Genomic DNA, 81,590 nt, shown 5'->3' on the forward strand with positions numbered 1-81,590 from the left:
GAGCAACAGCTCGACGGGGCGAAATGATCAGGATCCCGAATTCACCAACAGCGTCCGGTGGGAACCGTCCGGGGGCCCTCGTTACTTGCCCTGGGTCAGGCGCTCTTGACGGCCGCGAAGCGGGTCGAGACGTCCTGCCAGTTGACGACGTCCCACAGGCGGGTGACGTAGTCCGGGCGGACGTTGCGGTACTGGAGGTAGTAGGCGTGCTCCCAGGCGTCGAAGGCCAGGAGGGGGGTGGTGCCCTGGCCGACGTTGCCGTGGTGGTCGTAGACCTGCTCGACGATCAGGCGCTTGCCGAGGGGCTCCCAGGAGAGGATGCCCCAGCCCGAGCCCTGGACGCCGGTGGTGGCGGTGGTCAGCTGCTTCTTGAAGGCCTCGAAGCTGCCGAAGTGCTCGGTGATGGCGTCGGCCAGCTCGCCCTCGGGGCGGTCGCCGCCCTCCGGGGAGAGGTTCTCCCAGAAGAGGGAGTGCAGCACGTGGCCGGAGAGGTGGAAGGCGAAGGTCTTCTGGAGGCCGACCAGACCGCCGAACTGCTCCTTGTCACGCGCCTCGGCGAGCTGCTCAAGGGTGTCGTTGGCGCCCTTGACGTACGCGGCGTGGTGCTTGGAGTGGTGCAGCTCCAGGATCTCCGCGGACATCGCGCGCTCCAGCGCGGAGTAGTCGTACGGCAGGTCGGGAAGCGAGTAGGTGCCCATCAGGACACGGCCCCTTTCGGCGAGTTCAACGGTGACGATCGTGCCGGGTCAACACTATTGCGTATGACTTGCAAGAACGAACCAGGGGCTCCTGCTTATTCCTCACACCGTGTCGGAAGTCGCAGAACGCCAAGGGGTCAAAAGCCACACATCACGGCCGCCTGACAACGTTTCGGTTGCGGCGAACGATTATTCGGTCCCGAGTCTTCCCGGTGCGCAGTGGCATGTGCCATTTTACATGTCACACATCGAGAGGCCGCGTCCCCCATACCGCGGCCCGAACGGCCCCGGAGGCCCCCACAGATGCGTTCCTCCCGGATATCCACGGCCAACGCGCGCAGGCTGCCCGCGCTCGGCGCGGCCTTCTTCATCGCGCTCGGGCTGTTCGCCCCACAGGCCACGGCCACCCCGGCCGGCCACAGCGCCGCCGCGTCGGCCCCGCGGTCGATCCCGGTCCCCAAGTCGCCCGAGGCGAAGAGCACCAGCCCCTACAAGATCTCCGCGCAGGACAGCACCGAGGAGCACACCCCGCCGGCCGCCCCGGCCACCGCCCCCGTCAAGGCCGCCAAGCAGTCCTCGGCCGCCGCCGGGGAGCCGTGCCCCGACCTGTCCGGGGTGGTCAACGCCACGGGCGGCGCGCTGGTCCAGCAGCTCAAGGCGCTGCCGCGGGTCGACTGTACGTACCCGCTGTTCAACGTCGACGCCGCCACCGCGGGCACCGCCTTCCGCGAGGCCAACATGGTGACCGTCGCCAACGCGCTGCGCGACGCCTCCCCCGCCTACCCGGGCGACAACAGCACCGCCGTCGGCCAGTTGGTGCTCTTCCTGCGCGCCGGCTACTACCTCCAGTCGGTCAACCCCGGCGCCGTCGGCGGCTACGGCGCGACCCTGGCCACCGCCACCCGCGGCGCACTGGACGCCTTCTTCGCCAACGCGCACAGCAAGGACACCACCACCGCCAACGGCGAACTCCTCGTCGAGGTGGTCAAGGTGATCGGCCAGACCGACACCCTCGGCCGCTACGCCGGCTTCTTCAAGTGGCTGCTGAACACCTACACCGGCAGATGGAACGAGCGGATGACGGCCACCGTCGCCGAGTTCGACTGGGTCCTCAAGGACGGCTTCGCGTCCAAGACCGACAGCACGGGCTGGAAGGCCGCGCTCAAGGCCGACCCCGCCATCCTCACCTCCTGGTCGGGCTTCATCACCCGCAACGACTCGCTGCTGAACCGCTGGGACGTCGTCAGCAACATCGGCCGCTACCTCGGGTACGCGCTGGACGTCCCCGAGCTGCGGACCCAGCTGCGCCCGCTGCTGAAGGACCTGATCAACCGCTACCCGAACACCGGCCCGACCGCCCCGATCACCATGAACCTGGGCTGGGCCACCCGCCAGTTCGACAAGGGCCACTGCGCGGACTACGGCATCTGCGACCTCAACACCCGCCTCATGCCGGTGGTCCTGCCGATCCAGCAGACCTGCAACGCGGGCCTGAAGATCCGGGCGCAGGACATGTCCCCCGCCCAACTCGCCACCACCTGCACCAGCCTGATCAACCAGGACGCCTACTTCCACAAGATCATCGGTGACAAGGGCGCCATCCCCGGCGACGTGAACACCAACCTGGAGGTCGTCGCCTTCGACGACTACGACCAGTACTCGCTGTACGCCTGGGCCTTCTACGACATCGACGTCGACAACGGCGGCATGTACGAGGAGGGCGACCCGTCCAGGGCGGGCAACCAGGCCCGCTTCATCGCCCACGAGGCGTCCTGGCTGCGGCCGTCGTTCTCGATCTGGAACCTCAGCCACGAGTACACCCACTACCTCGACGGCCGCTACAACATGTACGGCGACTTCGAGGCCGGCATCGTGACCCCGACCATCTGGTGGGTCGAGGGCATCGCCGAGAACATCTCCTACGGCTACCGCAACGAGCGCAACGCCGACGCGATCGCCGAGGCCGGCAAGAAGACCTACAAGCTCAGCGAGCTGTTCGACACCGTCTACGACCAGACCGGCGACGCCACCGTCAACTCCAACCGCGTCTACCGCTGGGGCTGGCTGGCCGTCCGCTACATGCTCCAGCAGCACCGCGCCGACATGGACGCCGTCCTCGCCAAGTACCGCACCGGTGACTGGAACGGCGCCCGCACCATCCTCAAGCAGACCATCGGCACCCGCTACGACGCCGACTTCGGCACCTGGCTCGGCGCCTGCGCGAGCAACGACTGCGGCCCGCTGCCGGAGGCCCCGACCGGCCCGGTCGTCCCGACCGCCCCGGTCTGCACCCTCCCCGACACCCGGCAGTTCGACAACAACTGCCGCCGTGACAACCTGGCCGCCGGCGCCGGCAACTACAGCTACCACTTCCTCAACCTGCCGACCGGCGTCAAGCAGCTGACCATCACCAGCAGCGGCGGCACCGGCAACGCCGACCTCTACTACGGCGGCTCCAACTGGGCCACCACCGGCGCCTTCCAGGCGAAGTCGACCAACGCCGGCAACGGCGAGACGCTGACCATCGGCAACCCGCCGGCCGGCTGGGTCTACTTCAGCCTCTTCGGCCAGCAGGAGTTCAGCGGCGTCACCGTCACCACGCAGTTCCAGTGAGCGCCCGACCCCCTGTGAAGCGCTGACCGTGCGTAGGGCCCCGCCGGCACCACCGGCGGGGTCCTACGTGTCAGGCGGGCCGACGCGTCAGAGCAGGGCCTCCGGGGGAAGGCGGTGGACGCCGGGGAGGTGGGAGTCCAGCTCGCCCGGCTCGAACCGGCACATCCCGACGGCGTGCCAGAACTCGCCGGCCACGTCGCCCTCGCACTTGTACGCGCCGGAGGGCAGCAGCGCGGCCCAGCCGTCGGGGGTGCCGAGGAGGGTGGCCAGAGCCGTGGGCCGGCCCTCCTCCGGGATCCGCCACAGCCGGATGGTGCCGTCCTCGCCGCCGCTGGCCAGCAGGGAGCCGTCCGGGCTGAAGGTGACGGCCAGGATCCGGCCGGTGTGGCCGCGCAGGCCGGCCAGTTCGGCCCCGGAGAGCGGGTCCCAGAGCCGGACCACCCGGTCGTCGCCCGCGGTGGCGAGCAGCGGGCGGTGCGGGTGGGCGGCGGCGGTCCAGAGCCGGCCGACGTGGCCGGTCAGCCGGTGCCGGACGGCGCGGTCCACCCAGATCACCGCGGTGCCGTCCCAGGAGGCGCTGGCCAGCCAGGCGCTGTCGGCGGCCGGCGAGACGGCGTACACCCGGTCGGTGTGGCCGTCGAGTTCGGCCACCACCCGCCCGGCGCCGATGTCGGAGATCCGCACCCGGCTGTCGTCGCAGCCGGTCAGCAGCTGCCGCCCGTCCGGGCTGAACGCTATCGAGCGGACCCGGCCGCGGTGCTCGCGGAGGGTGGTGAGGTGGGCGCCGGTGCGGCGGTACCAGATGCGGACGGTGTCGTCGTCGTTGGCGGTGGCGACCAGGGTGCCGTCGGCGCTGAACGCCTCCGCCCAGACGTGCTCGGTCTCCACGTCCATCTCGCGCAGGTACTCGCCGGTGCGGGCGTTCCACAGGCACAGGTCGCCGTCGTTGGTCGCGGTGGCCAGCACCGCCTCCTCCGGGCTGAACACCGCCGAGACCAGCCGGCTGCTGCGGCCCGCCAGCTCCCGCAGCCGGCGGCCGGTGGACGGCTCCCAGAGCCGGACCCGGCCGTCGTTGCCGCCGGCCGCGAGCAGCGTGCCGTCACCGCTGAAGGTGAGCGAGCCGATCCGCCGGCCGTGGCCGCGCAGCAGTTGGCGGCTGCGGCCGCTGGACGGGTCCCAGAGCCGGACCCGGCCGTCGTTGGCGCCGGTGACCAGCAGCGGGTCGCTCTCCGCGCCGCCGCGCCCGGCGCCGGGCCGGAACCGGCAGGCCCAGACCGAGCCCCGGTGCTCGGGCGGCTGGCGGCGCAGCGGCGTCACCTCCCGGGCTCCGCCGGCGCCCGCGCCGTCGGCGGGGCCGACCCGCCAGACCCGGACGCCGCCGTCGCTGTCGCTGGCCGCGAAGCGGGTGCCGGCCTCGTCGAAGGTGACCTGGTAGATCTTGCCGGTGGAGTCCTCGGGTCGGCCGGCCGGTGTGCCGTCGAGGGGGTTCCAGAGCCGGATCTGGCCCTCGGTGTCGCCGCTGGCGAGGAGGTCGCCGTCGGGGTGGAAGGCGAGCGTGTAGATCCGCCCGGCGTGGCCCGGCATGCTGTGGCGCAGGCGGCGGGAGGCGACCTCCCAGATCCGGACGGTGCCGCCGGTGCCGTCGTCCGGCCCGCCGTCGGCGGTGGCCACCAGGGTGCCGTCCGGGCTGAACGCGGAGCGGTAGAGGGTGCCGCGGTGGCCGGGGAGCTCGGCGAGCCGGCGGCCGTTCGTGGTGGACCAGAGCCGGCCGCCGCCGGCCTGGTCGCCGGTGACCAGCAGGGTGCCGTCGGGGTTGAACACCGCGGTGTAGACGGGCGCGGCGTGGCCGGGCAGCCGGTGCCGGGGCTCGCCGGTGGCCGTGTCCCAGAGGGTGACGACGCCGTTGAGGTCCCCGGTGGCGACCAGCCGTCCGTCCCGGGCCAGCGAGAGCGGCCAGACGCCGCCGGGGTGGACGTCGAGGCGGTGGCGGCACTCGCCGGAGACCGGGTCCCAGAGCCGGACGGTGCCGTCGGCGCTGCCGGTGGCGAGCACGTCGTCGGCGAACTTGACCGAGTAGACCCGGCCGATGTGGTCCTTGAGGGTGCGCAGGGCGATGCCGGTGACGGCGTCGCAGATCAGCACGCTGCCGTCCTCGGAGCCGACCGCGAGCAGGTGGCCGTCGCGGCTGAAGGCCACCGGTTCGGGCAGCCGGGTGGAGCGCACGTCGAAGCCGTAGGGGACGCCGACCTCGGAGGGGCTGAAGCCGGCCTCGACGGGCAGCCCGGGGGCGATCGCGGCGGCGCGCAGCTCGGGGGCGGCCAGCACCTCCTCGTCGGTCACGGCGGAGATCAGCGCGGCCCGCTGCCACCGGCTGCCGCGCAGCCGGGCCCCGCGCAGGTCGGTGCGGACCAGCCGGGCGCCGTGCAGATCGGCGAAGCGCAGGTCCGCGCCGGTGAGGTCGGCGGCGTCGAGGCGGGCGCCGGCCAGCCGGGCGCCGCGCAGGTCGGCGCCGGAGAGGTTGGCGCCGAGCAGCCGGGCGCCGCGCAGGTCGGCGCCGAACAGGTCGACGCCGGAAAGGTCGCGGTGCGAGAGGTCCTCGCCGGCCAGGGTGGCCCCGCGCAGATCGGTGTGGGCGGGCACCCGCAGCCGGTCGAGCACCTTGACGGCGTTCAGCCGGGCCGCCTCGGGGACGCCCTCGGCGGCGTCCAGGACGGAGCGGGCCCAGCGCTGGCAGGCCTGGTGGTCGGCGAGGTCGCAGAGGAACTCGACGGCGAGCCGGCTGAGCGGGCCGCGGGCGAGCAGCGTGGTGTCGCCGCGCTCCAGCGCCTCGGCGGCGGCCCGGGCGACCAGCCACTCCCCCACCGAGCCGTGGATGAAGTGGAACATGCCCTCGTCGGAGCGGACCAGCAGGCTGCCGGAGCCGACGGCGTGCGCCACCTGCGGGGTGGGCATCCGGTTCTCGGCGAGGCCGTTGAGCACCCCGGCGATGTCGACGATCTCGTCCAGCGGGATGGAGCTGCGCCCGCTCTCCCACAGGCGCAGCGCGAGCAGGGTGACGGCCTGCCAGAGCTGGTCGAGCTGGAGGCCGGGCGCGGCGCCGGGGCCGCCGTGGCCGCGCCGCTCCTCGAAGCGCAGCCAGGAGGTGAAGACCTCCTCGTAGAGGCCGGCGGCGCTGAGCGCCCGGCCGGCGCCGGCGACGGCCCGCAGCCGGTCGTGGTCGAGGTCGGCGACGAAGCTGAGCAGGCGGGGGTTGCGGCAGAGCGCGAGCAGGTCGGGGACGGCCTCCAGCAGCCGCATCCGGCGGGTGGCGGCCTCCTCGTCGCCGTAGCGGTTGCCGAGGTAGCCGCGGATCTGGTGCGGGGTGAAGTCCTGGACGGCGATCAGCCGGCGCTGCGGGAGCAGGCCGACCCGCTCGCCGAGCGCGGTGAGCACCTGTTCGTGGGAGCTGAAGTGCTGGGTACGGCTGGTGACCACGATCTTGGCGTTGTCGACGGCGGCGTCGAGCAGCACCTGGAGGTGGTCGGCGGCGCGTTCGTAGCTGACCCGGTTGACCAGTTCGTCGAAGCCGTCGAAGAGCAGCACCACCCGGCCCTGCCGGAGCATGTAGCGGAAGGCCCGCAGGTCGAGGGTGTCGATGCCGTGCTCGGTGAGGTGGGCGGCGACCAGGCCGTCCAGCGAGTGCGCCTTGTCGAGTGCGCTCAGCTCGATGAACAGGGGTGCCAGGTGCGGGAGTTCGGCGGGCAGGCGGCGGGCGAGCTCGCGCAGGGCGAAGGTCTTGCCGCGGCCGAAGTCGCCGAGCAGCAGGACGAAGCGGCCGTGGTCGGAGTCGAGCAGCCGGAGCAGTTCGTCGACCAGGCCCTCGCGCTCGTCGGCGCCGGGGCGTTCGGCGTCGCGGTAGCGCTGCGGCAGGTAGAGGCCGGGGTGGTACTGGCTGTCGGTGGAGAGCCGTTCGGTCTGGGCGGCGACGTGGCCGCGCAGGTCGAGCAGGCCCTGGAACTCCAGGAAGCTGCGCAGCCGCACGCCCCGGCGGCGGGCCCGGTCGCGCAGTTCGCGGGAGGGCGGCGGGCCGTCGTGGACGAGTTCGGCGTCGAGGCCGGCGCCGTCGGCGTGCACCGCGTCGACGAACTGCTCGACCTCCTCCTCGGTGGGCGTGCCGACGCAGGCGGCGACCCGCTGCTGGCGGACCAGCCCGGACTCGGCCCAGGTGACGAAGAGCTGGGAGGTGGTGCCCGCGACCGGGCGGATCTGGGCGCCGGGGTGGCGGGTGCGGCAGACCTCGGCGACCCGGGCCAGCAGGGCCTCCTGCGGGGAGGCGAGGGCGCGGGTCTCGTGGACGGGGTCGGCGGGCGCGCGGGACTCCTCCAACTGCGGGGGTCCGGACCGGGGGGCGGGCTCCGGGGCCGGGAAGGCGCGCTCGGCGCGGCGCCAGGCGACGGTGAGGCGCTGGGGCGCGGCGGCGGGGGCGGTATGGGGGGCGGTGTGGGAGGCGACGCCGGGGGCGGGCCAGCGGGTGAGGCCGTCGCGGGTGAGCCGGAGCAGCTGGTGGGCGCCGGGGGCGGCGGCGCCGAGCACGGGCAGGTCGCCGGCCGTGGTGGGGAGGGTGCGGGGGGCGGTGCCGCGGGTGTCGGCGGGGGCGCCTGGGCCGCGGGTGTCGCCGGGGCCGTGCAGCAGGAGGTGGAGGCGCGGGGCGGTGAGCCGGGTGAACCGGTCGGCGTCGCGCAGCGGTTCGGCGTCCTGGCCGGGGCGGAGGGCGGGGCCGCCGTGGCCGCCCGGGCCGGCGGCGGGAGCGGCGGCGACCGGGTGGCGCACGGCGCCGATCCGCAGCCAGCCGTCGTTCTCGTACGGGCGCAGCGCCTGGGCGAACCAGGCGGCCTGCTCGGGCCCGAGCCAGCCGTAGCGGTCCTCGGGCCGGTGGGTCCAGGCCATCGAGGAGTTGAGCCCTGCGACGACGGTGCCGAGTTCGGGCACCGGGAAGAGCGTCCACGGCTGGGCGCTGTCGAAGACCACGTCCAGGCCCTGGTAGAACTCCTGGAACAGCCGGGCGTAGTGCCGCCACTTGGGCCAGTACGGCGGGGCGGGCCGCAGTTCGTCGGCCTCGCAGGTGGCGAAGTAGGCGCGGGCGGCGGCCTCGCTGACGTCCTGGCCGCCGGGCAGGACGGCCACCCGGTGCGGTTCCAGGCCCAGCAGCGAGCGGATGCCGGTGAGGAAGGTCAGCGCCTGTTCGCACTCGCGGGGGCTGCCGGAGGCGGTGAGGTCGCCCGTGACGACGACGAGTTCGGGCGTGGGGGCGCCGGCGTCGGCGAGTTCGACGAGGTCGCCCCAGATGGCGGCCTGGAGGTCCACCGGGTCGTGGCCCCGGCCGAAGGCGGGCCCGGCCAGGTGGAGGACGGTGACCGCCTCACGTCCGCCGGGGCGGCCGGCGGCCGGCGGGTACTCGGGCCGGACGGAGGGCCGACGGCGGCCGGCCCGGCCGGTGTCGCCGTCGCGCGGGACCGGGACGAGGTCCTGGGCCCCGGTGCCTGAAACACCGTCGCCCGGGTGGCCGTTGCCCGGGTAGCCCGGGGACAGGTCGGGGCGGGCCCGGCCGTCCATCGCCTGGGCGACCCGGGTGAGCAGCAGCCCGCGGGCGCGGGCCGGTTCGCTGACGCCGACCAGGTCGATGTAGGTGAGGGTGGCGAGCAGGCCGTCCACCGGGATGTCCTCGATCCGGACGGTCACCAGCCGCCGCTCCGGCGCGTCCGGATCGGCGCGCAGCGCGGCCTGCCACTCCATCCGGCCGTAGCGCGAGCGCTCGTAGTTGCGCGAGAGCAGGGCGATGACGGCCGCCGACTCGGTGATGCCCCGGTCCATGAAGTCGACGAAGTTGGTGCCGGGCACGAAGTCCCAGGCCTGCAGGAAGGCCCGGTACCCCGCCTCCTCCAGGGTCCAGGCGATCCAGGCCGCCCAACGTTCGTCGGCCGGCGAGTAGCTGATGAAGAAGTCGATCGGCCCGGGGCCACCCGGGGTCGCGTCAAGAGCCCCCATGGGAGGAGCTTATGACCGATCCGGACAGCCTCAACCCTGTTTCGCCGCACTGGGTTCGGGTGGTTTTCGGCCGCGCGGGACGAACGCGGAGGCGAGCATCGGACGGATGTCCGGATCCGCTCGACCCGAAACGTCTCGTGTGCGACCCTGACGTCCGTGTTCGCGTACTGGCCCGCCGTCAAACGGCTGCACCCCCTGGACCTGCTGGCTGCCGGACTGCTGGCCTGCGGCCTGCTGCTCCTCGCCACCGGGCTCCTGCCGGCGGACTCCGCCGGGTCGGCCGTCCACCGGATCGCGCCACTGCTGGCCTTCCTCGGCTCGGTGATCGTGCTCGCCGAGCTGACCAGCGCCGCCGAGGTGTTCGACGTGGTCGCGGCCTGGGTGGCCCGGGCCGGTCGGGGCAGCTACCCCGCGCTGTTCCTGCTCTGCGTCGGCTTCGCCGCGCTCACCACCGCGGTGCTCAACCTGGACACCACCGCCGTACTGCTGACCCCCGTCATGCTCGCCCTGGCCACCCGGGTGGGCATCGCCCCCCTCCCGCTGGCCATGACCACGGTCTGGCTGGCCAACACGGCGAGCCTGCTGCTGCCGGTGTCCAACCTCACCAACCTGCTGGCCGCCGACCGGGTGGCGCTCTCCCCGGCCGGCCTGGCCCGCGCCATGTGGGCTCCGCAACTGGCCGCGCTGCTGGCCACCATGGCCTGCCTGTGGGGCTTCTACTGGCGGCGCGGGCGGCGCGGCGCGACCCGCTACCGGCCGCCGGAGGCCCACCGCCCCGGGGACCGGGTGCTGTTCCGGATCTGCGCGCTGGCCTGCGCCGGCTTCCTGGTGGCCAGCCTGGCGGCGGTCGTCCCGCTCTGGGTGGCCTCGGGCGCCGCGGCGGCCGTCGTGGTGGTGGCCTTCGCGGTGCGACGGCCGGAGGGCCTGCGGGCCTCGTTGATACCGTGGCGGCTGCTGATCATGGTGCCCGGCATGTTCCTGGTGGTGCAGACCGTGGACGCGCACGGGCTGCACCGGCTGCTCGCCGACGCGATCGGCACCGACGGCGGCACGCTCGGCCTGTTCCGCGCCTCGGCGGTCGGCGCGGGCCTGTCCAACCTGCTGAACAACCTCCCGGTCTACCTGGCCGGGGAGGCCGCCGTGCCCGCCGGCAACCACACCCAGCTGCTGGCCCTGCTGATCGGCACCAACATCGGCCCGCTGGTGACGCCCTGGGCCTCGCTGGCCACCCTGCTCTGGTACGAGCGCTGCCGGTCGGCGGGCCTGCGGGTGCCGCTGCGCGGCGTGGCCGGGGCGGGCGCGGTGCTGGCGGTCGGCGGCGTCGCGCTGGCCACGGCGGCGCTGGCGCTGACGGCGTGAGTGTGCGGCGCCCTCAGCCGGTCCGGGCCGCCCGGGCGACCAGGTCGAGCAGGTACGGGAGCAGCTCCGGGCGGCAGGCGACATAGCTGCGGGCCGCGTCCGACTGCCCGATCCGGGCGCTGAACGGTCCGCCGTCCAGCGCCCGGACCGCCAGACCGGCCTCGGTCACCAGCAGGCTGCCGGCCGGCAGGTCGATCTCCTCCGCCCGGTAGCCGACGAAGCCGTCGATCAGCCCGGCGGCCAGCAGCGACCAGGTGAGCAGCGGCGCCCAGAGCTGGAGCACCCGGCGGGCTCCCGCCTCCAACCCGTCCTTGAGCGCCCGCGCCGCCGGGTCGCCGCCCACCCCGTGCCCCTGCGTCCAGCCGAGCACCGGACGGACGGCGCCCGGCGGCCGCGCCGCGACCAGCAGCCGGCCCCCCGGGCCGTACGCCCCCTCGCCGCGCACGGCCCGCCAGGTGCGGCCGGCCACCGGGTCGTGCACCACCCCGAGCACCGGCTCGTCGTCCACGCAGAGCGCGATGCCGACCACGTACGCGGGCAGGCCGACGACCACGTTGTTGCTGCCGTCCAGCGGGTCGACCAGCCAGGTCCGGCGGCTGCCGGGCCGCGCCGGGAGGCGGCCGGCCAGCTCGCCGCCCTCCTCGGCGCGGATCCGGTCGGCGGGGAATCGGGCGGCGAGCCGACCGGTGATCAGCTCCTCGGCGAGCAGGTCGAGTTCGGTCACCACGTCACCGTCCTCGCCCTTGGTCTCCACCCGGAACGCGTCCAGGAAGCGCGACCTCAGCAGCGCGCCCGCCTCCTCGGCGGCGCCCACCGCCACCCGCAACTCGTCCGCGAGGCCCCCGGCCCCCGCGGGCTCATCCCGAGTCACCGCGTCCACCGCGTCCACCGATCCTCCTGGCCGCCTCCCCGGCGATCCGGGCCGTCCGGTCCGGGTCGCAGAGCCGCCGCACCACCCGCCGGGCGGCGCCGTCCACCGGCCCCAGCACCACGTCCACCGGCCCCGGCACCGTCCGGCCGAGCACCACGGTGGCGGCGGGCTCGTCGTCCGGCAGCGCCGTGACGTGGAACTCCCCCGCCCCCAGGGTGTACGTCTCGCCGTGCGCGCTGGTCTGCTCGGCCAGCGGCTCCCAGCGGACCAGCCGCGGCGTGGGCCGGATCTCGTCCACCCCGGCGGCGGCGTCGCTGAACACCTCGAAGGCCCGGTGGCTCGGCCGGGCCGGCTCGTCGTACACGCCGACCCGCAGGTTCCCGATCCGGCCGTAGAGCACGCTGCTCTTCAACTCCCAGCTGTGGCAGTGGATCTCCCACCGGCCGGCGGCCCGGCGCGGGTCGAACACGTGCACGCACACCCCGAGGGCCCCGTCGCGCACCACCGGCAGGCAGTAGAACCCGAGCGGATGGTCCACCGCGCGCAGCGGCCGGGTGCCGTCCGCCACCTGGGCCAGCAGTCCGCCGACCAGCCCGTCCAGCCCGGGCTCGGCGGCCGTCCGCCCGGCGGCCCGGTCGAGCGCGGTGAAGAGTTCGTTCATGGCTCCCCCTCTGCTCCCCCGTCCCAGGGGCCACCAACCACGGCCACCGGCGCTCCAACCCCCTCCGCACCAGCCGCCGGGCCACCCCGAGGACCCTCCCAACATGCTAGAGCCGGGGCGAAGTTGACGGCCAGCATGCGGACACGCCCGCTCCCACGAACGCCCGCGGGCCCGCGACGCGCAGTGCGTCGCGGGCCCGCGGGGGCGTACGGGGTGAGGCGGTCAGGCGGGTCGGTCAGGCGGTGGCGGGCTGGAGGGTCCAGCGCTGGTTGGGGTTGCCGTAGCACTGCCAGATGCCCAGGCCCGCGCCGTTGGCGTCGTCCCAGCCCGGCAGCTCCAGGCAGGCGTCCGAGGCGGGGTTGTAGAGCGAGCCGTCCTCGCGGTACATCCAGGTCTGGCCGCTGCCGCCCCGGCAGGTGGCGACGACGACCGGCGTGCCCCAGTCGGTCCGGTCGTCCTGGACGGTGACACAGCGGCCGCCGGTGCGCAGGGTGCCGTCGGAGGCGAAGGTGAAGCTCTGGTTCGCCGCGTTCCAGCAGTCGTAGAAGTGCAGCGCGCTGCCCTCGGGCCCGCCGAAGTCGTCGAGGCAGCGGCCGGGGTGGTAGACGGAGCCGATGTTGTAGGGGTCGGAGTACTGCACCCCGAGCTCCTGGGGTGCGCCGAAGCGCGGCTGGTCCCCGTCCGGAGCGGCGCCCGGGTACCGGAACTTCCGGCCGTCGGCGGCGGTGACGATCAGGTCCGGGTGGCCGTCGGCGTTCATGTCCCCGGGCGAGTCCACGGCGGGGGCCGCGCCCTGCGCGAGCCCGAGCGGCAGCAGGGCCTGGGCGGCGGGCGCCGTCCACCGCCCGCTCGCTCCGTCGTGGCAGTCCCGGATCGCCAGGTGCTCGCCCGCGGTGGCACCGGGGGCGGAGTCGAGGCACTTGTCCGCGTTCGGGTTCTTCAGCGTGCCCGGGTAGGGGCCGGCCACCCAGGTCTGCGCCGGGCTGCCGTTGCAGTCCCACACGTTGACGGGCGAGCCGTTCGCGGTGTTGCCACCGGTGACGTCGAGGCACTTGCCGAGGACGTGCGCCGAACCGTCGGCACCGAGGGTGAACGCCTGGCCGGCGCCGGCCCCCTGCTCGGTGCAGTCGGCCAGCAGGGTCGCCGTACCGTTGGCCGCCCGGCCGCCGTCGACGTCGGCGCACAGGCTCGCGCCGCCGGCGCCCTGGAGCGCGGACACCAGGGGCTTGTGGGCGGGCAGCGGCAGCGGCGCGAAGCCGGCCAGGAGCTTGCCGTTGGGGTCCAGCGGCAGCACCAGGCCGGTGACGGCCCCGGTCACGGTGTCGCGCGCCCAGAGGGTGGGCACCCCACCGATGTCGCCCGGGTACATCAGGGTGAAGCCACTCCAGTCCTCACCCGGGGCCCCGAGCTCGACACCGGCGCCTATGTAGCAGCCGGGGAGGCCGCTGGCGGGGTAGTACCGCAGGTGCCCCTGCTCGACGGTCACGAGCCCGGTCCCGCCGGTGCCCCGCTGCACGGCGGTCATCCGGGTGATGTGGTCCCAGGTGCCGTCGATGCCGCGCTTGCACATACCGCTGGCGGCCAGCTGGCTGGCGGAGCGGGTGAAGCGCCCGACCACAGGGTTCGGCGTCGCGTTCGCGTCGTTGGTGTAGAGGAAGAGCTGCTTGGTGCCCTTGTGGTAAGCGAAGAGCGAGTCGCCGGTCCCGACGACGGCCCCGCGGTGGGCCAGCAGGTAGTTGTTCCAGTCGTCGTGACGGGGACTGCTCGCCATCGGCGAGGCCGTCTCCGGCCCGGCCGAGGCTCCGCTACCGCCCCGGTACAGCGCCAGCGAGCCATCGGCAGCCGGGGCCAGGAAGTCGGGCACGCCGTCGACATCGACATCCCCGGCCACATCCGGGGTGCTCCGATTCCACGGGGCGTAGAAGTTGTAGCTGGTGGCCTGCGGCTGGGAGTTGCCGGCGCCGTCCACGGCGCGGACCAGCAGCTGGTGCGAGCCCCAGTCGTCGGCGCCGACACTGATCGGGACGTCGGCGTATGCGGTGCCGTCGGCCGTGAAGGAGGCGGGCACGGTTTCGGTGCCGCCGGGCGAGTGGTGCGAGTCCAGCGTGTACTGGAACGCCCGGACACCGCTGGCGAGGCAGCCGTCGGTGCAGCCGCCCGGAACAGGGTCCTTGCTGGTGACCCGGACGGTGATGCCGGCGTCGCCGGCGTGGCCGGTGGGCGTGGCGCCGGTGCCCTGCGGCGGGAACACCGCCGAGGGCGCGATGGAAGGCTGCGTCGGCGCGGTGAGGTCGACCTTGAAGGCGCAGTCCGCCGTGACGGGGCTGTTGACGCCGCCGCCGGTGGACCAGGCGTTCCAGCCGTACCGGTGACCGTCCGCGAGCGCGCGGCCGACCGTGGCCTGACCCCAGCCTCCGGCCGCGGGGACGCTCTGGCTGGTCCGCGTGGTCGCGCCGGACTCGGCGCTCTCGCCGGCCGTGCCGTCCCACACCCGGAAGCCGACGGTGACGGTGCCGACGCCGGGCTGCGCGGTGCCGGCCCAGGCGAACAGGCTGACGTCGGACGTGCCGTCAGGCAGGGGCACCGTCCGGCCGATCCAGCCTGGGGCTTCGCCTCCGCAGGCGTCGCCGCCCTGGTTCACCGGCTCGGGCTTGACGTACATCTTGCCGGGGGTGGACGGCCCGGGGTCGTTCGCGGCCGTGGCCTGCCCGGTCTCCTGCGCCGTCGGCGCACCGGCCGGGCCCGTGCCAGCATCCGCGAACGCGGCTCCGGGCGCGGCCAGGACGATGCCGACCGCGCACACGGGCGCCAGGCGTCTCGCCAGCGGCCCCCTCAGCCATCCGGATGGACGGGATACTCGCATGTTGTGTCAGTTCGCCTTCGCAGCAGCGCCCCCGGTCCACGGCCGACCGCCGAGCACCGCAAGCGGGGCCGGGAACGAAGGGGTCATTGTCCGATGTGATGCCCAGGACGGCTGCCGGCCGGACGACGTGTCCGCACGCCGGCAACCGGTGCGCGGTCGAACGTTAATGCGTCAGGACGTGGGCTGGCAATCCCATTTCCGCGCTCTTCTGTGGGCTCCCTCTCGGCACATCAGCGCAGGTCACGGGCTCCGCCGACGCCGAGGCAGCCGGCCCGGACCACGGTGGAGGCCCGGGTGCCGGGTGTTGCGGCACGCGGTGGACGATGCGGCGGACGAGGGCGGGCCCGTCACTCCGTTCGGGCCGGGTGGGGGTGGGTGTGGTCGGCTTCCCAGGCGATGAGCATGCGGAGGGCGTCGTCGGAGGGGCTGGCGAGGTCGGCGGTGCAGGTGACCAGGGCCTGGTCGGGGTCGTCGGCGGAGCGGAGGGTTTCGTAGACCAATTCCAGCCGGCCGACCAGGGGGTGGTGGAAGACCTTGTGGCCGGAGGTCTTGTCGCGGACCGGGTGTTCCGCCCACCAGTGGCGGAACTCGGGGCTGCGCAGCGAGAGTTCGCCGATCAGTTCGGCGAGCCGGGGGTCGTCGGGGCGGGCGGAGTCGGCGCGGACGGCGAACACCCGCTCGCCGGAGTCCAGTTCGGCTTCGGCGCGGCGGAGGCGGGCGTCGTCGCGGCCGGTGATCACGACGTTGGCGCCGCGGTCCAGCAGGACCCGCGCGGTGGCGAGGCCCATGCCGCTCGTCCCGCCGGTGATCAGCACCGTGCGGCCGTCGAAGTCCTGGGTGTCGGGGTGGCTGGTGGGGCCGGTGTGTCCGTTCGTCCTGGTCATGCGTCCACTCTCCCGGCCGGGCGGCGGGGCCGGCCAGGCCCGCTCCGACCGGGGTCCGGCAGGGCCACCCTCCCCGTCCACCGGGTGGGGCCGGACACGCCTCCGCCCCTGCCGCAGGGGGATCGGCAGGGGCGGAGGTGGGGGACCGGCAGGGCGGACGCAGGGGCGCCGTGCCGGGGCCGGACAGGCCCTGGGTCAGGACTCCCGGCGGGCGCCTGCGGAGGGGACGGCCCGGTAGACGTGCGGCTCAAGGTAGCCCGCCGCCACGAAGGCCTCGGTCACGGCCTTGGCCACCGGCTCCGCCTCCGCCGTCCGCACCAGGGCGATCACCGAGCCGCCGAAGCCGCCACCGGTCATCCGGGCGCCCAGCGCCCCGGCCGCGAGGGCGGCGGAGACGGCGAGGTCGGTCTCCGGGCAGGAGGTCCGGTAGTCGTCGCGCAGCGAGGCGTGGCCGGCGGTGAGGATCGGTCCGAGCGTGGCGGGGCCGTGCTGCTCCAGTTCGGCGAGGGCCTGCTCGACCCGGCCGTTCTCGGTCACCACGTGCCGGACCAGCGGGACCAGCTCGGCCGGGAGCCGGTCGAGGGCGGCGGGCAGGTCGGCGGCGGCGAGGTCGCGCAGGGCGGGCAGCCCGAGGAGGGCGGCGGCGCGTTCGCACCCGGCCCGCAGGGCGGCGTAGGCGCCGTCGGCGAGGTCGTGCTGCACCCGGGTGTCGAGGACCAGCAGGGTGAGGTCGGAGCCCGCGAGGTCGAACGGGACGTGCCGGGCGGACAGGTCGCGGGTGTCCAGGTGGAGGGCGGCGCCGGCGCGACAGGCCATCGAGGCCATCTGGTCCATGATGCCGCAGGGCACGCCGACGAACTCGTTCTCGGCGCGCTGCGCGATCAGGGCCAACTCGTTGGCGTCCAGGCCGAGTTCGTAGATGTCGTTGTAGGTGATGGCGAGCGCGCACTCCAGCGCGGCGGAGGAGGAGAGGCCGGCGCCGCCGGGCACGTCGCTGTCGAGCAGCACGTCGGCGCCGCCGACCTGGTGGCCCGCCTCGCGCAGGGTCCAGACCACCGCGGCGGGGTACGCGGCCCAGCCGGGCACGCCACCGGGGGTCAGCCCGGCGACGTCCAGCTCGACGACCTCGCCGGGGATCCGGGTGGAGGAGAGGCGCAGCACGCCGTCGGGGCGGCGGCGGACGTACGCGCGGACGGCCTGCGGGAGGGCGATCGGGAGGACGAACCCGTCGTTGTAGTCGGTGTGCTCGCCGATCAGGTTGACCCGGCCGGGGGCCGCCCAGACGCCCTCGGGGGCGTGGCCGTAGAGCTCTTCGAAGATGCTGGTCGGGGTCATCGCTGCGGTTCTCCGTGGTTCGCGCTGGTCTCTGCGGTCTCGCCGGCCGGGGTGGTCGCGCTCGTGGGTCCGAGGTCGCGCAGGCGCCGGGCGGCGAACTCCGGGGCGACGTCGCTCATGAACGCCTCCATGCCGGACTCGGTGCCGGCCAGGTACTTCAGCTTGTCCGCCGTCCGTCGGACGGTGAACAGCTCCAGGTGGAGGGCGAGTTCGTCCTCGTGACCGGCCGGGGCCTGGTGCCAGGCGGCGATGTACGGCGCCCGGACGCCGCGGCCGCCGTCGCCGTCGGCGAAGAGGCCGTCGAAGCGGCGCAGCAGGTCGAGGTAGATCCGGGGGAACTCGGCGCGCTCGGGCTCGGTGAGCCCGGTGAAGTCGGGGACGCGGCGGTTCGGGAAGAGGTGGACCTCGTAGGGCCAGCGGGCGGCGAACGGCACGAAGGCCGTCCAGTACTCGCCGGCGAGCACGATCCGGCTGTCCTCGGCGCCCGCGGTGGCGCGTTCGGCGGCGACCAGGTCGTCGAAGAGGTTGCGGCCGGTGGCGGCGCGGTGCCCGGCCGCCCGGTCGATCATCTTGGCGGTGCGCGGGGTGACGAAGGGCAGGGCGTAGACCTGGCCGTGCGGGTGGGCGAGGGTGACGCCGATCTCGGTGCCGCGGTTCTCGAAGCAGTACACCTGCTGGACGCCGGGCAGGGCGGAGAGGTCGGCGGTGCGGTCGGTCCAGGCGTCCAGGACCAGGCGGGCCCGGTCCTCGTCGAGGTCGGCGAAGGAGGCCTCGTGGTCGGCGGTGAAGCAGACCACCTCGCACCGGCCGACGCCGGGGCCGCGGCTGTGCAGCGGGTCGTCGAGCTCCGGCTGCACGGGGTGGGTGTCGGGCGCGCCGGCGAGGGAGGGGAAGCGGTTCTCGAAGACGGCCACCTGGTAGTCGTCGGCCGGGATCTCGCTGAGCCGGCCCTCGCGGCTGGGGCAGAGCGGGCACTCGTCGGCCGGCGGGTGGTAGGTGCGCGCCTGGCGGTGGGCGGCGACGGTCACCCAGGCGCCGGTCATCGGGTCGAGCCGGACCTCGGAGGAGGGCTCGGTGGCGTCCAGCGGCCGCTGGTCGGCCGCCGTCCGGCCGGCGGGCGGCAGGCCGCGATCGTAGTAGATCAGCTCGCGGCCGTCGGCCAGTTCGATGACGGTCTTGGTCGTCGCACCGATCCGTCCGGCCGTCCCTGCCTGGTCGGCCGGGTCGGCCTGGTCGGTCGTGCCGGCCTGCCCGGTTGCGTCGGTCACCGTTGCGGCCATGTCGTGCTCCCTCTCGTGGGCCCTTCCCCCTCCAGGCACACTATCAAACATTATCGAACAGGAATCAACATCTACCAGCAGAAACGACCTCGATTCAGGGATCAGCCTCCGGGTCGGGCACGGGGCCGCGGGGCTGCCCTCACAGCATCCTCCCTGAATCCGGGGGAACGGCCCAGGGACTTCGTGGCGCGAGCCCGGCGAGGCACGACGCGCCCCCCTTCCGGGGGCGCGCCGCGACCGGCGAGGCGGTCGGCGTCAGGGCGCGGCCGGGTGGCGGTGGTGGTGATGGCGGACCACGGGGCGGCCGGACGGGGTGTGCAGGGGGCGGCGGCGGGTGGGCCGGTGGGTGTGGCGGTGGGGGCGGACGGTCACGGTGGCCGGCGCCGGCCGACCGGCCGGGGCGGTGCCGCGCCAGGCACGGCCGGCCAGGCCCGCCGCGACCAGGGCGAAGGCGGCGAGCGTGACCGTGGCGGTGGAGAGTCCGGCGGTGGCGCCGAGCCAGCCGGCCAGCGGATAGGCGAGCAGCCAGCAGACGTGGGTGAGCGAGAACTGGGCGGCGAAGACCGCCGGGAGGTCGGCCGGCGGGACGGCCGACCTCAGCAGGCGTCCGCCCGGGGTGAGGATCAGCGAACCCGCCGCACCCAGGCCCGCCCACAGGGCGAGCAGGGCGGGCCAGCGCCATCCGCCACCGCCCGCCGCGGTGACCACCGCCAGGGCGGCGAGCAGTCCGGCGACGGCGAAGGCGGCGGGCAGCATCACCGTCCGGTCGGCGACCCGGTCCAGCACCCGGGGCAGCAGCAGCGCGACCAGCATCGAGCCGCCGCCGTACGCGCCGAGCGCGAGCGGCACGTCGCCCGCCGAGCGGCCCAGTTCGTCGCGGACGTAGACGACCGTGTTGACGATCACCGTCGCGCCGCCGGCGGCCACCGCGAGGTCCAGGGCGAGCAGGGCCCGCAGGCGCGGCACGGAGAGGAAGAGCCGGAGCCCGGCCACCGAGCGGGCACCGAGCGAGCGGGCGCCCTCACGGGAACCGTCCTCTCGCACCGCCGCGACGGCGCCCGGCAGAGCCACCGACACGACCAGGACGGCCGAGGCGAGGAAGCCGATCACCGTCCCCCAGAACAGCCAGCGGTAGCCGACCACCGCGAGCAGTACGGCCGCCAGCACCGGGCTGACCAGGCTCTCCGTGTCGTACGCGAGCCGGGACAGCGACAGCGCCCGGGTGTAGTCGCGCTCCTCGGGCAGCACGTCGGGGATCACCGACTGGAACGCCGGGGTGAAGGTCGCCGAGGCCGCCTGGAGAACGAAGATCAGCAGGTAGACCTGCCAGACCGACCCGACGAACGGCAGCCCGAGCGCCACGCCGGCGCGGGCCAGGTCGGCGGCGACCAGCAGTCGGCGGCGCGGGATCCGGTGGGCGAGCGCGGCGACGACCGGGGCGATCCCGACGTAGGCGACCATCTTGATCGCCAGCGCCGTGCCGAGCACCGAGCCGGCGTCGGACCCGGCGAGGTCGTAGGCGAGCAGGCCGAGCGCCACGGTGGCCAGGCCGGTCCCGGCGAGGGCGACGACCTGGGCGACGAAGAGGTGCCGGTAGGTGCGGTTGCGGAGGACGGAGAGCATCGGGGACTCCGTTCTGGCGGGGCGCGCGCCGCTGCGGCACGGGCCGGTGGGGTCCCCTCCAGGATAGGACAACATGTGCATACGTGTGCACCTATTGCCCATGAGAAACCGCCGCCCTCGGGACGCCCGAGCGACGGCTCAGTCGTGCGGCGGCAGCCCGCTGATCTGGTGGTCGGCGACGTTCAGGGCCTCGTGCACCAGCCGCCGCAGGTGGCCGTGGCGCAGCGCGTACACGACCCGCCGCCCGTCCTTGCGGGTCGACACCAGCCCGGCCAGCCGCAGCTTGCCGAGGTGCTGACTGACCGACGGGCGCGCCGCGCCGGCGGCCTCGGTCAGCGTCGTCACATCGGCCTCGCCCTCGCTCAGCCGCTGGAGCAGCGCGAGCCGGGTGCGGTCGGCGAGCAGCGCGAGGATGCCGGCGGCGACGTCCAGCCGTTCGTCCGCGCCGGACTCCTGCGAGGCATGCGCACCTGATACCTGGAGCCTCCCGGTCATGGCCTCATCGTAGAGGGCGCGCGGCGGCGTGCGTTCGGCACACGACGTGGCGGGCCGGTCAGCGGGGGGCCTGGCGGTCCCGGGAGCGCAGCGCGTCCTGGGACTCGACGTACTTCACCAGCAGCCGGGCGAGCTCCAGCCGGTCCCGCGCGCTCCAGTTGGCGGTGATCTGCTCGTAGGCCGCGCGCTGGTACCGGCGGAAGCGGTCCATCAGTGCCTCGCCCGCCGGACTGAGGAGCAGGACCGTGCGCCGGCCGTCCTGCTGGGAGGCGGCGCGGACCAGGTAGCCGGCGGAGATGCAGTCCGAGACCATCCGGCTGCCCACCGAGGGGTCGACGCCCAGGTGGTCGGCGACGGCGCCGACGGTCACCTCGCGGCCGTCCTCGCGCGCGGCGTCCTGGACGACCCGTAGGACCAGGGTGCGGCTCAGGTCCTTCTGCGAGATCGGGTCCTCGACGTCCAGCAGCGAGGAGCGCCGCAGCCGCCCGAAGGCCGGCCCGACGGCGTCCAGCAGCCCCTCGTCGGTGCCCGGCTCGTGCTTGGTGGTCATGGCGCCAGCCTACCCGCATGCATGGCAGGGCACAGACATGTGTTGACATGAAAACGTGTGCAGGACACCATGCATATGTCTTCAGGCACTGAACGGCGTCGAACCGGCGCCGAACCAGCACCGCCCGCACCTCCGAACGGAGCACTCCCCCGTGAACACCACCACCCTCGTCACCGGCGCCCGTGGCAAGGTCGGCCGGGGCGTCGTGGCCCGGCTGCACGCCGCCGGCCACGCCGTCCGCGCCGCCAGCGCCCGACCGGCCGAACTGGCCGTGCCCGACGGCGTCGAGGCCGTCGAGCTCGCCCTCGACCGGCCCGAGACCTTCGACGCGGCACTGCGCGGCGTCCGCCGGGTCTTCCTCTACCCCCAGCCCGCCGGCATCGACGCCTTCGTCAAGGCCGCCGAGGCCGCCGGCGTCGAGCACGTCGTCCTGCTCTCCTCGTCCTCCGTGCTCGGCCCCGACGCCGAGAACGACCCGCTGGCGAGCCACAGCCTCCAGGTCGAGCGCGCCCTCGCCGGCTCCGGCCTCACCTGCACCCTCCTGCGCCCGGACGCGTTCACCAGCAACTCCCTCGGCTGGGCGTACGCCATCGGCCGGGGCCTGCCGATCCAGCTCGCCCACCCGGACGCGCACATCGCGCCGATCCACCCCGAGGACATCGCCGACATCGCCGCCGAGGCCCTGACCGGCAGCTCCCTGACCGGCACTTCCCTCACCGGCACCTCCCTCACCGGCACCGCGCCGCTCCTGACCGGCCCCGAGTCGCTCACCTTCCGCGAGCAGCTCGCCGTCCTCGCCGACGCCCTGGGCCGCGAGATCCCGGTCGAGCGGATCACCCGCGCCGAGGCCGAGGAGCAGATGGGCCGTCACATGCCCGCCCCCATGGTCACCTCCCTGCTCAACCTCTGGGCAGCCGCCGACCACGGCCCTGCCACCGTCCACGACACCACGCAGACCCTGCTCGGCCGCCCGGCCCGCACCTACCGCCAGTGGGCCGGCGAGAACACCGCCGCCTTCACCCGGGGCTGACCCGGTGTGGCACTGGCCGACCCGGCCCCGGCCCGTACGGCACTGGCCTGTGTGGCGGTGACCCGCGCGCCGGGGGCCGCGCCAGCACCGACCGCCCCCGCCCTCAGCCCTCCCGGAGGTCCGCGATCCGGCGGATCTTGCCGACCGAGCGCTCCAGGCTGTACGGGTCCACCACCTCGACGTCCACGCTCACGCCGACGCCGTCCTTCACCGCCCGCGCGATCGTCTCGACGGCGGCCCGCCGCTGCTCGGGCCCGGCGTCCGGGCGGGCCTCCACCCGCACCGTCAGGTGGTCCAGCCGGCCCCGGCGGGTCAGCCGCAGCTGGAAGTGCGGCGCCACGGCGGGCACCCGCAGCAGGATCTCCTCGATCTGGGTCGGGAAGAGGTTGACCCCCCGCAGGATGATCATGTCGTCGGTGCGGCCCGTCACCTTGGCCATCCGGCGGAACGCGGGGCGGGCGGTGCCGGGCAGCAGCCGGGTGAGGTCGCGGGTGCGGTAGCGGATCACCGGCAGCGCCTCCTTGGTGAGCGAGGTGAAGACGAGTTCGCCCTCCTCGCCGTCCGGCAGCACCCGGTCGGTCAACGGGTCGACCACCTCCGGGTAGAAGTGGTCCTCCCAGATGTGCAGGCCGTCCTTGGTCTCCACGCACTCCTGCGCGACGCCCGGCCCCATCACCTCGGAGAGGCCGTAGAGGTCGACGGCGTGGAGGTCCATCCGGCGCTCGATCTCGGCGCGCATCTCCTCCGTCCACGGCTCGGCGCCGAAGATGCCGACCCGCAGCGAGGTGGCGCGCGGGTCGACGCCCTGCCGCTCGAACTCGTCGAGCAGGGTGAGCAGGTAGGACGGGGTGACCATGATGATCTCGGGCCGGAGGTCCTGGATGAGCCGGACCTGGCGGGCCGTCATGCCCCCGGAGGCCGGGACCACCGTGCAGCCGGCGCGTTCGGCACCCGCGTGGGCGCCCAGTCCGCCGGTGAACAGGCCGTAGCCGTAGGCGATGTGCACCGTCTGGCCGGGCCGGCCACCGGCCGCCCGGATCGAGCGGGCCACCACGTCCGCCCACACGTCGAGGTCGTGCTCGGTGTAGCCGACCACGGTGGGCAGGCCGGTGGTCCCGCTGGAGGCGTGGATCCGGCGGACCCGCTCCTTCGGGACGGCGAACATGCCGAACGGGTAGGTGTCGCGCAGGTCGGCCTTGGTGGTGAAGGGGAAGCGGGCGAGGTCGGCGAGGGTCCGGCAGTCCTCGGGCGCGACGCCGGCCGCGTCGAACTTCCGCCGGTACAGCTCGACGTTGTCGTAGGCGTGGCGCAGGGTGGCCCGCAGGTGCTTGAGCTGGTGCGCGCGCAGCTCCTCGGCGGTCATCCGCTCACCGGCGTCGAGGAGTTCGTCCGGCGGCGCCTCGCCCAGCTTCGTCCGCGCCGCTCCGCCGGGACCTCCGGGGGTGCCCGGATCCGCCGCTCCGCCGCCCATCGCGCCTCCTTCGAACGTTCTACCGATCATTCGGTCGGCTCTGGCCGGAGCCAAGTAATCCAGTGCCCGAACCACCTGTCAAGGGTCGGCGCGCCGCCCGTGACCACGCAGGTCGGCGGCCCGCCGACCGCGTCGGCCCCCCCTGGCTCCATCCTTCGATGGTGCTACTCTCACTAGCACCATGTTGCTGAAGCTGGAGGCCGGGGACGCGCGGCCGTTGCACGAGCAGGTCGCCGGGGCGATCCGGCGGGCCGTCGGTGAGGGCGAGTGCGCGCCCGGCGAACGGCTGCCGCCGGCGCGGGAGTTGGCGCGCGCGCTCGGGGTGAACGCGAACACGGTGCTGCGAGCGCTGCGGGTGCTCCGGGACGAAGGGGTCCTGGAGTTCCGCCGGGGCCGCGGCATCACCGTCGCGCGGGGCGCCGACCGGCGCGCCGAACTCCTGGACGCCGTCCGCCGGTTGGTCGCGGACGCGGCGCACGCCGGCTTCGGCAGGGAGGAGCTCGTCGAGATGATCAGGGGGCTGGATTGAGCGGCGGTTCGCAGGTGGACGGGCGCGGCGCCGGGCAGCGGGTCGCCCGCTGGGGCGCGGCGGTGTGGGCGTTCGGGGTGCTGGCACTGCTGCTCGGGCTGCCGTGGGCGGCGCGGGGCCGGTTGCCGGAGCCGCTGGCCACGCACTGGGGCGGGGCGCGGCCGGACGGTTCGATGTCGCTGACGACCGCGGCCGCGTTCCCCGCCGCCGCCTGGGCGGTCGCGGTCGCCACGGCGGCCCTCGTCCGGTGGCGCGGCGGGGAGCAGGCACGGGGGTGGGCGGCGGCCGGGCTGGGCTTCGGGGGCGCGCTGCTGACGGGCGCGCAGGCCTCGATCGTCTCCGCCAACCTGGACCGCCCGACCTGGCAGGAGGCCCGGCCGGTGGGCGCCGAGGTGCTGCTGGTCGTGCTGGGCGCGGGCGCGGCCGGGGCGCTGGCCTGGTGGTTCGCCCGCCCGGACGCCCCGGGACCGCTCGCCGGGGCGTCGGCGGACGGCCCCCGGCTCGACCTGCCGGAGGGTCAGCGCGCCGTCTGGCTGTCCCGGGCGGTCAATCCGTGGCTGGGGCTGCTGGCCGCCGTGGCGGGGGTGGGTGCGGCGGGGGCGGCGCTGGCCGGGTTCGCCGGGCTGGGCGGTCCGGCCTGGGCGACGGCCGCGCCGCTGGCGATCGTCGCGCTGGCGGGGGCCGGTTGCTCGTCGGTGCAGGCGCGGGTGACCGAGCGGGGCCTGGACGTGGCGTTCGGCCCGTTCGGCCTGCCGTCCCGGCACTGGGGTCCGGAGGAAATCGCCTCCGCCCGTGCCGAGCGGCGCACCCCGGCCCAGGTGGGCGGCTGGGGCTACCGGCCGAGCGGCCTGGGCACCACGGTGATGCTGCGGGGCGGCGAGTGCCTGGTGATCCGCCCCCGGCGGGGTGCGGAGTTCGCGGCGAGCGTGGACGACGCCGAGCGGGGCGCCGCCCTGCTGAACACCGTGGCCGCCCGCCGGAGCGCGTGACCGACCGACCGATCCAGGGCATGCCTCGCCTCCGGAAGCCCAACCAGCAACCGGGCAGGGCAAGTTGACGCCCCACCGGCGTACCGGAGGAGCCTCTCCGCGAACGCGACTTTACCGCGACGCGACGCGCAGGTGAAGGCCTAGATGAAAGTGATTATCAACCGCTACTCTGCCTCCGGGCTCACCCTCTGACGGTGAGCAGACAGAACCTGCCGCCCTCCCGCGACCCGCGCCGGGCGGCAGGCGAGCTGAGGAGCGGTCACCGTGGTGGAGACGAGTCTCGGCAGTGTCCGGCAAGCCCAGGCGCCACCGGCGGCGACCCCGCCGCGCCGCCGGGTCAGCGGCCTGCTCACCGGAACACTGCTGGTCGCGGCAGCCGCCGCGTCGGTGCTGGCCTGGTCCTGGAACACCGGCGGTGTGCGCGCCTGGCGGACCCTGCTGGTCGCCGTCGTGGTGCAGGGACTGCCGTTCCTGGTGCTCGGCACGGTCGTCTCGGCGGCGATCGGCGCGTTCGTGCCGGCCCGGGTCTTCGCCCGGCTGCTGCCGCGCAACCCCGCCCTCGCCGTGCCGGTGGCCGGGGTGGCCGGCGCCGTGCTGCCCGGCTGCGAGTGCGCCTCCGTGCCGGTCGCCGGGAGCCTGATGCGGCGCGGCGTCGCCCCCGCCGCCGCGCTCGCGTTCCTGCTCGCCGCGCCCGCCGTCAACCCGGTCGTCCTGGTCTCCACCGCGATCGCCTTCCCCGACGCGCCGGAGATGGTGCTCGCCCGGCTGGCCGCCTCGCTCGGCACCGCGCTCGTGATGGGCTGGCTCTGGGTGGCCTTCGGCCGCCCCGAGTGGCTGCGGCTGCCCAAGGGCCCCGTCGAGCACGGCGCCGGGCGCAACCCGCTGGACGAGTTCCGGCGCGGACTGCAGCACGACTTCCTGCACGCCGGCGGCTTCCTGGTGCTCGGCGCGGCGGCGGCCGCCACCTTCAACGTGCTCGTCCCGCCGTCCGTGCTGCGCACCTTCTCCGACTCGCCGTGGCTGGGCGTCCCGGCGCTCGCGGTGCTCGCCGTCGTCCTGGCGGTCTGTTCGGAGGCGGACGCCTTCGTCGCCGCCTCGCTCACCGGCTTCTCCCCCACCGCCCGGCTGGCGTTCATGGTGGTCGGCCCGATGGTGGACCTCAAGCTGATCGCCCTGCAGTCCGGCTCCTTCGGGCGCGCCTTCGCCGCCCGCTTCTCCTCCGCGACCTTCGTCGTCGCCGTCCTCGCCAGCGTCCTGACCGGAGGGATCCTGCTGTGACCACCGCCAACGCTCGCGCCTCGCGCACCCGGCTCCGGGGCCGCTCCCCGTTCCGGTTCTGGGGGTACGCGCCGGCGCTGCTGCTCGCACTGGTCGGGACCGCGCTGCTGCGGATCACGGTGGGCAGCGATGTGTTCCTCCAGTACGTCAAGGAGGAGTTGCGGCTCCCGCTGATCGCCTCGGGGGTGATCCTGCTCGCCCTGGGTGTCGCGGGGGTGGTGGTGCGGCTCATGGAACGGCGTCGGGAGCCCGTGCTGCAGTTCCGCCGGGACGCCGAGGGGAACGCGGTCTGGTACCGGCCGGCAACCGGCGGACACGCGCACCACGAGGACGACCACGACGGGCACGACCACGAGCACGGCCCCCGGGTGGCGTGGCTGCTCACCGTACCGGCGGTGCTGCTGCTCTGCTTCACCCCGCCCGCGCTCGGCTCGTTCACCGCCTCCCGCGACGGCGCGGACGCCACCGTGGACACCGCCGCCTACACCGCGTCGCTCGCCGGACCGCCGGCCCCGCCGGCCGAGTCGGGCTCAACCGCCGCACCCGGCGGGTCCGCCGCGGTGACCGCGCCCACGGCGCTCTCCCTCGGCGAGTTCATCGCCCGCAGCCGCGACCCCCGGCGCTCCCTGGCCGACCGCACGGTCCGGCTGACCGGCTTCGTCACCCCCGGCACCGCGCCCGGCGAGTGGTACCTCAACCGGCTCGTCGCCAGCTGCTGCGCCGCCGACGCCCGGCGGCTGCGCGTCCTGGTGCACGCCGACGGGCCCACCCCGCCCACCGACGGCTGGGTCGAGCTGACCGGGGTCTGGCACCCCACCCCGGACGAGCCCGCCACGGCGGCGCCCCGGCTCGACGCGAGCGCGCAGCACGCCGTGCCGCAGCCGCGCGCGCCGTACCGGGACACCCCGCCGTCGGACGGCTGAGCACCCGCCGGGGCCGACCGGTCAGGACCTGGTCAGGACCTGGTCAGCCCCGGCGCTTCGGGCGTCCGCGCCGGGCCGCCGCCGCACCACCGGACGACGAGCCGGAGCCACCCCGGGCCCGCCCGCCACCGGCGGCCGGCCGGCCCGTGCCCTTGGCGGCGCCGCCCTTCGCGGTGCCGCCCTTTCCGGCACCGGCCTTCGCGCCGCCGCCCTTGGCCGGCCCGCCCTTCCCGGTACCGGCCTTCGCCGTCGGGGCCGTGGCCGGTGCCGCCGCAGTCTGGCCGCGACCGCGCGAGCTGTTGACCGTCCGGCCCCGGACGATGCCGATGAACTCCTCCACCAGGTCGGTGGTCACGTCCTCCGGCCAGGCGAGCGCGATCCGGGACTGCGGGGCGTCCGTCATCGTCCGGTAGGTGAGGTCGCGCCGGTGGTGCAGACGCGCCAGCGACTGCGGGACGAGCAGCACCCCGACCCCGGCGGCGACCAGCTCGATCGCGTCGGCCGTGGTGGCCGGCCGCTCGATGGCGGGCCGCCCGGGCAGCTGCTCCCAGACGAGGGTGTCGTCGAGCGGGTGGAAGACCACGTCGTCGGCGAGGTCCTCGACGGTGACCTCCTCCGCCGCCGCCAGCCAGTGGTCCTTCGGGAACACCACCACCGTCGTCTCGGTGTACAGCGGGATCGCGCTCAGTCCGGTCCGGTCGACCGGCAACCGCACCAGTCCCGCGTCCGCGTCGCCCGCGCGCAAGGTCGGTTCGCCGTCGGCGGCGTCCACCGCGACCAGGGCGAGCGGAACGTCCGGGAGCCGCTCCGACCAGACGCGCGCCCACTTCCCGGGAGTCACGCCCGGGACGTACGCCAGCCGGAACGAAGGTGTCACCTGCATCTCTGTCACCCGCCCAAGGCTACCGACCGTGACAGCGGGCCTCGGCCGCTCGCTTACCCTGGTGACCATGACATCGCTCAAGCAGAAGACCACGCAGACCATGAAGCCGGCGACGGCGGCGAAGAAGCTCGGGGTCTACCTCGGCGCCACCCCCGCCGACTTCCAGTCGGGCGTGATCTCCCGCGAGGAGCTCACCGCCCTGCAGACCGAGCCGCCGCAGTGGCTCCAGGACCTTCGCCGCAACGGCCCGCACCCCCGTTCCGTGGTGGCCTCGCGGCTCGGCGTCTCGGCCTCCGGCCTGGCGCGCGGCGGCATCACGGAGGCGCTCACCTCCGAGGAGATCGACGCGCTGCGCGAGGAGAACCCGGACTGGCTCAAGCGCGAGCGGACGATCCAGGAGGAGGTCCGCAAGGAGAGCCTGCGGGTCAAGGAGAAGCACGAGAAGGAGGAGAAGCGGCGCCAGCAGGCCGCCGCTGCGGCCGAGCGCGAGAAGACCCGCTGACCTGCGGCGCTCCGCCCGTTCCGCCTCGTTCCTCCCCGGCCCCCCGGCGTTCGCCCCGGGGGGCCGTCGTTCGTCCGTGCGTCCGGCCGTCGTGCGTTCGGGGGCGGGCCGCCGTTTCGTTCGAGGGCGGGTCGCAGGTCGTTCGATGGCGGGCCGCCGTTCGTCCCGGAAATCCACTCGAATGCCGCACGCGCGCCCTCCAGGGTTCGTGCACGTTCGACCCTTGGGCGACCGTCACCGGGCACCCCTAGCGGATCGGACGCCCCGGCGGGCCGCCGCGAGCGGCAGGACGAGGGCCGGCCGAGTGGTGGTGCGAGGCCGGGCGGGTGACCCGCTCGACGTGTCGGCGTCGATCCGCCGTGCCCGGCGTGCGTCGGTGGAAACGCGCCGCTCCTGAGCGGCACGCGCCCCTGCCCCCGGACCTGAGAGCCGCCGATGCCCCCCATCGCGCACCTGCGCCGCCTGCTCCCCACCGCCGTGTGCACCCTGGCCGCCGTCCTCGCCGCCCCCGCCGCGGCGCACGCCGCGCCACCGGGCCAGGGAGGCGGAGCGGGCATCGATCGGGGGACCATGATCGACTGGGAGCGGGTCGCCGCCTGCGAGAGCAGCGGGGACTGGCACATCAACACCGGCAACGGCTACTTCGGCGGCCTCCAGTTCGACAAGCCGACCTGGGAGGAGAGCGGCGGCCTCGCCTACGCCCCGCGCGCCGACCTGGCCAGCCGCGCCGAGCAGATCGCCGTCGCCGACGCCCTCGCCGCACAGCGCGGACTCTCCCCGTGGCCGGTCTGCGGCGCCCGCGCCGACCGCGACGCCGACCGGCCCCCGGTCGAGGCCGCCGCCGAACCGGCGGTGACGCACACCGCGCAGACGCCCGCCGCCCCTCCCCCGGCCGATGGCGCCACCACCTGGACGGTGCGCGAGGACGACACCCTGGACAGCATCGCCGAGCGGTTCCGGCTCCCCGGCGGCTGGCCGGCGCTGTACGAACGGAACCGGGCCGTCCTCGGTGAGGACCCGGACTTCATCGAGCCCGGCCAGGAGTTGACCCTCCCGCTGTGAAGCCCGCCCCGGCAGTCGGCCGGTGTGCCCTCCCGCGCGGGGACACCGGCCGCAGCCGTCGCCCTCAGCCGACAGTGGGCTGCCAGGGGCCGCTTTCGGGGCGGGCCTCGGTGGTCGAGCCGTCCGGCCACGGAGGCATGGTGACGGCGACGATGCGCAGCGGGCCGGGGCTGTCCGGGTCGGCCCGGAACTGGAAGGCCGTCCCCAGCGGCACCGAGACGGAGGTGCCCACCCGCAACACGTCCACGGTCTCCCGGCCGGACTGCCGCCGCCAGATCCGGCCGCGTCCGGCCATGACGTACCAGAGCTCCTCGACGGTGGCGTGCGACACCGCGCGGGTCACCCCGCCGGGCGGGAGTTCGAAGAGGGCCTGACTGCCGAGGCCGTCCAGCGCCAGCAGCGGCCGGACGGTGGCGCCGTCCGGCGCGCGGACGACCGGGGCGTCCTCGGCCTCGGCGGTGCGGAACGGTTGCTCGTCCATGCGAACCCGACCCCTCTCGGCTCCGGCGGGTCCCCACCCGCCCCACGTCCGAGGGGATCACACCTCACTGCGGCTGGCCAGAGCGCCATCGGTCCGGAGGGGTCAGGCCGCGCCGGCGCCCGGGCGGGTGTCGGGCCGGGCGGCGAAGGAGACGGCCTCCATCAGCCGACGGTGGCGACCACCGCCTACCACCGCGCCGCCGAAACCCTCCGGACGGACGGCGTCAGCCCGGGCGAGTGAGCCCGTCCAGCACCCACGACGGCCGGACGAAGGCCCGGCCCGCCGACGCCTTCGAGGAGCCCAAGGTCAAGCCCGCCGACGCGGCCAAGGTCCGCGTCCTGCCCCGGCAGCTACCAACTGAGCGAGCGGCTGCATCAGGCCCGGGCAACAGCGCCGTTGCCCGGGCAAGCATCCTGGGAAGGCCCCTTGAACTGGTGAAATCCTGGTCGGCCATCAGGCTTTGGGGTCGCACCGCACCATGCGGGCTGGACCAGCTCGGGCGGGTGGTGGGCTGCTCGCCGTACCACCTCAGCCGGATCTTCCGGGCCACGACCGGTGAGGGGGTCGCCGGCTACCGCAACCGGCTGCGGGTCACCCTCGCCTCTGCGAGCTGCTCGCGGACGGCGCCGACCACATCGGCCTGAACGTCCGCGCCGACCACCCCACCGCGCTCGCCCTCTACCGGCGCCTCGGCTTCACCACCGTCGACGGCTACGAGGAGGCCTTGCTCACCGCCGTCTGACGCCGTCCGCAGGCAGACGCGCGCACAGGAAGTCGACCTCGCCGACTTCCTGTGCGGGCCGGCCGGTCAGCGGGTGACGGGCCAGGACAGGGTGGCGGTCAGGCGGGTGCGGAGCGCCGGGTCGAGGACGGCGGGGGTGGGATCGGTGGCGGTGGCGGTGAGGGTGTGGACGCGCCCGCGCGGGCCGGGGAGCGGCACGGTGCCGAGGTTGACCGTCGTCCGGCCGCGCAGTTGCGGCAGCTCGCGGCCGTCCAGGGACCAGCGGAGGGTGGTGCCGGCGACCGGGAGGTCGACGGTCAGGCGGTCGGCGCGGGTGAGCGGGGTGCCGGCCGGGGTGGGGCTGGTGAGCGGCACGGCGTGCCGGTAGAAGCCGGCGATCATCGCCTCCCGTCCGGGCAGGTTGAACTCCCGTCCGAGCGAGCGCATGATCGAGTTCTCGGTGGGCCGGTACAGCCCCTTGGGGTAGTAGCCGCCACCCTCGTAGCTGCCGACCACACCCCCGTCGGGCGAGGTCCGGCCGATCCAGCGGTACCACTTGGCGTGGTCGCGGGTCAGCCGGTCGGCGGTGAACATGCTGATGTTGGGCTCGCCCGGTTCGCCCTCCTCGGCCGGGTAGGTGTCGGAGCCCTCGTAGAAGTACTCGTCGGCGAGCTTGCCGAGCGAGTGGCCGGTCTCGTGCACGGCGATCTGACCGGCCCTCGGGTTGCCGCCCGCGACGGTGGCGATGCCGTCGTAGCCGAGCGGGGAGGCGACGTTGTAGCCGGCCCCGCCGTACTTGGCGGTGTTGGCGACGACCAGGACGAGGTCGGCCTGCGGGGCCTTGGCGGCGTACGTCTCGACGGCCTTGGTGTCGACGCAGAGCAGGCGTTCGATGTCCTCGCACCAGAAGTAGGAGCCGAGCGCGGTGTCGCGGACGGTCGCGCGGTCGGGGTCGCCGGTGATGCCGGACTCGGCGGAGACGGTGGCGACCGCCCAGACGTTGAACAGGCCCCGGTAGGCGGCGTAGGGCTCGACGGCGCTGAGCTCCTGCCACTTGGCGGCGGCGTCGGCGCGGAACTTCTCCTGTTCGGCGGCCGTGTAGCCGTCGCCGATGACCACGACGTCGACCTTGCCGGCGGTCTCGCCGTTGCGCAGGATCGGGGTGACCTCGCCGTCCCCGGCGGCGGGGGCGAGACCGGGGCGGTCGCCGACCAGGTACGGGGAGCCGGCGGGCACGGTGGCCCGGCCGATCGAACCGTCCTCGCCGAACACCTCCACCCGGTGCCGCGCACCACCCGGGGCCGCGCCAGACGCCGAATCAGTGGACGCGGACGCGGCGGCGGCCGGGACGCTGCCGAGCGCCGCGAGGGCGAGGGCACCGGTGAGGACGATCGAGCCGAATCTGCGGTTGCGCACGGGAGTTGCTCCTCTGCGGGGTGGGGGTCGGTGAACGGCCATGCTATGCACCTGACAACCCGTCGGCACAAGCCCCGCACCAGCGGAACCAATCCGAACGGGTCAGAACGGGCCGCGGGGTCAGCCCACGTGCACCCGTGGCCGCCGCGCGCGGTCCGGCTCGGCCTCGCGCAGCACCTCGCGGGTGACCGGCGCGACCTCGCCCTGCCCGAACAGGAAGAACCGCAGGAACTGCGCGAACGGATTGCCCTCCGTCCACTCGAAGTAGATGTGCGGCTGCTGCCCGGTGCGGTCCCGGACGGTGAGCAGCAGCGCGGCGAGCGCGTTCGGCACGCTGGAGCTCTCCAGGCTGAGCACCCGGTAGCGCTCGTGCAGCACCTCGCCGTGCACGGTGAGCACCGCCTCGAACTCCGAGGGGTCCTTGACCGTCACCTCGACGAAGACCAGGTCGTCCTCGGCGGGGATGTCGTTGTCGGCGCGGATCTGCCGCTTCTTCTCCTGGTACTCGGCGAGGTCGCGGTTGTTCGGCTCGTTGGCGATCAGCCGCAGCGGCCGGTGGGTGTAGTCGCGGACGAAGCGCTCGGCCGACTCGTCGAAGACCACGTCGGTGACCCGGAGCTCGAAGGCGCGCTTGAGCCGGGAGAGCAGGGAGACGAGCACGATCGCCGCGATGAAGCAGGCGCCGATCTTCACGCCGTCGGGGCGCTCGGCGATGTTGAGCGCGGTGGTGTAGAGGAAGACGCCCGCGATGATCGCGAAGCCGATGGTCCAGCCGCGCTGACGGGCGGCCCGGGCGGCGATGGTGACGGCGATCGCGGCGGAGCTGATCAGCACCAGCACGCCGGTCGCGTAGGCGCCGCCCTGGGCGTCCACGCTGGCGTCGAAGATCCAGGTGACCAGGAAGGCGATCAGGGTGAGCACGATGACCATCGGCCGCACCGCCTTCGCCCAGTGCGGGGCCATGCCGTAGCGGGGCAGGTAACGGGGCAGCAGGTTGAGCATGCCGGCCATCGCGGAGGCGCCGGCGAACCAGAGGATGGCGATCGTGGACAGGTCGTAGATGCTGCCGAAGGTGTTCCCGAGGTACTCGTGGGCCAGGTACGCGAGGGCGCGCCCGTTCGCCTCCCCGCCGGGCTCGAAGGCCTCCTTCGGGATGAGCAGGGTGGTGATGAAGCTGGTGGTGATCAGGAAGACGCTCATGATCAGCGCGGCCGTGGTGAGCAGCTTGCGGGCGCCGCGGATCCGGCCGGTGGGCTGCTCCTCGGTGTCCTCGGGGTCGCCCTCGATGTGCGGCATCACGGCGACGCCGGTCTCGAAGCCGGAGAGGCCGAGGGCGAGCTTGGGGAAGGTCACCAGGGCGACGCCGACCATCGCGACCACGTTGCCGTGCTCGGCGGTGAGGGCGTCCGACCAGTCGGTCACCACGTGCGGGGAGTCGAGCACCTGGACGAAGCCGGTGACGACGACGACCACGTTGAGCGCCAGGTAGACCGCGACCAGGACGACCGCCAGCCCGATCGCCTCGCTGAAGCCCTTGAGGAAGACGCCGCCGAGCAGCGCGACCAGCACCAGGGTGATGAGCACCTGCTTGCCGGTCAGCGCGTCGTGCAGGTGCGGGTTCTCGACCAGGTGGGCGGTGGCGTCGGCGGCGGACAGGGTGATGGTGATCATGAAGTCGGTGGCCGCGAAGCCGAGCAGGGCGAGGACGAAGAGCTTGCCCTGCCAGAACGACAGCAGGCGCTCCAGCATGGCGATCGAGCCCTCGCCGTGCGGGCTCTCCCGGGCCACCCGCCGGTAGACGGGCAGGGCGCCGCCGAGGGTGACGACGACCAGCACGACGGTCGCCACCGGGGAGAGCAGACCGGCCGCGAGGGCGGCGATGCCGGGCTGGTAGCCGAGGGTGGAGAAGTAGTCGAGGCCGGTCAGGCACATCACCCGCCACCAGGGGCGGCCCTGTTCGGCGGGGGGCTGGGCGTGCGGGCCGGGGTGCTGCTTGGCCCGGTCGGCCAGGCCCTCCAGCAGCCAGGCGCGGAACCGCTGCCCGCGCCCCGGCGGGCTCGCGCCGACCGGACCGGAGGCCGCGATCCCGCCGGACGGGCCGCCCGCCGTTCCCGAGGAAGCCACCCTGCACCCCTTCCACCGTCCCCGAAACCGCTCGTCACCGCTCGTCACCGGAGGCGCCGACAGGTCACGACGGGCCACCACGACGGGGCGCCGACGGGACACCGTCCGGCCGACGGCAGGGCGACAGGCTATGCGACCGGGCCGCTGACCTCCGGGAACGCCTCGGCGGTGTCCCCTCATCGGTCCAGTGCCCGACGCTCGGAGGGCGGGGCACTCGACGTGGGGCCGGGGGTGCCGGGGGGTGTCAGCCGAAGAAGCCCAGCGCGCCCACCGCGCAGAGCCCGCCGGCGCCCATGAACACCGGCATCAGCACCTTCAGCTCCACCCAGCTGCCGGCCCGGAAGCGCATCCCCTTCGGCGGGCCCACCGGGTACCAGCGCTTGCGGCCGACCGGGATCGGCCACAGCACCGGGCAGCCGGAGACGGTCAGCGCGTCACCCAGGCAGTGCACCAGCGCGCCCAGGGTGATCGGCAGGCCGATCCACAGGTACTCCTGCCCGGGCTGGTCGAACAGCCAGAGCGCGCCGTTGCCCGGCTTGTCCAGCACCTCCGCCAGCATCCAGGCACCCGCCGCGCCGAGCAGCCAGACCAGCACGTCGCTGGAGACCCGGGCCTGCCGCCACAGCAGCCCCTCGATCGCCAGCACCATGTGCACGAAGAGCACCCCCAGCACGCCCCACCGTCCGCCGTACACGGTGAGGGCCGACGCGCCCGCGCCGCACAGCACCGCCCAGAGCCAGGTGTGGGTCAGCGTGCGGTGGCCGCCGGTGCGGCGCGGGTCCCGCTTGCCGCGGGTCGCCTTGTAGACGGCGTAGGAGAGGTTGTCGATCACCTCGCAGAGGATCCGCGAGACCGGGCCGAACGCCCGGGATATGGTGGCCGCCTTGTGGTCGAGGTCCGGTGCCAGCGCGGCGCCCGCGCAGATCAGCGTCCCTGCCAGCAGTACCGGCCAGGGCATCGGTCGGCCCATCGCGTCCGCGATCGCTCCCACGCCCAGCCACGCCGCCGCGCCGGACAGCGAATGCGCCGGTCCCATCATCTTGTCGGCTCCCGCCCTCGTCCCGAACCGCCCGTCGCGAGGGCTTCGCGAGGGCCTGACCGGGCGGCAGCATAGTCGTTCAAGATCTCAAACACTCGAAGCCACTCCTTGACCCGAACGGCGGAGGCCTTTCACCGGTGCGGAGGAGCCCGCCGGGCCCGGAGAGTGACGGCACCTCACCTCCTCGGGTGAAAGAGCGGCCCGGGCGGGTCGCGGGCCGCCGACTCCGCGAGTGGTCCGGGGAAATGGCGCCGGATCGGCCCTCTCCGGCGGTCCGGCGGGTCCGTTCGGTGGACACCGGCGGACACCCCTGACACGTTCGGCCCAGCTCCGATCGTGCGGACGGCCCGAAGTTCGCAGACTCGGTCCCGGGGGTCCGAACAGTGGGGTGGGGTCAACCGGAGAGGCATCTTCATGAAGAACGGGCTCCGCCGCGCGGCCGCGGCCGCCGCACTGGTTTCCCTCGGTCTCGCGCTGTCCGCGTGCGGCAGCGCCAATGAGTCCTCCGGCGGAGGCGGCTCCTCGGGCTCGGCGAGCGGCGGCGCGGTCGGCGCGGTGCGGATCGGGCTGCTCCTGCCCGAGACCAAGACCACCCGCTACGAGCAGTTCGACCGGCCGCTGATCGAGCAGAAGATCAAGGAGCTGGCCCCGCAGGCCCAGATCGACTACTACAACGCCAACGAGAACGCGACGACCCAGCAGACCCAGGTCGACACCGCGCTCACCAAGGGCGACAAGGTGCTGATCCTGGACGCCGTGGACGCCAAGTCGATCCAGTCCTCGGTGCAGAAGGCGCACGACGCGGGCGTCAAGGTGATCGCCTACGACCGCCTGGCCCAGGGCCCCGTCGACGCCTACGTCTCCTTCGACAACAAGAAGGTCGGCGAACTGCAGGGCCAGGCCCTGGTCGCCGCCGTCGGCGACAAGGCCGGCGCCGGGTCGATCATCATGATCAACGGCTCGCCGACCGACCCCAACGCCGCCGAGTTCAAGGCCGGCGCGCACAGCGCGATCGACGGCAAGCTGAAGATCGGCAAGGAGTACGACACGCCCAACTGGGACCCGAACAACGCCAACCAGGAGGCCTCCGCGGCGATCACCGCGATCGGCGGCCCCAACGTGGTCGGCGTCTACTCGGCCAACGACGGCATGGCCGCCGGTATCGCCACCGCCCTCAAGGCGGCCGGCCTGAGCGTGCCGCTCACCGGGCAGGACGCCCAGCTGGACGGCGTGCAGCGGATCCTGGCGGGCACCCAGACGATGTCGATCTACAAGCCGTTCAAGCCGGAGACCGACGTGGCCGCGCAGATGGCGGTGACGCTCGCCCAGGGCAAGACCCTGGACCCGTCGCTGGTGCCGACCACCGTCACCAACGGCAGCGGCAACCAGGTGCCGGCCAACCTGATCACCCCGATCGTGCTGACCAAGGACAACATCAAGACCACGGTGGTCGCCGACGGCCTCTACACCGTCGCCCAGATCTGCACCCCGGACTACGCGGACGCCTGCAAGGCCGCGGGCCTCCAGTAGCCGGGACGTCCCCCGTATGCCGTCGCCCCGCACGTCGTCGCCGCCGCGCACGTCGCCGCCACACAGTCGTCCCCACGGATGCCGTACCCGGGCATGCCGTCCCCACCCGTGTCGTTCCCACCCGGTCGAGGGAGTTGGTCACCGTGACAGGTGAGACCGTCCTGGCCCTGCGCGGGGTCTCCAAGCGGTTCGGCGCCGTCCAGGCGCTCACCGACATCGAGTTGGAAGTCCGCGCCGGCGAGGTGGTCGCCCTGGTCGGCGACAACGGCGCCGGCAAGTCCACGCTGGTCAAGGCCATCGCCGGGGTGCACCAGCCGGACGAGGGCACGATCGAATGGCAGGGCCGTTCGGTCACCATCCACCGGCCGCAGGACGCCCAGCACCTGGGCATCGCCACCGTCTACCAGGACCTCGCGCTCTGCGACAACCTCGACGTGGTCGGCAACCTCTTCCTCGGCCGGGAGATCCGGCGCTTCACCATCCTCGACGAGGTCGCGATGGAGAAACGCTCCCGCACCCTGCTGAACACCCTCTCCATCCGCATCCCCAGCGTGCGGATCCCGGTCGCCTCGCTGTCCGGCGGTCAGCGCCAGGTGGTGGCGATCGCCCGGGCGCTGATCGGCTCGCCGAAGGTCGTGATGCTGGACGAGCCGACCGCCGCCCTCGGCGTGGAGCAGACCGCCCAGGTGCTCGACCTGGTCGAGCGGCTCCGCGACCAGGGCCTCGGCGTCATCCTGATCAGCCACAACATGGCCGACGTGATGGCCGTCGCGGACACCGTCGCGGTGCTGCGGCTCGGCCGCAACAACGGCGTCTTCGACAAAGAGCGAACCAACCAGGAAGAGATCATCTCGGCCATCACCGGCGCCACGGACAACGCGGTGACCCGCCGGCAGGCCCGCGGTACGGAGGGCTCCCCATGACCGAGCAGAACCCCGGGGACGAGCACCGGCACGTCCCCCTCCCCGAGGACAGCATGCCCAAGGGGGGTGTCAACGCCCCCGTGCCGGTCGCCCCCGAGGCCACCCCCGCGGTCGACCCGCGCCTGCTCGTGCGGCAGGAGGGCGTCAAGGGCTACCTGGGCGAGTTCCGCCGCCGCGTCACCAGCGGCGAACTGGGCTCGCTCCCGGTGGTGCTGGCGCTCATCATCATCTGGGCCGTCTTCGGCAGCCTGAACAGCTCCTTCCTGTCCGCCCAGAACCTCTCCAACCTGTCGCAGCAGATCGTCGGCACCGGCATGATCGCGATCGGCGTGGTGTTCGTGCTGCTGCTCGGCGAGATCGACCTGTCGGTCGGCTCGGTCAGCGGCCTGTGCGCGGCCATCTTCGCCGTCCTGAACGTCACCCACGGCGTCAACCAGTGGGTGGCCCTGCTCTCCGCCCTCGTCGGGGGCGCGCTGGTCGGCCTGATCCAGGGCCTGTTCTTCGCCAAGGTCGGCGTGCCGGCCTTCGTCGTCACCCTGGCCGGCAACCTCGGCTGGAACGGCCTGATGCTCCAGGTCCTGGGCGCCAGCGGCACCGTCAACCTCTCCGGCAAGGACATCGTCTCCCGGCTCTACAGCACCATCTACGGCGAGCAGGCCGCCGCGTACGGCGCGGCGGCGGTCGGCGTGCTGCTCTTCCTGGGCGCCTCGGTGCTGGACGCCCGGCGGCGCCAGGCCGCCGGGGTGCCGTCCCGGCCCGTCCTGGACATCGCGCTGCGGACGGTGGCGCTGGCGATCATCGCCTTCCTGGCCGCCTACACGCTCAACCAGTACAAGGGCCTGCCGCTGGCCCTGCTGATCTTCCTGATCTTCATCGTGGTCCTGGACTTCGTCCTGCGGCGCACCTCGTACGGCCGGCAGGTGTTCGCGCTCGGCGGCAACATCGAGGGCGCCCGCCGGGCCGGTATCAACGTGTCGTGGATCCGGATCAGCGTGTTCACCATCTGCTCCACCATGGCGGCCGTCGGCGGCCTCTTCCTGGCCGCGCAGATCCAGTCGGCCAGCCAGACCTCCGGCGGCGGCAACCTGCTGATGAACGCCATCGCGGCCGGCGTCATCGGCGGCACCAGCCTCTTCGGCGGACGCGGCTCGACCTGGTCGGCGCTGCTCGGTGCGCTGGTGATCGGCTCGATCCAGTCCGGCATGAACATCCAGGGCCTGAGCAACGCCATCCAGTTCATGATCACCGGCGCCGTCCTGCTCGCGGCCGTGGTCGTCGACTCCCTCGCCCGCCGCACCCAACAGGCCGCCGGCCGCGCCTGACCACCACCGGCCTGACCACCACGGGCCTGACCACCACCGGCCTGGGCCGGCCGCGCCGCGGTCAGCCCAGCCGGTCGCCGTACACGTGGTCGACGGCGAGCACCATGAGGACCCGCCGGTCGGCCACCATCACGGCCCGGTACTCGTCCCAGTCCGGGTGCTCGCCGGCCGCGCGCCGGTAGTAGTCGACCAGGGCCGCCACCTCCGGCCCCGCCGGGTCGGCGCCGGGACCGATCAGTGTGACCTTGCCCTCGGCCGTGGCCCACGCCCGGCCGTCGGCCCGGGTGACCTCCAGGGCGGCGCGCGGATCACGGCGCAGATTGGCCGTCTTGGCACGCCCCTCCGTCATCGACACGTAGAGCCGCTCGGCGGCCCGGTCGTAGAACGGCATGACGGGCGACAGCTGGGGCCGGCCGTCGGACTTGATCGTCGCGAGCACGCCGAGGCGGCTCTCCGTCAGCAGGGCCCGGGGGTCGAAGGGCGTGGTCGCGGCGGTCCCGCTCGGCTCGGTCGTCATGGGGCCATCGTCCACCTTCACACCGGTGTGAGAGTCAAGGGTCCCTGGCGTGTCGGTCCGCGCACCGGCCGATGCCCTCACGGGGAAATGCCGTTGCGGTGGGCCGATGAGACCGGTAGCGTCCTCCGGCTTGTCGTTGTGGACCTTGGGGTTCCTTTTTCTGGAGATGATTTGTCGATTCGCATCACGGTTCTGACCGATCCTGATCACGGCGCGTCCAGTCGGCGGTTGGTGTGGCTGGCGGTGGACGGGGAGGGGAATCCGGTCGGGACGGCCTCGTTGCGGTTGTTCGGGGATCCGGGGCAGGCGCATCTGGCCGAACTGGCCGTGCGGGTGCATCCGGTGGAGCGGCGCAAGGGGGTCGGGTCGCGGTTGGTGGAGGCCGTGCTGGCGGGGGCCGGGGCCGAGGGGCGGCGGGCCGTGGTGGCGCCGGCGGAGGGTGGGACGCCGGGTGAGGCGTTCCTCGAAGCTCGGGGCTTCCGGAGGGCGCTGACGCTGCGGCACGCGCGGCTGGACCTGACGGCGGAGGTGGCGTCGGAGGCGGAGGCGGGCGCCGGTTACCGGTTGGTGGCCTGGGACGGCGCCGTGCCCGAGGAGCTGGCCGAGTCGTACGCCGCCGCGCGCCGGGCGATGGACGACATGCCGATGGGCGAGGTCGACTACGGCACGACGAGCTGGGACGTCGACCGGCTGCGGGCGGTGGCCCGGGCGGTCGAGGAGCGCGGCGAGCACCTGCACACGGTGGTCGCGGTGGCCGAGGCCGACGGTTCGATCGCCGGTTTCACCGAGGTGGTCGTACCGGCCGACGGCACCGGCGACGGTCTGCACTACGGCACCGCCGTGCTGCCCGCGCACCGCGGCCACGGCCTCGCCCGGCTGATGAAGGTCGAGTCGATCCGCCGGACACGCGGTCAGTACCCCGGTCTCACCGGCCTACTGACCGACACCGCCGAGGACAACGCCCCCATGCGGAAGGTCAACGAGGAGCTCGGGTACCGGCCGACGCACGAGACGTACCAGTACCAGCGCCTGCTGTAGGGCGTGTCTGGGAGACGACGGGGCGTCGTCAGAGGTCGAGGAGCTCGACGGTGACGGCGGCGGTGTCGCCGGCGTCGAGGTCCTCGGCCTTGCGGACGGCGCGTTTGACGGGGAGCACGTAGGCACCGCCGCCGCCGGGGAAGATCGAGGTGCGCCAGCTGCTGTCGCCGATCGTGACGCGCACCCGCAGCGAGCCGAAGCCGCGGCGCGGCCCGGCGGCGAGGTCACGGATCTCCTCCGACGCCTCCGCGGGCAGTCTGACGAAGGTCCAGCTGTCGGCGCGCCGGGCCTCCCAGATCCAGAGCTCGGCCTCGAAATCGAACTTCACGGGGGTCGCGGGAGTCACCGGGCAAGCATCGCACGGCTCACATCGGCAAGGAGTGCAGCCGGAGGGCCTCCCCGGACCACCGGGCGCCCTCGTGCAGCGGGTACCACATCGTGCGCAGCGGCATCACCGCCGGGCCGGTGGGCTGGTCGACCTCGACGGGGCCGGTCAGCGGCTGCCAGCCGAGGCGGGCGTAGAGCTCGGCCTTGTCCGGGCGGCAGAACAGGATCGCGAACCGCGGCCCGAGGCCCCGGGCGTGGGCCAGGGCGCCGTCCACCACCGTCCGCGCGAGGCCGCGCCCGCGCAGGTCGGCGGCGACGGCCACGGCGCCGAGCCCGATGAGTTCGGCCCGGCGCCCGCCGATCGACACCGGCAGGACCACCAGCCCGGCGTGCGCGACGAGCCGGCCGTCCCGCTCCGCGCGGATGCCGAAGTGGATGTCCTTGGGCCGCCAGACCATCCCGTACTCGGCGATCCGGGAGGGGTCCGGCTCGTCCCCGAAGATCTCGATGGGGTCGTAGTCGTCCAGGGGGACGACGACGCGGGAGTTCGTGATCTGATCATCGTTCATTCCCGCATGATGTCAGGGGAGTCCCGCCGCAGGACCGGCGGGAGGCGGGGTTGAAGACGGACCTGAGGAGGGCACGTGCTGGGACCGCTGGTACGGGTCGACGGGCGGTGGCTGGTCGGCGACCACCGGGACCGGACCCACCTGGAGTTCACCCCCGAGGGCATCGTCCCGCACGCGGACGGGCAGCCCGGTGAGGTCGTCGGGTGGGGCCGGTTCATGGACCTCGGTCTCGCCGTCACGCCCCACCGGTGGACGGGGTCCCGGCGGACGGCCCTGGTGTCGCTCGGCCAGATGGCCCCGCTCGGGCTGACCGGCCCACACCTGAGGGCGACGGTCCGGCACCCCTACGAGTACTGGACCGGCCGGTTCAGCCACCACCGGGGCCAGCGGTACGACCCGCGCGAGCTGATCGCCGCGGGCGTGCTCCTCGCCGTCACCGTCGATGCCGGGGAGGCCGCGCTGCTCGGTGACCTCGGGTGGCTGGACGACGCGGTGCCGCGGATCGTCACGCTGCGGCGGGAGGGCGAGGTCCGGGCGGCCGTCACCAAGCTGGTGGCGGGCACCCGGGCCGCCCGAGCCGCGCGGGGCTCGGGCTGACGGGGGCTCAGGCTGACGAGGGCTCAGGCTGGCGGGGCGGGTCAGCGGGTCAGCGGACGACGTCGAAGACCTGCTTCTGGAGACCGTTGGAGTAGACGGCGTGCTCGACGAGCTTGAGCTTCTGGGCGTCCTTGTCGGTGCCGCTGAAGAGGCGCTTGCCGGCGCCGAGCAGCAGTGGGAAGACCAGCAGGTGGTAACGGTCGATCAGTCCGGCGTCCGAGAGCGCCTGGTTGAGGGACGCGCTGCCGTGGACGATGATCGGGCCGCCCTCGGTCTCCTTCAGGGCGGCGACCTCGTCGAGCGAGCGCAGGATGGTGGTCTCGCCCCAGTTGGACACCAGGTCGTCCTCGGTGAGGGTGGTGGAGACGACGTACTTGGGCAGCGTGCGGTAGCGGGCGAAGTCCGCCATGTCCGGCCACACCGCGCTGAAGGCCTCGTAGCTGACCCGGCCCAGCAGCATCGCCGTGGCCTCCTCCTGCTCCCGGCCCTTGATCTCGAAGGCCTCGGGGACGAACTCGACGTCCTTGAAGGTCCATCCCGAGTTGCGGTAGCCGGGCTCGCCGCCCGGGGCCTCGACGACGCCGTCGAGGGAGATGAACGCGGTGCTGATCAGGGTGCGCATGGTGGATCCTCGGGATGGTCGGTGCGGAGTGGTGTGGGGGGCGGGGGTACTACCGGGTACGCCACCGGCGCCGGCGGGCGCGGCGTCCGAACCCGTTGTCGTTCCGGAAGAATACGACGGCGATCACCGCACCGAACAGCCAGAACACCGCCGAGATCAGCAGACCGGACCAGGAGGCGCCGCCCGCCACCAGCCCGGTAACCGGCCAGAGCGTCCACAGGCCGAACCACACCCAGGCGAACGCGCGGTGACCCATGATCCCGAAGAACGTGATCGCCTGTCCGCCGCCCAGCACGGACCACAGCAGCACGCCCAGCCCCACCCAGGCGAGCAGCAGGTCCCACACCAGCCGGCCGGAGGAGGAGGGCAGCATCCCGTGGTGCCGGCCGGCCACCGTGACGCCGACGAGCTCGCCGTACCAGGTCTCCAGGTCCGCCACGGCCTCCCGTTCGGCACCGGCGTACAGCGAGGAGCCGACCTCGATCCGCTCGACCGTGCCCGAGGAGCGCCGGACCGACAGCAGGTAGACGGTCTCGGTGGTGGTGGACGAGGTGTCGGTGCTGCCGGTGGTCGTGGTGCGGGTGGAGGTCTTCTTGTCCACCACCCGGCCGGTCTCGCGCCCGATGCAGCCGTGGCCCTCGTTCGCCGCCGCTCCCCCGCCGGACCCGGCGTCGGCCACCGCCGCGACCGGGCAGGCGCCGGCGTGCCGGAACTGCACCGAGTCCCGGTAGGGCTCCCCCGCGAGGTCGATGCCCACCCAGACCGCCACCAGGCCGAGCAGGCCCGCACAGCACCGCACGATGATCCGAATCATCCCGGTTCCTCCCGCCCTCACCGTCCAGTGTCGCGGGTGGGACGGTCCCCCGGCAACGCGTTTGCACGCGGCGGCAGAAGGCGGCAGTAGGCGGTAGTAGGCGACGGAGTGGGAAGTCGGACCGGCCGACTTCCCACTCCGGCACCGGAGTTGGGGGCGGCGGATTCAGGCGCCGGGGAGGAGGCGGGTCTCGGTGCCGGCCGGCAGCTTGGCCGGCTTGCTCCACCAGTGGTGGTAGCGGCGGTAGACGTCCGGTTCGCGGTCGGCGAGCAGGGCCGTCAGCGAGCGGGCCTCGGTGGCGAGTTGGTCCCAGGCCTCGTCCGGCAGGGAGTGGAAGGCCGTCGCCTCGATGCCGCCCTCGGCCGTGCGCCAGACGCCGGCCACGTAGCCGTCGACCAGCAGGGTCGGCAGCACGTCGCCGTTCCGCTTGATCACCAGGGCGCGGTAGTCCGGCGGGATGACCCGGCTGCGGTCGGCGTAGGCGAGCAGGACGCTGTCCCACATGGCCATCAGCCGGGCCGGCACCGGGGTGTCCCCGTCCGGGCGCGGCGCGTCCGGGAGGTCGAACAACTCCCCGCCGTCCGGCCCCGTCAGGCGCTCGACCCCGCCCTCGGCGGCGAGCACCTTCAGGGCCTCCCGGGCCCGGCCACGCTGGACCAGCGCGAACTGCGCCACGTCCGCCACCGAGGCCGGGCCGAAGCCGTCGAGGTAGCGCAGCACCAGGGCCCGCAGCGAGGCGGCGGCCACCTCGGGGTCGCGGAGGACCGGCCGGACCGCCGGGGCGATGTAGGACAGCTTCTGGCCGAACGACCAGGTCTCCCCGCCCGGCGCGCGCAACAGCGGCGCCACCTGCCGCAACCCCCACCAGGCCGGCGCGCCGGCCTGGGCGCCGAGCCGGTCGGCGAGCCAGGCCTCGAACTCCGCACTCGTACGGGGGCGGTCACCGAAGTCCAGCACGTCCGCGACCAGCGCGTCGCCCTCCACGGCCGTCAGCCCGGACGCCGTGAAGCGGTCGTCCCCCAGCCGGGCGGCCCGGATCGACGGGTGGACGGCCTGGAGGAAGACCGGGAAGTCCTCGGTGTGCACGGCGTGCAGGGTGATCCGCATCAGTGTCGACTTGACGATCGTCCGGTCGGCGAAGGCCGCGTCGAGCTGGGCCGGGTCGAAGCCGGCGACCCGGTTCCACAGCGCCAGGTACGGCGAGGCCACCTGCTGGGCCTGCAACGCGACCACCCGCCGCACCGCCTCGGAGACGCCGATCTCCTCCCGCCGCACCAGCAGTTGCCGGGTCAGTGTGGCTCGGTTGAGCTGCCCCGCGGTGATCCCCATGCCGCCCCCTTCGCGCGTCGTCGGTGCACCCTAACGGGTCGTCGGCGACCGACCGCGCGAGGGTGGCGGCACGTGCGGCACGAAAACAACTGGTCAGGCCGGTGCGGCTGCTGGTCCAATGCTCGGATGGAGATCCTCGGAAGTGCGGACGCCCCACCCGCCGACCGGTGGCCCGCGTACTTCGCCGAGCGCGGGCATGCGGGTGCCCGCCGGATCGGCGCGGGTGTCGAGGGCGTCGTCTACGGGCTTGGCGACGGCCAGGTCGCCAAGGTGTGGAGCGGCCGGCCGCCGGCCGGCCTCGCGCTCACCCGCCAGGTGTACGCGGACCTCGCGCGGCACCGACTGCCGTTCGCCACCCCCGAGATCCTGAAGGTCGAGGAGCACGAGGGCGTCCTGGTGACGTACGAGCGCGAGCTGGCCGGCGTCCCGATGGGGACCGCCTCCGGGCGTTCGGAGCACGGGCGCGAGCTGCCCACCCAGCACTGCGACGCGCTGCTCACCGTCCTGCGGGGCCTCGCCTCCGTACCCGGCACCGACGCCATGGGCCGGCTGACCGTCCAGGGTGACGACCGTCCACTGTGGCGGGGTCACCAGCGCTTCCAGGAAGCGCTCGCGGCCCTGGTGACCCGGGCCACAGCGCGACACCGTGCCGCCCTCGCCGCCCACGTGCCGGACCTCGACGCGGGAGTGGAACGCACGCGGAAGGCGCTTCGGTCGCTCCCCGAAACCCCGGTCACGGCGATCCACGGCGACCTCGTCCCGCCCAACATCCACATCGACCCGGCCGGGCGACCGGTCGCCGTACTCGACTTCGGCTTCTACACCACCGCGGGCGACCCGGCGTTCGAGGCCGCCGTCACGGCGGCCGTCTGGGACATGTACGGGCCGTACGCCGCGGAGCACAGCGCGGAACTCACCCGGATCCTCGCCCAGGAGCTCGGATACGCGCCCGCCGCCCTCACCACGTACCAGGCCGTGTACGCCCTCACCACCTACGACCTCTTCGGCCTGGACGACAGCGACTGGCACTTCCGGTGGTGCGTCGAACAGCTGCGCCGCAACGCCGTGTTCAACGCCTAGCACGTTTCGAACGTGCTGGTCACAGCCATGCGTCGATGGCTGTGACCAGCACCGTCGCTTCGTCAGCGCATGCCGCCGGAGGCGAGGATGACGTCCCCGGTGATCCAGCACACGTCGTCGGAAGCACGGGGGCGAACTCCTCGCCGCTTAGCAGCACTACGACAGTGAGCAAGCGTCACCGGGCGCGTAACGGGCGCTCCCCCGGACCGCTCCCCCGAGTCGTGCACGGCCGAGCGTTACCCGGAGGTGCCTGTCGGCTCAGTAGCGTCTTTCGCATGAGTACCTCGCACACGAAAACCTACGTCCTCGTCCATGGCGCTTGGCACAGCGGGCGCGTCTGGGACCGCGTGGTTCCCCTGCTCACCCGGGCCGGGCATCGGGTGTTCGCCCCTTCGCTGACCGGCCACGGCGAGAAGGAACACCTCCTCACTCCGGACGTCGACCTGGACACCCACGTCGCCGACATCGTTGCTCTCCTCGGCGAGCGGGATCTCACCAACGTCGTGCTGGTCGGGCACAGTTACGCCGGGATGGTCATCTCCGGCGTGGCCGGCGAGGCCTCGGACCGGATCGCGCACCTGGTCTACGTCGACGCGATGGTCCCGACCGACGGCGAGAGCGCGCTGGACGTCGTACCCGAGATGACCCGGCGACTGATCGACGCGGCCGCCGCCTCGGCCTCCCCCTGGCGCATCCCGCCCCTGCCGGAAATGCCCGCGCCCATGGGTCTGTTCGGGGTGACCGACCCGGCGGACACGGCATGGCTGCGCACCATGCTGTCGGACGAGTCGGTGCGCTGCTTCCTGCAGCCGGTCCGGCTGGACAACCCGGCCGCGGACGCGATTCCCCGGACGCACATCCACTGCGTCGGCAGCGAACCGGGGGGCGTCACGCGCCGCCCGGTTCCGGCGGCGCGGCCGGGCGGCGCCGAGCCTCAGGTGTGGGAGCTGCGGAGCGGCCACGACTGCATGGTCACCGTGCCGGACGCACTCACCGACCTGCTGCTGAAGGCCGGCTGACCGGTTGCCCGGCGCGGTGGCCGGGCTGGAAGGGTTGACAGCGTGGCTGGATTTGGATCGTGAGCGAACGCGGGGCGACCTGGACAGCGGAGCATGGGACGCCCGGTTCGGCGCCCTGCGGCAACAGCCTTTCTACGAGGGTCGTTGGTCATGATCCGGGCCGTTCCGGCCTGATACCCCGTCGTAGCTCCGCTCGCGCCATGACATGACATGACGTGACGTGAGAAGGGCCGCACGAGTCGGGTGAGTTGTGACGCTGACGAGGCTGGAGAATGACGCCGGATCCGTTCCTTGCCCGACCTGAACGGTGAACCCGCCCGCAGTGGCGCGGCGGCCTCAAGCAGTGGGCCCCGACCGGGATTTCCGGTCGGGGCCAGCGGTGAACTCGCGTCAGACGGACGCAGACGGTGCCGCGAGGTGTCAGAGAGGCGTGATCACATACTCCCCGCCCGCCTCGGTCTCGAACACGGCAACGGTGCTTTCGGGGCGCGTCACCTCCGTGTCGGCGCCGCCCGTGGAGTGCACGGTGACCGGTGCGGCGGTGCGCAGTCGGACGGTGCCGCTGTGGCGCGCTGCCAGGTGGGCGTGGGTCAGCGCTCCGTCGAGCCAGGAGAGGCTGACGGTGAGGCCGCCGCGGGCGAGGAGGCCGGTGACCCGGCCCTCGGGGAGCTGCGGCGGCAGGGCGGGCAGCAGCTGGACTTCACCGGTGTGGGACTGGAGCAGCCATTCGGTCACGCCCGCGGTGGCGCCGAAGTTGCCGTCGATCTGGAACGGCGGGTGCAGGTCGAACAGGTTCGGGGCCGTGCGGTCGGGGGTGAGCAGGTCGGTGAGGAGCTTGTAGGAGCGGGCGCCGTCCTCCGCGCGTGCCCAGAAATTGATCTTCCAGGCGAGGGACCAGCCGGTGCCGTCGTCCCCACGCATCTTCAGAGTCCGCAGGGCGGCCTGGAAGAGCTCCGGGGTGTCGCGCTTGGTGATCTGGTTGCTGGGGTGCAGGCCGTACAGGTGGGAGATGTGGCGGTGGTCCTGCTCGGGCGCGTCCGCGTCCCAGTCCTGCTGCCACTCCTGCAGCTGCCCCAGGGCGCCGATTCTCATGGGGGGCAGTTGGGCGCGGGCCTGGCGCGCCCGGTCGGCGTACGGGCTGGTGGTGCCGAGCGCGTCGCAGGCGGCGAGGTAGCCGTCGAAGAGGTCGCGCAGGATCTGGTTGTCCATCGTCGGGCCCGCACACGCGGACACGTCGGGGTGGTGGGCGTTCTCGGGCGAGACGGACGGACAGGTCACCAGGTACCCGGTGGTGGGGTCCGGGACCAGCGCGTCGAGGAAGAAGCGGACCGCTCCCTCCACGACGGGTAGCCGGCGGCGCAGGGCCGCGCCGTCGCCGGTGAAGCGGTAGTGCTCCCACACGGAGGTGGCCAGCCAGGCGCCGCCGGTGGGCCACATCCCCCAGAAGGCCCCGTCCACGGGCGCGGTGGCGCGCCAGACGTCGGTGTTGTGATGGGCGACCCAGCCGTCGGCTCCGTACTGGACCCTGGCGGTCGTCCGTCCGGCCTGGGCGAGGTCGTCGAGCAGGGCGAAGATCGGCTCCCAGCACTCCAGGAGGTTGGTGGTGGGCGCGGGCCAGTAGTTCATCTCCGTGTTGATGTTGATCGTGAACTTGGAGCCCCAGGGCGGGGACAGCTGGTCGTTCCAGATGCCCTGCAGGTTGGCGGGCTGGGTACCGGGCCGGGACGAGGAGATGAGCAGGTAGCGGCCAAACTGGTAGTGCAGGGCCACCAGTTGCGGGTCTTCGGCCCGGGAGAACGCGGCCACCCGACGATCGGTCGGCGCCGCCGCCGTGGTGCCGAGGTCGAGCGTGACCCGGCGGAAGAGCGCGCGGTGGTCGCGCACGTGCCGGGAGCGCAACCGCTCGTACGGAGTGTCGGCTGCGGCGTTCAGCGGGCGCTCGGCGCGGGCGCTGTGGTCGCCCGAGACGTCCCGGTAGTCGTTGAAGCCGGTGCCGACGGACACCAGCAGGGTCACCGCGTCGGCCCCGTCCACGGCGAGCGTGCCGTTCTCGCTGCGCACGGTGCCCCCTTCGGCAAGGGCACGGACCAGGGCGCGGAAGCGGACCTGGCCGGCGACCCCCTCATGCGTCTGCCCGGTCCCCTCCAGAGCGGCGGTGATCGGGCCCGGGGAGAACGTCTGAGCCTGCTGCGGACTGTCGAAGGCCGCGGTGAACGACAGGGCACCGGGGGTGTCCGCGGTCAGCCGGACCACCGTCACCTGATCGGGATGGCTGACGAACGCCTCGCGACGGTACGCCACTCCATCGCGGACGTACGTCGTGGTGGCTACGGCGGTGTCCAGGTCCAACTCACGACGGTAGGAGCTGACTTCACCTGCGCCCGGGAACGTCAGGCGCAGGTTGCCGACTGTCTGGTACATCAACTCCCCGACCGGGCTGCCCCGGAACGTGGTGTTGATCAGGTCCTGAGCGGACTCCCACTCGCCTGCGAAGACCCGGCGCCGGATCTCGGGGAGGTTGGCCAAGCCCTGGGAGTTGGCGGGTTCGTAGGGGCCTCCCGCCCACAGGGTGTCCTCGTTCAGCTGGAGCTGCTCGGCGTCCACACCGCCGAACACCATGGCACCGAGACGGCCGTTGCCGAGCGGCAACGCCTCCAGCCACTGGCCGGCGGGCTTGTCGTACCAGAGGACGAGGCGGGAGGCCTCCGGAGTGGCGGCATCCTCCGCTACCGAGGCGCTCTGCGGCGCCTCGGCCGCCACGGCGGGCGGGAGGCCGACGGTGAGTGCGGCGGAGGTGCCTGCCCTTCGTTCCAAGGGAATGCCTGCCTTTCGATCGCGGGTCGGGCTGGTCGTTCGGGTGTGGTGCGGCTCAGGCGTCGTCGTACGTCAAAAGAGATGTCCATTCTGCTACGGCAGACGCCGGACATGGGATGAATTTACAGAGTCGACCGGCCCAGGTGTCCATCCCCCGGGAGGAAGGGTCATGGATTGCCCGTTTCCCACCTGTGTGTTCACCGAGGGGTCGGACATGCGCGGAAAATTGAAGCCGTCCCATCTCTTCCACAGTGATCGGATGTATTGCTGCGGTGGCGCGGCCAGGGGTGCCTCACTTCGGGTGGTGGATGCACTCGGGCGGAGGGTTGCGGGTGTTGGCGATCACCGTGTCGAGTCGGTCGCGTGCGGCGACGAGGTCGGTGATCCGGTCGCTGATCCGGGCGCGTTCGACCTCCAGGTGGTCCAGGAGCCCCGGCGCCGCCGTACCGGAGTCCACGCAGGGCAGCACCTCGCGCACCGACCTGCTCGGCAGCCCCGCGGCGAACAGCTGCTGGATCAGCTTCACCCGGGCCACCGCCGAGTCCGGATAATGCCGCTGCCCTCCGGTGCTGCGTTCGGCCCGCAGCAGATCCTGCTCTTCGTAGTACCGCAGGGCCCGGACGCTCACCCCGGCCTGCCGGGCCACCTCACCGATACGCACGGGGCCTCCGATTCACTTGCCCGACTTGCACCTGACGCCGACGTCAGGTTTTAGCGTAGCTGACGTCAAGGCGTACCAAGCCATTGGAATGGAAGGCAGAACACCATGCGCGCAGCCCGCTACCACGAGTACGGCGGCACGGAGACCCTCACGGTCGAGGAGGCGCCGGACCCGCAGCCCGGCGTCGGGGAGGTCCGCATTCGCGTCGCGGCGGCCAGTGTCAACCCCGTCGACTGGAAGGTGCGCAGCGGAGCGGCCCGCGATGTCGTCACCGTGGACCTGCCGGCCATCCCCGGCCGCGACGCCGTCGGCCTGGTCGACAGGATCGGGGAGGGCGTGGACGGGGTGAGCGTCGGCGACCGGGTCTTCGGACTGGGCGGCATCACGGGAGCGACGGCGGAGCTGGCCGTGCTCTCCGCCTGGGCCCCCGCGCCCGACGCGTGGAACGACGCGGAGGCGGCCGGGGCCGGGCTGGCGGCCGTGACGGCATTGCGGGGGCTCAAGGCGCTCGGCCCGCTGGCGGGGCGCACTCTGCTCATCGAGGGCGCCGCCGGCGGTGTCGGCGGCGCGGCGGTCGAGATCGCGGTCGCCCTGGGTGCCACCGTGATCGGGACGGCGAGCGAGCGCAACCACGCGTTCCTCTCCTCCCTCGGAGCCCTTCCCACCACCTACGGGACGGGCCTTGCCGAACGCCTCGCCGACCTGGCCCCCAAGGGGATCGATCTCGTGCTCGATGCCGCCGCCTCCGGCTCCCTCGCGGACCTCGTCGAGATCGCCGGAAGCCCGGCCCGCGTCGTGACGGTCGCCGACTACCGGAACGCCGGTCGCCTGGGCGTCCACCTGGCCAACGCGACGAACGACCCCGCGCTCCTCACCGAAGCCGCCGGCTTCGGCGCGCAGGGCCGTTACACGCCGTGGATCGAGCAGACCTATCCCCTGGAGGAGATCGCCCAGGCCCATGCCCACTCCGAGCGTGGACACGTCCGAGGAAAGATCGTGACCCTCATCTAGGGTCATCTCGCCGGAAGCAGGATCGGCCGCCGCCGAGCGCCGGCCGAGCGCTACATCAGGCTCCTGCCACATCGACGAACACGGGGTTGGCGTAGAACCACGTGTCGGCCCACGGGTCACCGTTCCCGGGCTCGTGGGCGATCGGCCCGTGCGGGTCGACGGCGGCGCCGAGGTAGCCGGTGCCCTGCCGGTTGCCGTCGCTGCCGCGCAGCCGGAGGTAGAAGGACTCGTCGCCGGCGGTGAGCGGGATCCGCAGGGTGTAGGTGCCGGTGCGGCCGGTGACGTCGGCGGTGTGGACGACCCGGGTGTCCGGCGCCCGCCAGGTGTCGCGGTCGGCGGCCGGGCCGCGCACGGCGCCCCGGATGACGTCCACGTGCGCCAACCGGGGCAGGATGCCCTGGGGGTTGGGGCGGGAGGCGGTCGTGACCGTCACCGACAGGGTGAGCCGCTCTCCCCTGCGGACGCACAGCCGTCCGCCGAGGGTGACCCCGCGGCCGTGGTCGCCTTCCCGCTGGACGCGAACGTCGAGCCCGTCGAGCAGGTGTCCGTGGTCCACCCAGACCCGGCCGGCGCGCAGGCCCGCCATCACGGCGCGGTAGCCGTAGCGGGTCACCCCGACGTGGGTGCGGCTGAACTGGCCGGGCCAGAAGTCGCTTCCGGGCTGCGGGGTGCCGGTGTTCACCGGGTCGGGCACCTTGCCGGTGTTGTCGAAGTTCTGGCCGGGCTGCCAGTCGCCGTTCTTCCAGGTGTCGAAGACGGTCCGGTGGTTGTCGGAGTTGCTGGTGATCGAGAACAGCCGGCCCTCGGCCAGCATCGAGTCCCACAGGCCGCCCACGGTCGCGGTCGCCCAGTCGAAGCCGCCGTAGGTCTGGTAGGCGTCCGCCGGGTAGCCGGACCACGACTGCGCGGACGGCTTGTTCTCGTACTCGCCGCGGATCGAGTTCGCGCCGCGCCAGCCCGGGATGGCCGCGCCCTGGGCGCCCGGCGCGCCCTCCATGCCGATCACGATCCCGTTGGCGGCGTCCCGCCAGTTGCGCACTTCGTGCGGGGAGTCGATGCCGAGGCGCAGCGGGTGGTTGGCGAGGACGAGGACGTCGTCGACGTAGCCGGTGCGGCGCTGCTCGGCCAGCCACTGGACGGCCTTGACGGCGTGGGCCTCGTTGCGGGCGGTGTCGGCCGCGCCGGCCGCACCCTCGGTGTAGCCCAGCAGCTTGCCGTCGTAGGCCAGCTCGAACTGGGTGAGCAGGTCGACCTCGTGCGGGCCGGGGGCCGCGAACACGGTGGCGTGCTCGGCGGCCGGGATGTACCACTCCAGCCCCTGGAAGATCAGCTGGCGCGGGTTCTCGGCGCGGGCCCGGAGGATCTCCTGGTGCTCCAGCGCGGCACCGTAGTGGGCGTGACCGAAGTTGGAGTGCTCGTTGAACACCAGCCAGTCCAGGCCGTACTGGGCGGCGGCCCGGACCTGCTGGGAGAACGTGTACTTCGCGTCGTGGCTGTAGACGGAGTGGACGTGGTGGTCGCCGACCAGGTAGGCGAGGTGCGGGTCGTTTCCGCCCGGGCCCCGTCCGGCGGCGGCGGCCGGCGTGGCGGCGGCCGACGTGGCCGCCCCGCCGAGGGCGAACGCGGCGCCGAACAGGCCCGCGCGGCGCAGGAGCCCGCGCCGCGACATGCCCTGGGCGTCGAGATCGGCAGGGGAGACGGAGGGATCGGCCCAGTCGGGCAGCTGCTGATCGGTCATGGTGATCCTCGGAACGGGGGCCGGTGGTACGCGCTGCACGATTCCCTGGAAAGAGGACTCCCGGAGGAAGCCGATCTGAAGATCCGGGGTGGAATCGATGGCCGCCCAGTGGTCCGCGGGCTGGTCGCGCGGGCGGCGAGCGCGGGCAGCCCCAGGCCGCCCGCGCGTTCCCAGGCCGACCAGCAGCTCCCGGGTCAGGGCCGGATGAGCCGGCGCGCTGCCGCGTCGACCGTCTGCTCAAGGAGGACGGCGATGGTCATGGGACCGACACCGCCGGGGACAGGGGTGATCAGGCTCGCCCGGTGCCGGGCGGTCTCGAAGTCGACATCCCCGACGTTGCCCGGGTTGTAGCCCGCGTCGATCACCACGGCGCCGGGCTTGATGTCCGCCCCGTTGATGAAGCGCGGCCGGCCGACCGCGGCGACCAGGACGTCGGCCTCGCGCACGATCGCAGGCAGACCGACGGTGCGGGAATGGCAGTAGGTGACCGTGGCGTCCCGCCCGAGCAGGAGCATGCCGACGGGCTTGCCGAGGATGGGGCTGCGTCCCACCACGACGGCGTGCTTGCCCGTGAGGTCGACGTCGTACTCGTCCAGCAGGCGCATGATCCCGCCGGGTGTGCAGGAGACGAAGCCGGGCAGGCCGAACCCCATCGCCGCGAAGGAGTGCATGGTGACCCCGTCGACGTCCTTCTCGGGAGCGATCGCCTCGAACGCGGCGCGCTCGTCGATGTGCGCCCCCACCGGGTGCTGGAGCAGGATGCCGTGCACGTCCGGATCCTCGGACAGTGCGGTGACGGTCTCCACCAGGCCGCTGGTGCTCACCGAGGCGGGCAGCGGCACGTGTCGCGAGCGGATGCCGGCCTTCGCGCAACGGGCCTGCTTCATCCGGACATACGTGACCGAGGCCGGGTCCTCTCCCACGAGCACGGTCGCCAAACAGGGGGACACCTCCGCGCGCCGACGGATGTCCTCGGCGGCTGCGGCGCTGGTCTCGGTGATTCGGCGGGCGAGATCCGTACCGTCCATCAGCCGCGCCTGCTGCGTCTCCATCACGTACCACTCCTGAGCTCCACGGTGAGGTGCCCAGGCGCACGGCATCGACGAGGCGTCAGGCCGCTCCCCGGTGGTACTCCACCTCAGCGCCAGTCACGGCCCGAACCCACCATACCGGCGACCACCGGCCGTCGGTCCCGTCCACAGGTCTTTTGGACAAGTCGTTGACGCCACAGCGGCCTTCCGGGCGGACTTCCTGACCTGGTCGAACCAGGAAGGGGAAAAGGACCACTCGCCTCCCGGCCCGCCGTGCGCCGGGACCGCGATCAGCCGATCCGCGGTGCTCAGCTGACCGGTCCTGTCGTCGCGTGCGGCGCTACCGCCGGTTCGAGCAGCGACAGCGTCCGCTGCTGGGCGTCGAGGCCGACGCGGATGCCGACCGGCATCGGCAGGTTCGGGCCGGCATGCCCGAAGTCGACGTTGCCCAGGACCGGGATGTCACGGTCGCCGAGGACGTCGAGGACGATCTCGCGCAGGGACGGGGACGCGCCGGGCTCAAGTCCGATGATCTCGCGCGGAACGCCCACGACCATGCCGGAGATCCGGTCGAGGATGCCGCTGTGTCGCAGCACCTGCAGAAAGCTCCACACGTGCGCTGCCAGGCCGCCGCTCTCCTCCCAGAACAACACGGCACCGTCGAACCGTTCGAGCGGCAGCGCGAAGGGCGTCGCCTGCGCCAGCACGATGCGGTTGATCACCCCGCCGATCAACCGCCCTTCGGCGCGACCCGGACGCCAGCACTCCCAGGACGGGCTCGCCGGCAGCGCCCCGATCGCCTCGGTGCCGGTCAGCAGCCTGCGGTAGAGCTGTTCGAGTTCCGCCTGGCGCGCCGCGGGCGCGGACGGCCACTGCCCGCCGAAGCCGGGGACGGCCATGTCGGCGTGGAACCCGACCAGGCCCGTGCGCCCATGGAGCACCAGATGCAGCAGCGAGATGTCGCTGTAGCCGAGGATCGGCTTGGGGTCGGCCCTGATCGCCTCGACGTCGATCAGGTCGAGGTAGCCGAGCGCCGTCTGGCCGCCGTCACTCGCGACGATCGCGCGCACCTCGGGATCACGCAGAAGACCGTTGAGCTCTCCGGCGATCTCGGCCGGCGTGGCCGCGCTCCACCAATGGCGCCGCCCTGCTTCGAGCAGCGGAGCCCGCCGCACGCGGAAACCCATCCGCTCGAACAGCTCCACCGCCCGCTGGACATTGGGCTCGCAGGCGGCCGGCAGCGGGCCGGACAACGCGGCGATGACCACGAGGTCTCCGGACCTCAGGGCACGCGGTCGAAGCAGTCGAGGCGATGCGGAACCAGTCATGGCGTCAGTGTCGCCGGTGTCACCGGCGGGATCACGCGATTTTCGCCGGTCGTCCACCCCGGCGCAGGCCTTCCCGCTGCGGATGCGGGCGCGTTCCCGGCGCTGGGCTGCCAGGACGTCGGACGGCGAGCGTCGACGTCGCGCCGGCGCAGGTAGCGGTGCAGTTCGCGGGTCTGGACCGCGTGGTTCGGGTGGTTGGAGTTACGGAAGAAGATGCGTAACGCCACAAGCCCGCGGGAACCCGCGGTCAGACGGGTGGCCAGTTCCGCACCGCCGCGTCGGCCACCTGCTGGAGTTCGGAGCGGGTGGCGCCGCCGACCGCCTGGACGGCGATGCCGTTCGCCACGGTCATGAGGTATCGGGCGAGGAATTCCGGGTCCGCGCCGGGGGGCAGATCACCCTCGTCGACGGCTTGCCGGAACCGGTGGCGGAGGCGCGCACGGCCGTCGTCGCGCCAGGCGATCAGGGCCTCCTGGGTGACCCGCCGCCCGGAGTCCCGAACCGTCAAGGCATGCCAGGCGGAGGTGGGCAAATGCGCCAAGTCTCCGCTTCGCTCGCGGGAGTGAATCGTGAGCGGCTTTCACTCTCGAGGCCCACCGCGGCGATGGTTCGCACCTGGAACGTAGTAGACCTTGAACTGTCCGCCGGTACCGCCGACGGCGGCGTCGAGGTGCGCCACCCATGACCTTCTCGGTGGCCCGCCTCCTCAACTGCTCAAGCCACCACGACCGATACCGGAGAAGCCGTGGAGAATCCCGTTTCGGTGGGCAGAGCGCCGGGAGCGCTCCCCCTGATCGGCCACCTGCTGCCGCTGCTGCGTGACCCTCTGGGGTTCGTCTCCTCGCTGCCCGCCCATGGAGATCTCGTCCACATCCGCTTGGGCCCCATGCCGGCACTCACGGTGTGCACCCCTGAGCTGACCCGCCAAATCCTTCTCGACGACAGCACGTTCGACAAGGGCGGCCCGTTCTACGACCGACTTCGAGAAGCGGTGGGGAACGGACTGGCCAGTTGCCCCCACACGGCACACCGACGGCAGAGGCGGCTGGTTCAGCCGGCCTTCCACCGCTCCCGGCTCGCCTCCTACACCAGCGTGACGACCGCCGAGGCGGTCTCGGTCACCGGCTCCTGGCAGGACGGCCTGACCACCGACGTCTACCTCCAGATGCGCAACATCACCACGCGTAGCCTGATCCGGGCGATGTTCCGCGAGTTCTCCGAAGATCTGGACTCCGCCGCCCTGACGGAAATGGCCGACGACGTCCAGATGATCCTGGTCGGCATGTTCGCCCGCATGGTCAGGCCGCGGTTGCTCAACGCCCTTCCGACGCCTGGTGGTCGCAGGTTCCGCCAGGCACGGGGACGGCTCTACCGGACCACGGCACGCATCATCTCCAAACGCCGGTCCGGCGGCGACGGCGATGGCCACGACGACCTGCTGTCCGTGCTTCTCAACGCCGTCCCTCCCGACGGCGACCGGAGCCAGCAGCTCACCGACGCCGAGATCAACGACCAGCTCGCCATCTTCATCGTCGCCGGTATCGAGGCGACAGCGGCGACCCTGGCATGGGCGCTCCACCTGCTGGCGCTCAACCCCTCCGTCGAACAACGCCTCCACGCGGAGGTCGACCGTGTCCTGGCCGGCGCCGCCGCCACCCACGGTCACCTGTCCATGCTGCCGTACACCAGCCGTGTCATCACCGAGACCCTGCGGATGTACCCGCCCGGCTGGCTCTTCACCAGAATCGCCACCAGGGACACCCACGTCGGCGGACACCCCGTCTCCGCCGGCACAACCGTCATCTACAGCCCCTACCTGATCCACCACCAGCCCGACCAGTACGCCGAGCCCGAACGCTTCGACCCGGACCGATGGGAGGACCGCCCTCATCCGTCCCATCCGGCGTTCTTCCCGTTCGGCGGCGGCGCCCGCAAGTGCATCGGCGACCAGTTCAGCATGGCCGAAGCCGTCGTCGCGCTGGCCACGATCGCCGCGCGGTGGCGCCTGGAACCGCTTGCCGGACAGCGGGTCCGCCCCTTCGCGGCAACCGCGCTGAGACCGGCGGGACTGCACATGCGGTTCCGGGCCCGGGAACTCCCGACCGCGCCCTGAATCGGCGCGACCACCGTACGGGCACGGATCTTGCGCGCCAGCCGCGCCTGACCGTACGCGTACGACAGCGGTGGGTTCTGGCCCTCGACGTCGAACAGGTGGGCGTTGGGCATCCGTTGGGTGGCGTCGACCGTCGCGCTGCCGCGCCGGGCGAAGATCTCCTCCGCCGGGGCCCGGTCGAACGAGGCGAACGCCGATCCCGGCAGGTCGTAGCAGTTGCCCAGCACCGGGTTGGTCATCGCGGAGAGGCTGTCGCGCAGCGAGAAGTGCTCGGGGCGTTCGCTGCGCAGCGCGACCACGAGCTCGGCGTCCACCGGGCCCAGGTTCTCGATGTGGTACACCGCCCCGGACTCGACGTGGTACATCTGCCCCTCGTTCACCACGAACGAGGCCCGTTCGCCGCCGCTGCCGAGCATCGTCACCAGCACCTCGCCGCTCACCACGTAGGCGAGCTGGTTGGCGTTGACGTTCCACTGCGGCTCGCGGACCGCGCCGGGCGCGAGAACGATCCTCTTGATGGAGAGCCCTTTGAGGAGGGGCAGGTGCCGCGTGTCCACGGCCTGCACACTGCCCAGGTCGTTCTGGAAGGTCGGCTCGGTCCCGTTCAGGGAGATCCAGTAGGGCGAGGTGGCGGGCATCGGTTTCCCTTTCGTTCGGCGCGGGTGCTTTCGGTGTTCTGCGGCAGGAGTGATCGCGAGGTGTTCGAGACGCGGTGGAGGCGATCGTCATCCGCGCCCCGCGTTCGCCTCCTCCGCCCGTTGCTCCAGCGCCCACTCGATGACGAGTAGGGCCAGGAGGTCCACCGCGTTGCGGGCGAGGCGGTCGCCGATCCATGTGCGGTGGCACGCGGCCTCCGCGACGAGCGCGGGGAGGAAGCGGGCTCCGGGATCCCCGGCAGGGCCACTCCGGCTCGGGCGTGGCGCGCGGCCTCGGTGAAGTCGTACTGGCTCGACACCCGTGCCAGGCCGAGGCGCACCTGGGCCTCGGCCTGCGGCGCCATGGTGCCGGGCAGGGCCGTCCCGACGAGCGCGCGCGCCTGCGTGGCACGTCCGGACCGCCAGAGCAGCAGCATGGTCTCGGCGACGATCGTCAACCGCTCCGGCGCCCCGCCGGCGGTGAGGTCCAGCGCGCGACCGCTCAGGTCCGCCGCGGCCGACGGAGCGGTCTCCGACAGCTCGACGGCGGCGGCCCGCAGGAGCTGGACGGCGGCCTTGTCACCGGGCTCCGCGCTGTCCAGCACCAGGGAGGCCGCCTCGCTCAGCGATGCCCCGCGCGCCAGGAGGACCTCGGCCGCATGGCGCCGCAGGGCGCGTCGCACCGCATCCGGGAGGCTGGCCGACACGGCTTCGCGGATGAGGTCGTGGCGAAAGACGAGCCGCCCCTCCCGCTCGGCGAAGAGGTCGGAGTCGAGGGCCTCCCGCACCGGCGCGAGCAGCGCGCCGACGGGCCGGTCGAGGAGTTCGGCGAGCAGCTCGACGGTGACGCTGTGCCCGATGACGGAGGCCGTGCGGACGAGTTCCCCGGTGGGCGCGGAGAGGCCGTGGAGGCGCCGACGGATCGACGCCTGGAACCGGGCCTGCAGGCGGTGCCCGACCAGGCGGGCCACCCCGCCATCGACGACCACCCTGCCCTCGGCCGTCATGCCGTGCAGCAGTTCCATCAGGAGCAGGGGAACCCCCTCCGCGCGTCGCACGACGTCCAGGGTCGCGGCGTCGGGGGGAGCCCCGAGCACGTCCTGCGCGATCTCGCCGACGGCCGCGTCGGACAGCGGACCGAGCCTGATCCGCAGCGCGCCGTCCCGCTCCATCCGGTCCAGCGTGGTGAGCACCTCAGGGGCGCTGCTGCCGCCCCGGACCGCCACCAGCCACACGATGGCGTGCGCGGACAGCCGGGACGAGAGCGTGCGCAGCGCCAGGAGGGTCAGATCGTCACACCACTGCACATCGTCCAGGACCACGGCCAGCGGGCGGTCGAGAGCAGCCCGCTCCAGCCGCTCCTGAAGCTCCTGCAGCAGCCAGAAGCGCTGCTCGGGCGCGATGGCCAGGGCATGCAGCCGGCCGGCGTCGAAGAGCGGCTCCCCGTCGCTCTGCGCGCCCTCCAGCAGCGGGGTCAGCGGCGCGAACCGGCTGTCGGGATCCGCGCCGCCCCGGAACACCCGGAACGCCCTGCGCTCGGCCACCGAACAGGCCTCCGACAGGAACCGCGTCTTGCCGCTGCCCGGCGGCCCCTCCACGCAGACGACCCCACCACGGCCCGTGACCAGCGCGTCGAACCGCGCGCCGAGCACGGCCCACTCCTCCGCCCGGCCCCGCACCGGCGCGCGCCGCCCACCGCCGCCGGGAGGCGGCGGCGAAGACGGCGGATGGGTCGGTTTCACAGACGGTCCTGAACGCAGAACACCGTGCGGAGCACGACGGACGAAGCGCGGGAAGTCGCACCACCTGAGGCCAGGATGGCACACCCCGCACCACGAGAGCCCGGTGGCGGTCGGCCCCGCGGTGGTCGCAGAAGCCGATGCAGCCGACGTCCACGATGACCGCACCGCGGGTGCGGACCGGAAGCGGAGTCTCCGTACTTCTTGCCGTCGGGCTCACCCGTCGGCGAGGCGTTGGATGGTGGCGCTCAGCCAGGCTTCGAGATCAGCGGGGTCGCCGAGTTCGGAACGCAGGACCCGGCGGCGGGTCGAGACGCCGAGCACGAAGGCGTCGATCGCCGCGGCTCGGCTGCGGGCGTCCGCGTCGTCCAGGCCGCTGTCGCGCAGGTAGCGGTGCAGCGGCTCCAGTGAGTGCGTGTCGAGGAAGGCGGCCAGCGCCTCCGCCGCCTGCGGGCGTTCGCCGGAGGCGCGTTGCAGCACGAGCAGGGGATCCTCCCCGGGGGCGCCGAACCAGCGCTGGACGATGCTCGCCGCGAGGCGCGAACCCAGCGCGGAACGGTCGCCGTCGAAGGAGGTGGAGACCGGGATCTCCACCCGGGTTGCCGCCAGGAAGAGGCCGTCCTTGCCGCCGAAGTAGCGCGTGATGAGGTTGGGCGACACGCCGGCCGCGTCGGCCACGCCTTTGACCGTGATCGCCGCGTACCCGTGCTGGGCGAACTGGCGTTGCGCGTGTTCGAGGATCCGCTGCCTGGTGGCGGCAGCATTGCGCGAATTCATGTGTACGAGCATACACATCATGTGTACGCTGATACACATGAACGACGAGACGCGGGAACGACTCCGGCGAACGCGGCGTGTCACGACCCCGTGGAGTGACGACGGGACGCGCGGCATCGGCGGCACCCACCTCGACGAACTGCTCGAACGCTGGGCGAACGGGTACGACTGGGGCGTGCACGAGCGCCGCATCGGAGAGTTCCCCTGGGCGACGGTGCGGGCGGGCGACACCGAGCTGCGGGTGATCCACCAGCGGTCCGCGGATCCCGACGCCCCGGTCGTCGTGCTGCTGCACGGCTGGCCGGACTCGGTGTTGCGGTTCGAGCGCGTCCTGCCTCTGCTCGCCGACATGCACGTGGTGGTTCCCGCACTGCCGGGCTTCCCGTTCGCGACCCCGCTCACCACTGCCGGCATGTCGGTCAACCGGATCGCCGGGATCGTCGCGGACGCTCTGGGTGAACTCGGCTACTCGCGGTACACGGTGTCCGGCGGCGACGTGGGTGGCACCGTCGCGGAAATCCTCGCGGCCGAACACCCGGACCGGGTGGCTGCCCTGCACCTCACCAACATCGCCCCACAGCGTGCGCTCACGGCGGACCCGGCGAAGCTCGCGCCCGACGCGGCGGCCTACCTCCGCCGGTCGGCGCTGTGGTTCCGGACCGAGGGCGGGTACATCGCGGAGCAGTCCACGCGGCCGAACACACTCGCCGTCGCCCTCGGCGACTCACCCGCCGGCCTCGCGGCCTGGATCGTCGAGAAACTGGAGTCCTGGTCCGAGGAATCGGCCTTCACTCCGGACGAACTCCTCACCTGGGTCACCGCCTACTGGGCCACCGGCACGATCGGCACCTCGTTCACCACCTACGTCGAACCGGCCGTCCTCCCCGACCGGATCGACACGCCGACCGTGCTCTCCGTGTTCCCGCGCGACATCAAACCGGAGCCGCGCAGCTACGCCGAGGCGTTCCTGAACGTCTGCGCCTATGTGGAACACCGCGCCGGCGGCCACTTCGCAGCCTGGGAACAGCCCGAGGCCTACGCCGCCGACGTCCACCGTGCGGTCAAGCTGGGCGACTGAAACTGCAGGTCACGGGGCCGGCATGGGCAGCGACTCCGGTGCTCGTGCTGGTCGGGGCCTTGGCCGGTAGCAGGTGATCGTCCGTCCGCGTCGGACCTCGGTGTTCGTCAGCACGAGGAGGGCTGTTCATCGCCGGCCCTGCCGGCTCGGGAGCATCGTGAGGGCCCGCGAGCGCTGAGCCACCAGTTCGTCGTAGGTGCCGTCGCGCTCGGCCCACCGGTGCATCAGGACGCCGTTGACGAGGATCTCGCGCGGAGTGGGCTCGGTCCCCAGCAGGTCCATCACCTCGGTGGCAAAGTCGTCGAGCGGCAGCGCGTGCGGATTCACCTTCTCCTGTCCTGCCGTGGCGACGGCCGGGGGGACGAGCTCGACGACGTCGACGCCGGTGCCGTCGAGCTGCGCGCGCAGTGCCTCGGAGTAGGCGTGCACCGCGGCCTTCGAGGCGGCGTAGCTGGGCATGGGCGGGAACGGCAGGAAGGCGATGCCGGAGGTGACGGTGATGAAGGTGCCGGCACCCCTTTGGACCAGGTGCGGAGTGAAGGCGTCGATGACCCGGATGGTGCCGAGCAGGTTGGTGTCGATCGTCGTTGCTGCCGCCTGGAAGTGCGCCGGGTCGCGCAGGTCCTCCAGGAGCATGACCCCCGACATCGTCACCACGGTGTCCAGCTCCGGGTATCGGGCAAGCGCGGCGCCACGGAAGGCTTCGACCGAGGCGCTGTCGGTGACGTCGACGCCGAGCCTGCCGAATCCCTCCTCGGCGAGTTCCGAGAGCGCCTCCGGGCTACGGCCGCCAACGGCCACGGTGCTGCCCGCGGCAGCGAACCGCCGGGCCAACTCCCGCCCGATTCCGGATGTTCCGCCGACGATGAGAACAGTGCGGTTGGAGAGGTCCATGGGATCTTCCCTTCGGTCCGGGGCGCCGCCGGGTGTTCAGGCCGGCGGCGCGGACAGTGATGCTCTGTCTCTTTCAGAACAGTGCTGTCGCAGTCTTGACGGCATCCGACGGGTGTGGGACGGCCCCCGTCTTCCCTGGTCCTGCCAGGGCCCCCTCTGAGATCCGCGCACCGCACTACGGTGTCGGTATGAAGGACGAGGAATCCGGCAACCGGCTCGGCAGCTACCTACGTGCCCGGCGTGAGCTGGTCTCTCCGGCGCGGGCGGGACTCCCGCCCGGTGGGAACCGGCGGGTGCCGGGCCTGCGCCGCGAGGAGGTGGCCCTGCTCGCCGGCATCAGTCCCGACTACTACTTGCGCCTGGAACGGGGCCGTGACAAGAACCCCTCGCCGCAGGTCCTCGAAGCCCTCGCGCGCGTGCTGAAGCTCGACGAGGTCGAGCGGACGTATCTGCTGGGCCTCTCGTCGGCACGCCCGAGAACGCCGCGCCGTCGGCGGCCCGAGCACGTACCGGCGCGGGTACACGAGTTGCTCGGACACCTTCAGCTTCCCGCGTTCGTCGAAGGGCGAGCGTTCGACGTCCTGGCCTCCAACCCCATGGCGATCGCCCTCTCCCCCCGTCTGCGGCCCGGCGAGAACCGGCTGCGTTCCCTCCTTCTGGACCCCGAGGAACAGGCCTTCCAGCAGGACTGGGCGAGCGCCACCGCCGACTTCGTGGCCGCCCTGCGCACCACCATCGGGGACGACACCGACAATCCCCGGTTCGTCGAGCTCGTCGGCGAACTCGCCCTGTCCAGTCAGCGGTTCCGCACCCTCTGGGCTCGCCACGACGTCCGCGCTCTGGACGGAGGCACGACCGCGGTGAACCACCCCGTCGTCGGCGAACTCCGTCTCCACCGCGACAAACTCGCCATCGACGACGTCATCCTCGTCGTCTACTACCCCGACAGAGGCAGCGACAGCGACGAGAAGCTGCGCCTCCTCGCCGCACTCGCACACACCGAGCCCGCCGACACGGCGCGCGGCAGACCGGCGGACAACCGCCCGATTCCCGAGACACCCTGACGGATACCCTGACGGCCACCCACCATCCCGCGTCCAGAGCAGAACGTCCGCCTCCCTCCGCACTGGCCGCACTGGCCGTACTGGCCGTACTGGCCGCACCGGCCGCACCGGCCGCACCGGCCGCACCGGCCGCACCGCCGAACGACCCGTGACCTGCAGTCTCAAGTTGAAACGAGCTCACTGATCATTCGGAATGACTCGTCCGGGAGGACCGAGCCGACGAGCGATAGCCTCCGGGTGTCTGACCAACCAGCGCGGTGAAGGCGTCGATGAAGCTGCTGGGGTTCGACCAGCCCAATCGGATCGCCGTGTCGGTGACCGAGGCGCCGTCGCTGAGCTCGATCAGCGCCCGTTGGATGCGCAGCAGGGTGCGCCACTGGTGGAAGCTCATCGACAGCTCGCTGCCGAACAGTCGGCTCAGGGTGCGTTCGCCGGCGCCGGTGCGGCGGCCCAGCTCGGCCAGGGTCGCCGGGCTTGCCGGGTCCGCGTGAAGCAGGTCGGTGACCGCCTTGAGACGCCGGTCGCTCGGCTCCGGGAGGCGCAGCGGCTCTTGTGCGGCGCGGGCGAGCTCGGCGAGTACGACGTCGATCAGCAGCCGCGCACGGGGGCTCTCCAGCGGCTCGCCCTCGCTCATCAGCGCCAGATAGGCCTCACGCAGCAACGCGCTCGCCACGAAGACCGACGGCTCGGCCGGCAGTTGTCCGGTCAGCGTCACGGGCAGCGGCAGCACCCGGATGTCCGTCTCGCCGTACGCCTTGCTGCTGTGCACCGCGAAGGGCGGCACCCACATGATCCGACTGGCCGGCGCCACCCAGGTGCCCACCTGGGTCGCCGTGACCAGGGCCCCACGCGCGGCGTAGCGGAGCTGGCCATGGTCGTGGAAGTGCGCGGCCACGTCGGCGCCATGGGCCAGCGGCGCCGACAACGGCCCGTCGTCGGTGCAGAAGCTCGGCTCGCCGCTGGGGTCGGACACGCGATTGAGGCTACCCGACACTGGCGGGTTATCGGGAGAACCTGGCGGGATACCGGTGGTACGCCTGGCGCCGCAGACGCATCGTGGAGACATGTCACAACAGATCAAGTTCGAGGACACCGCGCCCGCGTCGTCCTCCCCCCACCGCCGAGGTCAACACCGGACTCGTGCTCACCTCGCTCACGCCCTGAGTGAAGGGTGGCAGCGATGAGCACACAGCCGACCGGCACGATCGCGGTCTTCGGCGCGACGGGGCACCAGGGCGGGGCGGTGGTCGACGCGTTGCTGGACCACAAGGCCCCGGTCCGAGGGATCCGAGAGCACTGGAGCAGGACATGAAGGCGATCACCTACACCGAGTTCGGCGGCCCGGAAGTCCTCCGCCTCGCAGAGGTCGACGAGCCGCACGCCGGACCCGGACAGGTGCGGCTGAAGGTCGTGGCGGCAGCGGTCAACCCGCTCGACTACAAGATCCGCAACGGGTGGAGGCCGCAGATCGCGCCGCCGTTCCCGGTGATCCCCGGCGTGGAGGCGGCCGGCGTCGTCGACGAGGTCGGCGAAGGCGTGACAGGTGTCGCGGTGGGTGACGAGGTCCTGGGCTGGACCGTCACCGGCGCGTACGCCGAGCACGCGCTGGCCGTCGACTTCGGCCCGAAGCCCGCGGACCTCGACTGGGACCTCGCCGCGGCACTGCCCGTCGCCGTCGAGACCTCGGTCCGCGTGCTCGACGCCCTCGGCGTCGGGGAAGACGACACGCTCCTGCTGCACGGAGCCGCGGGTGTGGCCGGCGCCGTCGGTGTTCAGCTCGCGGTCGCCCGCGGCGCCACGGTCATCGGCACCGCCTCCCCCGGCAACCACGACTACCTGCGCTCGCTGGGCGCGATCCCGGTCGCCTACGGCACCGGCCTCGCCGACCGGGTCCGCGAGGCCGCACCGCAGGGCATCGACGCCGTGTACGACGCCGCGGGGGCGGGCGACCTGGAGGTGTTGATCGACCTGCTCAGCGGCACCGACCGGATCATCACCATCGCCGATCCGAAGGCCGCCGAGCTGGGTGTCACCTTCTCCGGCTACGCGCCGTTCGGTTCCCGCCTCGGCGAGTACGCCCGCCTCGCAGCCGAGGGCAAGCTCACGGTGCGCATCGCGCAGAGCCTTCCGCTGGAGGACGCCGCGAAGGCACAGGAGCTGAGCGCGGGCGGTCACGCCGCCGGGAAGCTCGTCCTGCGGCCGTAACGGCGGTGAACAAGACCGCGGCACTTCACCATCACGCGGCCTGCTCGTCCGCGGTGCTGCCGGGTGCCGCCAGCCACGGCATCCGGTGGACGAGGCTGTCGCGCAGCTCGGTGAGGATCGCGATTCGCTCCTCCAGTTGGGCCACCCGCTGTGCGCCGACGCCGTAGCCGTCGGCGCACAGCGGTGAGTAGGAGAACACCTCGGGCAGATCGGCGTCGAGGTAGGCCAGGAGGGACTTCACATCCTCCACGGTGAACCCGCAGGACAGCAGCTCACGGATGTTGCGGACCCGGCGTACCGCGCCGGGCTCATACAGGCGATAGCCCGCCGTCGTGCGGTCGGACTCCAGCAGGCCCTGCTCCTCGTAGTAACGCAGGGCACGGGTCGTGGTCCCGGCCTCCGCGGCCAGTTCACCGATCAGCATTGCAGCCACCTCCGAGTCCGACCATAGAGCTTCACCCGTACGTCAAGGTCAACTACCGAGCCGGACCACCGTCTTCCCGGTGTACGCGCCGTTCACGAGATCGAGAAGAGCCTGTGGTGCGTTGGCCAGCCCATCGATCACCGTCTCGTCGTAGACGATCGCACCCTCGCGCAGCCACGTACGAAACTGCGCGCCGAACTCGGGAGCACGCTCAAGATGATCGCCCATGGTGAAGCCGCGGATGGTGAGCCGCTTACCGAGGACACTGAGCAGGTCGCCGGGACCGCCGTCGGGACCGGCTTTGCTCTGCCGGTTGAGGGCTCCGCACACGGCGATGCGGCCATGCGGGTTCATGACCTCGATCGCGGCACGCAACTGTTCGCCGCCCACGTTGTCGAAGTAGACGTCGATGCCTTCGGGTGCGGCCTCGCGCAGCCGGTCGACGATCGGTCCGTCGTGGTAGTCGAAGGCCGCGTCGAACCCGAGTCTCCCGGTCAGATAGGCGGCCTTGTCCCGTGATCCGGCACTGCCGATCACCCGGGCGGCTCCCTTGAGCCGGGCGATCTGGCCGGCCATGCCCCCGGTCGCCCCCGCCGCACTGGAGACGAAGACGGTATCGCCGGGCCGTAGCTCCGCCGCGTCCATGAGCCCGACGTAGGCGACCAGCCCGAAGCCCAGGTAGGTGGACGGCGTCGGGTAGGCGTCCCGGTCGACGCGGCGGAACAGCCCGGCCTGCGCCACGGCATACTCGCGCCAGCCAAGCCGGTGCATCACCAGGTCGCCCTCGACAAGCGACGGATCCCCGGAGGCGACCACTTCACCGATGGCATCGCCGTACATCACCTCGCCGAGCTCATAGCGGGGCATCGGCAGGCCGGACTCGCCCGCGATCAGCATGAGCATGCCGGGATCGAGCGACATGAACAGATTGCGGACCAGCGCCTGCCCCGCTGCGGGATGGGGAACAGCGACCTCGGTGATCTCGAAGTCCCCGGGAGCGGGCAGGCCCTCAGGCCGTGCGAGCAGCCGGGCCTCCAGCCCGGTACGGGAGATGCCGGAGCGCCCGGAGAACGTTGTGCTCTTCAAGGATGTGTCCATGCCGACGACGCTAAGGATTGACCCATGCGTAAAGGTCAAGCCGTCCGGCCGGTCGCGGCCTCGAAACGTACCTGGAGGCCGAACGGGGTGTTGGCCCATCCGCGCGACCTCTAAGTCTCGCCTGCACACGAATGGGCGTTAACCCGGACAGCCTCTTCCGCTGCTTGATGCCTCCATGGTGAAGGAATGCATGCCGTCGCGCACCGTCCCCGGTGCCCTTCGACAAACCCCTTGGGAAGAGAGCGCACGTGCCTTCGTTCCTCCACGGTCCCCGCACGGTCTCACTGGCCACCGCGACGGTCCTCGCCGGCGGCCTGGTCACCACCCTCGCCCCCGCCGCCCACGCCGCGGACGCCCTGCCGCCCGGCTGCGTCAAACTCGATGTCGTGCTCGACCCCCTCTTCCCGGACACCTACCGGTGCAGACAGGGGCTGACCCAGAACTGGACCCTGGACGGCGGCAACACCCGGGTCTACATCACCAACAGCACCCCCGGCGCCCCTGCCATCGGCCAGGGCGTCACCCTCGCCTACAACGGCACCGGCAACATCACCATCACCGCCACCGGCGCTGACGGCAGCGCAGCCTCCGCCCCTGGTAGCGATGGCAACGCCGGAACCATCACCATCGCCGACACCGCGAAGACGGCGCGCATCACCGTCAACGGCGGCGACGGGGCGCCCGGCGCCGACGGCACACCAGGCGCCGACGCTGGTCGAACCGGCAACGGTGGCGACGGCGGCGACGGCGGCTTCGCCGGCTTCGGCGGCACCGGCAACTCCGGCACCATCACCGTGGACAGCACCGCCAGTGACTCCAAGGTCACTGTCAACGGCGGCAGCGGCGGCAGGGGCGGCGCCGGCGGCAGCGGCGGTGCTGGCGGCTTCGGCCGCGCCAGCGCCGGCAACGGTGGCAACGGCGGCATCGGCGGCGGAGGGGGTGTCGGGGGCATCGGCAACGGCGGATCCATCACGGCGGAGAAGGCCACCGTGGAAGCCGTGGCCGGCGCGGGCGGCGTCGGCGGCGACGGCGGCCACGCCGGCCTCCGGGGCAACGGTGCCGGGAGCTTCAACGGCTTGCCCGCTCAAGGCGGCGACGGCGGCAAGGGTCTCAGTGGCAACATCGCCAGTGGGAGCATCACCGCGAGCTCGGTCACCGTCGCCGGTGGCAGGGGCGGCACCGGCGGCAGAGGCGGCGACGGCAACACCGCCAGGTCGGACGGCCAAAGTGGCAGAGGCGGCAAGGGCGGCAACGGCGGGGTCGGCAACCAGCAGTTCGGCACCATCAACGCTGCCAACGGCACAGTGAAGGCGACCGGCGGCGACGGCGGCACAGGTGGCAAAGGCGGCACAGGCCGCTCACGCCCAGGGGACAACGACGTCGTCGGCAGCGTCGGCGGAGTTGGCGGCAACGGCGGCAACGGCAGCGCGGGCACCATCAATGCCACCAACAACACCAACACGGGCGGCAACGGCGGGACTGGCGGCACCGGGGGCACCATGAACAGCCTGGTCACCGGTACCGCCGCCGGCAGGGGCGGCGACGGCGGCAACGGCGGCAACGGCGCTGTGTGCGGCAACACCCAACCAGCCGGCGCCATCAACGTTGGCGGCCGGGGCGGCCGGGGAGGCCAGCCCGGCGCGGGAGGCAGCGTGGGCACCGGCCTTACCGGTAACCCGGGCCAGGCAGGCGTCGAAGTCTTCTGCCAGTAGCCGCCCTGAGCTCCCACGCGTGATGTGACCGCGCGTCCGATCGGCTACGCGGGTGCCGCCCCGAGCAACACCGGGCCGGCACCCCACCGCCCGCGCACGCTCAAGGAGGCGCCCGCGCCGAGCAGTTGCCGGCAGATTTGCCCGGCCAACGTCGGGATCTGCCGCTCACGCTCCGCATCTGGCCCCACACATGAGCTGGGACTCGGCGTATCCGGCGAAGGGTCGCCGCTCAGCCGGTTCGAATGGCGCGACCTCAACGGTGAGGTCGCGTCAGACGTCGCCGAACTCGTCGGCCTGGACGGCGGCGAGAAAGGCACGCCAGGCGGGGGCGGGGAAGACGAGGACGGGCCCGGAGGGGTCCTTGGAATCGCGGACGGGGACGACACCGGGAAGGTCGGGCGTGATCTCGACGCACTGGCCGCCGTTGTTGGCCCTGTTCTCGGAGCAGCTTGGTGGTGGGCAGCAGCGGTGTGCGGCTGTGCGCGTCCAGCCTGGACCGGGTCAGGCCGGGTCGCGGGCTCCGATACGGCGCCGGCTGCGGCGGGGTCCTCGTGGTGTCATCCGATGTCACAAGGACGCGAGGTAGGCGGCTCGCTGAGCGAGTTCGGAGGCGCCGGGGATTCCGCGCCTGCTGTAGACGGCCATGGCCGAGCGCACCGTCTTCAACTCCTTCTTGTTGCGGTCGGACGCCACGCCGTCCATGAGGTCCAGGCACTGGTTCCACAGGATCACGGCCTCCTCATGGCGGTGCTGGGCGGCCACGGACTTGGCGAGGTTCGCGATGGTCAGGCCTCGAACCCGCTGGTACGTCCCCGGCACGCGGCCCTCCAGTGCCGCACGGTAGTGCCGTTCGGCGGCCCGGTGGTCGTTCATCTCGGTCAGGGTCTTGCCGGTGTGCGATGCCACGGTGGCCGCGACCGGGCCGGAGGCGGCGGCGTAGGAGGGCACGCCGTCGTCGCCGGTGAGCATGGCGTCCTCGGCAGCCAGGAGCGCTCCGGCGGCGTCCTTCGTCTGGCCTCTCGCCCCATACGCCCGGGCCGCGGTCACCAGCAGCAGTGCCTCCGTCTTGCGATCGACCTTCCCCCGGGCCCGTGACAGCCCGGCCTCTGCCAGTTCGACGCAGTGCGTGGTCTGGTTCAGGTCGAGGGACTGGTGGGTGAGGGCCCGCATCATCCAGGCCCCGTGGCCTGCGGGGTCGCACTCGCAGGCGAGCTGGTAGGCGAGGAGGTAGAACCTCTGGGCGGCGCCCTCGCGGCCGAGGTCGTGGCACTTCCATCCGACCAGGGTCGCCAGCTCGGCCGCCGCCCCGTACGCGCTTCGCCGGACCTCGTCGGACGGGAACATGGCCTGGAGCATCGGCACGACGGCATCCGCCAGGTAGGACGACACGGTGGACAGCCCGTGGCCGCCGCCCAGCCTCTCGTCGGCGGTCCTGAACATTTCGGTGAGCTGCCGGACGGTGGACACCTCTTGGGCTCCCGCCCTACGGCCGCCCGTCGCGGTCCGCAGGGCGGCGGTGACGGCCTGGTGGTCGTAGGTGAGCGGGAGCCCGACGGTCGCGGTGGCGAAGGCGAGGGCGAGGAAGTCGCGACGGTGGAACATGACAAGTCTCCCGAGGTCGGCAGCGGTTGCCAGAGGGTCAGGGGTCATGGCCTCTCCGATGGCCGGGAAGCCTAGACCGATCTCGGTGGTCGTCACCTTCCGCTTCACCACTCTGGTCAGGGCCTCGGCGAGGTAGGTCGCGGTTCTGCCGGAAGGGGTGCCGCCCCTGACCCAGGAGAGCACGGCCGACCGCGAGGTGTGCAGGGTCTCGCCGGCCTCCGCCGCGACGCCGCGGACCGCCTTGGCCAGGGCTTCGTACGTACACCCGGCTTCCTCGATGACGGCCGCCAGTTGCCAGTTCGGTTCCTTATGCCCAGTCAACTCACACCCCCAGAGCCGATCTTGAACAGATTGAACGGGATGAGCGGGCCATCACCGTACCGCCTGAGCGTGGCCGACTGTTCACTGAGTGCACAAACCCGTACTTCAGAGGAGGTCGATGCCTCATGGCCGACGTGTACCGCGACCCGCGCCTTCATCAGCTGACCGGAGCCTGCGTGCTGGTCACCGGAGGCGGCGGCCTGGTCGGCAGCCGCATCGTCGCCCAGCTCGCCGCCTGCGGCGCCACACCGATCGTGTTGGACCGGTTCGACGCCTACCCGCGCCCGGTGCGGGACCTGTTCCGGGTGGACCGGAACGGCGCCCGGGTCGTCCTCGGCGACGTTCGCGAGCGGGCCACCGTGAAGTGGCTAACCGGCCGCGCGGACTACGTGATCCACGCCGCCGCGTACGCCGATGTCGCCGCCTGTACCCGCCGGCCTGACATCGCGTTCGCCGCCAACGTCCACGGCACCCAGACCGTCCTGGACGCGGTGGCAACCTCGCCGGTGAAGCGGCTGGTGTTCGTCTCCTCCGCCTCCGTCTACGGCGACGGCGCCCCCACCCAGGCCGATGCGGCGCGGTTCGCTGAGGACCAGCCGCTGACCCCGATCTCGGTGTACGCCAACACGAAGCTCTGGGGTGAGCACCAGGTACGCCTGATGCTCGGCGGCGGCACCGAGTACTCGATCGTCCGGTACTTCTCCGTCTACGGCGAGCCGCAGATCCCCAAGCCCGGCTCGCACTCCTGGATGGTGCCGTGGCTCGCCCTGTCCGCCCACACCGGTCGGCCGATGCGACTCAACGGCGGCGGCCACCAAGTCCGCGACATGGTCCACGTCGAGGACGTCGCGCACGCCACCATCCTCGCCCTCGTCACCGACCAGGCCGCCGGCCAGACCATCAACATCGGCACAGGCATCCCCACCTCGGTGCGGCGGATCGCCGAGCTGATCGCCGCCCACTACCCTGGCGCCGCGTTCGTCGAGACGCCGATGCCCGAGGGCGACCCGCGCGGAGGTTGTGCCGACACCCGCCGGGCCACCGACCTGCTCGGCTGGCGTCCAGCCATCACCCTCACCGAAGGCATCGACCGCTACGTGCACTGGCTCAGCACCACGCCGGACGCCGTCCCGGACTGGTTCACCACCCCAACCACCACCGCCGCCTCGGCGGCCTGAACGAAGGGATCGGCACCAGCGGGCACCAGATCGCCGCCCAGCAGCGCCGGGCCAGCTGTCAGATCACCGGCGGACGGCCCAGCCGCGTCATCCGCCACACCGTGCTCCACCGCATCGGCCGCCGCGGCGGGCACGGCACCCGAACACCCTCGAAGAACCCGGACCACCACGCCTTGAGCCCGGACACCGGCGGTCGGCGGACCAGCGTGTACAGCGCCCAGGAGGTGAGGTAGACCGGCACCAGAGGGGCGGGCAGGTGGCGCTTGGCCAGCCACACCCGGTTCCGGGCCGTCATCCGGTAGTAGGTGGCGTGACGGGCCGGGTCGGTGCGGGGGTGCTGCAGTACCAAGTCGGCGCGGTAGTCGATCCGCCAGCCCGCGTCCAGTGCGCGCCAGGCGAAGTCGGTCTCCTCGTGCGCGTAGAAGAACTCGGCGGGGAACAGGCCGACCTGGTCGATCACGCTCAGCCGGATCGCGTGCCCGCCACCCAGGAACGTCGTGACCGGACCGGACTGCATCGGATCGCTCGCGCCGAAGCGGGGCACGTGGCGGCGCTGGGTGAACCCGGTCTCATCCGCGATCCGGAAACCGACAATGCCCAGCTCCGAGTCCCGCTCGAAGGCATCCCGGATCAGCCGGAACGTGTCGGTGCGGGGCAGCAGCCCGTCGTCATCCAGGACGACCAGCACCTCCGTGCCACCCAGCTCGCGCAGCCGCTCGACGCCGGCGTTGCGGCCCCCGGGGATGCCGAGGTTCTCCGGCAACTCCACCGCGTCCACCCACTCCGGCAACTCGGGCAGCTTCACGCCCTGCCCGAGCACAACGGTCCGAACGCCACTGTCGCCTCCGTCCTGGGCCCGTACCGACTCCAACAGCGCCGTCAGCTCCGCAGGCCGGTTTCCCATCGTCAGCACCACCACGCCCAGTGTGACGCCCATCGCACCCGACCCTTCGAGGAACCTTCATGAGCTCGCAGACACCCCGGCCCGGCGGCGAACCGTCGCTGCACGAGCTGGCCGACACCGGCCGACTGCCGGACCACCAGGTCATGGACCGGCCGACGCTGGACTGGATCGCCCACCACCGGCCCACCGGCCCCGGTGTCCGGGCCAGACTGCCACAAAGGCCGGTCCTGCTGGTACCGAACGGCCTCTGGTTCACCCGCACGCAAACGGCCACCTCGATCCACGGCGTACGCCACGGTGCCCGGGTCGCCGTGCTCGTGCAGCTGCTCGCCGCCATCCACGGCCTCGCGCCGGGCCGGGGGCTGGCGCTCGCGGCTGCGGCGGCCTGCCACGACTGCCGGCGGCGATGCGACCGCGATGATCCCGGCCACGGCCGCCGCGCCGCCGACTGGCTGACCGAGCGCACCGCGAGCCTTGAGGCGACGTTCAGGACGGCGGCCACGACTGAGGCGATCACCGCTGTCGCCCTCCACGACGTGCCGCACAACACCTTCGCCCACGACCAGGAACGCGCCTACCGGCAGCACCAGGTGGCAGTGGACCTCCTCAAGGCAGCTGACGCGCTCGACCGCTACCGGCTGCCACTGGCCCGCTGGTGGCCCGACCTCAACCGCCTGCGCCTGCAGCTGCCCGCCTGGGCCCCGGTGCTCGCCCACGACCTGGTGGTGGGCAGCGAGCGTGCCCACCTCGACGGCGCGACCGACACCCAGGCCCTGGAGCACGCGCTCCAGGCCGTGATGCCCGAGTAGGAGAAGCCCCCGTGCACACCGAGTGGGACCTCGCGCACACCGACTACAGCGCACCTCTCGACCGACCACTGCCGGCCGGGCTCACCGACTCCGAGGCAGACTGGCACCAGCGCCTGGCCCAGGCCCCCAACGGGCACCTGCTGCGCGAGGACGCCAACGCCATGCTTGCCTCGCTGACCGCCGGCGGCCCGGTCTACCTGCTGCACCTGACCCGTTCCCTGGACGAGATCCGCTCCAGCGGCCATCTGCTCGCGTCCACCGGCTGCCTGATCGGGGCCGTCTACGGCTCGCCCCTCACCCCGCTGCCCGGCGGCGCGCTTCGGCCCCACAACCTCGGCTCCTACCTGCTGGACGCCCGCCACGGGCCGGCCAGTCGCCGCGACAGCACACCCCTGGTCATCCAAGTCACCCCCGCTCGCCCGGCACCGGTCAAGGGCCTGGACTACCTGCGACTCGGCGGCATCCACCTGCGGACCTACCAGGCGTGCCGGCATGTCCTCACCGCAGCCGAGGACGACCAGGTGCTGCGGTCCGTCGTGGACCGGGTGTGCGTCGCAGCCCCGTTCCTCGACAAGCTCCTGCACAACGCCAGTGGTGGCACGACGCCGGAAGAGTCGTTCATCGACGCCCTCGCCGCCGCGGAACCCGTCTTCCCCTATCTCGGGTACCTCTACTTCGAGACCGTCGCCGAGTACCTGATGCTCCACTCCACCAGTCGGGCCACCCGGGAGTACGCGGACCGTGGGGAGATGAACAACCGGCTCTACAAGGAACTCGCCTTCTCCGCCGTGGACAGCATGGGCATTCTCTTCGACCTCGGGCGGTTCTACCCGGACCACGCCCGGCTCCTCGATCTCGTCGGACGCATCGAGCCCGGCCTGGCGGCGTCGGCCGCCGACTACGTCGGCCGGCGCATGTCCCATCTCTTCGCCGCCACGTCCCTGACCCCCCGCCAGGACATCCGGGATTTCACGTTCCACGAGGTGGACCTGGGCGCGATGGCCGAGACGGCACCACACCTCCTCGGCCAGCTGATCTTCCGGGAGATCCGACTCCTCGACCGCTACCCGCAGCTCTACCACTGCTTCGAGCAGGCCAAGGCCCTGCAGGCATGGGCCTACTGGAACAGGGAGGGCATCCCGACGCCGTTCAACGGCGTCATCCCCAAGGGAGAGATCGGCATCAACCCGGCCTACCCCGACGCCCAATTCACGGTGTGGACGGCAGAGTCCTGCGGGCGAGGGCTTCTCCATCCGGTCGAAGAGGTCACCGCCGTGCCGACGCCCCGGCTCACGCCCTGGCTGGTCGCTCCCCTGCGGGACAGAACCGAGGAGGAGCGGTGGATCAACCGGCCCCCGGCTCCCATGCGGCGCCCCATCAGAGTGCCTGGGCGAACGCGGTGATCCGGTCGGCGTAGGGCGCGGTACGCCCTGCACCGCAGGGCCGGGCCGGGCCGGCAACCTGCCCACCATCACCCGAACACATCGAAACGGCCCGTCGGATGAACCGGCGGGCCGTCATGAAATATCGAGGTTGAGTCGTATGACTCAGGTCGCGCGCCCTTGTTATCGGTCAACCTCATGCGCGCTGAGCCGTCATTTGACGGATGCCTCTCTTGTCGATCCAGATCAAGATATGGGCATCGGGCAACCGGTGACAGCAAGTCACCACTACGGACGGCTTGGGCGGTCTGAGCCGGGTTCCCTCGGATCACCACATGTTTCTTTCACAGGAACCTAGTGAGGACATGCGCATGTATTCCCGACTGAAGCGAGCAACCTCGGCCGTCGCGGTGACGCTGGCGGCCTCTGCCGCAGCCCTCACCGTGGGCGCCAGCACCGCAACGGCGGCTCCGAGCGCCGCAGCCACCACGATCAACGAGCTGTATCGCCAATATACCGAGGCAAGGATTGCCTGGAATCAATGCCAGCTCGGAATCGTCCACTACAACAATGTTTACTACGGCGACCCCAACGGCGGGAACGACGAGTACTTCTACTGCTCGCCCGGCGCCAACGGTACCTGGAATCTGTGGTGGCGGCACAACGTGTGAGCCAGATGGCACACCCATTCTGAGCAACCGACGCTTCATGTGAAATCAACGGAAAGCGAGGAACCGCATCATGTTCTTGAGGATGAAGCGAGCGTCAGCCGTTGTCGCGCTGACCATCGCGGCGTCTGCCGCAGCGCTCGCCGGGGGCGCCGGCGCAGCCACCGCAGCCCCCACGGCCACGACGGCCGCAGCGGCACCCGCTGCCACTTACGTCAACGAACTGTGGATCCAGTACAAAAATGGCGGCAGCTCGTACAACGACTGCCAGGTCGGCCGCGCGTACTGGAACAACATCGCCTACGGCAACCTCACTGGCTTGGCCGACGAGTACTTCTACTGCTCGTCCGGCGCCAACGGCAGCTGGAACCTCTGGTGGAGGCGCCCCGGTTAGCCTCGGGCTTTCATGAGCGGCCCGTCCGACAGGTGATCAGATAAGCGGAAAGTGCCTCTGACCAGCGAGAACAAGGATTGTCCAGGCCCTTGTTCCCACGCCGTCGGAGGCATTTCCCAGGTGAGTAAGCACAGAAGACCTTCGGGCGCCACCCGCGGACGTTGGCGTTGCGCCGGCGCGGGCAGCGGTGCAGTTCGCGGGCCTGGACCGTGTGGTTCGGACGGTACGAGTCGGCGAGCGTGAACTGCCCCAGCGGCCTGAAGTGCGCCTCGATCGGATTTTGGAATCACGGACAGGGACGAGGCCGGGGAATTGGGCGCGATCTCCACACAGGGCTTCGGCGTTGTCGAGTGATGTCCGGTTCGTGAATACGTGAGCCCGAGGAGCTGAAGGGGACGGCCGAGGCCGGCAACGAACTCGCTTCAGACAGCGCCGAACTCGTCTGTCTGGACAGCGGTGACGAAGGCGCGCCAGGCGGAGGTGGGGAAGGTGAGGACGGGCCCGGAGGGGTCCTTGGAGTCGCGGACGGGGACGATGCCGGGGAGGTCGGGCGCGATCTCGACGCAGTTCCCGCCGTTGTTGCTGTAGGAGCTCTTGCGCCAGTGCACAGGGGTGGAGGCGTTCAGCTTCATACCAACCACGGTAGCGCGCCACCCCAAAGCAGCGTGCCCCGACCGGGAAATCCGGTCGGGGCACGCAGTGAGCTCGCGTCAGACGGCGCCGAACTCGCCCGCCTGCACGCCGGCGACGAACGCGTGCCAGGCGTCGGCCGGGAAGACGAGGACGGGCCCGGAGGGGTCCTTGGAGTCACGGACGGGGACGACACCGGGGAAGTCGGGCGCGATCTCGACGCACTCGCCGCCGTTGTTGCTGTGGGAGCTCTTGCGCCAGTGCACGGAGGTAGAGGCGTTCAGCTTCATACCAACCACGGTAGCGCGACGCCTCAAACAGCATGCCCCGACCGGGAAATCCGGTCGGGGCACCCAGTGAGTTCGCGTCAGACGGAGCCGAACTCGTCCGCCTGAAGGCCGGCGACGAAGGAGTCCCAGGCATCGACGGAGAAGGTGAGGACCGGGCCGTCGGGGTCCTTGGAGTCACGGACGGGAATGGCGGTGGCCGAGGGGTCTGTGGCGACCTCGACGCACTCACCGCCGTTGTTGCTGTAGGAGCTCTTGCGCCAGTGCACGGGGGTGGAGGCGTTCAGCTTCATACCAACCACGGTAGCGCGGCGGACCCAAGCAACGTGCCCCGACCGGGAAATCCGGTCGGGGCCCACGGTGAACTCCCGTCAGACGGAGCCGAACTCGCCCGCCTGCACGCCCGCGACAAACGCGCGCCAGGCGTCGGCCGGGAAGACAAGGGCCGGGCCGTCGGGGTCCTTGGAATCACGGACAGGGACGACGTTGGGGAAGTCGGGCGCGATCTCGACGCACTGGCCGCCGTTGTTGCTGTAGGAGCTCTTGCGCCAGTGAACAGGGGTGGAGGCGTTCAGCTTCATACCAACCACGGTAGCGCGCCACCCCAAAGCAGCGTGCCCCGACCGGGAAATCCGGTCGGGGCACGCAGAGTGCTCGCGTCAGACGGCGCCGAACTCGTCTGCCTGGACGGCGGTGAGGAAGGCGCGCCAGGCGGGGGTGGGGAAGACAAGGGCCGGGCCCTCGGGGTCCTTGGAATCACGGACGGGGACGAGACCGGGGAAGTCCGGCGCGATCTCGACGCAGTTGCCGCCGTTGCCGCTGTAGGAGCTCTTGCGCCAGTGCACGGGGGTGGAGGCGTTCAGCTTCATACCAACCACGGTAGCGCGGCGGACCCAAGCAACGTGCCCCGACCGGGAGATCCGGTCGGGGCACGCAGTGAGCTCCGTGTCAGACAGCGCCGAACTCGTCTGCCTGGACAGCGGTGACGAAGGCGCGCCAGGCGGAGGTGGGGAAGGTGAGGACGGGCCCGGAGGGGTCCTTGGAGTCGCGGACGGGGACGATACCGGGGAGGTCGGGCGCGATCTCGACACAGCTCCCGCCGTTGTTGCTGTAGGAGCTCTTGCGCCAGTGCACAGGGGTGGAGGCGTTCAGCTTCATACCAACCACGGTAGCGCGGCACCTCAAACAGCGTGCCCCGACCGGGAAATCCGGTCGGGGCACGCAGTGAGCTCGCGTCAGACGGCGCCGAACTCGCCCGCCTGCACGCCGGCGACGAACGCGTGCCAGGCGTCGGCCGGGAAGACGAGGGCGGGGCCGGCGGGGTCCTTGGAGTCACGGACGGGGACGACACCGGGGAAGTCGGGGGCTACCTCGACGCAGGTTCCCCCGTTGTTGCTGTGAGAGGACTTGAACCACGCGGCATTGGACAGGTCTACAGGGCCGTTCATGACGTTCCTTTCACGCCTGACGGATCATCTCCAGAGAGGCGGCTTTCGGCAGCGCTTCCACTGTGAGCTGATGGTAGTCCCTTTCCAGCGATCGGGCCGTTTCGCTCTGCCGAACGAGGAAGCCGCGCATCTGGCACTCCGAGTAGGAGAGCACCGAACGGTCCGCCATGGTCAGCAGCGTGACCACCATCGTGAACGGCAGCTCCTCGGCGAGGCTGTAGGGCGCGATCTGGATGGTGATGTTGGGCCTGGACGCCAGCTCCGCCAAGTGTCGGAGCTGGCGCCTCATCACCTCGGGCCCGCCAACGGGACGGTGGAGGCAGCCCTCGTCGAGGACGAAGTGGAGCCAGGGCGCCGGCTTGCGGTCCAGCAACTTCTGCCGGGTCAGCAGGAAGTTGATCCGGTCGTCCGCCTGCTCCTGCGTGATCTTTCCCCGTCGCACAGCGGCGGACGCGAACGCCGCCGCGTACTCCCGGGTCTGCAGGAGCCCAGGGACGACGCCGAGCTCGAAATGCCGAATCTCGACGGCCTTGGCCTCCTGAGCTGCGTATTCGGAGAATCCTTCGAGGAGTGAGGTGTTGCTGATGTTCCAGAACATCAGCTCCAGGGTGCCACCGGTATCAAGCGCATGATCGGACTGGGTCGCGAAGGGCAGAGTGGGATTGCGTGTCCCTCTTTCGATGGAAGACACGAGGGTGTCGCTGTAGCCGATGAGCTTGCCCAGCTGCACCTGGGTGAGCCTCTTCGCCTCGCGTGATCTGCGGAGTTGGACTCCGAAGGCTGCTGCCGGGGATGACGTGGGGTCAAGTTCTGTTCGCCGCATGTTCGATCGCCTCCCGCGGATGAATCCCACATGGCTGAAGTGTCCAGTGCGAGCCCTTCCGAGCGTAGCCCAATCCGCTCCACCATGGATACGGGTCGTAGCGATCCAAATGCGCACCGCAACCAAGGAGCCCCCATGCCCTCCCGCCCCCGCACGCCCGCGTACACCCCCTCCGTCGGCGAGATCGTCCGTGACCTCGGGCACCGGGACACGTCCGGCCAGCCGGTCGAGGCCGTCTACATGGACACCCTCGGCGGGCTCGTCTACCTCCGCCACGAAACCGGCGGCTGCGAGTGGACCACCAAGCCCCAGCACGTCCAGCGCCTCGACGAGCCCCGCCACATCACCGTCCAGACCCCCAGCCGCCCCCGCTCCGCCGGCGCGGCGTGAACCGTTCCCTCAAACTCGTCGCCGCCGCCCTCGGCGTCCCCACCTTCAGCGCCCTCGCCGCCGCGCTCGTCTGCTGGCCGATCCACGACGGGCCGCTCGCGCCCCAACTCCTCATCTTCGGGCTGATCCTCGCCACCGGCATCTCCGCCGGACTGCCCGCCTGCCTCCGCTGGCTCTCCCCCGACGACCCGGACGAGAACTGACCCACCAAGGAGCCCCGCCTTGCTGCACCAACTCCCCTCCCTCATCACCACCCCGCCCCGCCGGCGCCACGGCCACCAGGCCCTCGTCCTCAACCGTGACGGCGCGATCCTCCTCATCGGTCGCGCCTACGAGTCCGGCCTCACCCTCCCCGGCGGCCCCGCCGAGGCCAACGAACTCCCCCACCACGCCGCCCGTCGGCACACCGAGATCGAGACCGGCCTCGTCCTCCCGCTCCGCAGAATCCTCGCCGCCGACCACATCGACGCCCAGCTCCTCCCCGAGGACCTCACCCTCATCCACTGGGGCGGCCGCCTCACCTGCGCCCAGGAGAGCACCGTCGCCCGCCACCGACCGCCGCACACCGTCACCGCCGTCCACTGGCTCCACCGCGCCCAGCTCCCCGACGCCATGGCCCCCGACCAGTACCGCCGCACCACGCACGCCCTCGACGCCCTCGCCCGTGGCGCGCACCTCCCCCTCCTCCTGCGCGGCACCCCCGCCGAATAGACGCGGCGCGACGACGTCCGTACCGAGGGTGAGGGCTGTGGTGGGGGCCACCCGCGCGGGGGTCGTTTCGTCACGGGTGGGATGGGGCGCGGTCACGGGGTGTCGACCTGTGCGCGGGCTCACAGGCCCCCGCATGTGGCCCGGGCCACCATCAGGCCCTGTTCGATCTTGAAAATCGGGGCATTTGCCTTCAAATCGGCCCATTTCGGTGATCGTTACGGCCGGTAACCCCCCGCTGACCTCGCTAAACCTGCGAATCCTTGAAACCCACCTGGGCCGCCCGTAACTTCGAATGCGTCGCACCGAGCAACCACCGGGCCCAGCCCCCAC

The 81,590-nt window shown here is 72.5% G+C and carries 75 protein-coding genes, 5 pseudogenes and 1 riboswitch; of the genes and pseudogenes, 32 read left to right on the forward strand and 48 right to left on the reverse strand.

The features are described 5' to 3' along the window. Positions 1-95: 95 nt before the first annotated feature. On the reverse strand, positions 96-698 hold the full coding sequence (locus tag ACFP3U_RS26775) for a superoxide dismutase (protein ID WP_380228251.1): 603 nt from the start codon (positions 696-698) through the stop codon (positions 96-98). Between the two features lie 303 nt (positions 699-1,001). Between ACFP3U_RS26775 and ACFP3U_RS26780 the strand changes: the two genes are divergently transcribed. Next, positions 1,002-3,311 (forward strand): M9 family metallopeptidase, encoded by a 2,310-nt coding sequence (locus tag ACFP3U_RS26780; RefSeq protein WP_380228252.1) that lies wholly within the window; start codon positions 1,002-1,004, stop codon positions 3,309-3,311. A gap of 87 nt (positions 3,312-3,398) precedes the next feature. Here the strand turns inward: ACFP3U_RS26780 and ACFP3U_RS26785 are convergent, their stop codons facing one another. After that, a complete protein-coding gene (locus ACFP3U_RS26785; RefSeq protein ID WP_380228253.1) occupies positions 3,399-9,335 on the reverse strand; it encodes a WD40 domain-containing protein in 5,937 nt (1,978 codons plus the stop codon). Positions 9,336-9,491: 156 nt separating this feature from the next. Here ACFP3U_RS26785 and ACFP3U_RS26790 point away from each other — a divergent pair, with 156 nt between their 5' ends. Next, complete coding sequence (locus tag ACFP3U_RS26790) at positions 9,492-10,694, forward strand: ArsB/NhaD family transporter (protein ID WP_380228254.1); 1,203 nt, start codon at positions 9,492-9,494, stop codon at positions 10,692-10,694. A 13-nt stretch (positions 10,695-10,707) separates the two neighbouring features. On the opposite strand, the gene ACFP3U_RS26795 is transcribed toward ACFP3U_RS26790, so the two are convergent. From ACFP3U_RS26795 to ACFP3U_RS26835, 9 genes are all read right to left on the reverse strand, one after another. Beyond that, positions 10,708-11,583, reverse strand: a complete 876-nt coding sequence (locus tag ACFP3U_RS26795) for an inositol monophosphatase family protein (RefSeq protein WP_380228255.1) — start codon at positions 11,581-11,583, stop codon at positions 10,708-10,710. Next, on the reverse strand, positions 11,552-12,226 hold the full coding sequence (locus tag ACFP3U_RS26800) for a hypothetical protein (RefSeq protein ID WP_380228256.1): 675 nt from the start codon (positions 12,224-12,226) through the stop codon (positions 11,552-11,554). Before ACFP3U_RS26800 ends, ACFP3U_RS26795 begins: the two co-directional genes overlap by 32 nt. Before the next feature lie 235 nt (positions 12,227-12,461). Continuing rightward, on the reverse strand, positions 12,462-15,029 hold the full coding sequence (locus tag ACFP3U_RS26805; protein WP_380228257.1) for a ricin-type beta-trefoil lectin domain protein: 2,568 nt from the start codon (positions 15,027-15,029) through the stop codon (positions 12,462-12,464). Positions 15,030-15,436: 407 nt separating this feature from the next. After that, positions 15,437-15,973: an SDR family NAD(P)-dependent oxidoreductase gene (locus ACFP3U_RS26810; RefSeq protein WP_380228258.1), complete on the reverse strand. Its 537-nt coding sequence runs from the start codon at positions 15,971-15,973 to the stop codon at positions 15,437-15,439. Positions 15,974-16,168: 195 nt separating this feature from the next. After that, entirely contained in the window at positions 16,169-17,308 is a 1,140-nt protein-coding gene (gene galK / locus ACFP3U_RS26815) for a galactokinase (RefSeq protein WP_380228259.1), read from the reverse strand. Next, a complete protein-coding gene (galT, locus tag ACFP3U_RS26820) occupies positions 17,305-18,588 on the reverse strand; it encodes a galactose-1-phosphate uridylyltransferase (RefSeq protein ID WP_380228261.1) in 1,284 nt (427 codons plus the stop codon). Before galT ends, galK begins: the two co-directional genes overlap by 4 nt. 255 nt (positions 18,589-18,843) lie before the next feature. Then, on the reverse strand, positions 18,844-20,211 hold the full coding sequence (locus tag ACFP3U_RS26825) for an MFS transporter (protein WP_380228262.1): 1,368 nt from the start codon (positions 20,209-20,211) through the stop codon (positions 18,844-18,846). 138 nt (positions 20,212-20,349) lie between these two features. After that, the gene (locus ACFP3U_RS26830; protein WP_380228264.1) at positions 20,350-20,706 is read right to left on the reverse strand and encodes an ArsR/SmtB family transcription factor; all 357 of its coding nucleotides are present in this window, start codon (positions 20,704-20,706) and stop codon (positions 20,350-20,352) included. Positions 20,707-20,764: 58 nt separating this feature from the next. Further along, positions 20,765-21,256 (reverse strand): MarR family winged helix-turn-helix transcriptional regulator, encoded by a 492-nt coding sequence (locus ACFP3U_RS26835; protein WP_380228266.1) that lies wholly within the window; start codon positions 21,254-21,256, stop codon positions 20,765-20,767. A 151-nt stretch (positions 21,257-21,407) separates the two neighbouring features. Here ACFP3U_RS26835 and ACFP3U_RS26840 point away from each other — a divergent pair, with 151 nt between their 5' ends. Continuing rightward, on the forward strand, positions 21,408-22,286 hold the full coding sequence (locus ACFP3U_RS26840) for an NAD(P)H-binding protein (RefSeq protein WP_380228267.1): 879 nt from the start codon (positions 21,408-21,410) through the stop codon (positions 22,284-22,286). A 103-nt stretch (positions 22,287-22,389) separates the two neighbouring features. Here the strand turns inward: ACFP3U_RS26840 and paaK are convergent, their stop codons facing one another. Next, the gene (gene paaK, locus ACFP3U_RS26845) at positions 22,390-23,649 is read right to left on the reverse strand and encodes a phenylacetate--CoA ligase PaaK (protein WP_380228329.1); all 1,260 of its coding nucleotides are present in this window, start codon (positions 23,647-23,649) and stop codon (positions 22,390-22,392) included. A 289-nt stretch (positions 23,650-23,938) separates the two neighbouring features. Between paaK and ACFP3U_RS26850 the strand changes: the two genes are divergently transcribed. From ACFP3U_RS26850 to ACFP3U_RS26865, 4 genes are all read left to right on the forward strand, one after another. Next, complete coding sequence (locus ACFP3U_RS26850) at positions 23,939-24,286, forward strand: GntR family transcriptional regulator (RefSeq protein WP_380228268.1); 348 nt, start codon at positions 23,939-23,941, stop codon at positions 24,284-24,286. Further along, positions 24,283-25,275 carry a DUF1648 domain-containing protein gene (locus tag ACFP3U_RS26855; protein WP_380228269.1) on the forward strand — a complete coding sequence of 331 codons (993 nt, stop codon included), beginning with the start codon at positions 24,283-24,285 and terminating at the stop codon, positions 25,273-25,275. Before ACFP3U_RS26850 ends, ACFP3U_RS26855 begins: the two co-directional genes overlap by 4 nt. A 264-nt stretch (positions 25,276-25,539) precedes the next feature. Beyond that, the gene (locus tag ACFP3U_RS26860) at positions 25,540-26,553 is read left to right on the forward strand and encodes a permease (protein ID WP_380228271.1); all 1,014 of its coding nucleotides are present in this window, start codon (positions 25,540-25,542) and stop codon (positions 26,551-26,553) included. After that, positions 26,550-27,476: a TIGR03943 family putative permease subunit gene (locus ACFP3U_RS26865; protein WP_380228272.1), complete on the forward strand. Its 927-nt coding sequence runs from the start codon at positions 26,550-26,552 to the stop codon at positions 27,474-27,476. Before ACFP3U_RS26860 ends, ACFP3U_RS26865 begins: the two co-directional genes overlap by 4 nt. A 43-nt stretch (positions 27,477-27,519) precedes the next feature. On the opposite strand, the gene ACFP3U_RS26870 is transcribed toward ACFP3U_RS26865, so the two are convergent. Next, the gene (locus tag ACFP3U_RS26870; protein ID WP_380228273.1) at positions 27,520-28,368 is read right to left on the reverse strand and encodes a LysR family substrate-binding domain-containing protein; all 849 of its coding nucleotides are present in this window, start codon (positions 28,366-28,368) and stop codon (positions 27,520-27,522) included. A gap of 58 nt (positions 28,369-28,426) precedes the next feature. Here ACFP3U_RS26870 and ACFP3U_RS26875 point away from each other — a divergent pair, with 58 nt between their 5' ends. Continuing rightward, complete coding sequence (locus ACFP3U_RS26875) at positions 28,427-28,861, forward strand: DUF5997 family protein (RefSeq protein WP_380228274.1); 435 nt, start codon at positions 28,427-28,429, stop codon at positions 28,859-28,861. 435 nt (positions 28,862-29,296) lie between these two features. Continuing rightward, positions 29,297-29,923, forward strand: a complete 627-nt coding sequence (locus tag ACFP3U_RS26880; protein ID WP_380228275.1) for a transglycosylase family protein — start codon at positions 29,297-29,299, stop codon at positions 29,921-29,923. Between the two features lie 64 nt (positions 29,924-29,987). On the opposite strand, the gene ACFP3U_RS26885 is transcribed toward ACFP3U_RS26880, so the two are convergent. Then, positions 29,988-30,404, reverse strand: coding sequence for a cupin domain-containing protein (locus ACFP3U_RS26885; RefSeq protein WP_380228276.1), 417 nt, complete (start codon positions 30,402-30,404; stop codon positions 29,988-29,990). A gap of 236 nt (positions 30,405-30,640) precedes the next feature. Between ACFP3U_RS26885 and ACFP3U_RS26890 the strand changes: the two genes are divergently transcribed. Continuing rightward, positions 30,641-31,048, forward strand: coding sequence for a helix-turn-helix transcriptional regulator (locus ACFP3U_RS26890; protein ID WP_380228277.1), 408 nt, complete (start codon positions 30,641-30,643; stop codon positions 31,046-31,048). A 164-nt stretch (positions 31,049-31,212) separates the two neighbouring features. Here ACFP3U_RS26890 and ACFP3U_RS26895 read toward each other — a convergent pair whose 3' ends face one another. The 3 genes from ACFP3U_RS26895 to ACFP3U_RS26905 form a co-directional block, all read right to left on the reverse strand. Next, a complete protein-coding gene (locus ACFP3U_RS26895; protein ID WP_380228278.1) occupies positions 31,213-32,541 on the reverse strand; it encodes a M64 family metallopeptidase in 1,329 nt (442 codons plus the stop codon). Positions 32,542-32,661: 120 nt separating this feature from the next. Then, the gene (locus ACFP3U_RS26900) at positions 32,662-34,626 is read right to left on the reverse strand and encodes an APC family permease (RefSeq protein WP_380228330.1); all 1,965 of its coding nucleotides are present in this window, start codon (positions 34,624-34,626) and stop codon (positions 32,662-32,664) included. 283 nt (positions 34,627-34,909) lie between these two features. After that, a complete protein-coding gene (locus tag ACFP3U_RS26905) occupies positions 34,910-35,704 on the reverse strand; it encodes a metal-dependent hydrolase (RefSeq protein WP_380228279.1) in 795 nt (264 codons plus the stop codon). Positions 35,705-36,118: 414 nt separating this feature from the next. On the opposite strand from ACFP3U_RS26905, the gene ACFP3U_RS26910 reads away from it, so the two are divergent. From ACFP3U_RS26910 to ACFP3U_RS26920, 3 genes are all read left to right on the forward strand, one after another. Continuing rightward, positions 36,119-37,234: a sugar ABC transporter substrate-binding protein gene (locus ACFP3U_RS26910; protein ID WP_380228280.1), complete on the forward strand. Its 1,116-nt coding sequence runs from the start codon at positions 36,119-36,121 to the stop codon at positions 37,232-37,234. Positions 37,235-37,377: 143 nt separating this feature from the next. Then, complete coding sequence (locus tag ACFP3U_RS26915) at positions 37,378-38,157, forward strand: ATP-binding cassette domain-containing protein (protein ID WP_380228281.1); 780 nt, start codon at positions 37,378-37,380, stop codon at positions 38,155-38,157. Between the two features lie 53 nt (positions 38,158-38,210). Beyond that, positions 38,211-39,479, forward strand: coding sequence for a sugar ABC transporter permease (locus tag ACFP3U_RS26920; protein ID WP_380228331.1), 1,269 nt, complete (start codon positions 38,211-38,213; stop codon positions 39,477-39,479). A gap of 61 nt (positions 39,480-39,540) precedes the next feature. Here ACFP3U_RS26920 and ACFP3U_RS26925 read toward each other — a convergent pair whose 3' ends face one another. Further along, positions 39,541-39,996, reverse strand: coding sequence for a PPOX class F420-dependent oxidoreductase (locus tag ACFP3U_RS26925; protein WP_380228282.1), 456 nt, complete (start codon positions 39,994-39,996; stop codon positions 39,541-39,543). A gap of 171 nt (positions 39,997-40,167) precedes the next feature. Here ACFP3U_RS26925 and ACFP3U_RS26930 point away from each other — a divergent pair, with 171 nt between their 5' ends. Further along, on the forward strand, positions 40,168-41,034 hold the full coding sequence (locus ACFP3U_RS26930; protein ID WP_380228283.1) for a GNAT family N-acetyltransferase: 867 nt from the start codon (positions 40,168-40,170) through the stop codon (positions 41,032-41,034). A 28-nt stretch (positions 41,035-41,062) separates the two neighbouring features. On the opposite strand, the gene ACFP3U_RS26935 is transcribed toward ACFP3U_RS26930, so the two are convergent. Beyond that, positions 41,063-41,380, reverse strand: a complete 318-nt coding sequence (locus ACFP3U_RS26935; protein ID WP_380228284.1) for a DUF1905 domain-containing protein — start codon at positions 41,378-41,380, stop codon at positions 41,063-41,065. Positions 41,381-41,399: 19 nt separating this feature from the next. Then, on the reverse strand, positions 41,400-41,930 hold the full coding sequence (locus ACFP3U_RS26940; RefSeq protein ID WP_380228285.1) for a GNAT family N-acetyltransferase: 531 nt from the start codon (positions 41,928-41,930) through the stop codon (positions 41,400-41,402). A gap of 75 nt (positions 41,931-42,005) precedes the next feature. Between ACFP3U_RS26940 and ACFP3U_RS26945 the strand changes: the two genes are divergently transcribed. Beyond that, positions 42,006-42,527, forward strand: a complete 522-nt coding sequence (locus ACFP3U_RS26945) for a hypothetical protein (protein ID WP_380228286.1) — start codon at positions 42,006-42,008, stop codon at positions 42,525-42,527. 49 nt (positions 42,528-42,576) lie between these two features. Here the strand turns inward: ACFP3U_RS26945 and ACFP3U_RS26950 are convergent, their stop codons facing one another. The 3 genes from ACFP3U_RS26950 to ACFP3U_RS26960 all read right to left on the reverse strand — a co-directional run bounded on the left by ACFP3U_RS26950 (position 42,577) and on the right by ACFP3U_RS26960 (position 45,292). Next, positions 42,577-43,149: a dihydrofolate reductase family protein gene (locus ACFP3U_RS26950; RefSeq protein ID WP_380228287.1), complete on the reverse strand. Its 573-nt coding sequence runs from the start codon at positions 43,147-43,149 to the stop codon at positions 42,577-42,579. A gap of 49 nt (positions 43,150-43,198) precedes the next feature. Further along, positions 43,199-43,963 (reverse strand): hypothetical protein, encoded by a 765-nt coding sequence (locus ACFP3U_RS26955; protein WP_380228288.1) that lies wholly within the window; start codon positions 43,961-43,963, stop codon positions 43,199-43,201. Between the two features lie 165 nt (positions 43,964-44,128). After that, positions 44,129-45,292: a winged helix DNA-binding domain-containing protein gene (locus ACFP3U_RS26960; protein WP_380228289.1), complete on the reverse strand. Its 1,164-nt coding sequence runs from the start codon at positions 45,290-45,292 to the stop codon at positions 44,129-44,131. A gap of 126 nt (positions 45,293-45,418) precedes the next feature. On the opposite strand from ACFP3U_RS26960, the gene ACFP3U_RS26965 reads away from it, so the two are divergent. Both ACFP3U_RS26965 and ACFP3U_RS26970 read left to right on the forward strand, forming a co-directional pair. Next, positions 45,419-46,372, forward strand: a complete 954-nt coding sequence (locus ACFP3U_RS26965) for a phosphotransferase family protein (protein WP_380228290.1) — start codon at positions 45,419-45,421, stop codon at positions 46,370-46,372. 275 nt (positions 46,373-46,647) lie between these two features. Beyond that, positions 46,648-47,391: an alpha/beta fold hydrolase gene (locus tag ACFP3U_RS26970; RefSeq protein WP_380228291.1), complete on the forward strand. Its 744-nt coding sequence runs from the start codon at positions 46,648-46,650 to the stop codon at positions 47,389-47,391. 420 nt (positions 47,392-47,811) lie between these two features. Here ACFP3U_RS26970 and ACFP3U_RS26975 read toward each other — a convergent pair whose 3' ends face one another. Both ACFP3U_RS26975 and ACFP3U_RS26980 read right to left on the reverse strand, forming a co-directional pair. Then, positions 47,812-50,211 carry a glycoside hydrolase family 95 protein gene (locus tag ACFP3U_RS26975; RefSeq protein ID WP_380228332.1) on the reverse strand — a complete coding sequence of 800 codons (2,400 nt, stop codon included), beginning with the start codon at positions 50,209-50,211 and terminating at the stop codon, positions 47,812-47,814. Positions 50,212-50,497: 286 nt separating this feature from the next. Next, positions 50,498-50,866, reverse strand: coding sequence for a MerR family transcriptional regulator (locus ACFP3U_RS26980; protein ID WP_380228292.1), 369 nt, complete (start codon positions 50,864-50,866; stop codon positions 50,498-50,500). A 105-nt stretch (positions 50,867-50,971) separates the two neighbouring features. Here ACFP3U_RS26980 and ACFP3U_RS26985 point away from each other — a divergent pair, with 105 nt between their 5' ends. Then, positions 50,972-51,877 (forward strand): NADP-dependent oxidoreductase, encoded by a 906-nt coding sequence (locus ACFP3U_RS26985; RefSeq protein ID WP_380228293.1) that lies wholly within the window; start codon positions 50,972-50,974, stop codon positions 51,875-51,877. A gap of 55 nt (positions 51,878-51,932) precedes the next feature. On the opposite strand, the gene ACFP3U_RS26990 is transcribed toward ACFP3U_RS26985, so the two are convergent. The 5 genes and pseudogenes from ACFP3U_RS26990 to ACFP3U_RS27010 form a co-directional block, all read right to left on the reverse strand. Further along, the gene (locus tag ACFP3U_RS26990) at positions 51,933-53,615 is read right to left on the reverse strand and encodes a PHP domain-containing protein (protein WP_380228294.1); all 1,683 of its coding nucleotides are present in this window, start codon (positions 53,613-53,615) and stop codon (positions 51,933-51,935) included. 194 nt (positions 53,616-53,809) lie between these two features. After that, positions 53,810-54,667, reverse strand: a complete 858-nt coding sequence (locus tag ACFP3U_RS26995; RefSeq protein WP_380228295.1) for a bifunctional 5,10-methylenetetrahydrofolate dehydrogenase/5,10-methenyltetrahydrofolate cyclohydrolase — start codon at positions 54,665-54,667, stop codon at positions 53,810-53,812. 24 nt (positions 54,668-54,691) lie between these two features. Further along, positions 54,692-54,777: riboswitch (ZMP/ZTP riboswitch) on the reverse strand. A gap of 177 nt (positions 54,778-54,954) precedes the next feature. Beyond that, positions 54,955-55,974, reverse strand: a complete 1,020-nt coding sequence (locus ACFP3U_RS27000; RefSeq protein ID WP_380228296.1) for a S66 peptidase family protein — start codon at positions 55,972-55,974, stop codon at positions 54,955-54,957. Between the two features lie 31 nt (positions 55,975-56,005). Further along, positions 56,006-56,177: pseudogene (locus ACFP3U_RS27005) on the reverse strand (IS630 family transposase); the annotation flags it as partial. 44 nt (positions 56,178-56,221) lie between these two features. Continuing rightward, positions 56,222-56,458, reverse strand: a pseudogene (locus ACFP3U_RS27010) (TetR family transcriptional regulator C-terminal domain-containing protein); the annotation flags it as partial. 261 nt (positions 56,459-56,719) lie between these two features. On the opposite strand from ACFP3U_RS27010, the gene ACFP3U_RS27015 reads away from it, so the two are divergent. Next, complete coding sequence (locus tag ACFP3U_RS27015) at positions 56,720-58,087, forward strand: cytochrome P450 (RefSeq protein WP_380228297.1); 1,368 nt, start codon at positions 56,720-56,722, stop codon at positions 58,085-58,087. 272 nt (positions 58,088-58,359) lie between these two features. Here the strand turns inward: ACFP3U_RS27015 and ACFP3U_RS27020 are convergent. The 3 genes and pseudogenes from ACFP3U_RS27020 to ACFP3U_RS27030 form a co-directional block, all read right to left on the reverse strand. Further along, positions 58,360-58,725 (reverse strand): annotated as a pseudogene (locus ACFP3U_RS27020) (cupin domain-containing protein); the annotation flags it as partial. Then, positions 58,692-60,629 (reverse strand): ATP-binding protein, encoded by a 1,938-nt coding sequence (locus ACFP3U_RS27025; protein ID WP_380228299.1) that lies wholly within the window; start codon positions 60,627-60,629, stop codon positions 58,692-58,694. The gene ACFP3U_RS27025 and the pseudogene ACFP3U_RS27020, both read right to left, overlap by 34 nt. Before the next feature lie 48 nt (positions 60,630-60,677). Further along, the gene (locus tag ACFP3U_RS27030; protein WP_380228300.1) at positions 60,678-61,238 is read right to left on the reverse strand and encodes a TetR/AcrR family transcriptional regulator; all 561 of its coding nucleotides are present in this window, start codon (positions 61,236-61,238) and stop codon (positions 60,678-60,680) included. 37 nt (positions 61,239-61,275) lie between these two features. Here ACFP3U_RS27030 and ACFP3U_RS27035 point away from each other — a divergent pair, with 37 nt between their 5' ends. Continuing rightward, the gene (locus ACFP3U_RS27035) at positions 61,276-62,316 is read left to right on the forward strand and encodes an epoxide hydrolase family protein (protein ID WP_380228301.1); all 1,041 of its coding nucleotides are present in this window, start codon (positions 61,276-61,278) and stop codon (positions 62,314-62,316) included. 126 nt (positions 62,317-62,442) lie between these two features. Here the strand turns inward: ACFP3U_RS27035 and ACFP3U_RS27040 are convergent, their stop codons facing one another. Beyond that, entirely contained in the window at positions 62,443-63,210 is a 768-nt protein-coding gene (locus tag ACFP3U_RS27040) for an SDR family oxidoreductase (RefSeq protein ID WP_380228303.1), read from the reverse strand. 188 nt (positions 63,211-63,398) lie between these two features. Here ACFP3U_RS27040 and ACFP3U_RS27045 point away from each other — a divergent pair, with 188 nt between their 5' ends. After that, complete coding sequence (locus ACFP3U_RS27045; protein WP_380228304.1) at positions 63,399-64,274, forward strand: helix-turn-helix transcriptional regulator; 876 nt, start codon at positions 63,399-63,401, stop codon at positions 64,272-64,274. Between the two features lie 184 nt (positions 64,275-64,458). Here the strand turns inward: ACFP3U_RS27045 and ACFP3U_RS27050 are convergent, their stop codons facing one another. Beyond that, on the reverse strand, positions 64,459-65,247 hold the full coding sequence (locus ACFP3U_RS27050; RefSeq protein ID WP_380228306.1) for an AraC family transcriptional regulator: 789 nt from the start codon (positions 65,245-65,247) through the stop codon (positions 64,459-64,461). A gap of 207 nt (positions 65,248-65,454) precedes the next feature. Here ACFP3U_RS27050 and ACFP3U_RS27055 point away from each other — a divergent pair. Both ACFP3U_RS27055 and ACFP3U_RS27060 read left to right on the forward strand, forming a co-directional pair. Further along, positions 65,455-65,562 (forward strand): annotated as a pseudogene (locus ACFP3U_RS27055) (NmrA family NAD(P)-binding protein); the annotation flags it as partial. A gap of 20 nt (positions 65,563-65,582) precedes the next feature. After that, positions 65,583-66,479, forward strand: a complete 897-nt coding sequence (locus ACFP3U_RS27060) for an NADP-dependent oxidoreductase (protein ID WP_380228307.1) — start codon at positions 65,583-65,585, stop codon at positions 66,477-66,479. Between the two features lie 31 nt (positions 66,480-66,510). On the opposite strand, the gene ACFP3U_RS27065 is transcribed toward ACFP3U_RS27060, so the two are convergent. Next, a complete protein-coding gene (locus ACFP3U_RS27065; protein ID WP_380228308.1) occupies positions 66,511-66,903 on the reverse strand; it encodes a MerR family transcriptional regulator in 393 nt (130 codons plus the stop codon). 48 nt (positions 66,904-66,951) lie between these two features. Next, the gene (locus ACFP3U_RS27070; RefSeq protein ID WP_380228309.1) at positions 66,952-68,001 is read right to left on the reverse strand and encodes an NADP-dependent oxidoreductase; all 1,050 of its coding nucleotides are present in this window, start codon (positions 67,999-68,001) and stop codon (positions 66,952-66,954) included. A gap of 386 nt (positions 68,002-68,387) precedes the next feature. Between ACFP3U_RS27070 and ACFP3U_RS27075 the strand changes: the two genes are divergently transcribed. Then, a complete protein-coding gene (locus ACFP3U_RS27075) occupies positions 68,388-69,713 on the forward strand; it encodes a hypothetical protein (RefSeq protein WP_380228310.1) in 1,326 nt (441 codons plus the stop codon). A gap of 270 nt (positions 69,714-69,983) precedes the next feature. Here the strand turns inward: ACFP3U_RS27075 and ACFP3U_RS27080 are convergent. Together ACFP3U_RS27080 and ACFP3U_RS27085 are read right to left on the reverse strand one after the other, a co-directional pair. Beyond that, a pseudogene (locus ACFP3U_RS27080) lies at positions 69,984-70,133 on the reverse strand (DUF397 domain-containing protein); the annotation flags it as partial. 147 nt (positions 70,134-70,280) lie between these two features. Further along, positions 70,281-71,636, reverse strand: a complete 1,356-nt coding sequence (locus ACFP3U_RS27085) for a tetratricopeptide repeat protein (RefSeq protein ID WP_380228311.1) — start codon at positions 71,634-71,636, stop codon at positions 70,281-70,283. Positions 71,637-71,761: 125 nt separating this feature from the next. On the opposite strand from ACFP3U_RS27085, the gene ACFP3U_RS27090 reads away from it, so the two are divergent. Then, complete coding sequence (locus ACFP3U_RS27090; protein WP_380228312.1) at positions 71,762-72,814, forward strand: NAD-dependent epimerase/dehydratase family protein; 1,053 nt, start codon at positions 71,762-71,764, stop codon at positions 72,812-72,814. Positions 72,815-72,872: 58 nt separating this feature from the next. Here the strand turns inward: ACFP3U_RS27090 and ACFP3U_RS27095 are convergent, their stop codons facing one another. After that, positions 72,873-73,751, reverse strand: coding sequence for a glycosyltransferase family 2 protein (locus ACFP3U_RS27095; protein WP_380228313.1), 879 nt, complete (start codon positions 73,749-73,751; stop codon positions 72,873-72,875). A gap of 26 nt (positions 73,752-73,777) precedes the next feature. Here ACFP3U_RS27095 and ACFP3U_RS27100 point away from each other — a divergent pair, with 26 nt between their 5' ends. The 4 genes from ACFP3U_RS27100 (at position 73,778) to ACFP3U_RS27115 (ending at position 76,971) form a co-directional block, all read left to right on the forward strand. Next, positions 73,778-74,527, forward strand: coding sequence for a hypothetical protein (locus tag ACFP3U_RS27100; RefSeq protein ID WP_380228314.1), 750 nt, complete (start codon positions 73,778-73,780; stop codon positions 74,525-74,527). A gap of 11 nt (positions 74,528-74,538) precedes the next feature. Then, on the forward strand, positions 74,539-75,930 hold the full coding sequence (locus ACFP3U_RS27105; protein WP_380228315.1) for a hypothetical protein: 1,392 nt from the start codon (positions 74,539-74,541) through the stop codon (positions 75,928-75,930). A 350-nt stretch (positions 75,931-76,280) separates the two neighbouring features. Further along, positions 76,281-76,580, forward strand: coding sequence for a hypothetical protein (locus ACFP3U_RS27110; protein ID WP_380228316.1), 300 nt, complete (start codon positions 76,281-76,283; stop codon positions 76,578-76,580). Positions 76,581-76,650: 70 nt separating this feature from the next. Beyond that, positions 76,651-76,971, forward strand: a complete 321-nt coding sequence (locus ACFP3U_RS27115; protein WP_380228317.1) for a hypothetical protein — start codon at positions 76,651-76,653, stop codon at positions 76,969-76,971. A 422-nt stretch (positions 76,972-77,393) separates the two neighbouring features. On the opposite strand, the gene ACFP3U_RS27120 is transcribed toward ACFP3U_RS27115, so the two are convergent. The 8 genes from ACFP3U_RS27120 to ACFP3U_RS27155 form a co-directional block, all read right to left on the reverse strand. Beyond that, positions 77,394-77,603, reverse strand: coding sequence for a DUF397 domain-containing protein (locus tag ACFP3U_RS27120; RefSeq protein ID WP_380228318.1), 210 nt, complete (start codon positions 77,601-77,603; stop codon positions 77,394-77,396). A 78-nt stretch (positions 77,604-77,681) separates the two neighbouring features. Further along, complete coding sequence (locus tag ACFP3U_RS27125; RefSeq protein WP_380228319.1) at positions 77,682-77,891, reverse strand: DUF397 domain-containing protein; 210 nt, start codon at positions 77,889-77,891, stop codon at positions 77,682-77,684. 77 nt (positions 77,892-77,968) lie between these two features. Then, a complete protein-coding gene (locus ACFP3U_RS27130; RefSeq protein WP_380228320.1) occupies positions 77,969-78,181 on the reverse strand; it encodes a DUF397 domain-containing protein in 213 nt (70 codons plus the stop codon). A 78-nt stretch (positions 78,182-78,259) separates the two neighbouring features. Further along, positions 78,260-78,469, reverse strand: a complete 210-nt coding sequence (locus ACFP3U_RS27135; RefSeq protein WP_380228321.1) for a DUF397 domain-containing protein — start codon at positions 78,467-78,469, stop codon at positions 78,260-78,262. A 78-nt stretch (positions 78,470-78,547) separates the two neighbouring features. Further along, on the reverse strand, positions 78,548-78,757 hold the full coding sequence (locus ACFP3U_RS27140; protein WP_380228322.1) for a DUF397 domain-containing protein: 210 nt from the start codon (positions 78,755-78,757) through the stop codon (positions 78,548-78,550). Between the two features lie 79 nt (positions 78,758-78,836). Next, positions 78,837-79,046, reverse strand: coding sequence for a DUF397 domain-containing protein (locus tag ACFP3U_RS27145; protein WP_380228323.1), 210 nt, complete (start codon positions 79,044-79,046; stop codon positions 78,837-78,839). A 77-nt stretch (positions 79,047-79,123) separates the two neighbouring features. Then, positions 79,124-79,336: a DUF397 domain-containing protein gene (locus ACFP3U_RS27150; protein ID WP_380228324.1), complete on the reverse strand. Its 213-nt coding sequence runs from the start codon at positions 79,334-79,336 to the stop codon at positions 79,124-79,126. Positions 79,337-79,346: 10 nt separating this feature from the next. Beyond that, entirely contained in the window at positions 79,347-80,159 is an 813-nt protein-coding gene (locus ACFP3U_RS27155) for a helix-turn-helix domain-containing protein (protein ID WP_380228325.1), read from the reverse strand. A gap of 135 nt (positions 80,160-80,294) precedes the next feature. Between ACFP3U_RS27155 and ACFP3U_RS27160 the strand changes: the two genes are divergently transcribed. From ACFP3U_RS27160 to ACFP3U_RS27170, 3 genes are read left to right on the forward strand one after another with little or no spacing between them, the layout of a single operon-like run. Next, positions 80,295-80,549: a hypothetical protein gene (locus ACFP3U_RS27160; RefSeq protein WP_380228326.1), complete on the forward strand. Its 255-nt coding sequence runs from the start codon at positions 80,295-80,297 to the stop codon at positions 80,547-80,549. Then, positions 80,546-80,752 (forward strand): hypothetical protein, encoded by a 207-nt coding sequence (locus tag ACFP3U_RS27165; protein WP_380228327.1) that lies wholly within the window; start codon positions 80,546-80,548, stop codon positions 80,750-80,752. Before ACFP3U_RS27160 ends, ACFP3U_RS27165 begins: the two co-directional genes overlap by 4 nt. Before the next feature lie 19 nt (positions 80,753-80,771). Further along, on the forward strand, positions 80,772-81,260 hold the full coding sequence (locus ACFP3U_RS27170) for an NUDIX domain-containing protein (RefSeq protein WP_380228328.1): 489 nt from the start codon (positions 80,772-80,774) through the stop codon (positions 81,258-81,260). The last annotated feature ends 330 nt before the right edge of the window (positions 81,261-81,590 follow it).

It is taken from the genome of Kitasatospora misakiensis (genome assembly GCF_042656005.1).
Classification (GTDB): Bacteria; Actinomycetota; Actinomycetes; order Streptomycetales; family Streptomycetaceae; genus Kitasatospora; species Kitasatospora misakiensis.

Coding starts and splice junctions, on each gene's coding strand:
- ACFP3U_RS26775 (WP_380228251.1), bottom strand. CDS start 698: ATGGGCACCTACTCGCTTCCCGACCTGCCGTACGACTACTCCGCGCTG.
- ACFP3U_RS26780 (WP_380228252.1), top strand. CDS start 1,002: ATGCGTTCCTCCCGGATATCCACGGCCAACGCGCGCAGGCTGCCCGCG.
- ACFP3U_RS26785 (WP_380228253.1), bottom strand. CDS start 9,335: ATGGGGGCTCTTGACGCGACCCCGGGTGGCCCCGGGCCGATCGACTTC.
- ACFP3U_RS26800 (WP_380228256.1), bottom strand. CDS start 12,226: ATGAACGAACTCTTCACCGCGCTCGACCGGGCCGCCGGGCGGACGGCC.
- ACFP3U_RS26810 (WP_380228258.1), bottom strand. CDS start 15,973: ATGACCAGGACGAACGGACACACCGGCCCCACCAGCCACCCCGACACC.
- galK (WP_380228259.1), bottom strand. CDS start 17,308: ATGACCCCGACCAGCATCTTCGAAGAGCTCTACGGCCACGCCCCCGAG.
- galT (WP_380228261.1), bottom strand. CDS start 18,588: ATGGCCGCAACGGTGACCGACGCAACCGGGCAGGCCGGCACGACCGAC.
- ACFP3U_RS26825 (WP_380228262.1), bottom strand. CDS start 20,211: ATGCTCTCCGTCCTCCGCAACCGCACCTACCGGCACCTCTTCGTCGCC.
- ACFP3U_RS26830 (WP_380228264.1), bottom strand. CDS start 20,706: ATGACCGGGAGGCTCCAGGTATCAGGTGCGCATGCCTCGCAGGAGTCC.
- ACFP3U_RS26835 (WP_380228266.1), bottom strand. CDS start 21,256: ATGACCACCAAGCACGAGCCGGGCACCGACGAGGGGCTGCTGGACGCC.
- paaK (WP_380228329.1), bottom strand. CDS start 23,649: ATGACCGCCGAGGAGCTGCGCGCGCACCAGCTCAAGCACCTGCGGGCC.
- ACFP3U_RS26850 (WP_380228268.1), top strand. CDS start 23,939: ATGTTGCTGAAGCTGGAGGCCGGGGACGCGCGGCCGTTGCACGAGCAG.
- ACFP3U_RS26875 (WP_380228274.1), top strand. CDS start 28,427: ATGACATCGCTCAAGCAGAAGACCACGCAGACCATGAAGCCGGCGACG.
- ACFP3U_RS26880 (WP_380228275.1), top strand. CDS start 29,297: ATGCCCCCCATCGCGCACCTGCGCCGCCTGCTCCCCACCGCCGTGTGC.
- ACFP3U_RS26885 (WP_380228276.1), bottom strand. CDS start 30,404: ATGGACGAGCAACCGTTCCGCACCGCCGAGGCCGAGGACGCCCCGGTC.
- ACFP3U_RS26905 (WP_380228279.1), bottom strand. CDS start 35,704: ATGATGGGACCGGCGCATTCGCTGTCCGGCGCGGCGGCGTGGCTGGGC.
- ACFP3U_RS26910 (WP_380228280.1), top strand. CDS start 36,119: ATGAAGAACGGGCTCCGCCGCGCGGCCGCGGCCGCCGCACTGGTTTCC.
- ACFP3U_RS26920 (WP_380228331.1), top strand. CDS start 38,211: ATGCCCAAGGGGGGTGTCAACGCCCCCGTGCCGGTCGCCCCCGAGGCC.
- ACFP3U_RS26925 (WP_380228282.1), bottom strand. CDS start 39,996: ATGACGACCGAGCCGAGCGGGACCGCCGCGACCACGCCCTTCGACCCC.
- ACFP3U_RS26940 (WP_380228285.1), bottom strand. CDS start 41,930: ATGAACGATGATCAGATCACGAACTCCCGCGTCGTCGTCCCCCTGGAC.
- ACFP3U_RS26950 (WP_380228287.1), bottom strand. CDS start 43,149: ATGCGCACCCTGATCAGCACCGCGTTCATCTCCCTCGACGGCGTCGTC.
- ACFP3U_RS26955 (WP_380228288.1), bottom strand. CDS start 43,963: ATGATTCGGATCATCGTGCGGTGCTGTGCGGGCCTGCTCGGCCTGGTG.
- ACFP3U_RS26960 (WP_380228289.1), bottom strand. CDS start 45,292: ATGGGGATCACCGCGGGGCAGCTCAACCGAGCCACACTGACCCGGCAA.
- ACFP3U_RS26965 (WP_380228290.1), top strand. CDS start 45,419: ATGGAGATCCTCGGAAGTGCGGACGCCCCACCCGCCGACCGGTGGCCC.
- ACFP3U_RS26970 (WP_380228291.1), top strand. CDS start 46,648: ATGAGTACCTCGCACACGAAAACCTACGTCCTCGTCCATGGCGCTTGG.
- ACFP3U_RS26985 (WP_380228293.1), top strand. CDS start 50,972: ATGCGCGCAGCCCGCTACCACGAGTACGGCGGCACGGAGACCCTCACG.
- ACFP3U_RS26990 (WP_380228294.1), bottom strand. CDS start 53,615: ATGACCGATCAGCAGCTGCCCGACTGGGCCGATCCCTCCGTCTCCCCT.
- ACFP3U_RS26995 (WP_380228295.1), bottom strand. CDS start 54,667: ATGGAGACGCAGCAGGCGCGGCTGATGGACGGTACGGATCTCGCCCGC.
- ACFP3U_RS27000 (WP_380228296.1), bottom strand. CDS start 55,974: ATGACTGGTTCCGCATCGCCTCGACTGCTTCGACCGCGTGCCCTGAGG.
- ACFP3U_RS27030 (WP_380228300.1), bottom strand. CDS start 61,238: ATGAATTCGCGCAATGCTGCCGCCACCAGGCAGCGGATCCTCGAACAC.
- ACFP3U_RS27035 (WP_380228301.1), top strand. CDS start 61,276: ATGAACGACGAGACGCGGGAACGACTCCGGCGAACGCGGCGTGTCACG.
- ACFP3U_RS27040 (WP_380228303.1), bottom strand. CDS start 63,210: ATGGACCTCTCCAACCGCACTGTTCTCATCGTCGGCGGAACATCCGGA.
- ACFP3U_RS27045 (WP_380228304.1), top strand. CDS start 63,399: ATGAAGGACGAGGAATCCGGCAACCGGCTCGGCAGCTACCTACGTGCC.
- ACFP3U_RS27060 (WP_380228307.1), top strand. CDS start 65,583: ATGAAGGCGATCACCTACACCGAGTTCGGCGGCCCGGAAGTCCTCCGC.
- ACFP3U_RS27065 (WP_380228308.1), bottom strand. CDS start 66,903: ATGCTGATCGGTGAACTGGCCGCGGAGGCCGGGACCACGACCCGTGCC.
- ACFP3U_RS27070 (WP_380228309.1), bottom strand. CDS start 68,001: ATGGACACATCCTTGAAGAGCACAACGTTCTCCGGGCGCTCCGGCATC.
- ACFP3U_RS27090 (WP_380228312.1), top strand. CDS start 71,762: ATGGCCGACGTGTACCGCGACCCGCGCCTTCATCAGCTGACCGGAGCC.
- ACFP3U_RS27095 (WP_380228313.1), bottom strand. CDS start 73,751: ATGGGCGTCACACTGGGCGTGGTGGTGCTGACGATGGGAAACCGGCCT.
- ACFP3U_RS27100 (WP_380228314.1), top strand. CDS start 73,778: ATGAGCTCGCAGACACCCCGGCCCGGCGGCGAACCGTCGCTGCACGAG.
- ACFP3U_RS27110 (WP_380228316.1), top strand. CDS start 76,281: ATGTATTCCCGACTGAAGCGAGCAACCTCGGCCGTCGCGGTGACGCTG.
- ACFP3U_RS27115 (WP_380228317.1), top strand. CDS start 76,651: ATGTTCTTGAGGATGAAGCGAGCGTCAGCCGTTGTCGCGCTGACCATC.
- ACFP3U_RS27120 (WP_380228318.1), bottom strand. CDS start 77,603: ATGAAGCTGAACGCCTCCACCCCTGTGCACTGGCGCAAGAGCTCCTAC.
- ACFP3U_RS27125 (WP_380228319.1), bottom strand. CDS start 77,891: ATGAAGCTGAACGCCTCTACCTCCGTGCACTGGCGCAAGAGCTCCCAC.
- ACFP3U_RS27130 (WP_380228320.1), bottom strand. CDS start 78,181: ATGAAGCTGAACGCCTCCACCCCCGTGCACTGGCGCAAGAGCTCCTAC.
- ACFP3U_RS27135 (WP_380228321.1), bottom strand. CDS start 78,469: ATGAAGCTGAACGCCTCCACCCCTGTTCACTGGCGCAAGAGCTCCTAC.
- ACFP3U_RS27140 (WP_380228322.1), bottom strand. CDS start 78,757: ATGAAGCTGAACGCCTCCACCCCCGTGCACTGGCGCAAGAGCTCCTAC.
- ACFP3U_RS27145 (WP_380228323.1), bottom strand. CDS start 79,046: ATGAAGCTGAACGCCTCCACCCCTGTGCACTGGCGCAAGAGCTCCTAC.
- ACFP3U_RS27150 (WP_380228324.1), bottom strand. CDS start 79,336: ATGAACGGCCCTGTAGACCTGTCCAATGCCGCGTGGTTCAAGTCCTCT.
- ACFP3U_RS27155 (WP_380228325.1), bottom strand. CDS start 80,159: ATGCGGCGAACAGAACTTGACCCCACGTCATCCCCGGCAGCAGCCTTC.
- ACFP3U_RS27160 (WP_380228326.1), top strand. CDS start 80,295: ATGCCCTCCCGCCCCCGCACGCCCGCGTACACCCCCTCCGTCGGCGAG.